Origin of the sequence: Tissierella sp., assembly GCF_031460495.1 — a bacterium.
Lineage (GTDB): Bacteria > Bacillota > Clostridia > Tissierellales > Tissierellaceae > JAVKTS01.
The window spans coordinates 346029-461371 of record NZ_JAVKTS010000003.1; the positions used below are offsets into that span (position 1 = coordinate 346029).

At 32.6% G+C, this 115343-nt stretch carries 92 protein-coding genes, 1 pseudogene and 1 riboswitch (2 of these 94 cut by a window edge); of the genes and pseudogenes, 13 read left to right on the forward strand and 80 right to left on the reverse strand.

Features of this window, described 5'->3' with window-relative positions:
• From RIN63_RS09410 to RIN63_RS09425, 4 genes are all read right to left on the reverse strand, one after another.
• Positions 1–1793: the 5' portion of an ABC transporter ATP-binding protein gene (locus RIN63_RS09410; RefSeq protein ID WP_310444472.1), read on the reverse strand. It extends 91 nt beyond the left edge of the window; the window shows 1793 of its 1884 coding nt (coding positions 1–1793); its start codon is at positions 1791–1793; its stop codon lies beyond the left edge, outside the window.
• 3 nt (positions 1794–1796) lie between these two features.
• Positions 1797–3581 carry an ABC transporter ATP-binding protein gene (locus RIN63_RS09415; protein ID WP_310444473.1) on the reverse strand — a complete coding sequence of 595 codons (1785 nt, stop codon included), beginning with the start codon at positions 3579–3581 and terminating at the stop codon, positions 1797–1799.
• Between the two features lie 79 nt (positions 3582–3660).
• Positions 3661–4773 carry a GHKL domain-containing protein gene (locus tag RIN63_RS09420; protein ID WP_310444474.1) on the reverse strand — a complete coding sequence of 371 codons (1113 nt, stop codon included), beginning with the start codon at positions 4771–4773 and terminating at the stop codon, positions 3661–3663.
• Positions 4770–5474, reverse strand: a complete 705-nt coding sequence (locus RIN63_RS09425; protein WP_310444475.1) for a LytTR family DNA-binding domain-containing protein — start codon at positions 5472–5474, stop codon at positions 4770–4772. Before RIN63_RS09425 ends, RIN63_RS09420 begins: the two co-directional genes overlap by 4 nt.
• A 266-nt stretch (positions 5475–5740) precedes the next feature.
• Here RIN63_RS09425 and RIN63_RS09430 point away from each other — a divergent pair, with 266 nt between their 5' ends.
• Positions 5741–7336 (forward strand): amidohydrolase, encoded by a 1596-nt coding sequence (locus RIN63_RS09430; protein WP_310444476.1) that lies wholly within the window; start codon positions 5741–5743, stop codon positions 7334–7336.
• Between the two features lie 59 nt (positions 7337–7395).
• Here the strand turns inward: RIN63_RS09430 and RIN63_RS09435 are convergent, their stop codons facing one another.
• The 7 genes from RIN63_RS09435 to RIN63_RS09465 form a co-directional block, all read right to left on the reverse strand.
• Complete coding sequence (locus tag RIN63_RS09435) at positions 7396–9171, reverse strand: ABC transporter ATP-binding protein (RefSeq protein WP_310444477.1); 1776 nt, start codon at positions 9169–9171, stop codon at positions 7396–7398.
• Positions 9161–10969 carry an ABC transporter ATP-binding protein gene (locus tag RIN63_RS09440; RefSeq protein ID WP_310444478.1) on the reverse strand — a complete coding sequence of 603 codons (1809 nt, stop codon included), beginning with the start codon at positions 10967–10969 and terminating at the stop codon, positions 9161–9163. The genes RIN63_RS09435 and RIN63_RS09440 overlap by 11 nt, the downstream gene beginning before the upstream one ends.
• Positions 10970–11052: 83 nt before the next feature.
• Positions 11053–12297 carry a helix-turn-helix domain-containing protein gene (locus RIN63_RS09445; RefSeq protein ID WP_310444479.1) on the reverse strand — a complete coding sequence of 415 codons (1245 nt, stop codon included), beginning with the start codon at positions 12295–12297 and terminating at the stop codon, positions 11053–11055.
• 147 nt (positions 12298–12444) lie between these two features.
• Complete coding sequence (locus RIN63_RS09450) at positions 12445–14415, reverse strand: FtsX-like permease family protein (RefSeq protein WP_310444480.1); 1971 nt, start codon at positions 14413–14415, stop codon at positions 12445–12447.
• A complete protein-coding gene (locus tag RIN63_RS09455; RefSeq protein WP_310444481.1) occupies positions 14408–15175 on the reverse strand; it encodes an ABC transporter ATP-binding protein in 768 nt (255 codons plus the stop codon). Before RIN63_RS09455 ends, RIN63_RS09450 begins: the two co-directional genes overlap by 8 nt.
• 106 nt (positions 15176–15281) lie before the next feature.
• Positions 15282–16292 carry a sensor histidine kinase gene (locus tag RIN63_RS09460; RefSeq protein ID WP_310444482.1) on the reverse strand — a complete coding sequence of 337 codons (1011 nt, stop codon included), beginning with the start codon at positions 16290–16292 and terminating at the stop codon, positions 15282–15284.
• A 1-nt stretch (position 16293) separates the two neighbouring features.
• Positions 16294–16965, reverse strand: coding sequence for a response regulator transcription factor (locus tag RIN63_RS09465; RefSeq protein ID WP_310444483.1), 672 nt, complete (start codon positions 16963–16965; stop codon positions 16294–16296).
• 376 nt (positions 16966–17341) lie between these two features.
• On the opposite strand from RIN63_RS09465, the gene RIN63_RS09470 reads away from it, so the two are divergent.
• Both RIN63_RS09470 and RIN63_RS09475 read left to right on the forward strand, forming a co-directional pair.
• Positions 17342–19018: a catalase gene (locus RIN63_RS09470; protein WP_399324736.1), complete on the forward strand. Its 1677-nt coding sequence runs from the start codon at positions 17342–17344 to the stop codon at positions 19016–19018.
• 132 nt (positions 19019–19150) lie between these two features.
• A complete protein-coding gene (locus RIN63_RS09475) occupies positions 19151–19591 on the forward strand; it encodes a KilA-N domain-containing protein (protein WP_310444485.1) in 441 nt (146 codons plus the stop codon).
• A gap of 237 nt (positions 19592–19828) precedes the next feature.
• Here the strand turns inward: RIN63_RS09475 and RIN63_RS09480 are convergent, their stop codons facing one another.
• From RIN63_RS09480 to RIN63_RS09525, 10 genes and pseudogenes are all read right to left on the reverse strand, one after another.
• Entirely contained in the window at positions 19829–21379 is a 1551-nt protein-coding gene (locus RIN63_RS09480; protein ID WP_310444486.1) for an MBL fold metallo-hydrolase, read from the reverse strand.
• A 44-nt stretch (positions 21380–21423) separates the two neighbouring features.
• Entirely contained in the window at positions 21424–23373 is a 1950-nt protein-coding gene (locus RIN63_RS09485; RefSeq protein ID WP_310444487.1) for a UvrD-helicase domain-containing protein, read from the reverse strand.
• A complete protein-coding gene (locus tag RIN63_RS09490; protein WP_310444488.1) occupies positions 23358–25433 on the reverse strand; it encodes an AAA family ATPase in 2076 nt (691 codons plus the stop codon). The genes RIN63_RS09485 and RIN63_RS09490 overlap by 16 nt, the downstream gene beginning before the upstream one ends.
• Before the next feature lie 628 nt (positions 25434–26061).
• Positions 26062–27006, reverse strand: a pseudogene (gene guaA / locus RIN63_RS09495) (glutamine-hydrolyzing GMP synthase); the annotation flags it as partial.
• Between the two features lie 69 nt (positions 27007–27075).
• Positions 27076–28527, reverse strand: a complete 1452-nt coding sequence (guaB, locus tag RIN63_RS09500; protein ID WP_310444489.1) for an IMP dehydrogenase — start codon at positions 28525–28527, stop codon at positions 27076–27078.
• Positions 28528–28698: 171 nt separating this feature from the next.
• Positions 28699–28827: a cyclic lactone autoinducer peptide gene (locus tag RIN63_RS09505; protein WP_310444490.1), complete on the reverse strand. Its 129-nt coding sequence runs from the start codon at positions 28825–28827 to the stop codon at positions 28699–28701.
• 141 nt (positions 28828–28968) lie between these two features.
• Positions 28969–30330, reverse strand: coding sequence for a GHKL domain-containing protein (locus tag RIN63_RS09510; RefSeq protein ID WP_310444491.1), 1362 nt, complete (start codon positions 30328–30330; stop codon positions 28969–28971).
• A gap of 108 nt (positions 30331–30438) precedes the next feature.
• On the reverse strand, positions 30439–31023 hold the full coding sequence (locus tag RIN63_RS09515) for an accessory gene regulator B family protein (protein WP_310444492.1): 585 nt from the start codon (positions 31021–31023) through the stop codon (positions 30439–30441).
• 327 nt (positions 31024–31350) lie between these two features.
• A complete protein-coding gene (locus tag RIN63_RS09520; RefSeq protein ID WP_310444493.1) occupies positions 31351–32283 on the reverse strand; it encodes a CobW family GTP-binding protein in 933 nt (310 codons plus the stop codon).
• Between the two features lie 93 nt (positions 32284–32376).
• The gene (locus RIN63_RS09525) at positions 32377–32610 is read right to left on the reverse strand and encodes a thioredoxin family protein (protein WP_310444494.1); all 234 of its coding nucleotides are present in this window, start codon (positions 32608–32610) and stop codon (positions 32377–32379) included.
• A 240-nt stretch (positions 32611–32850) separates the two neighbouring features.
• Here RIN63_RS09525 and RIN63_RS09530 point away from each other — a divergent pair, with 240 nt between their 5' ends.
• Positions 32851–33579 carry a hypothetical protein gene (locus RIN63_RS09530; RefSeq protein WP_310444495.1) on the forward strand — a complete coding sequence of 243 codons (729 nt, stop codon included), beginning with the start codon at positions 32851–32853 and terminating at the stop codon, positions 33577–33579.
• A 102-nt stretch (positions 33580–33681) separates the two neighbouring features.
• Here the strand turns inward: RIN63_RS09530 and RIN63_RS09535 are convergent, their stop codons facing one another.
• The 14 genes from RIN63_RS09535 to RIN63_RS09600 all read right to left on the reverse strand — a co-directional run bounded on the left by RIN63_RS09535 (position 33682) and on the right by RIN63_RS09600 (position 45908).
• Positions 33682–35541, reverse strand: a complete 1860-nt coding sequence (locus RIN63_RS09535) for an oligopeptide ABC transporter substrate-binding protein (RefSeq protein WP_310444496.1) — start codon at positions 35539–35541, stop codon at positions 33682–33684.
• Positions 35542–35560: 19 nt separating this feature from the next.
• On the reverse strand, positions 35561–36493 hold the full coding sequence (locus RIN63_RS09540; RefSeq protein ID WP_310444497.1) for an ABC transporter permease: 933 nt from the start codon (positions 36491–36493) through the stop codon (positions 35561–35563).
• Between the two features lie 12 nt (positions 36494–36505).
• Positions 36506–37474, reverse strand: coding sequence for an oligopeptide ABC transporter permease (gene opp4B / locus RIN63_RS09545; protein WP_310444498.1), 969 nt, complete (start codon positions 37472–37474; stop codon positions 36506–36508).
• Between the two features lies 1 nt (position 37475).
• Positions 37476–38417 (reverse strand): ATP-binding cassette domain-containing protein, encoded by a 942-nt coding sequence (locus RIN63_RS09550; RefSeq protein ID WP_310444499.1) that lies wholly within the window; start codon positions 38415–38417, stop codon positions 37476–37478.
• Between the two features lies 1 nt (position 38418).
• Positions 38419–39420: an ABC transporter ATP-binding protein gene (locus RIN63_RS09555; protein ID WP_310444500.1), complete on the reverse strand. Its 1002-nt coding sequence runs from the start codon at positions 39418–39420 to the stop codon at positions 38419–38421.
• A gap of 211 nt (positions 39421–39631) precedes the next feature.
• Positions 39632–40534, reverse strand: a complete 903-nt coding sequence (locus RIN63_RS09560; RefSeq protein ID WP_310444501.1) for a hypothetical protein — start codon at positions 40532–40534, stop codon at positions 39632–39634.
• Positions 40524–41345 carry an NINE protein gene (locus RIN63_RS09565; RefSeq protein WP_310444502.1) on the reverse strand — a complete coding sequence of 274 codons (822 nt, stop codon included), beginning with the start codon at positions 41343–41345 and terminating at the stop codon, positions 40524–40526. Before RIN63_RS09565 ends, RIN63_RS09560 begins: the two co-directional genes overlap by 11 nt.
• A gap of 1 nt (position 41346) precedes the next feature.
• Entirely contained in the window at positions 41347–41826 is a 480-nt protein-coding gene (locus RIN63_RS09570; RefSeq protein ID WP_310444503.1) for a hypothetical protein, read from the reverse strand.
• On the reverse strand, positions 41813–42376 hold the full coding sequence (locus RIN63_RS09575; RefSeq protein WP_310444504.1) for a sigma-70 family RNA polymerase sigma factor: 564 nt from the start codon (positions 42374–42376) through the stop codon (positions 41813–41815). Before RIN63_RS09575 ends, RIN63_RS09570 begins: the two co-directional genes overlap by 14 nt.
• Positions 42377–42490: 114 nt before the next feature.
• Complete coding sequence (locus RIN63_RS09580) at positions 42491–43042, reverse strand: hypothetical protein (RefSeq protein ID WP_310444505.1); 552 nt, start codon at positions 43040–43042, stop codon at positions 42491–42493.
• 187 nt (positions 43043–43229) lie between these two features.
• Positions 43230–44675, reverse strand: a complete 1446-nt coding sequence (locus RIN63_RS09585; RefSeq protein WP_310444506.1) for an SPFH domain-containing protein — start codon at positions 44673–44675, stop codon at positions 43230–43232.
• A 112-nt stretch (positions 44676–44787) separates the two neighbouring features.
• Positions 44788–44982, reverse strand: a complete 195-nt coding sequence (locus RIN63_RS09590) for a hypothetical protein (RefSeq protein ID WP_310444507.1) — start codon at positions 44980–44982, stop codon at positions 44788–44790.
• Positions 44983–45110: 128 nt separating this feature from the next.
• Complete coding sequence (locus tag RIN63_RS09595) at positions 45111–45260, reverse strand: hypothetical protein (protein WP_310444508.1); 150 nt, start codon at positions 45258–45260, stop codon at positions 45111–45113.
• Between the two features lie 48 nt (positions 45261–45308).
• Positions 45309–45908, reverse strand: coding sequence for a divergent polysaccharide deacetylase family protein (locus RIN63_RS09600; protein ID WP_310444509.1), 600 nt, complete (start codon positions 45906–45908; stop codon positions 45309–45311).
• A 359-nt stretch (positions 45909–46267) separates the two neighbouring features.
• Here RIN63_RS09600 and RIN63_RS09605 point away from each other — a divergent pair, with 359 nt between their 5' ends.
• Positions 46268–46513, forward strand: a complete 246-nt coding sequence (locus tag RIN63_RS09605) for a hypothetical protein (RefSeq protein ID WP_310444510.1) — start codon at positions 46268–46270, stop codon at positions 46511–46513.
• A 476-nt stretch (positions 46514–46989) separates the two neighbouring features.
• Here the strand turns inward: RIN63_RS09605 and groL are convergent, their stop codons facing one another.
• The 11 genes from groL to RIN63_RS09660 all read right to left on the reverse strand — a co-directional run bounded on the left by groL (position 46990) and on the right by RIN63_RS09660 (position 59581).
• On the reverse strand, positions 46990–48627 hold the full coding sequence (groL, locus tag RIN63_RS09610) for a chaperonin GroEL (RefSeq protein ID WP_310444511.1): 1638 nt from the start codon (positions 48625–48627) through the stop codon (positions 46990–46992).
• Positions 48628–48658: 31 nt separating this feature from the next.
• Positions 48659–48940: a co-chaperone GroES gene (gene groES, locus RIN63_RS09615; RefSeq protein ID WP_310444512.1), complete on the reverse strand. Its 282-nt coding sequence runs from the start codon at positions 48938–48940 to the stop codon at positions 48659–48661.
• A 201-nt stretch (positions 48941–49141) separates the two neighbouring features.
• Positions 49142–49837 carry a DUF554 domain-containing protein gene (locus RIN63_RS09620; RefSeq protein WP_310444513.1) on the reverse strand — a complete coding sequence of 232 codons (696 nt, stop codon included), beginning with the start codon at positions 49835–49837 and terminating at the stop codon, positions 49142–49144.
• 207 nt (positions 49838–50044) lie between these two features.
• Positions 50045–52237 carry a DUF3160 domain-containing protein gene (locus RIN63_RS09625; RefSeq protein ID WP_310444514.1) on the reverse strand — a complete coding sequence of 731 codons (2193 nt, stop codon included), beginning with the start codon at positions 52235–52237 and terminating at the stop codon, positions 50045–50047.
• Between the two features lies 1 nt (position 52238).
• A complete protein-coding gene (locus tag RIN63_RS09630) occupies positions 52239–52991 on the reverse strand; it encodes a hypothetical protein (protein ID WP_310444515.1) in 753 nt (250 codons plus the stop codon).
• A gap of 82 nt (positions 52992–53073) precedes the next feature.
• A complete protein-coding gene (locus tag RIN63_RS09635) occupies positions 53074–53943 on the reverse strand; it encodes a DNA glycosylase (RefSeq protein WP_310444516.1) in 870 nt (289 codons plus the stop codon).
• 105 nt (positions 53944–54048) lie between these two features.
• On the reverse strand, positions 54049–55317 hold the full coding sequence (locus RIN63_RS09640; protein ID WP_310444517.1) for a Glu/Leu/Phe/Val dehydrogenase: 1269 nt from the start codon (positions 55315–55317) through the stop codon (positions 54049–54051).
• A 182-nt stretch (positions 55318–55499) separates the two neighbouring features.
• Positions 55500–56723: an electron transfer flavoprotein subunit alpha gene (locus RIN63_RS09645; RefSeq protein ID WP_310444518.1), complete on the reverse strand. Its 1224-nt coding sequence runs from the start codon at positions 56721–56723 to the stop codon at positions 55500–55502.
• Between the two features lie 30 nt (positions 56724–56753).
• Positions 56754–57545: an electron transfer flavoprotein subunit beta/FixA family protein gene (locus RIN63_RS09650; protein ID WP_310444519.1), complete on the reverse strand. Its 792-nt coding sequence runs from the start codon at positions 57543–57545 to the stop codon at positions 56754–56756.
• A gap of 21 nt (positions 57546–57566) precedes the next feature.
• The gene (locus tag RIN63_RS09655; RefSeq protein ID WP_310444520.1) at positions 57567–58706 is read right to left on the reverse strand and encodes an acyl-CoA dehydrogenase; all 1140 of its coding nucleotides are present in this window, start codon (positions 58704–58706) and stop codon (positions 57567–57569) included.
• A gap of 239 nt (positions 58707–58945) precedes the next feature.
• A complete protein-coding gene (locus RIN63_RS09660; RefSeq protein ID WP_310444521.1) occupies positions 58946–59581 on the reverse strand; it encodes a redox-sensing transcriptional repressor Rex in 636 nt (211 codons plus the stop codon).
• Between the two features lie 136 nt (positions 59582–59717).
• Here RIN63_RS09660 and RIN63_RS09665 point away from each other — a divergent pair, with 136 nt between their 5' ends.
• Both RIN63_RS09665 and RIN63_RS09670 read left to right on the forward strand, forming a co-directional pair.
• Positions 59718–59933 (forward strand): hypothetical protein, encoded by a 216-nt coding sequence (locus RIN63_RS09665; RefSeq protein ID WP_310444522.1) that lies wholly within the window; start codon positions 59718–59720, stop codon positions 59931–59933.
• 70 nt (positions 59934–60003) lie between these two features.
• On the forward strand, positions 60004–61917 hold the full coding sequence (locus tag RIN63_RS09670; protein WP_310444523.1) for an ABC-F family ATP-binding cassette domain-containing protein: 1914 nt from the start codon (positions 60004–60006) through the stop codon (positions 61915–61917).
• Between the two features lie 164 nt (positions 61918–62081).
• Here the strand turns inward: RIN63_RS09670 and tsaD are convergent, their stop codons facing one another.
• Genes tsaD through tsaE form a run of 4 tightly spaced genes read right to left on the reverse strand, consistent with a single transcriptional unit; the run spans position 62082 to position 64700 of the window.
• The gene (gene tsaD / locus RIN63_RS09675) at positions 62082–63086 is read right to left on the reverse strand and encodes a tRNA (adenosine(37)-N6)-threonylcarbamoyltransferase complex transferase subunit TsaD (RefSeq protein ID WP_310444524.1); all 1005 of its coding nucleotides are present in this window, start codon (positions 63084–63086) and stop codon (positions 62082–62084) included.
• A gap of 16 nt (positions 63087–63102) precedes the next feature.
• Entirely contained in the window at positions 63103–63546 is a 444-nt protein-coding gene (gene rimI / locus RIN63_RS09680; RefSeq protein WP_310444525.1) for a ribosomal protein S18-alanine N-acetyltransferase, read from the reverse strand.
• On the reverse strand, positions 63547–64245 hold the full coding sequence (tsaB, locus tag RIN63_RS09685) for a tRNA (adenosine(37)-N6)-threonylcarbamoyltransferase complex dimerization subunit type 1 TsaB (protein WP_310444526.1): 699 nt from the start codon (positions 64243–64245) through the stop codon (positions 63547–63549). It lies immediately after the preceding gene.
• The gene (tsaE, locus tag RIN63_RS09690; RefSeq protein ID WP_310444527.1) at positions 64242–64700 is read right to left on the reverse strand and encodes a tRNA (adenosine(37)-N6)-threonylcarbamoyltransferase complex ATPase subunit type 1 TsaE; all 459 of its coding nucleotides are present in this window, start codon (positions 64698–64700) and stop codon (positions 64242–64244) included. The genes tsaB and tsaE overlap by 4 nt, the downstream gene beginning before the upstream one ends.
• A 157-nt stretch (positions 64701–64857) precedes the next feature.
• Between tsaE and recQ the strand changes: the two genes are divergently transcribed.
• Positions 64858–67017 carry a DNA helicase RecQ gene (gene recQ, locus RIN63_RS09695; protein WP_310444528.1) on the forward strand — a complete coding sequence of 720 codons (2160 nt, stop codon included), beginning with the start codon at positions 64858–64860 and terminating at the stop codon, positions 67015–67017.
• Positions 67018–67105: 88 nt separating this feature from the next.
• Here the strand turns inward: recQ and RIN63_RS09700 are convergent, their stop codons facing one another.
• The 7 genes from RIN63_RS09700 to RIN63_RS09730 form a co-directional block, all read right to left on the reverse strand.
• Positions 67106–67714, reverse strand: coding sequence for an ECF transporter S component (locus RIN63_RS09700; protein ID WP_310444529.1), 609 nt, complete (start codon positions 67712–67714; stop codon positions 67106–67108).
• Positions 67715–67820: 106 nt separating this feature from the next.
• Positions 67821–67938: riboswitch (FMN riboswitch) on the reverse strand.
• Positions 67939–68063: 125 nt separating this feature from the next.
• Positions 68064–71039: a copper amine oxidase N-terminal domain-containing protein gene (locus RIN63_RS09705; protein ID WP_310444530.1), complete on the reverse strand. Its 2976-nt coding sequence runs from the start codon at positions 71037–71039 to the stop codon at positions 68064–68066.
• Positions 71040–71276: 237 nt separating this feature from the next.
• A complete protein-coding gene (gene hcp, locus RIN63_RS09710; protein ID WP_310444531.1) occupies positions 71277–72932 on the reverse strand; it encodes a hydroxylamine reductase in 1656 nt (551 codons plus the stop codon).
• A gap of 185 nt (positions 72933–73117) precedes the next feature.
• Positions 73118–73735, reverse strand: coding sequence for a sporulation-specific diadenylate cyclase CdaS (cdaS, locus tag RIN63_RS09715; RefSeq protein ID WP_310444532.1), 618 nt, complete (start codon positions 73733–73735; stop codon positions 73118–73120).
• A gap of 73 nt (positions 73736–73808) precedes the next feature.
• On the reverse strand, positions 73809–75560 hold the full coding sequence (locus RIN63_RS09720) for an ABC transporter ATP-binding protein (RefSeq protein ID WP_310444533.1): 1752 nt from the start codon (positions 75558–75560) through the stop codon (positions 73809–73811).
• Positions 75550–77289: an ABC transporter ATP-binding protein gene (locus RIN63_RS09725; protein WP_310444534.1), complete on the reverse strand. Its 1740-nt coding sequence runs from the start codon at positions 77287–77289 to the stop codon at positions 75550–75552. The genes RIN63_RS09720 and RIN63_RS09725 overlap by 11 nt, the downstream gene beginning before the upstream one ends.
• Positions 77290–77622: 333 nt before the next feature.
• Positions 77623–79077 (reverse strand): MFS transporter, encoded by a 1455-nt coding sequence (locus RIN63_RS09730; protein WP_310444535.1) that lies wholly within the window; start codon positions 79075–79077, stop codon positions 77623–77625.
• A gap of 338 nt (positions 79078–79415) precedes the next feature.
• On the opposite strand from RIN63_RS09730, the gene RIN63_RS09735 reads away from it, so the two are divergent.
• Complete coding sequence (locus RIN63_RS09735; protein WP_310444536.1) at positions 79416–80213, forward strand: hypothetical protein; 798 nt, start codon at positions 79416–79418, stop codon at positions 80211–80213.
• 110 nt (positions 80214–80323) lie between these two features.
• Here the strand turns inward: RIN63_RS09735 and RIN63_RS09740 are convergent, their stop codons facing one another.
• The 14 genes from RIN63_RS09740 to RIN63_RS09805 all read right to left on the reverse strand — a co-directional run bounded on the left by RIN63_RS09740 (position 80324) and on the right by RIN63_RS09805 (position 98274).
• Complete coding sequence (locus RIN63_RS09740; protein WP_310444537.1) at positions 80324–82156, reverse strand: ABC transporter ATP-binding protein; 1833 nt, start codon at positions 82154–82156, stop codon at positions 80324–80326.
• Positions 82153–83877: an ABC transporter ATP-binding protein gene (locus RIN63_RS09745; protein ID WP_310444539.1), complete on the reverse strand. Its 1725-nt coding sequence runs from the start codon at positions 83875–83877 to the stop codon at positions 82153–82155. The genes RIN63_RS09740 and RIN63_RS09745 overlap by 4 nt, the downstream gene beginning before the upstream one ends.
• A 15-nt stretch (positions 83878–83892) precedes the next feature.
• Positions 83893–84339 (reverse strand): MarR family winged helix-turn-helix transcriptional regulator, encoded by a 447-nt coding sequence (locus RIN63_RS09750; RefSeq protein ID WP_310444540.1) that lies wholly within the window; start codon positions 84337–84339, stop codon positions 83893–83895.
• A 198-nt stretch (positions 84340–84537) separates the two neighbouring features.
• Positions 84538–85554, reverse strand: a complete 1017-nt coding sequence (locus RIN63_RS09755) for a YeiH family protein (RefSeq protein ID WP_310444541.1) — start codon at positions 85552–85554, stop codon at positions 84538–84540.
• 471 nt (positions 85555–86025) lie between these two features.
• Positions 86026–87144: an ATP-NAD kinase family protein gene (locus RIN63_RS09760; protein ID WP_310444542.1), complete on the reverse strand. Its 1119-nt coding sequence runs from the start codon at positions 87142–87144 to the stop codon at positions 86026–86028.
• A 12-nt stretch (positions 87145–87156) separates the two neighbouring features.
• The gene (locus tag RIN63_RS09765; RefSeq protein ID WP_310444544.1) at positions 87157–88314 is read right to left on the reverse strand and encodes an amidohydrolase; all 1158 of its coding nucleotides are present in this window, start codon (positions 88312–88314) and stop codon (positions 87157–87159) included.
• A 73-nt stretch (positions 88315–88387) separates the two neighbouring features.
• A complete protein-coding gene (locus RIN63_RS09770) occupies positions 88388–90487 on the reverse strand; it encodes a Tex family protein (RefSeq protein WP_310444545.1) in 2100 nt (699 codons plus the stop codon).
• A gap of 57 nt (positions 90488–90544) precedes the next feature.
• Positions 90545–91652 (reverse strand): peptide chain release factor 2 gene (prfB, locus tag RIN63_RS09775; protein WP_399324687.1). Its coding sequence is split into 2 segments (ribosomal slippage): positions 90545–91576 and positions 91578–91652, totalling 1107 coding nucleotides; the frame shifts between segments, so codons are not numbered across the junction.
• Positions 91653–91656: 4 nt separating this feature from the next.
• Positions 91657–94392: a preprotein translocase subunit SecA gene (secA, locus tag RIN63_RS09780; RefSeq protein WP_310444546.1), complete on the reverse strand. Its 2736-nt coding sequence runs from the start codon at positions 94390–94392 to the stop codon at positions 91657–91659.
• A 166-nt stretch (positions 94393–94558) separates the two neighbouring features.
• Positions 94559–95092: a ribosome hibernation-promoting factor, HPF/YfiA family gene (gene hpf, locus RIN63_RS09785; protein ID WP_310444547.1), complete on the reverse strand. Its 534-nt coding sequence runs from the start codon at positions 95090–95092 to the stop codon at positions 94559–94561.
• Between the two features lie 261 nt (positions 95093–95353).
• Entirely contained in the window at positions 95354–95824 is a 471-nt protein-coding gene (gene flgN, locus RIN63_RS09790) for a flagellar export chaperone FlgN (protein ID WP_310444548.1), read from the reverse strand.
• A gap of 8 nt (positions 95825–95832) precedes the next feature.
• Positions 95833–96222: a flagellar export chaperone FliS gene (fliS, locus tag RIN63_RS09795; RefSeq protein WP_310444549.1), complete on the reverse strand. Its 390-nt coding sequence runs from the start codon at positions 96220–96222 to the stop codon at positions 95833–95835.
• A 19-nt stretch (positions 96223–96241) separates the two neighbouring features.
• A complete protein-coding gene (gene fliD, locus RIN63_RS09800; RefSeq protein ID WP_310444550.1) occupies positions 96242–97873 on the reverse strand; it encodes a flagellar filament capping protein FliD in 1632 nt (543 codons plus the stop codon).
• A gap of 11 nt (positions 97874–97884) precedes the next feature.
• On the reverse strand, positions 97885–98274 hold the full coding sequence (locus tag RIN63_RS09805; RefSeq protein WP_310444551.1) for a flagellar protein FlaG: 390 nt from the start codon (positions 98272–98274) through the stop codon (positions 97885–97887).
• Between the two features lie 173 nt (positions 98275–98447).
• On the opposite strand from RIN63_RS09805, the gene RIN63_RS09810 reads away from it, so the two are divergent.
• A complete protein-coding gene (locus tag RIN63_RS09810; protein ID WP_310444552.1) occupies positions 98448–99335 on the forward strand; it encodes an aromatic acid exporter family protein in 888 nt (295 codons plus the stop codon).
• 47 nt (positions 99336–99382) lie between these two features.
• Here RIN63_RS09810 and RIN63_RS09815 read toward each other — a convergent pair whose 3' ends face one another.
• The 5 genes from RIN63_RS09815 to RIN63_RS09835 form a co-directional block, all read right to left on the reverse strand.
• Positions 99383–101080 carry a M3 family oligoendopeptidase gene (locus RIN63_RS09815; RefSeq protein WP_310444553.1) on the reverse strand — a complete coding sequence of 566 codons (1698 nt, stop codon included), beginning with the start codon at positions 101078–101080 and terminating at the stop codon, positions 99383–99385.
• Positions 101081–101251: 171 nt separating this feature from the next.
• A complete protein-coding gene (locus RIN63_RS09820) occupies positions 101252–102361 on the reverse strand; it encodes an ABC transporter permease subunit (RefSeq protein WP_310444554.1) in 1110 nt (369 codons plus the stop codon).
• Positions 102358–103401, reverse strand: coding sequence for an ABC transporter permease subunit (locus RIN63_RS09825; RefSeq protein ID WP_310444555.1), 1044 nt, complete (start codon positions 103399–103401; stop codon positions 102358–102360). The genes RIN63_RS09820 and RIN63_RS09825 overlap by 4 nt, the downstream gene beginning before the upstream one ends.
• Positions 103389–105014, reverse strand: a complete 1626-nt coding sequence (locus RIN63_RS09830) for a sugar ABC transporter ATP-binding protein (RefSeq protein ID WP_310444556.1) — start codon at positions 105012–105014, stop codon at positions 103389–103391. The genes RIN63_RS09825 and RIN63_RS09830 overlap by 13 nt, the downstream gene beginning before the upstream one ends.
• Positions 105015–105077: 63 nt before the next feature.
• The gene (locus RIN63_RS09835; RefSeq protein ID WP_310444557.1) at positions 105078–106292 is read right to left on the reverse strand and encodes a DUF3798 domain-containing protein; all 1215 of its coding nucleotides are present in this window, start codon (positions 106290–106292) and stop codon (positions 105078–105080) included.
• 255 nt (positions 106293–106547) lie between these two features.
• Between RIN63_RS09835 and RIN63_RS09840 the strand changes: the two genes are divergently transcribed.
• The 3 genes from RIN63_RS09840 to RIN63_RS09850 all read left to right on the forward strand — a co-directional run bounded on the left by RIN63_RS09840 (position 106548) and on the right by RIN63_RS09850 (position 111275).
• A complete protein-coding gene (locus RIN63_RS09840) occupies positions 106548–108260 on the forward strand; it encodes a site-specific integrase (RefSeq protein ID WP_310444558.1) in 1713 nt (570 codons plus the stop codon).
• Positions 108261–108337: 77 nt separating this feature from the next.
• Positions 108338–109183 carry an HDOD domain-containing protein gene (locus RIN63_RS09845; RefSeq protein ID WP_310444559.1) on the forward strand — a complete coding sequence of 282 codons (846 nt, stop codon included), beginning with the start codon at positions 108338–108340 and terminating at the stop codon, positions 109181–109183.
• 94 nt (positions 109184–109277) lie between these two features.
• A complete protein-coding gene (locus RIN63_RS09850; RefSeq protein ID WP_310444560.1) occupies positions 109278–111275 on the forward strand; it encodes a S9 family peptidase in 1998 nt (665 codons plus the stop codon).
• 26 nt (positions 111276–111301) lie between these two features.
• Here RIN63_RS09850 and RIN63_RS09855 read toward each other — a convergent pair whose 3' ends face one another.
• The 4 genes in view from RIN63_RS09855 to RIN63_RS09870 are tightly spaced (at most 18 nt apart) and all read right to left on the reverse strand, a layout consistent with a single transcriptional unit that may run on beyond the window.
• On the reverse strand, positions 111302–112654 hold the full coding sequence (locus RIN63_RS09855) for a TldD/PmbA family protein (protein ID WP_310444561.1): 1353 nt from the start codon (positions 112652–112654) through the stop codon (positions 111302–111304).
• A 2-nt stretch (positions 112655–112656) separates the two neighbouring features.
• On the reverse strand, positions 112657–114042 hold the full coding sequence (locus RIN63_RS09860; protein WP_310444562.1) for a TldD/PmbA family protein: 1386 nt from the start codon (positions 114040–114042) through the stop codon (positions 112657–112659).
• Positions 114043–114060: 18 nt separating this feature from the next.
• Positions 114061–115017 carry an oligopeptide/dipeptide ABC transporter ATP-binding protein gene (locus tag RIN63_RS09865; RefSeq protein ID WP_310444563.1) on the reverse strand — a complete coding sequence of 319 codons (957 nt, stop codon included), beginning with the start codon at positions 115015–115017 and terminating at the stop codon, positions 114061–114063.
• Positions 115010–115343, reverse strand: partial view of an ABC transporter ATP-binding protein gene (locus RIN63_RS09870; RefSeq protein WP_310444564.1) — the final stretch only. The gene runs 692 nt beyond the window's last position; 334 of the gene's 1026 nt are visible here — the last part of the coding sequence; its start codon lies off the right edge, out of view — the gene reads right to left on this strand; the stop codon is at positions 115010–115012. The genes RIN63_RS09865 and RIN63_RS09870 overlap by 8 nt, the downstream gene beginning before the upstream one ends.

Below are 115343 nucleotides of genomic sequence, written 5' to 3' on the forward strand. Positions count from 1 at the left end.
TGAGTTCCTCTTTCCTTTATCTCACCTTCATCGAATACAATTATATCATTGCAAAATCTACAACTACTCATACGGTGAGAGATATATAAAGTTGTTTTATCCTCTACTAAATTATCAAACCTTTGGTAAATATCAAATTCACTCAATGGATCAAGGGCAGCTGTAGGCTCATCTAGGATTACCACTGGAGCATTTTTGTAAAGGGCACGAGCTATGGAAATCTTTTGTTTCTCCCCTCCACTATGTTTACCTGATGAATCCTCATTAAATAGCCTTTTAACATCTAGCTTATCATCAGAAACACCTTCAAGCAATTTCTCCCCACGAATAAATTCTTCGGATAAGCCTGCTCTTACAAGGGAGTCATTTACTAGTTCTTCATCATACATAGTACTACAAGATACATTCTCCTTAATATTATCACCATATAGACCGAAATCCTGAAATACTACAGAGAACAAGCCTAAATAATCATGATAATCATATTTCCTAATGTCAACCCCATTAAGTTTAATTGTCCCACTGGTAGGTTCATAGAGACGAATTAATAGCTTAATAAATGTAGTTTTCCCCGCACCATTAGGCCCTACTATGGCCATTTTGTCATGGAGATTCAATTTGCAATTAATGTTCTTGAGGACATAATTCTCTTGATTAGGATAGCGAAAGCTCACATCTTCAAACTCAAATTCATACTCATTATCACTTCGCTTTTCAACAGGAATTTTTCCCGTTTCAAATCTATTTGGTAAATCCATATACTGGACTATTTCCTTGAAATAAACCATAAGCTTAGCTAACTCTTGATAAGCAGTTACAAAGCTGATAACAGAAGTATTCATCTTAACAATAGCTTGACTATACTGTACAAGATAGCCTAAGGAAATAGCATTGGCAAAGACCTTAAGACTTGTCAAAAGATATGCTAAAGTCGTCACAGCTCCACTGGCACCTGAATTAGCTGCAGACTGTATTACCCAGTATTTGCCTTCCTTTGTATAGCTTGAAGCAATTTTATCCGCTGCTGCTTTAACCATACTATTGATACTATCTTCCATGGCATAGCTTTGAATCACCTTTGTCTTTTCTTCATCTCCAAGCAATCTCCAAGCATAGCTTGCCATTTTTTCTGCTTGAAGCTTATCTTTGAAAAGCTTGAATACCACCTCATTACAAAATTTGATTATATATGCTAAAACTCCACTGGTCAATGCACTGAATACAAGAATTATCATAATGGAAACTAAAGGATTTGTTGCAATAGCAATCCATCCCTCTGCATCTCCTACAGCCAAGCAAAGACGAATGACTAGTATAGAGGCGAAAGCAAAAGAGATAAAAGCCTGAATACTCTGTTCCAGTTGATTTAAAACAGTATAATAATTGCCTTGATAGCGTAAAGATGTAATTGCATTGACAAAATCTGTCATGGTTTTTCCATCTTCTACTGTTTCATAATCAATTTCCAAAGGTTTCATATGAATCAAAGCATCAACCTTAATTTGTACACTTCTTGCATGTTTTAAATATCCATTCTTAATAAACTCAAAAATTAAATTTGCCAATGCTGTTGAAATAATCATGATAAGAATCCATATCATACTTCTCCTATACTCACCCTTCAGCATGGAATCTAAAATTGGAGCGCTTAAGACAATTGAAATATAAGGAATTAAGGCACCCATGATACTATTTAGAAGGAGTAAGGGGATCAAGGAATGATCTAATGGATAAAATCGTCTAATCAATGAATATACCTCTCTTAGAGTTTGTTTTGTTTTTAATTTATCCATATTCTAAGCCTCCTTTTGATAATAGTGAGCTTGAGCACTAAACATTCTTCTATAAGGGCCCTCTAAAGACATCAATTGCTGATGGCTTCCATCTTGAACTATCTTACCCTTCTCCATAAAAACCACTCGATTACAGAATTGTGTTGAACTCAATCTATGAGAAATAAAAATTGATGTTTTATTCTTAGTTAGATTTCCATATTGCTCATATAAGTGTGCCTCTGCAATTGGATCAAGGGCTGCTGTTGGTTCATCAAGAATCAAAATTGGAGCATCCTTGTAAAGTGCCTTGGCTAACATGAGTTTTTGCTGCTGTCCACCTGAAAGACTAATCCCATTTTCATCAATATAGGTGGTTAAATTAGTTTCATATCCCTTTTCCAATTGTTGGATGGTATCTAGCAAACCAGCATCTGTAATTACTTTGGTCAATCGGTTCTTGTCAATTTTTTCAGGAACAAGGGATGTAATATTTTCTCCGATACTGTTTGCAAAGATTTCTACATCTTGAAAAACTAGACTTGTCGCTGAAAATACTTCTTTTGGATTGACTTGACTAATATCTACTCCATTAATAAGTATCCTCCCTTTTTGAGGACGATATAGACCACTTATCAATTTGATTAATGTTGTTTTCCCTGCTCCGTTAGCCCCTACAATTGCTAGTTTTTGCCCTTCTTCAATTATAAGATTCAAATCTTCAAAGATTTTTTCTTCACCATAAGCAAAGTCTACATCTTGCAATTCAACCCGATATCCATCTTGCTGAGGAATATGACATGGATAATCTTCTTCAGCTGGAACTTCCCTTTCAATATAGTTTCTGTAATTATCCGTAATGATATTATTCTGTAGCAATTCCACCGTCGACTGGAATATCTGATTAATGTAGCTACTGATGGTTGATATAATACCTAAGTATAAAACAAATTCACTGACACTTATTAACTTGTTAGATATCTGGTACAAGAGAAATCCATAGCAAATTACATCCCTTATTACACCCATGATTATTGAAACCACTGATGAATGTCTTTGATTATCATATCTCTTACATCTTATTTCATATATTTGACGATGTAAGCTTTCAAATTTACTCCTAAACCATTTTTGCATATTATATAACCTGACATCTTTGCCAAGCTTTGTATCCAAACATTTCTGCTCCGTATTAAATCTACGATAGAAAAGAGCTTTTTCATCATCTTGAATGGACATATCCCATTTATGATTCCTATAATCTCTGATTAGTCTAATAGAAGATGCTAACACCATTGTCACTGCTAACAAGGGATGAAGTTTAGCAGATATGACTGCAAAGATTATGACTAGAATAGTATTAACTATGACACTAAATAGATTGTTAGAGAATCCTTCTGGTCCAAAATCATTTCCTGATAATATAGCCTCCTTGGCTTTTTCAGTAGCAACTTTACCTTGATGGCTACTAATATACTCATAGGATAATTCCAATGATTTTCTCATGAAATATGGAGTCTCATTAATTCTCATAATGAATAGATCATTGGTCAGTTTACCCCCTAAGTAACCTCCAATAATGTTTAGCAAAATATATACTCCCATTATACTTAATATATATAGAATTGCTGTATATCCCCTTGTTTCCATTTCAAATACATAGACTACTAAACTAGGTATAGCAATGGAAAATAACGGGATCAATATCTTAAATAATAGTGTAATAGATGTAAATATGCCAACTCCCTTTCCAAATTCTCTTTTCCACATTTTCCAAACAAATCTTATATTTTTGCCCAATGTAGACATCTCATCACCTCCTATGTAAATATTAGCATAGAACATTATAGAAAAATAAAAACTAACGCCAATTGTTAGTTTTTATTCGTTAATTGATGGGTATAGTGATTTCACTGGCAAAAATTCCTGGTTCATTTTGTAAATTCAAATAACCATCATATTTATCAACTAATAAAGAAACCCTTTTAATCCCAAAACCGTGTTCTCCTCGTTTGGAAGAAATATAATTCCTTTGATTAAAATTTAATTCCTCTCTAGCACTATTTTGTATGGAGAGATAGAATTGTGACTTAATTATTTCAGAATATATTCTAATAAATCGTTTTCCTTCTGCTATCTCTCTACAAGCTTCAATAGAATTATCCAAAAGATTTCCCACTATAACACAAAGATCAATATCATTAATAGATAATTCTTCAGGTAATATTGCCTTACAATTAACTCTAATCTTATTTTGATTCATCATAGTAACTTTACTATTGAGAACAGCGTCCATCATTAGATTTCCAGATTTTATCATCATATCCACCGAATCAAGATCTGTTTGAAGCTGACTAAAATAGTCATCAAGGCTACTAAGCTCATTCATTGCTAAATATGCCTTCATTGTCTGAATATGATTATGATAATCGTGTCTCCATCCTCTCATCTGAAGGTACACATTCTTAATCTCCTGGTATTGCTCATTGATGAGATTTCTTTGAAATCTATCATAACTAAACTGAAATCTTTTTTCTAAGGAATTTCTACTTTGGTCCAAGATTATCATAATTAACATTGTAAGAAGATTTGATATTAATGAAGCAGGTAGAAGCAGAATTAGTACACTAATTATTCCCAAAAGAAAGGCTGATTTCAAGGTTATAGATAAAATTCCCCAGAGTAAAACCATAAGAAATACACCGTTAGAAAGCCATGATACTGGTAAAAAGGAAAAAGAAAAATACAAAATTCCTAAGGGCACAAACCATTTGATTTCTGTATGAAAGGAATTTTCATCGTAAAAAACCAAATATACAAATAAAATCAGTATTTGTATTAGCCTAGTTATCCATATATAAGGTATAAGGATACATGCTAACATCAACAATAGACCGATTAAATATTGTAGAAATCCTTTATCTAGTACAGTTTTGCTAAGAAAAAAATATAATAATCCACTTAATACAATAATTTCTATCAAGATAATTGTCCCGTTCATATATGCTTCCCTCTCTGATTTCTAAGAAAAGCTTGCATTAGAGGCTCCCATTGTCCTCTAGCAATTGACAATAGCTTTCCATCATCCATCTCACACTCTTTCTTCAATATCTTTCTAATCCGATTTAAATTAACCAAAGAACAACGATGAATTCTTTGGAATAAATCAGAGTCCAAAGTTTCTTCCCATTCATACATCTTTTGATTGGTTAAGTATGTAGCTTCTGTTGTGACAACTTCTGTTTTGTGGTCGCAACTTTCAATATAAAGAATCTTTGATGGACTTATGGCTTCAACGGCTTCTTGTGTTTTAATTAGGATATTCTTTTCTTGGAAGTTGACCTTTCTTTCGATTCGCTTCATCAATTCCTTAAGGTTGTTTAAATCAATAGGCTTTAATATATATCCAATGGCCTCTACTTCATAGCCTTGAAAAACATAATCTTTTTCACCTGTAATAAAGGCAATAGGAATATCTGGATTAGTTTCTCGAATTTTTGCAGCTAGTTGAACTCCATTCATCTTTGGCATTTCAATATCTAATAGCAATGCATCAAAGACTCTATCCTCCAATGAAAACAAAAAAGATTGAGAGTCTCCAAATATTTCATATTCATATTTCTTTTCTTCGTCAATATCCCGCAAACCCTCAGTAATAATTTTTTGATGGAGAATATTATCTTCTACAATTGCTATCTTCATATTTAAACTCCTTCCCAAGTATATTCTAAATACTTGTAGTAGACTTAGTTATTATTTATTATATCAATAACATTAGTATTTTTCATCTAAGAAGTACATTAAAAATGATTTAGATTCCTCCCTCCATAATAGCATAATATGGAATATCCTTCTATGTAATTCCCATTAAGCTAAATAAGACTTGCTATTGATTGTCTTTTTGAGGTATATTTATGACAGAAAATTAATACTAAATTAACTAAATATATAAATTATAGAGGTGAAACATGAGAACTTTATTAAAGAATGGCAAAATTTATATTGAAAAAAATACTTTTGTAGAAGCACTTCTTATTGAAGATGGAATAATAAAGAAATATGGGACTAATGAAGAACTATCTCTACTTGATGCTGATGAAATTGTTGACCTTGAAGGAAAAACTGTATTACCTGGTCTAAATGATAGTCATCTTCATTTGGCTGGCATTGGAAGTGCCATGTCATCCTGTAATTTGACTCCTGCCAGATCAATTGATGATCTAATTAGAATTGGAAGAGAATTCATTGAAGATAATCCAGGTTTAACAGCTATGTTTGGTGGAGGATGGAATCAAGACTACTTCACATCAGGTGAAAAGAGAATGCCAACTAGATTTGATCTAGATAAAATCTCTACTGAAATACCTATAGTTTTTTCTAGGGTATGTGGACATATGGCAACTGGTAACACAAAGGCTTTAGAGTTGTTGAAAATAGATGAGAATACCACTATTGATGGTGGAGAAATTGAGCTAGATACCAATGGCAAACCCACTGGCTTAGTCAATGAAAATGCAGTTGGATTTTTAAAGTCTGTTATTCCAAATAAAACTAAAAAAGACATAGAAGATGAATTTCTTAAAGCAGCTGACTATGCAATTAGCTTAGGTATAACATCTGTACAGTCATGTGATATAAGGAGTAAAGATCCTAGCTTAATGTTTGATTTAATCCGAGATATTTACAAAAATGAAAAAACCAAATTAAGATTTGGTCATCAGTTTAACTTCCAAGATATAAGTGGTTTAAGAGATTATCTTAATACTGAGTTTGTAACTGGTCAATATGATGAAAAATTCTTGTCCAAAGGAGCCCTAAAACTATTTATAGATGGTTCCCTTGGGGCAAGAACAGCATTAATGCTTAATGACTACAAAGATGCTCCCGGTACTAAAGGTGTTGAAGTCTTGACTCTTGAGCAATTAGATAATATCTGTAGCCTAGCCGCAGAAAATGGAATAAAGATTGTCACCCATGCAATTGGAGATGGGGCTATTGAAATGATAATAAATGCTTATGAGAAGCTTATGGTTAATGGTGAAAACCCTTTAAGACATGGAATAGTTCACTGCCAAATAACAAGCATGGAGCTACTGGAAAGAATAGCAAGATTAAATATCCCAGTAATGTATCAACCTATATTCCTAGACTATGATTTAAATATAGTAGAAGATAGAGTTGGAAAAGAACTAGCTTCGACCTCTTATGCTTTCAATACCCTATATAAATTAGGAACAGCAATAAGCTTGAGTACTGATGCACCTGTTGAGGACTGTAACCCATGGCATAATTTATACTGTGCTGTAACTAGAATGGGATTAGATGGTAAACCTGAAGGTGGATTCTATCCAAATGAAAAAATGGATTTACAAGATGCTATTGATTGCTACACCTATGGAAGTGCATATAATGAGTTTAAAGAAGATTTTAAAGGAAGATTAAAACCTGGCTTCGTTGCAGATTTAATAGTACTTGATAGGGATATATTTACTATAAACCCTGAAGAGATAAAAGATATAGTCGTAGAAAGAACTATGATTGATGGTGTTTTTATAGAGAGATAATATGAATGAAGAAATGCGACAGCGAGAACCGTCTCCGCTGTCGCATTTCAATCTATTTCTTAACTTATATATTGTTTTGCTTGTATATTGTACATATTGGCATATAGTCCATCTCGCTCAATTAATTCCTTGTGATTACCTTCCTCTAGAATCTCCCCTTTATCCAATACAATAATTCGATCAGCAATTCTCGTACTGGAAAGTCTATGGGATATAAAAATGGATGTCTTTCCATCTGTAAGTTTGATCAAATTCTCAAATACTTCTTCTTCACTTTTGGGGTCTAGGGCAGCAGTAGGCTCATCTAAAATAACAATACCTCCATCTCTAGCAAGGGCTCTCGAAATAGCAATTTTTTGTTCTTGTCCACCAGATAGAACTAATCCCTTATTATCAAAAGTCTTTGTCAAATAACTTTTAAGTCCTTTTGACTGATTATCTATCCATGATTTTATCCCTGTTTCCTCTAATTTCTCCCAAACCGTTTCAGTTTCTTTTACAGTGATTAATCTTTCTTCTTTTCCTAAAATGTTTTCATCAAGCTTAATTGGTAATAGTTTGAAATCTTGAAATACAATTGATAACTGTTTTTTATATTCTTCAATTGGCAAGTCATGAATATCTATTCCATTAATAAGTATTCTTCCTTTTTGTGGTTTGTATAATCTACATAGTAGCTTTATTATTGTAGTCTTACCAGCACCATTTTTACCAACAATGGCTAGGGTCTCTCCGGGATATATCTGAAAGTTTACATTCTTTAATATATCTTCCTCAGCAGTCGGATATTTAAAGGTAATATCTTCAAATGTTAGAGATACTGGCCTATCTATGGCGTTATTAAACTTTTCTCCTTCTTTACCTGTTTCTTCAATATTTAAAAATTCATAATATGGATCTAAATTAAAGCTTAGAGTAACTAAATTAGTATACGCCTGAATCAAGCTATTGAATGACCTACTTAATTGATTGCTGGCACTATAGAGCATAGTAAATGTACCTACCGTGATTCTAGCAGCAAATAAACTAAGTCCTAATATAATAAATGTAAGAGTTAATTGAATTTGTACAATAGATTGGGCTAATCCATTCCAAAGCCCGTGCTTTGTAAAGTATTCGTGATTAATACTGAGAATCTTATCCATTGTATCTTCTGCTTTTTTAATAAAAAATTTGTCACCTTTATATATCCTTAGATCCTTTGCAAAACGGAAATCGGTTGCTACTGAACAAAGATATCGAAAGGCTCGGTTTTCAGGAATCCCCCTCTTCGCATTATCTATATCTAGTTCTTTAATCTTACTAAAACAAGGAATTGTAATTATATTGCATAATAAAATAAGCAGTATCAGTCTCCAATCATTTTTTATCAATATACCTAATACAGTTATGATTGTAATTAATGATGCACCTAAGATGGAAATATTATCTGTAAAACCAATTATATTATAGGTTCCTTGCTTACCTCTTTCTAATAAATCTAAGTTGGATTTTTTCTCACTATCCTGCAAGTCTATATTTGTTGCTTTCATCCCTAATTTCTTAACTGAATCCAATGCTAAAGTATTATTATAAATATTTAAATGGTTTCTGCAAATAGAAATAACCAATTGAAACAGGAAGTTTCCTATAGCTAATCCTCCTATATATAATAACAAGATATTAATTCGTTTTGACTCCAACAGTTCATCTAAAATATATTTAGGCAATATAATGTTAATTAAAGGAGATAATCCCTGGAAAATTGCAAGTGTAAATATCAATGGTAACATGTATTTATAATCTCTAGACATTTCCTTGAGAAACTGTGGTAAAGATTTCAATTTAGTTTTCATATAGAACCTCCTTACCTTGTTCAGATTCTTTATAGTACTTTGCTTGAATATCAAATAAAGCTTTATACTCCCCTTCTAATTCCAGTAATTCATCATGAGTCCCTAATTCTATGATTTTACCATCCTTTAAGTAAGCTACCCTATCACAGAATTTTGTACTGGCTAATCTATGAGAGATATACAGACTAGTTTTCCCTTTGCTAAGTGAGTCATATTGTTGATACAATGCTGCTTCTGCCAAGGGATCCAATGCTGCAGTCGGCTCATCTAACATTAAAAATCTGCTGTTCTTATAAAGTGCTCTAGCCAAGTATAGCTTTTGCCTTTGACCTCCTGATATATCTAACCCCTCATCATCAAGGATTCTTAATAGAACTGTATCTATTCCCCTAGATAAACTAGCCATTGTTTGTTCAATTTCAGAATCATTGATTGCCTTATTAAGCCTGTCTTCATCAACTATTTCTTCCAAAGCAATATTGTCCTTAATAGAAAATGGAAACACCATAGCATCTTGGAAAACTACTCCAAGCATATCTCTGTAAATATCTTCTGGTATTTGGTTTATATCTATGCCATTTAGATAAATAGTTCCTGAAGTTGGTTTATAGAATTTACATAGTAGTTTGATTAATGTGCTCTTACCTGATCCATTTTCTCCAACAAGAGCCATCTTTTCCCCAGATTTTATCCTTAAACTTAAATTATCCAAGACATTTTTCTCTGCCTTTGGATATCTAAAACTAACATCAACAATATCTATTGTAACTGAATCACTACTTATTGCATTATCTATGTAGTTTATATCTACATTATCTTTTAATACTGATTTTTCTTCTTCCATTAGATTGATAAAATGAGAAAATCTATTGCTCTCTTTACGAATATCTGATACTTGCTTCATGGATTCTTGTAATATTACCACTAGAGAGATGGTTCCTGTGGTATAAAGAAAGAACTGTGAAGTATCAATTTGATTATTTAATAATAATCTAGAAATATAACTAAATAACACTACATCTCTTAAGATATTTAAAATAGCAACAGCTATATCCATTTGAATGTATTTCTTGCTTACTGATTGTGAAATAGTCATAAATTGGTTTATAAGTCTATTACAATAACTCTCAAGTACATCTATTAGGGAATAAATCCTAATATCCTTTCCATAGCTTGGATCAGTCATGATATTTGTAGTCTGATAGTATTGTCTTTGATAATCTCCCATTTGATCCCAAGTTGATTCCTCCAATGAAGCTGCCTTTGAATTGAAATAAAAGGAACCTAATACTAGTAAAAATAGTAATATCATAATCCATAAGGACAATCTAGACATTAATCCTAGGAAACCAATAGAAGCAAATATATTCCCAAATAGACTTAACATAATAAGGATTATTCCACCAGCTCCTTGCATAGGGCTTCTTACCGATATATCTCCTAGTTCAATCTTTGTCAATTGATCAGGATTAAGGGTATTTTCATAGGGCATAGTCAAAGAATATTTCATTAAATCACGAATCAAATTGTAGCGAACATTATTCATCCTCATTCTATAATTGCCCCTTAGATATGAAGTTCCCATAGAACATATAACTGCTAGTATCCCACCTACTATAACCCATCCTATCATCCTAGATGAATCTCCCATAGATATTAAGGATATGACCTTTGCTGGTACTACAACCCATATAAATGGATAGATTGAAGAAAGAAAAGTATAAATAATCATTATGGGTATCATAAAAAAATCATATTCCCTTATCTTTTTAAATAAAAAACTAATAGTTTTGAACATAAACAATCCCCCTTTCACCATTAGTATAACATAGTGGTAAGGGGGATTAGTTTCATATTTTTAGCGAAATTGACCTTCTAATTCTACATGTTAGCCATGTGTCTGGTCTTTATTTTGGAAAATAACTCTTCTAATTCTAATGCATCTTTATAAAATCTGTTTTTAATATATGCTTCTTTTAAAGAATCTTTATGAAAATTCATAAATCCATATCGACCTTCTTTTGAAAACCTATTCATTAAGGATTCCAATAATGGAATATATTCTTTTGACTTCTCTGGGTTTCCACCTACTTGTAATTTGGTTACTTCTAATATTTCAATCATCTCATCATAATAAAATTTACTGAATTTATCCCAAATTTCAGATTCATTGTTTTTTTCTTTATAGTCTTTAGCGTATTCTTCCATCTTATGTACCCATTGATTGGCTTCTTCTATATTACCGACTTTACTCTCTAGTACAGCCCATTTATGATAGGAGTTAAAATTAGCTTTGTAAGATTTATCTAGGTATTCCCTTGCCTTCTTATAATCTCCTAGAGATATATAAGTAGCCCCTATATTATAATACATAGATTCTAGTTCTTTGGTCCAATTAGTGTTTTTAAGAAGGTTCATGGACTTTTGATATTCCCCAATCATAGCTTCTTCCATATTATAGCAAGAATAAATTCCACCTAGTAGTAAATATACTTGAGACAATGCCCATGTATTTCCTTCATCTAAAGCAAAGTTAATAGCCATGGTAGATAAACTGTTGACTATACTATATTCCCCGAAGTTCCAGTATATCCACATAAGTTCCAAAGTGGAAAAACTATTCTGTAATATCCTATGTGCCTTTATTCTCTTTTCTAAAGTTGTTTTCCTGTCTTCATACCTATGGATTAAATAATACCAACCTAATTGCTCTTGGTTCATAAAATCTGTACATTGGTCAAGGATGTTTAATACATCTTTATCCTTATATTCCATAACTCTTATTATCATCCAATCTAAAGCCAAAGGACTATAATTCAATCTATCATTTTCCTGCTCTAATATATTTAGAGATTCATGTTCAAATTTATAAACTGTTTGATAGAAATACTGCTTTATATAATAGCTCATATTTTCAATAAATTCTTCATCATTCTCATAGTCAATGTCTAGTTCATTGTATAGATCTACAAGCATATCAGGGTCTACTTTCTGCTTGCCTCTTTCTATTTTAGATAGGGTACTTACACTGCATATTCTACCAACCACTTCCTTAAGCTCCTTACCTTGTCGCAGTCTTTCTATCCTAAGCATTTGTCCTTCCATGTTGATTTTATTTCTATCCAAAGTTATCACCACCTATATCGATTATACCAGCTAAACTATTACTGTCCATATACCCAATATCTGATGAAACTCAATTACAAATTGATAGGACATTATCTACTTCCCTTTAGTTGCTGATCTTTCTATATTTAATTCCTATTAATATACTTAACTAACTATTTTATAATATGTTCTTGCTGTCAAAGTATAAATAATTATATAGAAGAATGCAAATACAATTATAGTCAATCCAGTATACAAAGCATATAAGCTCACATTTGTAAGATAAAATATTGATAGCATCTCAGTAACCACTTTAAATGCAAATGCTACATGAATAACAGAAGTAACTAGGGGTAAGAAAAATACTGTAAGCACTTGGCTTCTTATTGATTGTTTTATTTCCTTACGACTCATACCTACCTTTTGCATGATCTCAAATCTATCCTTATCATCGAAACCTTCAGCAATTTGTTTATAATATATGATCAAGACAGTTGCCATTATGAATAATATTCCTATGAATATTCCAAGGAAAAATAGTCCTCCATAAAGTGTATAAAAAGTCTCTTTATCTGATTCTGCACTTTTTACACCAGCATCTATATTAGCTTTGTCTATAGAGCTTCTTATTGAAGCAGCTAATTCTATCTCAGAACTACTATCAGTCTCTACATCAAAACCATAATAGTAATTAAGTTCAGGTGCATCACTATCTCCTTCGAGATGACTATAAGTCTTATTTATAGTAGCTAAACTATCTACAACTATATAATGACTGTCAGAAAGATGTGCCATATCATCAGTAGCCATATTAAAGGAATCAAGCTTTTCCTTTATATTTAATTCAAAGCCATTTAGGTCCATTACATCTCCAGATATCTCCCCTTTAGCTGTATAAACCAATACTTCTCCTTCTTCTAAGGATACACCCTTCCCCTCTAATCTATTATAATCATCTTGAGTTAATAGGATTAATAATGATAAGTTTTTCATGGAAAAGGACTCTTTATCCTGTACCATAAAACTAGAACCCTTCTGATTTGTCATAAAACTAATAGAAGAAAATTTAGTTACATTTTCACTAGAAACATTGGCTTTCATTGTACTCTCTGCCACTAAATCATCTAGTTTCTCAACCACTTCCTCTGAATAACTTGCATTTATTTCAATATTCCTTGGATACCTGGTTCTAAGTAAATCATCTACTCCTACATATAAAGATACTGTTGTAGAAAGTGTGATAATAACAGCAGTAGATAAAATACAAATATTTGCAAGGCCTGCTGCATTCTGCTTCATACGATAAATCATACCTGAAACAGAAATAAAATGATTTGTTTGATAGTAATAGTTTTTATTCTTCCTAAGGGATTTTAATAAAGCAATACTCCCAGCCTTAAACAAAAAGTTAGTACCTATTATTACAAATATTACGGCAATAAAAAACTTATTTATTGCAGCTATTGGTGAGTCTGCCGTAAGAGCTAAATAATATCCAATCCCTAGACTTACAATCCCAATAATAGTAGAAAACCATTTGGTCTTTGGTTCCCTTTCTCCTACATTGCCACCCTTTAATAATTCAATAGGTTTAGACAAATGCACTTGCAATACATTGTAGATTAGATTGAATAAAAATATAGCACTAAATAGTATTATAGTAGCTACAAGAGCAATTAATGGGATTTCAAACCCAAATACCACATCGAACTTAATTAATTTAAGAAGCAGTAATGCTAGTAGTTTACTCAAAAGAATTCCACCTAAAATACCACTAATTAAACTAATTATAGAGATATAGAGGGTTTCATATAGCATGATTTTCCCAATATGTCTCTTCTCCATACCCAATATATTAAATAGTCCAAACTCTTTTTTTCTCTGCTTTATCAAAAAACTATTGGTATAATACAGAAAGAAAAAAGAGAATATGCCTACTATTATAGTTCCTAATAACATCATATATCTTAGGGTTCCACTATCACTTAAATATCCTAAGTCTTTTACAACCACTAAATAGCACATATTATAAAACATGATTATGGTGCCAATACAAGTTAGTAAATAAGGTATATAGGCTCTGGAGTTCTTTTTAATGTTATTAAGTGCAAGTTTAGGATAAAAAAATTTATTCATCTCTTGCACCGCCTGTAGCTATTAAAGTGAGGGTATCTGAAATCTTCTGATACATCTCTTCATTGCTTTGTGAAGCTTTGTAAAGTTGGTGAAAGGCCTCCCCATCCCTTATAAACAATACTCTCTTGGCATTAGAAGCAGCCTTGGTACTATGTGTTACCATGAGTATTGTCTGACCTTCATTGTTTATTTCTGAAAATATCTTTAATAGTCCTTCCGATGATCTAGAATCTAGGGCTCCAGTAGGTTCATCTGCCAGTATAATCTCAGGATCTGTAATTAAGGCTCTTGCTATGGCTGTTCTTTGCTTTTGCCCTCCTGATACTTCATATGGGAACTTACTTAAGATGTCCTCTATTTCCAATCTCTTTGCTATAGGTGCAAGCTTCTTACTCATCTCATCATGGCTTTCTCCTTTTAGCACAAGTGGTAAAAAGATATTATCCTCAATAGAAAAAGTATCTAATAAGTTAAAATCCTGAAAAACAAAACCAAGATTGTCTCGTCTAAATGAAGAAATCTCTTTTTCATTAATAGACAATATACTCTTAGAGTTTAAGAGTACATCTCCACTGCTTGGTTTATCTAAGGATGCAAGGATATTAAGCAATGTTGTCTTACCGGACCCAGATTCACCCATTATAGCTATATATTCTCCTTCCTCTACTGAAAATGAAACATTTGTAAGTGCTTGAACAGAAGCTCCGCCAAAATGTGTTGTATATACTTTCTTTAAGTTTTTAACTTCTAAAAGTGGCATATCAATTCCTCCTAAAATTATCTTCCTGTTCATTATACAAGAAGAGAAAATGCCATGCCATTTATTTGGCTTACATTTCCTCTTCTAAGCTTACATTTTAGTAAGCTTAATCCGAAACATCTAATTTTGCTGTGTCCAGTCCAATCATTACCTTAGTTCCTTTATCAATTTTTGATTCTATTTTAATTGTATGCGATAACTTATCCAAGATCCCCTTGCACAAAAATAAGCCAATTCCTGTTGATTTCTTATGAGACCTGCCATTAAATCCAGTAAATCCTCTTTCAAAAATAAGAGGTATATCCTCTTCTTTAATACCTATTCCAGCATCTTCTATCACCAATGTATTAGATAATGCTTCATCCATATAGATAGATATTTCACCTGAATTTGTATATTTAAGAGCATTTGACAAGATCTGTTCTATAACGAAAACAAGCCACTTTTCATCCGTAAGAACAAATCTATTTAAATCATCATAATTCAGCCTTATCTTTTTACGAATAAATATTTTCGAATACTTCCTAACGGCCTGCTTAACTATTCCATCAAGTGAATATTTCATTATTTGCAAGTCTGAACTCATATGCTCCATTCTTAGGTACTGGAGTACCATTTCAACATACTGTTCAATTTTAAAAAGTTCTTCCAGCAAATCAATTGATAGATTGGATTTATTAGACTGTAATAAGAGCCTCATTGCAGCAATTGGTGTCTTTATTTGATGTGCCCAGATTGTATAATAATCCACCATCTCATTTATTGCAATATCTTTTTCGTTTATGTTCCTCAGCCTATCTTCAGCAATAGCCTGGATTAATTCTTCATATTCTCTATCTATTAGATTCTTTGATTTAGGAAATAAAAAATTATTTACTTTAAAACTATTTTTTATTTCCTCTAATTTTATGTATTTCTTATAGAATTTTCTAAAATCATATAAAGCTATTAACAGTAGAAAAGCACTGACTAAAACAAGGGCATAAAGTACAGCTTCTAAGGGTAAGGAGTATAAAAAGAAGACTACTAGAAGGATACATATTGATATGATAAAAACTCCTAATGTCTTAATCTTTAGTTTTAAGTAATTCAATAGGACAAACATAATATCTTTCATATCATTCCACCATATAGCCTAAGCCTTTCTTAGTCTTTATAAATTCATCAAGCCCTAATTCATGTAACTTTTTTCTTAATCTATTGATATTTACTGTAAGAGTATTATCATCAACATAATTATCATCTTCCCATAACCTTTGCATGATTTCATCACGACTTACAACACTTCCTACATCATCCATTAGTAATTGCAATATCCTATATTCATTTTTGGTCAGATCTATTTTTTCATCCTTATAACTTAATGTTGTATCACTAAGATTTAGTAATACACCCTTATGTTCTAATATATTAACTTGTCCTTGAAATGAATAGGTTCGTCTAAGTATTGCCCCTACTTTGGCATTTAGAACATTCAAGTCAAATGGCTTTGAAATAAAATCATCGCCACCCATATTCATAGCCATAACTATACTCATATTATCACTTGCAGAAGAAATGAATATTATAGGCACTTTTGATAGCTTGCGAATTTCTGTACACCAATGGAACCCATTATAATAAGGCAACATAACATCTAGCAATATCAAATGAGGCTCAAAGGATATTACTTGGGTGGTTATATCTTTAAAATCCGTAAGATATATAATCTCATAATTCCACCTACTCAAATAATCATTCATAGACTTTGCTATACTAATGTCATCTTCAATAATCATTATTTTATACATAATTATCCCTTCCTATAATTCATATCAGTGTATTTGGATCATGCCCATAATTTTCCTATATTTATTATATCACAATAGAATATTATGTCCCTAGAGAAATGATGAAATAGTATGGGATTATGGGAACAAAACGAATTGTTTTTGATTCTTTAGTAGTTTCAAATATTTCCACAACTTTTAAATCCATTTTATCTGTATGAATCTTTTCAATTGTCCCTTTAGTTTTATTTCTATCTATGATTTAATAATTCCTTCTAATAAACATATTTTAATGTCTCCTTTAATAAATATATCTAAGTGTAGCAAATAAGTAGATATTGTTATTAAAGGAGGAATTATTGTGGATGAAGAGAAATATCAACATAAACATCCAAAGATGGAAAATCCCATGGATAAAAATGGATTAGGAGATCCTATTCCTAGTAGAAATCAAAATATAGGAGATACTCCTGAATTAAAAACAGCTACAGGCTCCCAAGTAACAGATAATCAAGATACCATGACTGCAGGAAAGCGAGGTCCTGTGGCCTTGCAAGATATATGGTTTTTGGAAAAAATGGCTCATTTTGATCGTGAAGTTATACCTGAGCGCAGAATGCATGCAAAAGGTTCAGGGGCCTTTGGGACATTTACTGTGACCCATGATATCACTAAGTACACTAAAGCTAGTATATTTTCAAAAATTGGTAAGCAAACTAAAATGTTAGCTCGCTTCTCAACAGTTGCTGGTGAAAGAGGGGCAGCTGATGCAGAAAGAGATATTCGTGGATTTGCTTTAAAATTTTATACTGATGAAGGTAACTGGGATATGGTAGGAAATAATACTCCAGTATTTTTCTTTCGAGATCCTTTAAAATTTATCGATTTAAATCATGCAATCAAGAGAGATCCTCGCACTAATATGCGGAGTCCAAATACCAATTGGGATTTTTGGACTTCCTTACCAGAAGCACTTTTACAAGTTACAATTATTATGGGAGATAGAGGTATTCCATCTTCCTATAGGCGTATGCATGGATTTGGTTCTCACGCATATAGCTTTATTAATGAAGAAAATAAACGAGTATGGGTTAAGTTTCATTTTAGGTCTCAACAAGGTATATTAAACCTAACAGATCAAGAGGCAAAAAAAGTAGTGGGAATGGATAGAGAATCTCACCAAAGAGACCTTTACCAAGCTATTGAACAAAGGATGTATCCTAAGTGGAAAATGTATATACAAATTATGACTGAAGAACAAGCTGATGCTATGAAAAATAATCCTTTTGATTTAACCAAAATGTGGCTTAAAAAAGATTTCCCCCTTATACCCGTAGGAGAGTTTGAATTAAATAAAAATCCAGATAACTATTTTGCTGAAATAGAACAAGCAGCTTTTACTCCTGCTAACATAGTTCCTGGAATTAGTTTTTCCCCTGATCGTATGTTACAAGGAAGATTGTTTTCTTATGGAGATGCACATAGATATCGTTTAGGTGTAAATCACCATCAAATACCTGTCAATATGCCTAAAGCAGTTGAAAATCCACATAGTTTTCATCGTGATGGTCGAATGCGTGTAGATGGAAATCTAGGTAGTGAACTAAATTATGAACCAAATAGTTACGGAAATTGGATAGATCAACCAGAAGATAATCTTCCAAGACAAGAAGGTGGAGATGTTTATAGATATGACTTCCGAAGAGATGATTCTGATTACTTCACCCAACCAGGACTTTTATTCCGAGCTATGACAGAAGATCAAAAGCAAGTTCTCTTCTATAATACTGCAAGAAATATGGGAGACTCTACTCTTCAAATAAAGCATAGACACATATATAATTGTTACCAAGCAGACCCTGATTATGGTAAAGGTGTAGCAGAGGCAATGAATATTTCAATTAATGATGTCGATTTAAACTTGCCTATAGGCGATTCCCGCGAAAATCAAAGAAAGGCTAATAACTTACATCCAGAACTAAATATACCTACTACACCAGTAGATCCTGAAAGAGAAATTGATACAAATACAGAACCCTATATAATACCTGAATTTGATCCTTGGCTTTTATAATAGTAGAACTCTCCCGAAACATTAATTTAATCTTCGATTGTAAACAAATGTTCTTTCTTGTTGAATCCATATCCGAACATATGTTATAATTTAGTTAGAGAAAACAAATTAATGTTCAGGGGAGGAATTTATGTGGATAAGAAAAGTTTAACTTTAGAAGCAAAGGGTCAACAAATATCAATCATAGCATCTGAAAACCATAATGATTATATTAGCTTGACAGACATAGCAAAATATAAAAACTCTGACAGAACTGATATTGTTGTTTTAAACTGGTTGAGGAATAGAAATACAATTGAATTCTTGGGTGTATGGGAGCAAATGTATAATATCAACTTTAATCCCATCGAATTCGATTGGATTAAAAGTCAAGCTGGTTTAAATTCATTTGTCCTTACTCCAAAACAATGGATTGAAGGTACAAGTGCAATTGGCATTATCTCTAAAGCTGGTAGATATGGTGGAACTTATGCACATAATTCAGTAAAAGAAGTCTTGGAACCACTCTTTGGTTCCAAGACTTCTTTTACTACGCCAACCCTGACAAATAGGGTCATCACTCCCACTCAATGATTTCAAAAATATTTCGATTTAAAATGTGTATTTTTCAATATTTATGGTTTTAATATTATTTGATTTATTGGTGTTTATTTTGGTTATTGGAATTTTTAGTACTAAAATAGTACTATTTTAGTACTTTTGAATAATATCTTTATATTCTATTGTTAGCTTATTATAATAGTTTATAATAATAAAATGAAAATGATTTATATTCATATTTATAATTAAGATTTACTCTTAATCACATCATTATTTTAAGCAATAGTCACCATGTATAGGAGTTCTATGTTCATTAGTCCATCCCTTCTTGTGATAACTACAATCTTTTGAAGGATGCTCATATGTGTTATCCTTACCGTAGCTATAAATTATCTTTCCTAATCTTGTGCTATCAGGGATATCATCATGCACATTACCTCTACAAGACCATGAATATTCTCCACCATGATGACTTGCTACTAAAATATCAATTCCCTTCAAATATTTATCCGGCATATAATCATATCTTTGATCACCAGAAACTAATATGTTAACTTCTTTATTCTCACTTGAATATAGTTTAAGTCTCATTGCCAAACCATTTTCATGCTTATGAGTAGGGATACGTTTACGATTATGCTTTGAATATTCATTAACAAAAACACATCCGAAACTTAACTGTATGGAAGAACTTATAATGCTAATACTACCACCACTAATTCTTATTTCCGCACATCTTTTTATAAACAACACCTCTCGGTCTTGATTAGGTATATACCAGTCACATTCAAAAGCTTTTGGAAATTCACATATGCCAAACCAATGATCTCTATGAATATGAGAAATTACGATAGATGGCTTCCGATTTACATCAACAGTCATAACCTTTGGTAAATTAAATCTATTCTTACCCTCACTTACACCAAAATCAAAGTATAAAAAGGGTTCATTGTCGATAGTAAGAGCTGTTGATAACCCTTGTCCAACATTATGGACAACAAAATTTATACCCTTTTTGTCCTCTCTATGTATATTATTTATTGATGAAGCAGGAATAATATAATAATTTATTGCATCTATAATAGTATTAAGTTTTTCTTCATTTACTATTTTAATACTTTTTATTCTAAACCCATCAATTAAATTATCATCATACCTCATAACAGTTCCATCTGGTGCTCTTAATCTATATACATCAGGAGCAACAAAAACACTTGTATATCTTTTATCCCTTTGATGATAACCCTTTATTAATACTAGCTTTGCATCTCTAATAGATTTGTACTTCTCTCGAATATTTTTCTCATTAATATATAAATCAAATATATCCATATAGAATGCTATAGAGAGCTTATTTATATCTAATTCATTATCAGAATGCTTCGGATATAAATCAAATTTACTATGATACTTTTTTATATAATTAACTGCTTGATCAGATAGTCGCTCCAATTCATTGAAATCTGTTGCATCAATAACCCCAAGGCTTATATTTTTCTCAGTTTCATCTCTATAAACAAAGGCGTAATACTCACTTTCCTTACGAACAAAAAAAGCTGTATTTTCTTGCCTTATTTCCTCCCAAATAGCATTCAACCCCTCACACCTACGAATTAAATATCTCCCAAACATACGAAGCTCTCTATTTCCCATATTTGAATAAAGTTTATACTCATAATAATCTTTTTCAACCCTGCAATCTTTGAGATTTTCCTCATAAAAACTTTTGATAGCTCCAATAATGTCTTCACTAAAGTCTAGTAAGTTAACCTCATTTCGTTTTTTTGTATTTTTTATATGATATCTATAGATAAATGCCATTAAGTTTTCCCCTCCTCTTATGTAACTTCTATGTTATTTCAAGATTACACTACAGAAAAACCACAACATCTAAATTTATCAATAAAAAACTCTTCATAGTTTTGTATTTTAGATTTATCAACAAAAACTGTAAGGTTTTTTCTAGCTCTAGAACAACCTACGTAGAAAAGTCTGTAAGCACTAAGCGTGCCATATGGGATAGTTTCTTTAAAACACTCCTTTGCATTTGTAACATTTTGCTTTACAAGATAGTTATTGTAAGGCTGACTACAAAGTCGGTTGAAAATTTCATTGCTTTTGAAATGTTCGAGCAGTTTATTACACATACCTACTAAATAAGCTTTATTTTTATCATGAGTATCCTTATTCATTTCACGTAGCTTAAATCCAAGATACTGAGTTACTTCATTGATACATTTTAAATACTCATAGTAAAACCGTTCTAATTCACCTAAAGAAAGATCCATATTACTCCAAAGCTCAAAAAACCTATACATATGAACCACAGGATTGCTTGTACTATCTTCTGCAATGAAGAAAACTGTATCATGACTTTCACCTTTAACACCATGTTGCGTAGATACATTTTGTGTTTTTAAAAAATTAACTACTGCTCTAAATTCGTTAATACCTACCCTTAAGACTGGTACATATTCTTCATTATATTTAAACTCATTAATGTAGTCGTTATTAAAAATTCCAGTCTGAAGCAAAGTATTAATTACCGAATCGATATCATGACGTTCTGTGGATTCAAGATATGCATTGACTATAACATCTAAAAGCCCTTTAATACGTGTCTTATCTTCATGTTTTGAAATTATGCAAATCTCTTTATCAAATAATTTAGCATTAGCTCTGAAAAGTTGAATGATACTGCCCAAGTTATTAGAAGCATAGTTATTAGAAATTTGATTTATAATAAATAAAAGCTTGAATAAAGGATCAGGATTTTCTGTTGTATCATCAGTCAACACATCAGTTGCTCCAGTTTGACTAACAAATGAGTATTTTTCCATATTCTTAACATTTCTATAAAGATTTCCCGCTCCAATTGTATCAAACTTCTTTTGATTTGGTAGAAAAAGAAGTAATGCCTCTGTATAGATTTCTTTCTCAATCTCAAGTCTTTCATTTATATTAGAGCAAATTAGAACTCGCGGTTGGTGGTCGGGCTCAATATCTGCATTCTTTTCCGAAGGTTGTTGCTTATAAGCGGAATCATTATATATGTTGTTAAGAATATCTATAATGATCGGAATTGATCTGTGATTAGTTGATAGAGATATATCATGATTAAGAGATGGTAATTCAGATTCAAAAGAACCATCGTAGTTTTTATAAATCTGCTGCATCTTGTCACCTAAAAAATAGAGCCTTGATGATGTTCCTCGAACCGCCTTATAAAAAGTCCTCAACACACTGGCGGATGAATCTTGGTATTCATCCACAAAAATAACCTGGTATTTTTGAGACAACCTTTTTCTGACAACTTGAAATCTCCTAAATACTTCTTCGGCGAAAGTAATCAGGTCGTCATGGGATAACCCGCCTTTATACAACGAATTGTACTGAGACTCATTATAGTATAATGTCTTTATATTCGCCTTCACAGTCTCATAGTTTAACGCTCCATGCTTTGTTGCATACCTCTCATTACTAGCAGTTATTCTAGAATCTTCATTCTCGTTTAAAATACGTTGACAGATTTTTTCACCATAAAGTTCAAAATACAGATCAAGGATCTGATTACTAGAGAAATATATACCAATAAAACTATGAATGAAGGAGTGGATTGTACTTATATGGATTTTTTCTGTATCTAACCCCTTTTTTAGTTCATCAGCTGCTCTGTTTGTATAAGTAATACAAAGAATATTATCAATTGGATTATGTATTGTATGATTAGTGATCATTTTCTTAATTGTAGTTGTTTTGCCACTACCTGCTGGTGCATTTACTAAGTGAATATTTTCTATTATTCCATCAGCCATATTAGTCCTCCCTTGATATAATCTGGAAGCATATCTTCCACTAGTTTGTTAAGGATAACAGAGTACATGAAATCAGTCTTGCTATTTGATGTATGAGCTACAATATCACGGATGCAGCACTCAGAATAATCTCTTGGAATAGTGTATTTAAGTTTGTCATTTGCTCGCAGTTCAATCCAATCAGATTTGGCCTTTTTGTCAAAAGACTTAATGCCATATTTCTTAGCAAGCATAGCCTCTTCAAGTGTTCTAGCAAAATTATCATTTTTACCCTGAAAAGCTACAAAAGCACAGCCATCAAATAGAATATTTTCTCTTGCTTCTTCCCAGTTGTATAGATTCTCCACTGTTGGATCAATACCTGGGTGAGAAATCTTATAAAAGCTGTTAAGGCTAGCATTAGTAGTCTTCGATGATTTAACGGCATCCTCAACAACTGCAGTCTTTTCATAATCAAGATCTGTTAGAATAAGCGTCTTCACTTTCAGAAACTCAATCAGTTCACGATAATTATGAGCATATGCACCACCAACCTGTACAAATGCAATATAAAGTTGGTTAAGTGCCTGATAGCAATCAAAAGTGCCCAACTTTCTGATTAGTAAGCGTTCTGTATCACCTTCATAGAGAATCACCCGATCAGCGAAAACAATATCTGAAAATCCAATTTCGTAGAACCAATCGTAAAAATCACTTAAAACATCATCCCCTTTAACTCGCTCTTTAAAAGCTGAGAAATCATAAACCTTGCTATCAAATGAACCACTTGGCCGTGCAACACGGAGATTCTTCATATCTGTTGCCCTGACCATCTCGCTTGAATGGGTCGTAATTATACCTTGAATCTTTTTTTGTTGATAGTATTTACGTAAATATTTCGCAAAAATGCTCTGCATCTGTGGATGCATATGTGACTCAGGTTCCTCAATAATAAATATATTTACCAATAATGGATTGATATTTCGCTTGTAAGTCTCAAGTTGCAGGAGAATATAGACCATATTACTATAACCTAAGCCCTGGGATGCCTCACTAAGAAGATACCCATCAAACTGGTACTTTGCATTGGTAATCTGGTTAATCAGTGTACTGATCGCTTCTTCTGAAATATCTAAGTCCAAAACCATTTCACCGCTGTTACCACCATTTGATTTAGATACTTCTTCAATAGCTTCACTCAGTCCCTCAATTGAAGCTTTACGTACAATCTTTGTAATATCTAAATCTTCAATTGGCTGTAATATCTTATCAGGGAGTTCGCCAATTAGAACTTTCCAGTCTTCATCATGGCAAGCTAAGTCAATCATGTTCTTGCTAAGATTTCTTGTTTTTCCAATACTCTGATCATCAAGTGGCCTTCCAGCATATATATTTTTAAAGTTAAACAATTTACGAAAATCCGATGGTTCTAAATTATGCGCATTCTCGTACGTACTATCCGTAAATAAACAGCTCTCAACAATACTTGTCGCATATGTACAAAGTATCTTTTCCTTTAATAACTCTATTTTATCAATTTCAGTATCTGGATTTGTAATTTTAGAATATCTACTTTTTAGTTTGTCGTAGTCTTTTTCTAGTGATACTTCAAGTGATTTAGCAGTAGGTTTAAATGTATATACAAAGTAGAACGATCTCTTTTCTGAATCAAAATCCATTATATAATCTGCAAAATTACGAATATCATCAGTGGTGGAATAATCAATACGAAATCTAACTTGAGTTGGTGGAACAAGCATTTCAGGTATACCAGACTCTTCTCCAGTTTGGAAAATCGCTTCAACTATTTCTGAGATAGTCTTTTCTTTATCAAGTTGCGCATCGAAATACCCACAAATAATCGGATAAATTTTATCACACCATGCCTTAGCTAATATAACTGGAATATCAGAAACTGAATAAGATACTCTATTGCTTCCAATAACACTGCAAAGCAAATCAATAAGTGATGTTTTTCCACTGTTATTTGCACCTGCTAACAATGTAACATCATTATCGAGAGTAAAAGTAGTATCTACATACTTTCTATAATTATGAATTGATATTTCTTTTAATATCATTTAATAATACCTCCTAGCCATATTTTATTTCATTTCATAAGTATAAACTGGAAATTATCTAATATTAGAAAGTTAAGTTTTGTAAATTTTTACCAATACTTGAATTATATCATAATATGCATTTTTTTGACATATTATAGCATTAAAAGCTTTTGCCTCAATCTATAGCTATTTCATCCAAAACATCCACATTCATATCATTGATTGCACGATCATTCTAGATAAGACAACATAAATGATGCTCGACACTCATTTCTATGCTTGATATTAATACACGAAAATCTTTATTTTAATTAAAAGGTTTATTAGTTTCCCAGAAAATTGAACATGTGGGAAATGTTCCATCTATAAAAGATATTATAAAATTTGGAAATTCTGAAATGCTTACACAATTATAGAGATAGTTAATCACTTCCAACAACATTACTAAAAAAATTAACATTTAAAAGTAACAGCACTTAAAAAAAGTCTTGGAACCTTTGCATTCAAAGGTTCCAAGACTTTTTGTTCCTACTCCAGTGCCGTAGGTTGCTGACCTCTAGCTCCTTTCAGTCGCTACAGGTCTAGCCAACCCTGACAGGGGTAACTCCAATAATTTTCTTTTCGCTGCACTCGAGAAAATTAGGAGTTACTCCCACTCAATTGTAGCTGGTGGTTTACTTGTTATATCATATACTACCCTATTTACTTCATTCACTTCATCTGTAATTCTTGTAGATATTTTTTCTAATAAATCTAGTGGTATTGGATACCATTTTGCTACCATTGCATCTTTAGTTGTTATGGCTCTAAGGCCTATTAGATGTTTGTAAGTTCTTTGTCCGTCTGTCATTCCTACTGATTGAATATTTGGTAGTACTGCAAAATATTGCCAGATTTCTTTGTCTAGACCCGCTTTTTTGATTTCATCTCTATAGATGTAGTCTGCTTCTCTAAGGATGTCTAATTTTTCCTTAGTTAGCTCTCCTAGACACCTGACTCCTAAACCAGGTCCTGGGAAAGGTTGTCTGCCTACTAATTCCTCCGAGATTCCTAGTGCTCTACCTACTTCCCTAACTCCATCTTTATAAAGGGTTTTCAATGGCTCTATAAGCTCAAAGTTTACATCCTCTGGCAATCCTCCAACATTATGATGGCTCTTTACAGCTAATTTACCATCCTTGTTTACAGATTCAATTATATCTGGATAAATTGTACCTTGGACTAAAAAATCTATTCCTTCAAGTTTAGATTGTTCCTCTTCAAATACTCTAATAAACTCTTCGCCTATGACTTTTCTCTTCTCTTCTGGATCAGTAACTCCCTTTAATTTCCCCAAAAATCTATCTTCGGCATCAACTACTATTAAATTCATATGGAATTCATCTCTAAAGAGCTTTTCCACTTCTATTCTTTCATTTTTTCTTAAAAGACCATGGTCTACAAATACACAAACTAAATTGTCTCCAATGGCCTTATGAACTAATACTGCTGCTACAGAAGAATCCACTCCACCTGACAAAGCACATAGAGCCTTTTTACTTCCTACTTTATTTTTTATCTCTTCAATCTGTTTGTTTATAAAATCCTGCATTATATCCCTCCTTAAAATTATTTAACGGGCGACCAAAGGTCGCCCTACTTTTCACTTTTCACTAAATTCTTATCTTCTGCTATAATTTGGTGATTCCTTTGTAATATGAATATCATGTGGATGATTTTCTATCAATGATGCTGATGTAATCTTTATAAATTTCCCTTTTTCTTGTAACTCATTAATATCTTTTGCTCCAACATATCCCATTCCTGATTTTAGTCCACCAACAAGTTGATATACAACATCTCCTAATGGCCCTCTAAAATGAATTCTACCTTCTACGCCTTCTGGTACATATTTCTTAGTATCTTCTTGGAAATATCTATCTTTACTACCAGAATCCATTGCTCCCATAGAACCCATTCCTCTATATTCCTTAAATCTTCTTCCTTCATATAGAACTTCTTCTCCAGGACTTTCCTCAGTTCCAGCAAATAGGGAACCTGCCATTATTACATTTGCACCTGCTGCAATGGCCTTAGTAATATCTCCTGAATATTTAATCCCACCATCAGCTATAACAGGAATACCATACTCCAAAGCTGCCTCGGCACAATTTATTATAGCTGTAATTTGTGGCACTCCAATGCCAGTTACAACTCTAGTAGTGCAAATGGATCCAGGTCCTATACCAACCTTGACAGCATCTGCTCCTGCTTCTATTAAAGCTACTGTTCCTTCACCTGTAGCCACATTTCCTGCTATTACTTGCAACTTAGGATACTCTCTTTTTATTTTTGTAACAGCTTCCAATACTCCCTTAGAATGTCCGTGAGCAGTATCAAGTACGATAACATCTACCTTAGATTTTACTAAAGCTGCCACTCTCTCCATCATATCTCCTGTAACTCCAACTGCAGCTCCAGCTAATAGTCTTCCAGTACTATCCTTAGCTGAATTTGGGTATTGTATAGATTTTTCTATATCCTTTATAGTTATCAATCCTGATAGCATAAAGTTTTCATCTACCAATGGAAGTTTTTCAATCTTATATTGTTTCATTACTTCCAAAGCTTCGTCCATAGTTATATCTATTTTTGCAGTAACTAAATTTTCCTTAGTCATTACATCATCTATTTTCTTAGAAGTTTCTTTTTCAAATCTAATATCTCTATTGGTTATTATTCCTACTAATTTCCCCGTTTCATCTGTCACTGGAACTCCTGATATATGATATCTTTCCATCAACTCAAGAGCATCTGAAACAATATGATGACGAGATAAAAAAAACGGATCAGTAATTACTCCATGTTCTGATCTTTTAACTTTGTCTACTTCTAAAGCTTGTTTTTCTATAGACATATTCTTATGGATTATTCCAATGCCACCTTCTCTAGCCATAGCTATTGCCATTTTGTATTCAGTTACTGTATCCATCCCTGCACTCATCAAAGGCACATTTAATTTTATATTTTTTGTTAAATAAGTATTAATATTCGTATCCCTTGGTAATACTTCTGATTTACCAGGAAGTAATAGAACATCATCAAAAGTCAAACCTTCACCTACAAATTCCAATTACAACTCCTCCTTATGTTTTTTATTAGTATAACAATATATTAAATTAATAATACTTTATCTATCTTAATAGTATATTGTAATTTATAATGTTAAAAAAAACAAGCCACTTTGAAAAAGAAAAATCTCAAGGTGTTTTAAACCTTGAGATTTTTCTTTTTCATCCCCTGATTACTTTCTTAATTGTTTTGGCATTCTAGGTTGATAAAAGAATCCCCAACAATTAACTCCTGCTCCCAGATTTGCAGCTGCAAGTGATAGACTTGCAACTACTTCAAGTAGGTATTTTTTGTTTTTCATATATATACCTCCTCCCCTTTTATAAAAAAGCTTTTAAAAAATATTAATATATTTAAGTAAGCCTTTTTTACTTATTAATGGAAAGTTCTCTTGTAGTCAAGTATTAATGTAGATCTTTCCTGTTCTTTATAAAAATACTATCTATAAATTAGTTGCCATGGTGGTAGGCTTTATTGTGTGGCGAGTGTCATTTGCGGGTAATCCAATATTAACTATAAATTCATCACCTAAATCCTCAATATTCATACTTCCATTATATTGCTTCACTATAAATTCCACATTTCCTAAGCCCATACCATGATTTTCATGGTCTTCTTTGGTAGTGAATCTTCCTAGAAGTTTCTCTTTTTCTAGCTTTATCGATTCATCCTTTGGGTTATCTATTTGTATGGTCAGGTAATCATTGTCATAACTAATAAATACATTAATTATTCTTTCAAAATCCATAGCAATTAGTCGGCACGCCTCAATGGCATTATCTAATAAATTGCCTAATATAATTGATAAATCAACAAAATCAAATGGTAACTCCTTGGGTAAATTTATGTCAAATTTCATCTCAATACCATCATCAAAAGCCTTATTCTTTTTCATGCTAATGAGTGCAGTAATGACTGGATGATTTGTTTCAATTATGCTATTCATATTACTTATCCTTCCGTTAATTTTTTTTATGTATCTCTTGGCATCTTCAAAATCACCTAAAGATATTAAACCATACAAAGTACCTAAATAATTATTCAAATCATGTCTTTGAGACCTTATTGTCTGAAGAATATCATTCATACTATTTATATAAAAGTCCTTTTTGTGAAACTCTTCTTCCTTAACCTTCCAAATTATTTCCTGTTGATCTTGATATATCTTTTTTTTAGTTGTTGAATATATAACAAAACTAAATATAATAATTCCAAAACCAGTACATAATAAATATAAATATCCATAAATAGATTCAATTTTCATATTCTTATATAGAGTAAATGTCATAAATATAATCATAATATTAAAAAGTCCAATTAAAAGAATAGGGGTAACTTTATTAACTCTTGTGTATATAGGTATTCTGATCTTTTCTGCTAAATATTTGATTACCAAAAAGAATGATATCTTAGAAGCGAAAATTCCTATTATCCTATAAATGTTCATTTCAAGTATCATTGCGGGGGTTACTTTGAAAATTAAAGTTATAATATTCACTACAGCTATTTCTATAATAAACATTAATCCAGTAGCTAAAATACTATAAATTATTGTCCTGTAGAATTTTTCATCTAACAAGTAGGAGTAAATAATATTTGATATAGTGAATATTGCTGCAAATTCTAAAATGCTTATATTATCAAACATCAAATTAATCAAAGAATTGAGAAATATAAGTCCTATTAAAAAAAGCCAATCACTCTTTCTGTCTATTTTCCCTTTCCTAAGTACTTTAATTAAAAACCAGAATACTAGAAGCGTATCTAAGGTATTTGTAAATAGGTTCATCCATAGTAAATTCATTATATAATAATCCCCCTTTATCACATCTCTTACTTAATAATATATCATATTATTATAATCAGGCAACAAAAATAGGATTATATAAAATTGTAAATTAATAAAAATCAATCAAACTTTATTCCTATTTTTGCTAAAATGTATTAAAGTTAAGGATTCCAGGAGAAAACCTGTTGAAGCTATAGTTCCAAGATAATTAAGTTTACTATTTAAATAGACTAAATGAAATATAATGATACTCCCTGCAATAACAGTCCCAAGACTCCTTCGTCTATATAGAATTTCTTCTTCCTCTGTCAATGGCTTATTTTCACTTTCCATCGGAGCATATACAAACACTAGGGCAATGGAAGAAACCACTGCTACTAATATATATTGCTGTTGATAATCTAATGGGATCATCCTTACCAAAGTAATAGATGTGAAAGTAAAAACTACCATACCTATAAAACACCCAATTATTGTTTTTGCATGATAACCACCTGCTTGTACCCTTAGAGAACTAAAAAACATGGTAAAGATAATAGCTTCCTTTACTAAGCCAGTTATGGCTGCAATAGCCATTAGACCCATAGCCTTGAATAATGTAGCTAGGAGTAATTCTAGTCCATAATGGTATACATCTATATCTTCTTCTCCTATAATATTTTTATCACACAATTTTTTCAATGTTACTTTGCATATAAATTCTGTCACTTCATGAAACACCTACCTTAACAATGATAATTATGTATCTATTTGTCATCTTTTCGATGAATTATATGTTTATTATATCATTGTCAATTACAACTATATATTACTTTTTTCCGCCATTTTCCTTCATTTCTCGTCATTTTATGTCGTTTTTTGTTATATTATTGTACTCTTAGACAAAAGAGACCACTAAAAAAGCGTCCTAGCATTCTGAGGCTTAGGAGAAGAATCTTGTTATTTCAGTAAGTTCAAGATACTTCACTAAGGTTCAGTATGACAAAATTGGACTTTTTCAGTAGTCTCTCTTAAAAATCATCTTTGATTATATTTTTATTTTAATTTCATTTCGATTTCGAATATTTCCTTCCAACTATTAGCTATAGGTCTGATTATTTGAGGGCCAATCTTTGATATAATAACTAGTTGAGAGTTTTCATATTCCTCATCTATCAACTTAAAATCAATTCTCTTTCCTACTACATCTACTTGATTCCAACCATCTTCAAGTTTTAAAAATCCCTTCAATCTATATGCATCAGGCTTTATAGCATCAAGAAACTTAATCAAATTTTCCTTCTGTATTTCACCATCATAGGTAAGCATCAAAGTCTTAGGCTTTGTTTCTGGCCCATTTGTAGTTTCTTCACTCTCAGCCCATTTATATTGCATCAAATCCTCATTCAAATAATCATAATCAAGTTTACCAAATTCCATTGTCTCAATAGGAACTATAGAATTAATTTCCTTAATCTTTTCAATAATCTTTGCAAGGGTTTCATCATCTATTAAATCCACCTTGCTTATTACTGCCAAGTGACAATGTTTTATTTGTCTTTCAACAGTTTCCAAATCATCTAATTGATCTAAGAAATTTTCACCATCTATTATACATATTGCTCCCTTATAGTTATATAAATCTCCCTTTGTAGCTTCAATACCACCTAATATCTCTCCAATATTTGAAGGATCTGCAAGCCCAGAGCTTTCCACAAATAAATATTTCAAGTCCCTTTCAGACATTTCGATCATGGCTTGAGCAAAATTAAGCTTCAAACATGAACAAAAAATCGATCCACGATTTATCTCAACTATTTCCATGCCTTCTTTTTTAATAATTTCTCCATCTATGCTAATACGACCGAATTCATTCATTATAACTCCGACCTTTTCTCCAGATAAATCCTCTAAGATATTTGTTAATAAAGTAGTCTTTCCTGATCCTAGAAATCCTGTTAAAAGGTATAAATTAATTTTATTATCCATCATATCACTCCCGTTATATTGATATATTTAAATCTATCTATATGTACAATAAAATTATAACTCCAATAAAGGGGTTAAGTCAATACATGATTGTTATTTTTCTAGCATCTTCTTGAAATCTTCAACCTGTGGTATTCTCCCCACCATGACCACCTTTTCATCAACTACTATCCCAGGAGTAGTCATTACACCATATTTCATCATGGTAATGAGATCTTCCACCTTTTCAACTGTTGCATCAACACCAAGTTCTCCTATGGCTTTAATCGCATTATCATAGGACTTATCACATTTGTCACAACCTGCGCCTAATATCTTTATTATCATTTCTTTCCCTCCTATTATTTCTATTAATTATCATTAAAAGACTAAGTATCATATTAATTAATACCTATATCTTTCATATCTAATCTAGATTCATTATAAATAGTTTATCATATTTTTAATAAATATTCTTGGTAAATCTCCTCATAATTCACTTTCTTATTCTAAACTTATTTACTATTAAATATTATGTACTGAATGCTTAAATTTCCCTCAAAAATTCGAAAATTAGGAGGAGGATATATGAGTTATGAATTTTGGATAGAAGCAGAAAAGTTTTTATATGATTCTTTTTTTATAAATTTAATTATCCTAGGTTTTGCTTTTACATTAATAATCAATAGCTTGTCATTTATAGGATATGATAATAGTAAAGCTTCTAAGATTATTCTATCTATTGTAACTATTTTATTTATTGCATTTGGAATAAATACCGTCACAAAGTTTAATAAATACAAAATATTATATGATTATGATAGATACGCTAATTACGGTGTTAGAAGTTATAAAAAAACTATTATAACATACCAATATCCAGATCGCACTCAAGAAAAATTGTATGATACTTTATTCCTAATAGATAGTTTTAGAAAAGTTTCCATATATGACGAAGAAAAAATAATTGAAAATGTTGAGTTTCTTGGCAGAGATGGTGATAATTTTTATTTTCAAGACCAAGATAGTATATACTATAGAAAATTAGGAAATTGTTTAGAAATAATTGATGATATTTCACTTCCAATAAGAGAAGGAGTACGATTTCATTTAAAAGATTTAAGATTTAAAAATATTGGATTTAAAGAAAAATCTTCCTATACATACTTGTTAACCTATAAAATACCTAAAAGTTTGGAAAATAAAATCTTTGAAAATCTTGAAGATATAAAAATTATGGAACAAGGAGGATTTACATTAGGTTGGATAAATCCTACATCTGCTAACAAACTTCCAACAGCTAAGATAAACCAATAGTCTTTAATCTATGAGTTAGTTGGATTAAAAGATAATTAAAAAACATAGTCTAATGATTAAAATCATCAGACTATGTTTTTTTCTACATTTAATTAAATTTTACTATTTTGCCTTTTCAGGAGTATCAGATAATAGACCGATTTTTTCCCATCCCCACTCGCTAACTACATTTAGATCCCAATAGTTGACTCTATTGTTAATTGCTGATAAATTAATTCTATAGTGAGTTGGTGCTACTACAACTTGTTCATGTACATGTTTTTGCCAATCATGATAAGCTTTAATTAAATAGTCATTATCGATTCCCGTTGCTCCAAATGCATCTTCAGAAGCAATAGCAGCTAATAGTTTATCATTTTCTTCTGATGCAAATCTTGGATAGTTAAATAATGCATCTCTTCCATATAATCCTGATGGATCTGGATTAGAACCAGTACTCCAAGCTCCCATATATAAATCTATATCTGGATTATCTTCTTCAACCATATCATAGAATGCGTTCATTTCTATTAATCTACCATTTTGTAATCCTACATCCAATCCAACTTCTCTCCAGCATTGAACATAGAATTGAGATAGTGGTTCTGCAATGTCTCCACCTGACATAGAAAGAAAATTAATCTTTAATTTATTTCCACTTGGATCTTCTCTCATTCCATCTCCATCTTTATCAACATATCCTGCTTCATCTAGGATTTGCTTTGCTTTTTCTGGATTGTATTCGTATCTTTCTTGACCTGAATTCCAGAAGGTTCCATGTGCTGGAGTAACTAAAGCATTAGCTGGTATTCTCAAACCATTGTAGAATACTTCTCCTACTTCTTCATTATTCATAGAATAAGCTATTGCCTGCCTTAATTTCACATCTGCCATTTTTTTACTTGGATCCATTACAATTGTTTTAGCTTCCGTATCCCATTTCCCATGTTTAAATCCTACATATCCATAAACTGTACTTATGCTAGATAATAACTCGATATTCTCTAAATCTTTATATTCTGGATAACTATTGACATTGATTCCATCAACAATATCAAATGTTCCAGCTTTCAATGCCTCTACAATAGTATCTGGACTTGTTCTTTTATATACAATCTTATCAACCTTAGGTTTTTCTCCAAACCAATATGGATTTGGAACATATTCTACTGATTCTCCTGCCACTATGTTGGAAACCATAAAAGGACCACAAGATAATGGTTTTACTCTAACTTTATCATGTCCTTCCATATCTGCTAATGGAATATCTTTTAAGTAATGTGCTGGTTCAGCATTATAAGTAAGTCCTGCTCCCCATAGTATACCTGGGTAAAACTCCTTGAAGGAAACTTCAAGTGTTTTATCATCAATCTTTTTAAGACCTGAAATAGTGTCTGCAGTTCCTTCATAATATTCTTCAATACCTACTACATTTTTGTAATCACCATCAAATCTTACACCTGTGTAATCTTTGCCTGCTATGCTTTCATATACAAAGATTAAGTCATCTGCAGTTACAGGTACTCCATCAGACCATGTTAAATCTTTGTGAATCTTGTAGGTTGCTGTCTTAGCTTCCCTATTAAATTCAACATTACAATAACCACCATCAGCAATTTCATAGTTTGGACCAGATTTCATAAATGTTCCATTTGTTGGTCCCATTAATTGTGCATCTACATTATTTGAATACAAAAATGTGTTAAAGATACCTTCAAAAGGTGTAGCTGTTACTAAAGCAACATTAAGTGTTCCTCCAACTGTAGCTCCATCTTTTTTAAGAAGCTTAGGATAAGGTAATTCTATTGTTCCTAAGGTACCTGGCTCTTCTGGTTTTGGTTCTTCTGTATCTGGAGTTGTTTCTTCTACTACAGTAGTAGGTTCCTCTACTTCTGGTACATCTACATCTTTTTTACCACACGATGTTAGCAGCAGTGTTAAGACTAGCATTAATGGAATAATAATCTTCCAACTTCTTTTCATTTCCTAATTCCTCCTTTTTTTAGCCTAATCTTTGTTTCGCATCGGACGCCCTTCTAACTGCCTGCCCGACGTAATTTATACACAACATCATTATCAATATCAATAATGATGCAGGTAGCCATAACCATAATTTATTTGACATCGCCCCAGGAGTCCTAGCATAAGATACTAGAGTCCCTAGAGATGGTGTAGAAGGCGGTAATCCGAACCCTAAAAAGGATAATCCAGTTTCTAGCCCAATGTTACCAGCAAAACCTAAGATTAAATCAACAATGATAATTGAACTAATATTAGGCAAGATACCACCATACATAATTTTCAAATCACTTGTTCCCATTATTCTCGAAGCATTTACATAATCCCTTCGATTTTCTGATAATGCCTTACTTCTTACTAGTCTAGTCATGCCCACCCAATAAAATATAGTCATTATAAATATAAAATGCCATATGGTATAGTTAGGTATAACAACTACAAATGTTATAATAAGTAAGGTAGTAGGCAATATAGAGATAAAATCGCATACTCTCATTATCATATTGTCAATTTTCCCTCCATAAAATCCAACAATTAACCCCACAACCATACCTATTCCTGATGTTAGTATAGTTACAGCAAAGCCTATTAAAATGGAGTTCCTACCACCTATTATCAATTGACCAGCAATTGACCTACCACCAATATCAGTTCCTAAAATAAAATCTTTTCCTGGTGCCTTATATTTGTTTCTTAAACTTATCTTCATAACTTCTTCTTGATCTAGTACAAAAGAGCCAACTATTACAGTGGTAAAAATAATAACTAACAGAACAAGACATATTGTTGCCAGTCTATCAACCCTAAATTCTCTTTTTATTACCTTCCAAAATGATGGAACATCACTAACAGATTTTAATGTCTCTTCATCTATTTCAGAGGCAACATTTCTTGCATGTTTTTTTTCTTTACTCATTTCTGTTACCCCCTATTCTATCCTTATTCTTGGATCAACAATTGTCATTATTATATCTGACAATAGACTTCCAAATAGCGTTAAAACACCAAATAATAATACTAAAGAATTCATTACAGAATAGTCCCTACTAGTGATTGATGTAATAAACAATTCCCCCATCCCTGAATATCCAAAAATTGTTTCAATGAAAACAGAGCCACTTAAAAGTCCAGTAATGGTAAATCCAAAGAATGCAGCTATTGGAAGTAGTGAATTTCTAAATATATGATGAGTATATACTTTATTTATAGGAACTCCTTTACTCTTAGCTGTTTTTACATAATCTTGAGTTTTGGCATCAATTACTTCATTTCTTAGATATTGTATAGTTCCAGTAGTCCGTAACACTGCAGCAGTAATTGCAGGTAATATCATATAATGTAATTTACTCAGAAAATAAGCAAAAGTTCCTTTTTCTATTCCTATTTCAACAGATCCAGTAGTGGGAGCCCATCCCAATTTATATCCGAATATTAATAATAGGAGCAAGGCTAGGACGAAGGAAGGTATGGCGTAACTAATAAAATTATACATTATTACACCTTTATCAAAAGTAGAATTTTGATATCTCCCAGCATATATCCCTAGTGGTATTGCTATTAAATATGTCAATGTTAAAGTGAGTAATGATAGTGATAATGTATTTTTAGCCCTTTCCCCGATTAATGAAGAAACTGGTACTTTATAGGTATAGGACTTCCCGAAATCTCCATCCCTAAGAATTCTAACAATCCAATTCTTATATTGAACAGGTATAGGATCATTCAGTCCAGCTTTCTCTCTTAATTCCTCAATGACTAGAGAATCTATATTTGGATTAGATATTAAACCTGTAAATGGATCTCCAGGCATCATCTTCCCTAATCCAAAGACAATCAGACTCAATACTATAAGCTGAGGTATCATAATGAGTACTCTACGTAATACTGTTTTCCACATTTTATAAATCCTCCTTGCTTTTTATTGCAACATAATGGGTTTGAGATATCTGAACTAAATCGAATACCTTACCATCTTTGTCATAGAATAGGTTTTCGTTCTCACTATATTCCTGCTCAACTTTAATTCTATGGATACGATTTTCTTCTCTATTAGCAGCATCAATTTCTGGAATAGCAGCAATTAATCTTTTAGTATAAATATGCTGAGGATTATTATATATGTCATCCCTTGTCCCTGTTTCCACAAATCTTCCTCTATGCATAATATATATGTAATCACACATATGCTTCACTACTCCTAAGTCGTGAGAGATAAAAAGATAACTTAGATTAAAATCTTTTTGTATCTCCTTCAAAAAATTTAACACCTGTGCTTGAACTGATAAATCAAGAGCAGAAACAGGCTCATCTGCAACAATTAGTTTTGGATTTAAGGATACAGCCCTTGCTACACCCATTCTTTGTCTTTGGCCTCCAGAGAATTCATGAGGATATCTGTATAAGGCATCTGCAGGCATCCCAACTATATTCAACAATTTTAAAACCTTTTCTATTTCTTCCTCTTTGGATAATTTTTCATGGTTTCGAATTGGTTCAGCAATAATATCTCGAATTCTTTTTTTAGGGTCTAAACTAGATAAAACATCTTGAAATATCATTTGGACTTCTTTCATATATCCAAGTTTTTTCCTAAGCCTTTTTGTATGAACTCGTTGTCCATTATATAAAATTACTCCAGCTGTTGGCTTCTCCAATCCAACGATGGTTTTTCCAATTGTGGTTTTCCCTGATCCTGATTCACCAATAAGTCCATAGGTCTTTCCTTCTTCTATTGAAAGATTGATTCCATCAACTGCATAAGTATATTCTTTTATAGTATTAAAAAAGCCACCACGAATAGGAAAATGGACCTTTAAATCCTTAATTTCTAGAAAACTCATTTTAGCAACCTCCTTCGTTCTCGAAGTGGAAATTTTTCCAGCATGTACATCTTACAAAATGATTCTTTAAAACCTCATGGAGCACAGGATTCGCTTCATGTTCTGATTCTGATATCCATGGAATTCTTGATGCAAAGCGACATCCTTCCCTTGGTAAGTTTTTTAAAGATGGAACCATTCCATGAATAACATGGAGCTCTTCTCCTATTAAATCAGCTTGAGGTATTGATTGTAATAGTGACCTTGTATAAGGGTGAAGAGGATTACTAAATAGTTCCTTGGCAGTAGCAATCTCAACAAATTCTCCAGCATACATTACAGCTATTCTATCTGCCATCTGTGCAACTACTCCTAAATCATGAGTAATCAGGATAATTCCTGCATCAATTTCATCTTGAAGCTGTGTTAAAAGATCTAAAATTTGAGCTTGTATTGTAACATCTAATGCCGTAGTAGGCTCATCTGCTATAATAATATTAGGCTTGCAGGAAAGGGCAATAGCAATCAAAACTCTTTGTCTCATACCACCAGATAATTGATGTGGAAATTGATTAGCTGTTCTTTTAGGATTATTAATTCCCACTTGGTCTAAAAGCTGTAACATCCTTTCATATCTTTGTTTTTTGTCTAAGTCAGTATGATAGATTAAGGATTCTTCTATCTGTTTCCCAATCTTATGTAATGGATTTAATGATGCCAATGGATCTTGAAAAATAAAGCCGATTTCCTTACCTCTAATCTGATTTAATTGTTCCTCAGTATAGTTCACCATATTTTCACCATTGTAAATTATTTCTCCACTGACTTTAGTAAAATTTTTATCATGTAATCCTACTATGGAGTTAGCAATTGTACTTTTACCACAACCAGATTCTCCAACTATAGCTAGTATCTCATTTTTATATAAGGAAAAAGAAACTCCATCTACTCCGTCAAAATACTCATCCTGAAATCTAAATGCAGTGTGCAAATCTTTAATCTCTAATATCTTTTCAGTTCCCATCTCTCAATTCCTCTCTAAATATATTTGTTTACCAGTTTCTCATGTAAATGTGAACACAAATATTTAGCCTTTGGATATAATCCAACCCTCCTTCCACAAATATATATTATTGGTAAAACTTTACTTATTAGATTATACTCAGACTAGTACTATATTTATGCCTATATACCTTTTAAAATATATTTAGTCAAAAAAAAGAGCCCTTGGGCTCTTATATTCCATCTACTACTATTTCATAGCAGTTAAGTATATTTATTATATTATTTCCATCACCATATACTAATTCTCCAGTATATCTCGTAGAATCCCCACTATTTATTTCAGTAGTACTCCATTTTACATTTCCTTGTAACCCACTATCATTATTAGTAATGGTTTCTACTTTAATATTTGAATCTTCATTTATTCTTACTTTTAATCTATGAATATTATCCACTATTAAATTATTCTCTAAACTATCAACTATTAAATCCAACTCATTACCACCATTTACCTCTATTTCTATATTATCTGGTATGGTAATACTTAAATCATTAAGATTATAATAATGATAATCTACCTTCTCTTTAAATGTAATATACATAATATTTCCTGATTTATTTACACTTATATAATCTTCCTTTAATAAACTCTCAGCATCTTCTCTACTAGAAGTAGTAATATTTATAAATCCCGAAGTGCTTATTTTATCATTCTTTCTAGTTCTAACTGTTAATCCAGAATATTTTGCACCATCTATCACTATTTTTTCTATAGTATTCTCAACATCATACTCCCTAAAGGGTAATTCATAATTAAAGGTCTGTGATGATATTCTAGATTTTATGGCTGTCATTACATCAGTCTCTATTAATCCATAGATTCCAATGTTTACAAATAATATAGTTGTTACTATAAATATAGAGAAGATATCATATTTTATCTTTACTTCATCGTCCTTAGATTTATAGCTATGCCATAGTATTTCTCCACCTAGCAATATTAGTATTCCTGGCCAGAATTTTATAGACAATTCTACAGCAGATATTTGATTAATTTGGGCTATAAAGATTAATATCCCAAATCCTATTAACACAATAGCCATAGATATGGATCCTATTCTTCTATTTTTCATCTTCTTCTCCGTCCTCCTCTACTTCTATTTCTTCATATATAACTTCTAGCTCTTTTTTATTCTTTAATATCTTGAAACCACCAATTATAAATATTAAGGATACTATTGATGTTTGAATGTAGTTCTTTATTTGATATATTATATTATAATCAAAATATGTTGATAGAACTGATGATATAATTGGATATAGTATCTTTTGAAGTACTATAAATACACCAATCACTATAAGTCCTATGCCTATATGCTCGTGTTTAACGGCTGGTAATATCTTTGAAAAGTCTATGTCTACATCTTCAACATTGTTTCCATTCAAGGTATGGAATGCATCAAAGAAGGAGTAAAACCAAATCAGTGGCAATAAAAATAGTAAAAAACTTAAATTCAGCCAACCCATGAAGAATATGGCAAAGAAAAATATTCCCATATATACTATGCCTTTCTTTTGATAGCCAAGATACATATGTCCTGCACCTGGTATCATAGATAGAGCTAAGGTGATTATTTTCTTATTAGATTTCTTTGTCTCTTCTGAATTCCAACGCTCTTCAATTTCAGATTTATTTCCATATCTTATGGTATTAAGTGTAGAAAAAGCATCTACTAAAGCTACTAACCATATAATAGGGATACCTGCTAATAAAATTAATGGATCATCACGGCCTGTTAAGATTGCCAATCCCACTGAACCTACACATAATCCCCCAAATAAGATTAAATATATAAACCCTCTTTCCATATATCCTAGATAAAAATGTGATAATCCTGGTAAAAATGATAATAAAAATGTCATAAACTTACTTTTTGGTCTCATATTAATCCTCCTTACTTATTCTAAATTGAAAATTTCTTATAAAGTTTGATGTCTTATTTGTAATAGACTCTGAAAAATCATATATTACATTGGATTTCACCCTATTATCTTGAAGAGATATATTTGCTGTTATCTGAGGTACAGTATCTACTACCTTAGTGAAAAATCCACTTGCTGTTAAAATAATGGCCACAGATGCTACTGCAGTATAATATATGAAGAAATCATTAGATGTTTTTGTTTTCTTCTTTACTGTTTTCTTAATAGGTCTTATGTTCTTTATATTATCCATTACATTTTCAGTAAAATTTCTCGGTACTAGATTTTCTGCCCTCTCTATTTCTGATTCATCTATGAGCGAAAGAAAAATATCCATACATTCATCACATAGAAGTAGGTGTTCTTCCATTTCTTCATGGATTTTCTTATCCAGAAGATTATTCTTATACAAAATCCATTCCATACAATCATAATGTTTCATTTTCTTCCCTCCATTTCTCTTTTAACATATTTCTTCCACGATAAAGTCTGGATGCTATGGTTTTTACAGATACTTCCTCTTCTTCAGCTATTTCTTCGTAGGACTTCCCCTGTAAATAGAACTTCACAATGACTTCCTCATATATTTGAGGAACCGATTTGCATAGTTTAGCTATGGATTCCTTCTTTTCCTTCTGTATCAATATTTCTTCAGGACTGTCATCATGTCTTAATTTAGGACTATTAATTAATTCTTCGCCATTCTCAAATACTTCTTCTTTAAATTTACTCTTCTTCTTCCTAAGCCAGTCTATAGATTTATTGGATGCAATTCTACCTATCCAACCTTTAAAATTATCCTCTTGATACTTTGGGAGAGAGAGATAAATCTGTAAAAATACTTCTTGAGCAACATTTTCTACTTCATTATAATCCTTGATAAAATTAAGAATAATAGCAAATACATAATTTTTATATAGATCAACTATTTTGGCAAAAGAATCCTGATCTCCATCTAATGCCTTTTTTATCAGTACTGATTCATTAATCAATATCTCCCCTCCTTCTCTCTAATTATAACGCAAATAAAAAACAAAATACTGCAAGAAATAAAAATAAGTTTAGAAATCGGTGCCAGGCACCGAATTCCAAACTTATTGAGTTTATTAATAGATGTATGATTGCGATAAATTATAATTTTGTAAATTTCCTTCGTACACAAGATTTAATTCTTTACATTCCCTAAAATCCCTAGGTGATGTTAGTGCTGTATGTTTATTTATAAGTTTAATACCACTATTATTGAGTAAGGATGATACAAATTGAGAACAAAAATAATTGTATTTTCTTTCTACTGGGTAGTTTACCATTACTCCTATAAGACCAATTAAATTATAACCATATTTATCCCCGTCTTTTTTGAACTTCTGTAATTCTCTCATTAGCTTTCTATATTGAATATTATTTATTTCCAGTGAATATAATGCACATGTGGTTTGCGGAAACCTAGCATATGTTCCACTTTCAATATCTTCCCGCACAAATCCTGCAAAGATTGGATTTCTAGGTCTTAACCTCCCAAAGCTATATAATTCCTTCAACTCTTCATCAAAGGCAATTGAAACATGAGAATATGGTTCCTTTGTATATTTATTTATGACCTTAGAAAGCACCGATCCACTATAGGTAAGTAATATATAGATTGTATGCTTCTTCATTTTAACGCCTCCCCCCTGAATTAGCACTTTAATATCCCCTTTCATTATATTACATCTTTTTAACAATTATATCAATAAGAATATATTGCACTTTATTAATATAACGAAGGAAATAAACTTATTGCTGCAAAAAAAGAACCGTAAAAACAAAAGAACCAATTTAATGGTTCTTTTGCAATATATTAGTTTAATTATCTGCTAATGCTTCTTCCATATTATCTTCATTATCTGATTCTATAATAATTGGTTTCTTTCCTACAATATTCTCCTTACTTGTAAAGGTAGTTATTATATCTGTTAAATCTATACCTGTCAAATCCTTTACAGTTTGAAAACCATTTGTGGTTATATCAGTTACCACTTTTGTCAACTTTGATGCCCCTTCTCTACCCCCATTATCTATTATTGTTATCTTATCCACTTGTTCCATTGGTTTTGCAACTGCAGCCATTATCTCAGGTAATCTTCCCACTACCAATTCTACTATAGCAGCGTCACCATATTTAGCCATTGCATCAGCTAATCTATCCTTGGATTCTGCTTCTGCTACACCCTTTGCTTTAATTGATTCTGCCTCTGCTAATCCCCTTGCCTTGATGGCCTCAGCTTCTGCTATGGCTGCAATCTTAAGTGCATCTGCTTCTGCTATGGCTTTAATTCTAATGGACTCTGCATGGGCTTCTGCTTGCTTTATATATCTAACCTTCTCCGCCTCAGCATTTACTTCAGTTTCATATTTCTTTGCATCAGCCGGTTTTTTCACCTCAGCTACAAGTCTTTCTTCCACTACCATTGCATTCTTCTTAGCTAATGCAGCCTGTTGTTCTGCTACTAAAGATTCATTCTCAATTTCCTTTAATTTATATGCAACATCGGCATCTGCCTTAGCTCTATCTTGCTCTGCTCTATAGCTTTCAACTTTAATTGATTTATTTCTTTGACCTTCAGCAATTTCAGTTTCAGCTAATAGTTTAGCCTTTTCGCCTTCTCTGATTGCATTTGCATTGCGTATCTCTGTATCCATCTTTCTCTCAGCTGTAGCAATATCAGCATCAGACTTAGCTGCAGCTATTTGAGGTATAGCTCTATTCTCTAGATAGCCTCCTTGAGTTGATATTCTAAGTATAGAGTATGAAATAAGCAATAGTCCCATGAAATGTAATTCTTCTCTGATATCATCTTCTATTCTCTGCTCAAATGCTGCCCTATCTTCATTTATCTGCTCCACAGTAAGAGTTGATATTATTCCTCTTAGTTTACCTTCTAGGATTTGTTCTACCATACTACTAATAACTGATACTGTGTTTTTTGCTCCGCCACTGCAAAACTGTTCTACTGCCTTAAGTATGCTATCAGTATTATTATTTACTTTTACTATGGCTGTACCCACTATATTTACAAATATCCCTTGCTTGGAAGGTGCTTCGTTTACATCTGTTGTCATACTAATATTTTCTAGAGAAATCGTACATGAAGCCTCTAAAAATGGAACCATAAGTCCCCCTTTACCTGATAATACCCTTTTCTTTAACCCAGTGATTACCATTGCCTTATCTGCCGGTACCTTTCTCCAGAACAAAAGCAAAATAAGTAAAATCCCTACTACTCCCCCTACAATAAATATGTACTCCATTAAAAAACCCCCTTTTTGAAATTATATTAGAATATATAGGCTATATACCAATATATTTCTTTGATAAACAATATTCTAACAAATGTAATCTATTTGTAATGAAAGCAAAGTATTAATTAACTATTTCAATGCTTTTTATCTCATTCTCATAAATCTCATATATTTTCTTGTTAACTTGAAGGTCTATGCTAGGTATCTCTGGATCATTATCAATTGCTTTAATATATTCTATACATTTGCCTTGAAATATTTCCCCATCCTTTAGAGTAACCTTTATTTTCTTGCCATTATAATCAGACAATCTCATTTTTTCAGCTCCTTTTTTATTGGTTCCATCAATTAATTTATTTTAACTAACTTACCTTCATTATCTCATATTTCTCTTGCTTTGCAAATATGAAAAAACCTCTGAAGTTCCCTTCAGAAGTTAGTTTGCTACATCATACCTCCCATTCCACCCATACTGGTAATACTTTTACAGTTCCTAAGTTGTACTGTGCTTGCAGATGCAAACGCCTTTTTAGAAAAAACAATTCCTTGAATTGCTACTAAAGCTACTACTGGGAAACACTTCTTGGTGGCCATCCTAGATAATCAATATATCTAGGGGCAGAGTCGCACCAGATTTTGTATTTATTTGCCTTGTATTATATAAAGATTTTTTAGCTGAGATAAATATACGAATTCAATTTCCTGTTCTTTTAACTTCTTAGACATCTTATCTATGGTCTCTACAGTAATTTTACCACCTTGCCCACCAACATGGCCAATTCCTATAGCATATCCTTTATCTAATGCTATTTTACCAAGTTCACTCATAGCCTTCGATATGTAATATCCCGTTCTTTCATTATCCAAAAAAACATTTCTCTGGAAATATACTACTTCTAACTCTTTGCTTAATTCCGCAGCAACCTTAGATTCTTCAGTTTTGCTATTAAAAAAATATAGATTTTTTTCCTTTACAATATTTATAATTTCCCTCATAATTACTTCATCCTTCATAATCTTAGATCCCATATGGTTATTTATTCCCTTGCCCCACGGTAGTTGCTCCAAAGCATCCTGGACAATCTTTCTAACTTCATCATTGCAGAAATTAGCTCTTATGGATCTAGGTCCTAGCCATTTTGGATTACCTCTTTCAGGTTCCATTGGTAAATGTAGTATTATTTCCATCCCAGCATCATAAGCTTTTTTTGCATCAATCTCACTATATTCTAAAAATGGCATTACAGCTGCATATCTAGCTTAGTCAGATCATCTATTCCTTCTCCATTATTTCCTAAATCATCTATTACTATGGCAATATATCCTTTAGAAGTAGTATTAGTTACAATAGATCTTTCTGCAAAAATAAATCTAAAAATAAGAAAAATTGTAATAATAAGTGCTAGAAAAAAATTATTAGTGTCCGTTTATTTATAATAATAAGCATAAAAAACCTCCTCCTTAAATTATTATCATACAATTCATATATTAATATATGAACTGTTTTTTTATTATATTAAAGAATAATGGGTCTCCTCCATATAAAAATATACTGTGCCATTCCATCTAAAAATGAATATACTACTTATGAGGTGATATAAGTGATAAGTTCTTCCAATATAGACCCAGATACATTAGTACTTTTTGGTTCTCTTATTTCTGTTTTAATATCTCAAAATCTAAGTAATGATGAGATTAATGTATTAGGAAATATTTTTGCACAAATTGGTGCTAGCCTACTTACTAAAGCCGCTCAGCAACAAAGTTTACAATCTAAAGAAGAGCTTAAAAAGCAAGTAGCCGATATGGAACAACAACTTGAAAATTTAAAACGCCAATTCTGTTAAATGTCACTAATAGTATTTTTCAGTTTCTTATTTATTTTTAGTCTTCTATTTTAAACTCTTAAATTCTATTAGAAGTACAATTTACTATTCTCCCTCCATACTTTAATTTTATTTTTCTTTGTATCACAAGTATCCACATACTAATATAATGTAATATAAGCTATATATAATCTTAACAAGCATTGATTATGTATACAAGCATACAAGAGGATGTCCATGAGTTTTAAGGTGGTACAATTTTAGCAGAAGAATGTCATAATGGACACAACCTTCATTTGACTGGGGTTACTGGTGAGTCAATCTTCACTTCTGATGGTTGCCATGGACTGATATAGATTAATCTGTGGTTATACTATTTAAAAAGAGGCTTCACATAAGTTTATAAACTTATGTGAAGCCTCTATGTTTGTATCTTGCCTACATAATGACAACAAATCAATATTCTACCTAGTGACCATAATGGATATAGGGTTTTACTACATCATGCCGCCCATTCCACCCATACCGCCCATGCCGCCCATAGCTGCCATTGGGTCTTCCTTCTCTACATCTACTACTGCTCCTTCTGTAGTAAGGACCATAGCTGCTACAGAGGCTGCATTTTGTAATGCTGATCTAGTTACCTTAGTTGGGTCTACTATACCTTCTTCTATCATATTTACATATTTTTCATTTAGAGCATCAAATCCAATTCCTTCTGCTGCTTCTCTTACTTTTTCAACAATAATTGAACCTTCAAGTCCAGCGTTTGCTGCGATTTGTCTAACTGGTTCTTCTAATGCACGAAGGATAATGCTGATACCTGTTTTTTCATCTCCTTGAGCATTTTCTAGTAGTTTAGCTACAGCTGGTATTGAGTCTATTAGCACTGCTCCACCACCTGGTACTATACCTTCTTCTACTGCTGCACGAGTTGCTGCAAGAGCATCTTCTATTCTAAGTTTTCTTTCTTTAAGTTCTGTTTCAGTTGCAGCACCTACTTGGATTACTGCTACTCCACCAGATAATTTTGCTAATCTCTCTTGAAGTTTTTCACCATCAAATTCAGATTCAGTTTCTTCAAGTTGAACTTTTATTTGTCTTATTCTGTTTTTGATTTCTTCTTTGTCTCCTTCTCCATCAACTATTACAGTTGTTTCCTTATCAACCTTAACCTTTGCTGCTCTACCTAGCATATCAATAGTAGCTTCTTTTAAGTCATATCCTAACTCTTCTGATATAACAGTACCACCAGTAAGTATTGCAATGTCTTGCAACATTTCTTTTCTTCTATCTCCAAATCCTGGTGCCTTAACAGCTATACAATTGAATGTTCCTCTTAATTTATTCACTACTAATGTAGCCATTGCTTCCCCTTCAATATCTTCAGCTATAATTAAAAGAGGTTTTGATTGTTGTACAATTTGTTCAAGGACTGGAAGAATTTCTTGAATATTAGATATTTTCTTGTCAGTAATTAAAATATATGGATTCTCTACTTCAGCTACCATCTTGTCAGTATCTGTTACCATATAAGCTGATACATATCCTCTGTCAAATTGCATACCTTCCACTACATCTAGAGTAGTACCCATAGACCTTGATTCTTCTACAGTAATTACTCCATCATTACCAACTTTCTCCATAGCTGCAGCAATTAATTGACCTATTTCTTCATCTCCAGCTGAGATTGAAGCAACTTGAGCTATGGCTTCTTTGGATTCAACTTTTACTGAATATCTTTTTATTTCTTCAACTGCTGTATTTACAGCGGACTTAATTCCTTTTTGAATAATCATTGGGTTTGCCCCTGCTGCCACATTCTTTAATCCTTCTCTGATAATTGCTTGAGCCAATAAAGTAGCTGTTGTAGTTCCATCTCCTGCTACATCATTAGTCTTTGTAGCTACTTCTTTAACTAATTGAGCACCCATGTTTTCATATTTATCTTCTAATTCGATTTCACGAGCTATGGTTACTCCGTCATTTGTAATTAGTGGTGCACCAAATTTTTTATCTAATACTACATTTCTTCCCTTTGGTCCAAGTGTAACTTTTACAGTATCCGCTAATTGATTAATTCCTCTTTCCATTGCACGACGTGCATCTTCGCCAAATTTAATTTCCTTCGCCATTTATATCCACTCCCTTTTAAAATTCACTATTCTACTCTACTACTGCTAAAATATCTGCTAATTTTAATATAGTTAATTCATCACCATCAACTTTAATTTCTGTTCCAGCATATTTTGAGAATATTATTTTATCCCCAACTTTGATTTGATCATTTTTCTTTTCATCATTTGTAATGTCAGCTCCAATAGCTACAACTTCAGCCATTTGTGGCTGCTCTTTAGCTGAACTTGGTAAAACTATACCAGATTTTGTTTTTTCCTCTACTTCTACTTTTTTAATAACAACCCTATCTCCTAATGGTTTTAGATTCATAATGGTACTACCTCCTTATATTTGTACTAATTATTAATCATATTATTAGCACTCTCTATCTTTGAGTGCTAATCCTTACAATATATATGTTACTTAAAATAAAATTCCAAATCAAGTCCCAAATATCCTTGTATTTAACTATTATTTGTCAATATGTGGATTTATATCCATTTATCTCGTTTTCTCTTGAATTTACTCTACTCATTTTATGAAACTCGCTATATTTACTAATATATAGTAAATTATGGGGATAAAGACTGCTGGAAGCATATTTCCTACCTTAATTTTCTTTATACCTAATATATTAATCCCTATGCCCATAATAAGTATACCACCTACAGCTGACATCTCTGTAATTACTTCAGGAGTTAATAAATCTTTAACTGTATTGGCCAATAATGTAATTATTCCTTGATATAAAAATACTGGAATTGCTGAAAATGCCACCCCTATTCCTAAGGTAGAAGCGAATATTATTGCTGATATACCATCAAGAATGGATTTTGCAAATAAAGTCTCATGATTCCCTTGAATTCCTGACTCTAGAGATCCAACTATTGCCATAGCTCCCACACAATAAACTAATGAAGCTGTAACAAATCCTTTTGAAAAATTACTATCCTTAGCTCCAAATTTACTTTGTAAGGAATTACCTAGATCATCAAGTTTCTTCTCTATTTTCATGGCTTCACCTATTATACTTCCCACTACAATACTAGCTATTACTATAATAATATTTTCAGACTTGATTCCACCCATTATTCCAATGACAATTACTGCAAGTCCGATACCATCCATTATTGTGTGCTTGTATTCATCTTTTATACCCTTTTTTATACCTATACCTAATAATGCTCCTGCTATAATTGATAAAGCATTCACTATTGTTCCTAACATGAAATCCACCCCCTAAATCAATTATCAATTAACAGTTAGCTATTAACAATTAGAACATTAAAAAATTATAAATCATCTTATCTATAATTGTTCTTTGTTATCTTTATAAGAATACACTATTTTATCCAAACTTTCCACATAAAAATGGAATCCCTTCCAAGAATTCCATTCTTAAGTCTTATTATTTTATTTGTTATTTGTTAATCGTTAATTGTATTCCGGATAAGGTATGTCTCCCTTACCTTCCCTTATAAAGGAATTTGTCCATTCTGGCATAGACGGATGTTTGTCTTCCTTAATTAATTCTTGCCATTTTTCATCAGTTAATCTCTCATTTGATATAAACTCATGATAGCTAAATACAGCACCTCTTGTAAGATATAACTTTCCTCCTATTGGTACCACTACATACATTTCATAAGCTGGCCCTACTCCTGCCTCCATATATCCAGCTTCACTATATTGGTTGGGTGCTATAGTATGGAAATCTGCTATGACTGCCATATTCTTATCTGTCTCTGATGTTATCTCAAACCAACGAAGATATTCTCCTTCAGCTGCTGCAAAGGAAGCCGTTAAACCTTCTAATATGCCTCCATATATTTGAATTCTTTCATATTCTTCTCTAGTCAACTCTTCATTTTTCAGCTCTTTAACTGAGCAGTTTATCAAGAATTCTAATAAATTTTCGAATTGTTCCATTTTATCATCTATGGTTTCTATGGTTAATCCTCTAGCTGATAGGTTTTTTCTAGAGAATTTAGTTAGCCAAAGTAGCTTTTCATAGACTTCTATATTAGGTTCTACATAGCCTACTAGCTCTTTGAAACCTTCCCCACCCATTTCTGCAGCTGATTGCTTGCCATAGAGGATAGTATCATGCTTTAGCTCTGACCAAGACCCTAAGGCTGTATTTAAATCCTTATCTATCCAAGCTTCATTTGTCATAAAAGATGGGTATCCATCTCCAAAAGGCTCTATAAATCCTAGTAAAGTCCACATCCATCCCTGATACATATTCCCCATCCATTGTTTTTCTGTGAGTTTTCCAAACCTATCCTTTAGTTTATCAAGTTCAATAGGGTAATCTTCCCAATGCTTATTTTCTTCTTTATTTAATTGAATTTCTTTTGCCCTATCAGATCCCAGGACTGCCATTACATCTAGACCTGATGGTACTGGTCTTTTAATTGGTTCCACTAGTTCTTGAATTATTTCAGCATCCATGACATATCTTTGACCCATAAACCTAAATTGTTTCCCTACTGGAGTAGTTACTGATGTATATTTTGCTTGTATTCGTGGTTCTGGTAGTTTATCTGCCTCTTCATAAAATTCATCTAATTTTTTCTCATCATTTAATTTATTTAAATCAGGAGTTTTGCCATATACTTTAACCAACAGTTCTCCATATTGATAAATACTCAAATCATCAGAACATCCTACAAAGAAATTAGTTGGTTCATATATATTCTCCCATTTACCATAGCTTTCCTTATCTGCATATAGACTATAAGTTATTAATAATGCTTGTAATGTCTGTTCTATATTTCTTTCTTCTCCTTGAAAATATAGGGGAAATGGAGCTTGACCATACCACATCATAGTTCTAAAATACCTTCCAAAATCTTCAGACCTAGTATAATGTCCTCTCACAGTAAATTGACTATAATCTAAGTCATAGGGAAAAAGACTAGATTTTTCAAATCCAGAGTGAACTTTTATCTTTTCCAATTCTTCAAGGGCAATTTTTTTCGCCTCTTCTGGAACATTATTAGGAAGTTCTTTTTCCAAAGAAAGCTGTGCTATAGAAAAATATGCAATATTCTTAAGTTGGATTTCTTTCATTTCCTTATTTTCCAACTCATTGTAGATATCGATGGAGTTTATTAACATGCCATCTGTCATTTCTTCTACTAATCCTAATAGCTTATTATTTTCCAAGGTTCTCAAGGTATAATCATAGAATATATGATACACCTGTAGCATTGAATCTGTAGTGATAAAGGAAGGAATGTCCTTGTATTCATTGTCCTCATAAATATAAAATAACTGCTCTTGTTTTGTAGGATTTACCACAAATTTATTTTTAACTAATAGGTCTAATTGTTCCTTAGAAAATTCACCAAATATATCTAAGTTTTCAATATTAGATAAGTCTGCATTTACCTCATAGGGCTCTACCATTGCAGTAAACTCTCTTGCTTCAAAGGGAACCCCTATATTTATAAGCCCTTGGCTAATTTCAATATTGGTTTCTCCTCTATCTTGAGTAATCTTTGGTTCTTTAGTCAGTCCTTCTTTTTCTACTTTATTCACTACTTCCCCTATACATCCAGTCATTAAAATACTTATCCCTAGTATTAAAGACACAACCCTATATAACCATCTCTTTTTCACCTTAATCCACCCTTTCTAATAAAAGATTATTATTATCTAACCTTATACATCCCCAATAATTGCCTTTTTCTTCTCTAACTTGAACATATATTTCATTATTTTCTATTGATAAGCTATCAATATCTCTATAATCCTTGGTCTCCAAATACCCTTCAAAACCAAAGCCCTTCCATTTGTAGGAATTGATTATCTTACGATTATCTTCTAGTATTTCAATAGATATTATTTCATCTACTCCATCTTCATCTATATCATGAAAGGTATAATCAGTAAAAGGTCTAGATAATCTGGAGCCTCTCCATTTTGGTTGTAAAGCACCCTTTATATAAGAATATATAAAAGGTCTCTTTGCCATAACTTTATGTAATGGTGATTCTTTATATACTCCTATGGATACATCCTCCATGCCATCTCCATCAATATCCCCTATGACTATTTTCCATGGCTTTAGTTCAGAATAATCTTTTCTATATATTTCCTTGGCTTCATCCTCCAAAGAATATATTATCACTTCCTTTCCGTATTTTTTCCATCTTGATCCTATAAGGGTTACTAAGTAATTATTACTATCCTCATTGATCTTCCCTATTGCATATGATTTAATATTTTCTCTCCATGGTAAAGCTATGCTAATTTCTTCTCCTGAGTCTAGCTGCAACAATAAACCTTGTTTATTTTGTTCAAAAAAGACAAAAGAGAAACTCACAAGAAATATTGATAATATAACTATTAAAGCTATTTTAAAACACTTCATAGAATCTCTCCTAAAATTTTCCATATTTAATTGTAGTATACCATTATTGATATTGGAAAGAGTTACATATTATTTACAATTTTTACTTTCCTATGCCTAATTCCCTTGCATAATAGAATAGATATTGTTGAGCAAAACCCGCTAGGCTACCAAATAATTTAGCTCCATAGGAGCCTATTAGTTTAACATTGGTTTCTTCTTTTAAGTAGAAATGCTCCATTACCCTTTTAACCCAGACATCTACTGGAAAAGCATCAGCCTTGTTATATGCAAATAATAATATACAGTCACTTACTTTTGGGCCAACTCCTGATAAAGTCATCAAGAGTTCCTTGCCTTCATCCTTTGAAAGTTCAAATGCCTTATTTATATCAAATTCACCTTTTGCAATTCTTCTGCTAGTCATTTTGATTCTAATATCTCTAAATCCAACCTTGCAAAGCTCTCTTAGTTCTTCAGATTCAACCTGTGCTAATCTTTCAGGTGTAGGGAAACTATAATAGCCTTCAGATATCTTTTCACCATAATTTTGTGACATCAATTCTATGGATTTTTTTATCCTTGGGATTTGATTGTTGGCAGATGTTATAAAGGATATAATCATTTCAAAAGGTTCTTGATTGAGTATCCTAATCCCTTCCCCAAACTCAATAGCTTCAGCCAGTATAGGATCTTTAGATAATTCCTCTATTACTAGATCATAATCTCTACCTAGATCAAAATAGTTATACCAGATATTGTTAAAATCCTCAATATTTGTGTTTGAAAGAATAACATCATCTTTATGCTTTTTTACATTCAGTACTTTTCCATATGCAATGGTGGTATATGAATTATCTTCTTCAACATTCCATCTAAAGGCTTGACCACATTCAAATATATGCTTTGGGTCAAAGTGCTTAATATTTCTTAATATTATTTTGTTTTCTTCTTCGACTATATTGTATTTCATACTATTCTCCTTTTATTAAGCAGTTATATTAGCCTGCCATATATTATAGCCATAGTTTACCCTATTTTAACATAAAAAAACTGGCATAAGCCAGTTTTCTTTATATTAATACCATCCTCTTAATTTCATTACTTCAGCAACTTTTTTAACTGAAAGCATATAAGCTGCTTCTCTTATTGTAACATTGTATTCATTTTTAAGTTTCCATATAGCATTGAATGCTTTAACCATTTCAACTTCTTGTTTATCTTCTACTTCTTTCTCTGACCAATAGTATCCATATAGGTTTTGTACCCATTCAAAGTAGGAAACTGTAACTCCACCAGCATTTGTTAATATATCTGGAGTAACTGGAATTCCTCTTTCTTTAAGTATAACATCTGCACCTGGAGTAACAGGTCCATTTGCTGCTTCACAGACTAATTTAGCTTTTACTATTTTAGCTACATCTTCTGTTATAGCATTTTCTAATGCTGCTGGAATTAATAGATCTACTTCAAGCTTCCAGAATTCATCTAATGAGATCATTTTTGCCTTTGGATAATCAACTAAATTTCTATGTTCATTGAAATATGCTTCCATTTCATAGAAATCTAATCCATTTTCATTATATAATGCATAAGTTCCAACAGATGGTGCCCATTCAGCTATTGCTACAATTTTCGCACCTTGTCTTTGAACATTTTTAACTGTAAATCTACCAACATTTCCAAATCCTTGGATAGCAACACTTGATTTAGTCATATCTATGCCTAATTCTCTTGCTGCTTCTCTAGCTATAACTGAAACTCCGAATCCAGTAGCTTCGTTTCTTCCTTCTGATCCACCCCATGCAACAGGTTTTCCAGTAAGTACGCCTAAGGCCATATTATCATTATTTAATTTAATGTATTCATCTACCATCCATGCCATTACTTGTCCATTTGATCCTACATCTGGAGCTGGTACATCTATTTTTTCTCCAAGATATTTGTAAAGTCCTTGGATATATCCTCTTGATAATCTTTCAAGTTCACCTTGTGATAATTTAAGAGGATCTACAATGATTCCACCTTTTCCTCCACCATATGGTACACCCATAACTCCACATTTGAATGTCATCCAAATGGATAAAGCTTTAACTTCATCTGCATTAACTCCTGGATGTAATCTAATTCCACCCTTAGCAGGTCCTATAGCTGTGTTATGTGATGCTCTAAAACCTTTAAATGTTTGTACAGAACCATCATCCATTTTAACTGGAATTGATATTTCAATGATTCTTTGTGGTTCTTTAAGTAATTCATAAACTGCTGGCTCTAGTCCTAGTTTGTCACAAGCTTGTTTAACTTGCAACTGAGCACTTACTAATGGGTTTAAACTTTCATTTGACATTAACAAAACCTCCCTATAATTTGAATAGCGAAACTTTATGCTTAGTCGTATATCATTTCACAGAGATTATAACATAAGCATTTTTTTTTGTAAAGAATTCAGATAATTTAAGCAATTCGTTTACAATGCACAGTTCACAAACTGTGAACTGTGCATTGTTGCAAGCTTAGAATTACCTTTCTTTAAGCCAAATTTTTAAAAGCATCTATTATGTCATCTACATTATCTAACGCTTCAATAAGTGCTGGTAATACTTCATAAACATCCCCAACTATACCGTAATCAGCAATTTTAAATATTGGAGCATCTGCATCTTTGTTTATAGCAACGATTACTTTTGATTCTTGCATACCAGCTAAATGCTGAATTGCTCCTGAAATACCACAAGCAATATAAAGTGATGGTCGAACAGTTTTTCCAGTTTGTCCTACTTGATGACCATGGTCTATCCAACCTGCATCTACTGTTGCACGAGAAGCACCTACTACACCACCAAGTTTATTAGCTAAAGCTTCAATTAATTTAAATCCTTCTGTATTTCCTAGTCCTCTACCACCGGAAACTATAATTTTTGATTCTTCAAGTTGAACTTCTGCTTTTCCACCTTTTACTACATCTACTACTTTAGCTCTTATGTCACCAGATGATAATTCTGGAGTGAACTTTACTATATTTCCATTTCGTTTTTCATCATATTTAGCCTTTTCCATAACTCCTGGTCTAACTGTTGACATTTGTGGCCTATGGTCTGGACATACAATAGTAGCCATTAAGTTTCCACCAAATGCTGGACGAGTTTGCATCAATCTTCTATTTTCTAAATCTACATCTAGTTTAGTACAGTCAGCTGTAAGGCCTGTGTGTACCCTTGCAGAGATTCTAGGTCCTAGATCCCTACCTATATTTGTAGCACCTATTAACATAATTTCTGGTTTTTTATCCTTTACTAAATCATATATTACTTTGGTATATCCTTCTGTAGTATATACATTAAGTAATTCATGATCTGCATAAAGAACATTATCTGCTCCATATTTAACTAATTTTTCTGCTAAATTATCCACATCTTTTCCTAGTAATACAGCAGTTAATTCTGTATCCAAAGCATTGGCAATTTTTCTACCTTCTCCTATTAGTTCTATAGCTACATTTAATAGATTGCCATCTCTTTGCTCTGCAAATACCCAAACGCCTCTATATAAATCTACATCTACTCCACCAGCTCTATATTTCTTTTCTTCTTTTTCAATAGCATCTACTGGGCATGCTTCTATACATTGACCACAAGCAGTACATTTTTCATTTATTACAGCCTTTTTGTCCATCATATTTATCGCATCAAAAGGACAAACTCTAACACATTTTCCGCAACCTATACATTTCATTTCTATTACTTTAACAGCCATGTAATTTTCCTCCTTTATCCAATAATTATATTAAATAACTTGTTTTTCTTTTAACTTTACTATCAATTCTTTAACTGATTCTTTAGCATTACCTTTTAAGATTTCACCTACGCCAGATCTTCCTGGAGGTGTAAATGATTTATTTACTTGAGTAGGAGAACCATTTAATCCGATATTATCAAAATCAGCTTCTATATCCTTTGCAGACCAAACTTTTACCTTGTTATCTTTATGAGCATCGTATATACCTTTGATAGATGGATATCTTGGTTCGTTTAATTCCTTTATAGCTGTTAAAAGTACAGGCATTTCACATTCTATAACAAAATGTCCATCCTCTAGTGCTCTCTTAGCAATAACCTTCTTGCCTTCAACCTTTAATTCTTCAACATAAGTTATTTGTGGTAAATTTAAGTGTTCAGCAATTTGTGGTCCAACTTGAGCAGTATCCCCATCTATTGCTTGTCTACCACATAAAATAATACTATAATCTGCTATCTTTTTTATTCCTGCAGCTAAAACTGTAGAAGTAGCCCAAGTATCTGACCCTCCAACTGCTCTATCACTTATAAGTATTGCTTCATCTGCACCCATTGCAATTGCTTCTCTAAGAGCAACATCTGCTTGAGGTGGTCCCATGCTTAGTACTATTACTCTTGCATCTTTGTTTTCATCTTTTAATCTTAAAGCTTCTTCTAAAGCATTTCTATCATCTGGATTTATAATACTTGGTACTCCTTCACGAATTAGAGTCCCACGAACTGGATCTATTTTAACTTCATTAGTATCTGGTACTTGTTTTAAACATACTATAATATTCATTTTCTTCCTCCTCGTAACCAATTATTTTAAAACAGCTGCTGCTATAACCATTTGTTGAACTTGAGATGTACCTTCATATATTTCAGTAATCTTAGCATCTCTCATCATTCTTTCCATTGGATAATCCTTTGTATATCCATATCCACCAAATAATTGAACGCATTTTGTAGTTACATTCATTGCACATTGGGATGCAAACAATTTTGCCATGGCAGCTTCTTTACCATATGGAAGATTGTTAGCTTTGTTATATGCTGCTCTATAAACAAGTAGTCTAGCTGCATCAATCTCTGTTGCCATATCTGCTACCATCCATTGTAAACCTTGGAATTTGGATAATGGTTTACCAAACTGTTGTCTTTCCTTTAAGTATTTAACTGTTTCATCTAATGCACCTGCTGCAATACCTAAGGCTTGAGCTGCTATACCAATCCTACCACCATCAAGGGTAGCCATGGCAATTTTAAATCCATCTCCCTCTTTACCTAATAAATTTTCCTTTGGTACTCTACAATTTTGGAAAATTAATTCTGTAGTAGCTGAAGCTCTAATTCCCATTTTTTCTTCTATTTTTCCAATGCTAAAACCAGGGTAATCTTTATCTACGATGAATGCAGATATTCCTCTAGTTCCTTTGCTTTTGTCAGTCATAGCAAATATTACATATGTATCTGCTTGCCCTCCATTAGTAATAAATATCTTTGAACCATTTAGTATATAGTCATCCCCATCAAGTATTGCAGTAGTTTGTTGTCCAGCTGCATCTGTTCCAGCATTAGGCTCTGTTAAACCAAAAGCACCTAAATGTTCTCCCTTTGCTAATGGTACTAAGTATTTTTGTTTTTGTTCTTCATTTCCATACTTGAATATTGGCCAAGCTCCCAAGGATGTATGCGCTGATAAAATAACTCCATGTGTAGCACAAGCCTTTGATAATTCTTCAACTGCTATGGCATATGCTAACTCATCTCCACCAGCTCCACCATATTCAGCTGGAAATGGTATTCCTAACATGTTGCATTTAGCCATTTTTTCGACATTTTCCCTTGGGAATCTTTCTGTTACATCGATATCAGCAGCTATGGGCTTAACCTCATTCTCAGTAAATTCTTTCATTACACTTCTAACCAATTCTTGCTCTTTAGTTAACTTGAAATTCATGTATTTTTCCCTCCCTATTATATTAGCTAATCTATAATACTTATTATAACTTATATATGTTAAAAAATCTACAATATTGTTAAGAATTTATCCATTATTTTTAAAAAAATAGAGTTTTTCTATGAAATAATAAAAGCTTGAAGAATCAAACCCTGATTCTTCAAGCCTTCCATTATATTTATTAAGTTTTTTTATCATTTATCTACAATATTAATTTAACAAAATCAACTAACAAACTCTTAGTCAAATTTATTTTTTAAGAAGTATGAAAGAGCAAACAAAGACTCATTTAAACGAACATTTTCTACTACAATATCCTCAGGTACATTTAAGTCAGTTGGTGCAAAATTCCAGATACCTTTTACCCCTGCCTTAACGAAAATATCAGCAATCTCTTGCGCATTATCTTTTGGAGTAGTAATTATACCTATATCTACATTGTTTTCTCTGATGAATTCAGTTACAGTATCTATATCTCTTATTTCAATATCGCGAATCTTTAACCCAATAATTTTAGGATTCTTGTCAAATAAGGATAGAACTTTAAATCCAGCATCTTCAAATCCCTTGTAATTTGCAATGGCCTGACCTAGGTTTCCAGCACCTGCTATTACTGCTTTATATATAGTTTCTAGCCCTAGTATTTTTCCCAACTGGTCATGTAACTCCTCTACATTATATCCATAGCCTTGCTGACCAAAACCACCAAAGTTGTTTAAGTCTTGCCTTATTTGAGAAGCAGTAAATCCAGTCATTGTACTTAATTCTTGAGATGATACTCGATTTATTCCCCTTGTTAGTAAATCTCCTAAATATCTATAATATTTAGGTAATCTTCTAATTACCGTAATAGAAACCCTATTGTCTTTCTCCATTATCACTCACCACCTAATTAAATATTTTAAATTATTATATCATTATGACACTATTATGTCAATTTCCACGATTCTTAACCTTTCTGAATAATTAAATTACTTTTTGTAACACTAATAAACGGAAGGAGTAGATAATATGGCTAGTCAAGAACAATTAAGAAAAGTTGCCCTATACTGTAATGAATATGACCCATGGAAGGATATTGGACTTACATCATCTGCCCGATCATACGAAGATAAATATGAAAACTGTGTAAATTGTAATCACTACACCAAGGAAGGTAGATGTAATTTAAATCTAATCGATCCAATCTTATCATCCATGGCAATGGAACTCAATTTAAAATCATAAAATACTCCTTATTTCAAAGGAGTGTTTTTTTTGATACAATAGAAAGGAATATATACAAGGGGGAAATTTAATGTTAGTCCTTTCATGTAGCAATATAACTAAATCATATATAATAGAAACTATTTTAGATAGTCTTAGCTTTACTGTAGAAGATGGAGATAAAATAGGAGTAATTGGCCTAAATGGCTCAGGTAAAACTACTCTTTTTAATATATTAGCTGGAGAAATCACCCAGGATAGTGGCGAAATATATATCCAAAAAGGAATGAAAATTGGATATTTAAAACAACATACTAAAATAGAATCTGAAAAGAATATCTTCGATGAATGCTTAGAAGTCTTTGAATCTCTTATTAAAATGGAGGAAAGATTGAGAAGCTTTGAGCACGAAATATCTATTGAAGGAGAAAAAGGTGAATCCGAAATACTAACTACCTTGATGGATGAATATGCCTCTCTATCAGAAAAATTTGTATCTTTAAATGGCTATGGATATAAATCAGAGATTAGAGGAATTTTAAAGGGCCTAGGCTTTAAGGATGAGGACTTTGATAAAGAAGTAAATATCCTTAGTGGAGGACAAAAATCTCGTTTATCTTTGGCTAAGCTGCTTTTAGAAAAACCAAATATTCTTCTATTGGATGAGCCTACAAACCACTTAGATATAGATGCCATAAGCTGGTTAGAGAAGTTTTTAAAGGATTATAAAGGTGCAAGCTTAATAATCTCCCATGATAGATATTTCTTAGACAATGTAGCAAATCGAATATTCCATATAGAAAACTTAAAGCTAAATATTTATAACACTAATTATACTAATTTTATGATTAGAAGAAAAAAAGATATGGAAATATATAAGAAGCATTTTGAAGATCAACAAAGGGAAATAAAACGACAAGAGGAAATAATCCAAAGATTTAAGGCTTATGGTGGAGAAAGATATCACGGTCTTGCCCAAAGCAGACAAAAAATGCTGGATAAAATGAAGCTATTGGCCAAGCCAACTGGTGATCAAAAAAGAAGCAGAATTAAATTTGAACCAAAGATTAAATCAGGTAGAGATGTTCTAAAAGTTGAAAACCTAGAAAAGACCTTTGGGGAATTAAGATTATTAGATAACATCAATTTTAATATTTATAGAGGCGAAAAGGTTGGACTTATTGGTGCTAATGGTATTGGTAAAACTACTCTGTTTAAAATTGTCCTAGGGCAAATTGAAAAAGATGCTGGCAAAATAGAAATCGGTCATCATGTGGTATCAGGTTATTTTGATCAGGAAATGTCTAAGCTTAACCTAAATAAAACCATCATAGATGAAATATGGGATGAAAATCCCACATTTGATTATTATCAAATTAGAACCATACTTAGTCAATTTATGTTCATTGGCGATGATATATTTAAGGAAATATCAGACCTTAGCGGTGGTGAAAAAGGAAGACTTTCACTAATGAAGCTAATGCTTTCAAATGCTAATCTCTTGCTTATGGATGAGCCTACTAACCATTTAGATATAGATTCTAAGGAAGTACTAGAAGAAGCTATACTAGACTATGAAGGTACTCTCTTTGTTATATCCCATGATAGATATTTTTTAAATAGAGTAAGTACTAAAATACTTGAGTTAACTAAGGAAGGAATAAAAGAATATCTTGGCAATTATGATTATTATATAGAGAAAAAGAATGAAGTTCTATATGAAGAAGACGAAGATGATGGTAAAACAAAAACTCAAATTAAAATGGAAAAGAAAAAAGAAAAGGAAATATTAAAGGAAGAAAAATCTAAACGAAAAGAAATAATTAACTTAGAAGAAAAAATCTCCGAAAAAGAAATAGAGTTAGAAGATATAGATAAAGAATTATGTGATCCTTCGATATATGAAACACCTGAGAAAATTGTCGAATTGACGAAGAAAAGAGAGGATATTCAAAATAATCTAGATAAGCTATATAATGAATGGATTTCCTTAACTGAAGCATAGTTCCACACATAATTCACAAGTTATGCACAATGTCCACAGAGTTATCCCCAATACAAGGCCTAGAATTTATAGTTTTCCATATATTTTCCACATTGTCCACAATTTTTCTTAATAACTTAGATATGATTTTGTGGACAATTTGTGGAATAATTTGTTAAAATTTATCATTTCAAGTCTAAATTTGGCACTACATTTAAATCCAAGTCAGATGACTTTCCTTCAATGTAATTGAAGTAGGCTGCTGATCCAATCATAGCTGCATTGTCTGTACATAAAGTTCTAGAAGGATAGAATATTTCTATCTTTTCTTTTTTTCCTCTATCTTCCATCATAGTCCTGAGACCTTGATTTGCAGCTACTCCACCTGCTATTACAATCTTATTCATATTTCTTTCACGAGCCAATCTAAAGGACTTATCCACAAGTACATCTAATACAGCCTGTTGAAAAGATGCCGCAACATCAGCGACTACTATTTCTTCACCTTTTTGATCCTTTTGATTTAGATAATTTAGGACTGCTGTTTTAAGTCCACTAAAGCTAAAGTCATAGGACTTTGGCTCTAACATTACCCTTGGAAACTCAATAGCATCTTTATTTCCAGTCATAGATAGTTTATCTATTAAAGGTCCTCCAGGATAAGGTAGACCCAAAGCTCTGGCTACTTTGTCAAAGGCTTCCCCAGCAGCATCATCTCTTGTTCGACCTATTAGTTCATAATCTGTATATCCATTTACTTGGACTAAATAAGTATGTCCACCTGATACGATTAAACAGGCAAATGGAGGCTCCAGTTCCTTAAATTCAATGTAATTTGCACAGACATGACCTTCTATATGGTTAACACCAATTAATGGCTTATTTAGTCCATAAGCGATGGCCTTTGCTGTGGATATTCCTATTAATAAAGCTCCCACAAGACCTGGCCCTTGAGTTACACCTACAAGATCTATATCTTTAAAAGCTACATTTGCTTCATCCAAGGCCTCTTGGATAATTGGATTGATACTTTCTATATGCTTTCTAGAGGCTATCTCTGGCACTACTCCTCCAAATTTTCTATGAATCTCTATTTGAGAGGATATAATATTTGATAAAACTTCCCTACCATCTTTAATTACAGCACAGGAAGTCTCATCACAAGAAGTCTCTATGGCTAATGTCAACATAAAATCACCTTCACATCTATAAATTTTTCCACATAATTATTGCATCTTCATTATCATCTGCATAATATTTCGGTCTAACTCCTGCTTCAACAAAACCATACTTTTTATATAAATTTTGGGCAGCAATGTTTGATTCCCTAACCTCTAAAGTCATTGAATCAATGCCTCTTTCTATACATATATTAATCAAGCCCTCTACTAATTTGTCCCCTACTCCTATTCTTCTATAATGAACATCTGCAGCGATATTGGTTATATGACCTTCATCTATAATAAGCCAAATACCACCATAGCCTACTACAAGATTATCCATTTCAGCTACAATATATTTTGCCAACTGATTTTTTGTAATTTCTAATGTGAAGGATTCTCTGGACCAAGGAGTGGTAAATGCCCCTGCCTCTATTTCCATTACTCTATCTAAATCCTTCTCTTCCATGCCTCGTACAGTAATACTCATTTACTTTTGCTCCCTTTCGTTTAATTCTCTCTCTGCCTGTGTTTTCCGTAAATAATCCGGTATTAGAGTATAATAATTATCTCTATGCCCTTCATTGTATTTTATGAGGGCCAACTCTCCTATACTTGTAGCTCTACAAGAATTTTGGCTAATAGTAGAAAAGCTTACTTTATCCTTTAGGGAGGATTTAATTATTTCCTTATACACTAAGCTTCCTTCACCATTTACTATTATCTTCTCATATTTATCTAAGATTATCATCAAATCATTAATCGCAATTACATCATCTTCCATTATGGTCTTAATACTACCATCTTCCCAAGTATAGATTCCTGTATATACCCTATCTCTTCTGGCATCTATCATAGGAACAATAATCTCATTATATGCTAGGTTAAATGCTAGTCCCTCCAGTGTAGATATGCCTATTAGGGGCTTATTAAATAAATGAGCAAATCCTTTTACTGTTGCAGCTCCAATTCTAAGGCCTGTGAAAGAACCCGGCCCTATTGCAACACCATATAAATCTATATCAGCAATATTTAGACCTAAGCCATCTAGGATTGTCTTTATCATGGGAACTAATTTCTCTGAATGGCTCATATCCTGATTTAGAGAATACTCTCCCAATACCTTATCTCCATCTATTACTGCACATGTTGCCATTAAAGTTGATGTATCTAAAGCTAATATCTTCAATCTTTCTCCAACTCCTTAAGTATCTCTATATATCTATTACCATATCCTGTAATATTTATTACCCTTGCATCTATATCTTTACCCTTTTCTATATCAAGAACAATTCTTTCTTTAGGTAAAAATCTCTCAATTTTCTCTGCCCATTCTATGATTGATACACCCTTAGAATAAAAATATTCATCAAAACCTAAATCATAAAGATCTTCTACATTCTCTAATCTATATACATCAAAATGATAAATTGGATTTCTTCCAGTATATTCATTGATTAAGGCAAATGTAGGACTAGTTATATAATCAGTTACTCCAAGACCTAGGCCTATGGACTTGGTCAAAGTAGTCTTCCCTGCACCTAAGTCTCCATTAAGGCAAAGAATATCCCCACCTTCTAATAAGCTGCCTAATTTAATACCAAATTCCTTAGTTTCTTCTAAACCATTTAATATTATCTCCAAAAATATCAACCTTTCATCTATATCACTAATATTATATTATATCATAAGATAATGAAAATCAACAATATGCAACAAAAATGACCCAGAGGGGCTGGTGTTTTTTCTTCTCCTTGATTATAATCTCAAAAACAGATAAAATTATGTCGGAGGTGTTTCTGTGGATATTAATATGGCACTTAAAAGCTATTTTGGATATACGGAATTTAAAGAAGGACAGGAAAAAATAGTCAAAGCCATTTTAGATGGTAAGGATGTCCTGGGCATAATGCCTACTGGTGGAGGAAAGTCCCTTTGTTATCAACTTCCGGCTATTTTATTAGATGGAATAACTATCGTTGTTTCACCCCTTATAGCCCTTATGAAGGATCAGGTAGATTCCCTGAACGAAATAGGTATATCCGGTGCATTTATAAATAGTACTTTAAGTGATAATGAACTTAATCAACGATTACAAGAAATAAGAGAAGGTAAATATAAAATAATATATGTAGCTCCTGAAAGATTAAATGCATATTCCTTTGTAAATTTAATAAAAGATATAAAGGTTTCTATGATTGCCATAGACGAAGCTCATTGTATCAGCCAATGGGGTCATGATTTTAGACCATCCTATGTAGAAATTCCGAGATTTATTAGTTCTATACCTACTCGCCCTATAGTAGCTGCATATACTGCAACAGCCACGAAATTAATCATAGAGGAGATTAAGGAATTAATTGGTCTTAGAACACCTGTTGAATCAATTATTGGATTTGATAGGCCAAATCTATTTTATCAAGTAGTAAAAGTAAGTGATAAATTTACCTATTTAAGTGAATACATTAAGAATAACTTTCCCAATGATTCAGGAATAATTTATTGTTCTACAAGAAAATCTGTTGAATCTGTTGCAGAAAAACTAAATAAGCATGGATTCTCAGCCGTAGGATATCATGGTGGAATGGATTCAAATACTCGCCAAAAAAATCAGGATGATTTTATACTTAATAAGCTACAAATAATTGTTGCAACTAATGCCTTTGGTATGGGAATAGACAAGCCTGATGTTCGATTTGTTATACATTATAATATGCCACAAAATATGGAAGCATACTATCAAGAGGCAGGTAGAGCTGGTCGTGATGGGGAGCCTAGTCATTGCATTCTTTTATACTCACCATCAGATATTGTAAAGCAAAAACTACTGATACAAAGTAACCCTATCTCCATGGAAAGGGAAAGCATATTGTATCAAAATCTTCAATATCTAGTGGACTACTGCCATACTAATGATTGCTTGAGAAATAGTATATTAAATTATTTTGGTGAAGATATAGAGATGGATAATTGCCATAATTGTGGAAACTGTCTTGATAAATCAGAAATGGTGGATATAACTATTGAATCTCAAAAAATACTATCATGTATATATAGAGTAGAAGAAAAATATGGTCTTACTATGATTATTCAAGTATTAAGAGGATCAAGGAATAAAAGGTTACTAGAATTTGGCCTGGATAATGTCTCCACCTATGGGATTATGAAAGAGTATGGCGAGAATTCCCTAAGGGAAATCATAATGACTCTAGTATCTAAGGGCTATGTCTATATAACAGCAGATAAATTTCCAGTATTAAAATTAACCCAAACTGCTGGAGATATTTTAAGAGGAAATACCAAGGTCTATCATAAAAAACATTTGATTGAAATAAAGACTCTCTCTAAGAAACAAGGTCTATCTACAGAAGATTTGCTAGATAGCTTTGATGAAGATCTTTTCCTACAATTAAAAGAATTAAGATATAATCTATCTCAAGAAAGAGGATTTGCTCCATTTATGATATTTCATGATTCCACCTTAAAGGAAATGGCCTCCTATTTTCCTCAATCCAAAGAAGCAATGCTTACGATTAAAGGGGTAGGCTTAAAGAAGTATGAAAGCTATGGGGAAAATTTTCTCAGCTTAATCAAAGACTATTCTAATGATAAGGGAATAGATTCCATAGATATTGAAAAAGAAGAAATAATTAGAGAGGATTTAGCTGATAGATACCAACTGACCTACAATGCCTATCTAGAAGGTTTATCCTTAAAAGAAATGTCTGAAAAAAGAAATTTTACCATAAGCACTATAATCGAACATTTATCCAAATCTGTAGACAAAGGTCAAGTCGTTGATTGGTCTAGATTCATAGATGATCCCCATAAGGAAAAGGAGATATTAGCTGCTATAAATAAAGTAGGCTTAGAAAAATTAAAGCCTATAAAGGAAGCTTTACCTGAGGAATATACTTATGAGGATATAAGATTAGTTATAGCGAAGAATGAATTGAAATAAATAAAAATGAGTCGGTTATCTTGGTAGATTTCCTGACTCATTTTTTATAAAATCCTTTAACTATTCATTACTCATTTTTCACTGGTTCTTATTTATGCAATATTGGTGATACTCTTTTATATATTAACATTGTTATAACTGTTAGCACAGCCCCTTTTAGTAAATTAAAAGGTACTACTGCGATTAACATCATTGATTTTAAATCTACAATATTTTTGTTTATTATTGCACCCATATCTACAAGTGCTTGTATTTCCATTCCAAATAGCTTAGCATAGAAAGGAAACATAATAAAGTAATTTGCAAGTGTGATGACGATTGTCATCAATACAGTTCCTAATATAAGTCCTATTAATGCTCTCTTAATAGTCTTATTCTTGTAATAAACAAATCCTGCTGTATAAGCAAATACTGCTCCTACTACAAAGTTAGCCAATTCTCCTACTCCACCAGTTGTAGATCCTTCAATTAAAAGATTTAGTACATTCTTTAAAAGTTGGATAATTACTCCTGCCATAGGCCCTATAGCAAAAGATCCTATTAAAGCTGGTAAATCAGAGATGTCAATTTTCATAAAAGTTGGTGCTAGCCAAGGCATTGGTATTTCAAAGAACATAAGAATAAATGATATTACTCCTAGAACTGAAATTTTTACCATGGTTTTTGTGCTCCACGATTCTTTACTTAATGTGTACATAAAAATCCCTCCAAGTTTTATATTTTCTTGGGGTTTTTTAAGTCATAAAAACCCCGAAGAAAATCTCCGGGGTTCACAAATAGACTAGCTAAATAATTCAAGTCTACTACATCTTCTTCCATCCAGACTATACTGTCGGCCTTGGAATCTAACCAAGTCAACCGATTTCTCGGCTCGCGGGCTTTACCGCCGGTGAGGATTTGCACCTCCCCCTGAAGATATATCTTATGATTTAATTATATGCATATACATACATGTTGTCAAGTGATTATTATAGTTGTGCAATACCGTCTTCTAATGTATATGGTTTATTAGACTATGTTATGTGGTGGCAGTTAGCCTTTAAACTTTAATAAGTTATAACCGCCGATTTTGTACTGTTAATCCATTCTACTTCCGCATTAAGATTTTCAGCTGCAAAGCGTATTGGTACATATGTGCGTCCATTTTGAACAATTAGGGGCACATCCATTTGGCGCCTTACTCCATTTACTGTTATCTCCGTCTTTCCAACCCACATATTAACAGTGTTTCCATTTGCTATCAATGTGATTTGCTGATTGATGTTATCCCAGCTGACCGTACCACCCATAGCTTCTACAATCCCCCGTATAGGAACCATGGTTCGGGATGAAATGACAACAGGAGTAGTATCTCGCCCCTCATCTATCTCTTTTGATATGCCATTAATACTCATATCTTTATTATCAATTTGAATAACAATGAAATTATCTTTATTGTCTGATTTTAAAATATCATTTCCCGTTTTTACGATATATGTTTCTATTACATTACCTAAAGTTTCCTCCATACCCTTCATAGGATTTGCTTCTGAAAGCACTGGCATAACTGTATAGTAATAGGTGGTATTTGCTTCTATATTAATATCCGCATATGAGTTGCTTGTAATATAAAAATCTGTAACCGAAATACCTAAATCATTTTCTCTTGTAGATCTGAAGAGGCGATAACCGAGGCCTTTACCACTTGGCCAAGACATAATTACACCTTTATCAAAAACCTCCATGTGTCTATCATCTGTTTTTTCTGTAGGGGGCTTTACTGAAGGAGCTTCCTCTTTAATAACATTAAAAGTACTGCTTTCTGCAAGAAGTACATTATTATTGTCATAAGCCCGTAATTTATATCTACCTGAATTTTCAGGAGCATAAAGTTCATATTCTGCTTCTAGAAAACTAATTTCTTCCTTTTTGCCTACAAATTTGCCTGGATCATCTTCATTTTCACTATATACTCCATAATAACCTTTTTTATAATCCCCATTGAATAAGATAAAACTAAAGTATTCACCTGCTTTTAATGGCGATGAAGGAGTATGTGTAAATTTTATTTCTCTGTCTTTGTTTATAACCTCAATTGTATCACTGGCTGCAATTAGTATATTATCTCTGTTATACATCCTAAAATGGAACTTGCCTTTACACTCCTCAACAAATGTTTTGAAAGTACCTGAGGTATTGTTTTTATCAATAGTTATATATTCCATAACATCATCAATTTTCAAACTATCAATAGAATATAAGCCTATTCTTCCTCCTACTGGCGCATCATAGTACTTAACTGAAATGTCCGGATATATTCCCTTATCCGCTATAATTTCAACTGGCCCTTTTGTCATATCAGAGAAACTTTTTTTCCTTATATTGGACTCCAAATCAAAAATTACATTTACCACTTTTTCTTTATCCTCTAATGATTCAGATAAATAAAATCCTTCTAATGGTTCTTCTTCTCCCCATTTATATCCATAGTCCATATTTTTAATGAATTGAGTTAGTGTAAACCACTCCCACTCATCATTAACAGGCCCTTTACAACCAGCAGCCTTTCTTAATTCTTGAATACCTTCGTCACCGATTAACATAAGCTTCATAAATGTAAGCGTATTTTTAAAAGCTGCAAACTCCTGCTCTGTTGTATTGGTGTTTGTATTAAAGTTGCCCATTTCAGCATTTAATCTTTCAAAGGACCCTGCCGGAAAGAGATTTCCTGTCTGCAATACACTTAATGGAGGGTCTAATAATGTCATCCATTCCTTTAAATCAACATTGAATGATTTTCTTATCATAAAATTAAGAATATCTTCTTTTGCTTCCTTATATGCTGCTTCTATTGAATCAGGTACTATTTCCATTACAAAATCCGTAGCTACTCCCAAACCATTTATAACAGAGACAGCAACATCAGGAAAACCAAGCATGCTCAGCAAATGTTTATCAGCCCACTTTTTTAATTCTTCCTTATACTGCTCCATTCCATTTCCATCAAGTAGCATTTTTTGGGCAGCTCGTTCATTTGCCGCTATCCAGTCCCCAAGACCTCTGTCTATATCCTCTATCCATGCTTCACAGTAAGATTTTTGAGCATATTGAGCAGAAACTAGCCATACTGCCATATCCCATAAATCTCCATTCCTGTTTCTGTTGATTTTATCTATTCTTCTCTTACAGGCATCGCGAATATCAAAGAACAAGTCTAAATGAGGAGTCTCTACATAATCTAAAACAAACTCTGGTCTTCTGTCATCGTCTAAGACATTTTCTAAATTATAATTACCCCCCACAAGTGTATTATCAAATAAAAATCTTTGAGGTGAATTTATTTTATTATAGTCCTTAGATTTATACTTAGATGGAATTCTACTATCTATATAGTTTTCAATAACTGAGTGTCGTTTGATAATATCCTTTTCAGCCGATGAAAGACCATCTGCCATATTAGGCCAGCTTCCTCCAGCCCAGTTATTAATATAGCTATGTCCAAAATAATCACCCGCTGCATGAGCCATAAGACCCAGTACATAGGCCCTAGCCTGACCCCTGTTATGAGCCTCTAAATACTTACTTGCAGGATCATTCTTATCATTAGGATTAACGATGGGCTCATGAACAATGGATTGCATGGAATTATAAAGTATCTTTTCATTTTCCGTAAGCTCACGATCCTTAATATTGTTGGCTGACCACCAGAGATCTTCAATAAACTCCCCCGAAGTACTTAGACCAACTCCAGGATGGAATATAGTCTGCCCAATTATTATGTCAGGCTGGAGATCCGGACCCAATGAACCTGCTCTGTAAAAATCAGGGTAAAGCCTAAGCAAAGGCTCCAAATCAGGATCAACTCTAAACTTCCCATAAGGTTTTATTTCTACATAACCATTGTTTTTCCTTATTTCGTCTAAAATAAGGTTTGCTGAGTATACATGAGTCTTTACTTTCCAAGCATGTGCAGGAGTTGTGGTTAATGAAATTAAAATAAATGCAATAGAGATTATTTTCAATATGTTATGTCGCTTTATCATTATAATACCCCCTCTACCAGTTTTTGTGAAAATATTATACATTATAAAATGTAAGCATTCTATTTAAAATGCATCATTTTTTTTATATAATACTAACCTTTTTTTATATAAGTGGCTATGTATCACAAGACTATACAGAGAATCTATATTTGTTTTTTACACATAAATCTACTAATTTTGAGGCCACTGAAAAATTCATTTTTCAGTGGCCTCCTGATTTGCCTCATTTATAGATTTCTAGCTTATTGCTTGTTTTAAAGAATTCTTTAAGTCATCTTCTGCTGTACTTATTGGTTTTAAATTAAATGTATCTACTAAGTATTGTAATACATTAGGAGATATAAAGGCTGGCAGACTTGGCCCTAAATACATTCCTTTTACTCCAAGTGATAATAGAGCTAGCAAGTCAGCTACGGCCTTTTGTTCATACCAAGAAAGTACAATGGTCAGTGGAAGAAAATTTACATCAGTTTCAAATGCATCTGCAAGTGATGTGGCTATTTTTACTGCTGAGTATACATCATTACATTGCCCTACATCTAATAATCTAGGTAGTCCAGCTACTGTTCCAAATTCTAATTTATTGAATCTATATTTGCCACAAGCTAAAGTAAGAATTATGCAATCTTCTGGGACCATTTGAGCAAATTCAGTATAATAGTTTCTTCCAGGTTTTGCTCCATCACAACCTCCAATTACAAAGAAATGTCTCAAATCTCCGCCTTTAACAGCGTTAACTATGGTTTCAGCATTGGATAATGTGGCTTGATGTCCGAATCCTACTAAAATCTCCTTAGCTTCTTCATCTTCTTTAAATCCACCTAATGCTAATGCTGTATTTATTATTTCGCTAAAATCTTTAGTTCCATCTTGTGAAACCTTAACATGATTTACGCCTTCCCAACCTACAACATTTGTAGTAAAAATCCTATCCTTATATGATTCTCTTGGTCTCATCAAACAGTTAGTAGTCATTAATATACATCCCGGGATATCGTCAAACTCTTTTTGTTGATTTTGCCATGCTGAACCATAATTACCTACAAGATGCTTATATTTCTTTAAACCAGGATATCCATGTGAAGGTAACATTTCTCCATGAGTATAAACATTTATTCCTTTGCCTTCTGTTTGTTGAAGAAGCATTTCTAAGTCTCTCAAATCATGGCCAGACACTATAATGAATGGTCCTTTTTTGATGTTTACATTTACCTTATGTGGTGAAGGATTTCTAAACTTTGTAGTATTAGCTTCATCTAAGGTTTTCATTACCTGAATACTCATATCTCCAACTCTTAGAGTCATACGAATCATATCTTCAAGAGCTAAATCATCATTTGTAGTAGACTCAAGGGCCAAAAAATAGAATTGATCTACTTGATCATTATTAAATTCAATAAATCTTGCTTGATGCCCATAGGCACTCATACCCTTTAATCCAAACAATACTGTTGATCTTAGAGATCTGATGTCATTATCTAGGTTCTGGTCAAACATAATACCTGCCTTTACAGAATCTTTTAGCATAGCTTCTTTAGTTTCGCTTAGATTATATGTAGCTGCATCTACATATTTTCCTTCCGGTGCTTGATCCCTTAATGCTTCTTTTATTCTTTGTGATTCTTGTAATAATCTTACATGTACATCCACATCAAAATTTACATTTGTTAATGTTGTAAATAAACCATTTTCTACAAATTTCACTATCTCTTTATCAATGATTTCTCCCTTCTCAATCAGGGGCTTAGCATAACAAGAAATTCCCTTTAACTGATATATTAACAAATCTTGTAGATTTGCAATTTCTGGGGTTTTTCCACAAACTCCACTTTTTGTACATCCCTTGCCACCCATTGTTTGTTCACATTGATAACAAAACATTGAATTCTCCATCCATACATCTCTCCTTACATAAAATCATACATCATCAATAGTATATCCTGATTTTAATAACTTAGCCCCTTGTACTTTATTAAAATAAAGGGTTTGGTTAAAAAAAATAAAACCTATGTTTAAACATAGGTTTTAACAATACTTTTATTCTAAAGTCTTATATTCTTGGCAACTGTTCGTTACTATTAGGATTCACCAGTATGAATGGGATAGAGATTTCCTTTAAATCCGAATGAAACCCTACCTGTCTCTTCGGATACTACAAGTACTAGGGCATCACTCCGCTCGGATAAACCTAGTGCAGAGCGGTGTCGAGTACCAAGTTTTTTATCACCGACAATCCTATTCGTAAGTGGAAGAATATTTGTTGCGGAAACGATTTGATTACCATTTACCATGACAGCACCATCATGAAGTGGATTTCCCGGAAAAAATATGGATTCTAATAGAGTATGAGTCAACTCAGCTCCGATTGAAATACCTGGCTGGATTAAATCGTCAAGGGAATCTTCTCGTCGAATGACAATTAACCCACCATGCCTACGATGAGACATATTTTGAACGCAAATGGATAATTCCGAATATTTATCTGTAAAAGGAGATAAATAACAATTCAAATAAAAACTAGAAGCTTTCATATCAATGTCTATAAAATGCTCCTTTATTTTTTCGAAGTTACTAAGCAGACAGTAATTTTCGTTATCCATTGATTCTAAATTTTTTTGTAGCTCAAGTATTACTTGGCTGATCTCTTTTTTTACATTCTGTTTCATTGGGGAAAAGTCACAATTTTCATAGTTCACGAGTGTACACCTCCTACCATAGTATGCCACTGCATGAAATTATTATGTGTGTTTTAGACTATTTAGCCCATTTCTATATCTCTTGTTTTCTCATCTGTTCATCGTACATGTTTTTATATAAGCCGTCTTTAGCCATAAGTGATTCATGATTACCTCTCTCAACAATCCTCCCCTTATTTAGAACAATAATTTTATCTACATCTTTTATTGTAGAAAGTCTATGAGCAATTATAATAGTGGTACGATCTTCTTTTAGCTTTTTTATACCTTTTTGTATTATTTTTTCTGTTTCGGTATCAATATTTGATGTTGCTTCATCAAGTATTAGGATCTTTGGATTTCTAATATATGCCCTAGCAAATGAAATTAATTGCTTCTCACCTTGACTAAGATTGTTACCCTTCTCAAATATTTTCTGATTAATTCCCCTTTTTACTAAGTCATCAGCTCCTACATCTATAAGAGCTCTTTCTATATCTTTATCACTAAATCTAGTATCATCAAGCCTTATATTGTCCTTAACATCCGTTTCAAAAAGAAATGCATCTTGAAGAACAACAGCCATCTGCTCTCTAAGAGAACTTCTGTTAATATTTTTGTTGTCTTTTCCATCAATGTATATATTTCCGAGCCTTGGTTCATAAAATTTTAAAATTAAGTTTATTATTGTGCTTTTACCACTCCCAGTAGAACCAACAAATGCAATACTTTCTCCACTTTTCACCTCAAAATCTATACCCTTTAGAACATCATTCTCATCATATGCAAAGTAAACATCTTCAAATTTCACATCACCTTTTACCTCTGTAAGTTCTTCTGGCAATTCCTCCATTGTATCTAATCTAAGCAAATCGAATACATGTGTCGCAGAAGCATAAGATTGTTCCAATTCCCCAAATCTAGTAACAACAGTACTTATGTTGTTAAAAATCTTTGAGACATAGTCTATTACTATATACAAACTTCCTACAGAAACCGCATAATCACCAGTTATTTTGCCCACACCAAAGTACAAAAGAACCAGTATTGTTCCCACATAACTTAGAGCATCAATTGCTCTGTACCCTCCGTAGCTTCTAACTTTTGTGACTTTTAAATTAGCTTTAAATATATTATCATTTATATCATTAAATTCACTTTTTATATAATCTTCTTTGTTAAATGCCTGGATAATTTCTATATTTTGTATATTTTCATTGATACTAGCATTTATATCCCCAACAAACTGACGGTTAAGTGTTGTATACTTTGCTGTTTTATACCTTAAGTCTTTAAATATAATGTAGATTATTGGTACTAGTATTAAAAGCAACATAGCAACAGGAAAATTCGTTATTAGAATCATTCCATAGATACTAACAATCATGATAGTTGAAGTTGTCATGTCTGCTAAAATTAATTGAAACATCATCTTCAGTCTATTTGTATCATTTGTGATTCGGGAAACTATATCCCCAGCAGGTAAATTATCAAAATATGATATTGGAAGTTTAGTAACATGTTTGTAAACATCCTTTTGGGCATTAAATGAAATTTTATTTGCAGCTTGTTCAAAAGCAATAAGAGCCAAATTTCCAAACAATCCGCAAAGAACATATACTATCAAATAAATACCTAGAAGCTTTGCTATTGAAACAAAATCAGACATCGTCATACCTAATTTTATATAGTTATTAAGTATATAACCTATTATAATAGGACCTATTATTTCCAAAGCTGTACGAATAAAGGAAATCAACAATCCAGTTGATAAAGATTTCGCTTCCTTCTTAGCATATTGTTTTAATTTTTTTGTCACAAATTCATTACGCAATTTATTCTTCATCAAAACGGCTCCTTGCTATCTGATTCATATATTGATCAAAATACCATCTTCCTTCCTTAAGAAGTTCATCATGGGTTCCACTCTCGACGATTTTTCCCTTATCAAGAACTATTATTTCATCAAGGTCTTTAACTTGACTTATCCTGTGACTTGCAATAATTGTAGTCTTACCTTTCCTGTTGGTCTCAATATTATTGATGATATTCTTTTCTGTTCTTCCGTCTACAGCACTCATTGCATCATCTAATATCAAAATATGGGGATCCTTTAAAAAGGCTCTTGCAATACTGATTCTCTGTTTCTGCCCACCTGATAGGGAAATTCCTTTCTCGCCAGCAAGTGTATCTAATCCTTTAGGAAATGTGTTAAGATCTTTTTCCAAATCAGCAAGTCTTATTGCTTCCATTACTTCTTCATCAGTAGCATCTTGTTTAGAGAGTTTAATATTATCCCTTATTGTTTTAGAAAATATCATATGGTTTTGTGGTACATACCCCGTTAGTTCTCTTATACTTGAAATGGTGTATCTATCAATCTTTTCTCCATCAAGGTATATACTATCTGTCTCCATTGGATAAAGAGTTAATAATTGCTTTAAAAAAGTGGATTTTCCAGAACCAGTCTTGCCTAGTATTCCCAAGGATTTACCATTTTCTAATCTAATATTTAAATTTTTTAAGATATCTTCTTTTGATGATGGGTATCTGAAATTGTGATTTCTAAATTCCATATCTGAATTTGTCTTTACATCCACAGCCTGGTAACTCTCAACAATATCTTCTTCATAATCCAATACCTCTTGAATTCTATCCATAGATGCACTGGCCTGTTGTTTGATATTGATAAAGTTACCAAAAGCATACATGGGCCATACTAGCATATTCAAATAATAGGTAAAGGAAACTAGTTGTCCTATAGAAATCTCGCCTCTAGAGATTAAAAAGGATCCATAGCCTATTGCTATGATAAATGTAAGTGCTGGTATAATAGTTTGAATAGGAGTTATTAGGGCTTGATATTTTACAACATCCAGGTTTCTATCAACTAAGTCCTGTCCCCTTTTCTCAAATTTATCATATCGTGATTTTTGAAGATTAAAGACTCGAATTATCCTTATTCCTTCAATGTCTTCTAGAACATTTGTATTTAGTTTGTCAAATGCTCTTTGCACCTTATCCCATCTTACATAAATCTGATTTCCAATTAAGATAACTAAGTATGCAAGTATTGGAAGTGGCACTATGGAAGCTAAAGTCAATTTTACATCTACAACGACCATCATCATAATTATGATAAGCAAAGGAAACATTGTGGAATCAAACAAACTAAGGGTGCCAAAACCAGCTAATTCACTAATTCTATCTACATCATTAGTTGCTTTTGCCATAAGGGAACCAGTTGAATTCTCTTCGAAAAATTTTAGGGATTGTTTTAACAACTTATTCATAAGATTGTCCCTAGCTTTATAATCTATCTCATTAGCTGCTCTGAATGTAAAATAGCTCCAGCCCATAGCAAAGAAATACTTTATGATTATGATGAGCAGATTAACACTTAAGATAATAAGAAATGGCTTTAGAGCAATAGTTCCCTCAAATATCATATCAGTCAATCTACCAGTTATATAAGGCGGTATCAATCCGACTAAATTACTCAAAAACAAAAAAAGAATAGCTAAAATATATTTAATTTTGTAATAGGAAATAAACCACCAGAATTTTTTAAACATACATCCTCCTTATTTAAGCATAAAATTATAATTGTCTTGTTAAATATTCATTACATAAGAGAATATACCCTTTCCATCTCTCTTTTAAGCTAAGATTATAATCTCTAAAATCAAATATCAGTTTACTAGTAGTAAAAACCACCAATCATGTTCATAGATGGATATTCTTACCCAATAGCTATAACTTCAACATAAAAAATGAGACCAAGATTTCTCTTGGTCTTCTATACACTATACTTGAACCTCCAGCAAACCTTCAGTACCCCTTTGTATCTATTAATGTTTTTCAAAATACTCCTCGATTATTTTAGTTTCAAATATTTAGGAGCCCCATCAATCTCGCATTGCTGATTTACCAGCTGGAATTGTAATCAAAATAGAAATAATCGCTATTATTACCATGACCAAATTGAATAGCAATGCTATTGCCGCAGCATAACGTATTGAAATATTGTCAACACGCCCCCAGAAAAAACCTTCAATAAACTTTACTCTGCCATTACTAAATCCTGTAAATATTGCAGCTGAGATTGCCACGCCAAAGGCAGCACCTAAAGAGGATGCCATTTTATAAATTCCTGAAGCTGAACCAGCTTTTTCTGCTGGAACTGTGGATAAGGCAGCATCCGTAGATGGTGTAGCATAGAAACCTAAACCTACTCCAAAAAAAGTAAAGCCGATTGTAGCTATTACCATATATTGACTAGTTAAAACAAAGGTAAAGGATGTCATAAAAATGCCAATTCCAGTAATGATACAGCCTAAAATCATCGGTTTACGAGCCCCCCACTTTTGCAGCATCTTTTCACCAACCCTGATTGTCACAATAATGGCAATCAAATACCCAATAGTCAGTAGACCAGACTGAAAAGAAGTTAGCCCTGCTCCTAACTGTACCAATGACAAAACCACTATTAATGTACCAGCAGCTCCATTTAGTAAAAAATTTGAAATTGCTGCTCCAGTATAAGTTTTATTTTTAAATAAATTAAAGTCAATAAAGCTGTTTTTTTTGCTTCTTTCAATCATGAAAAAATCGAAAAGCATTATAATAGACAATGCAACAAGGCCCAATATAACAAGACTTGACCAGCCGATTCTAGCCCCCTGCCCTATGACTATATTTAATGCTACCATTCCAATCATAAAAGTAAAAACTCCTGCAAAGTCAAAACTCTGATATTTGTCCTTAGAAGGTGTTACGCTTTCTGGCGTTCCATTGATTAGAAAAAAACTTCCTATTGCAACAATAATAGATATCCAAAATATCCAGCGCCACCCAATAGTTGAAGTGACGAATCCACCAAAAAGTGAACAAAGACCAGATCCTCCCCAGGAACCAATAGACCAGAAACTAATAGCTCTCTGACGTTCAGTCCCTTGATAGTAATCCTTAATTAATGCCAAGGTGTTAGGCATTATACAAGCAGCTGAAAGACCCTGGACAATACGTCCTGTAATTAAAAAAACTGCAGTTCCTTTAGGTGATGCAGCAATAAACAGAGAACCTATTATACTCATAAAAAGCCCTATTTTTGTAATTTTGATACGACCAAACCTGTCACCTAAACCTCCAATTACAACTATAAAAATGCCTGAGAATAAAGCTGTTATACTGACAGCAATATTACTGGTATTTACATCAATCCCTAAATCAGTACGAATTGTTGGTGCAATATTCAAAGTTGTTTGAGCGAAAAGCCAGAAAGTAATGACACTCATTACAATGCCAAATAGTAATCTGTCATTACCTTGATAATGTTGTGCTATTTCTTTGTCCTTTTTCATGTAATAATACCACCTTTTAGACTATTCTGACCTTTAGCTCTATAAATTATACTTATACAGCAATTTATTATGGTGCTTTATTACATCCTTACAGGAGCCTAAGAACTTGTTGTGAATTATGCATTTTTTCAGGTTGATGGTAATCCTCCCATAAAATATCATTAGCATAAGTATACTTTCTTTGATATCTACTCCAATTGGTATGGGAGATATCAGTTTTCAATAAAAATATAAGCAGTTTTTCTCAAGGGAAATTATTTTAATATTGTATAATTAAGTGAACATAAGCATAAAGAGGAAAATATTAGTTTTTAATTTAAAATAATGGAGGTGCTATTATGCAAATGAACAAAGTAAAAAAAGGGCTATTGAAAATATTGAAAATGATTATTGTCCTATCTATTTTATTGTTAACAGGTTGTGATACCAATAGTCCTGCACCTGAAATAATAAACAATCAAGAAGATACACCCAACAAAGATGTTTTGTTGGTGGAAGAACCTTTATTAGAAGAGGAAGATTTTGATTGGGTAATTGAAGTAGATGATACAAGTGAAATAATTCCATATGTAGAAGGCAACAGAATGATAGGTCGACTGAGAATGAGATTAGTAAATAGAAGTGGCTATGCATCAGGTGATTATGTAGGAGAATCTATGTTAAGGATTCTAATGTATAAGGAAGATGCCTGTGAGTTTCAAGGGCAACACTTACCATTTTTAGTAGCTATAGACTATACTTCTGAAACAGCTACATGCAATATAGAACCAACATCAGATGATTTTGAGCCTGTACCATTAATCCCATCATCTGATGAGGTTTCCCTAGCCCCTTTAGCCCCTCTTATTATAGAAGGATATAGTGGTGTAGGAGAAAACAATTATGTAGCTTCAGAATTTGCTTCCATGATAACTGATCCTACTGATATAGAAGATGAGGAGACAGAACTTTTTCGTTTTGTTCTTACAACAAAAGAAGGGGTAGCTAACATTATCGTTCAACATCCAATACTTGGTCCATTTACTTTTACTGGAAAGATGATTGGCTATGGAAAAGAGTCAAAAGTAGCAGATATACTCCTTGAACCATTCCCTATATCCGATGATGATGAAACATGGGCTAGATTCAGTAAGTAAGAGTATCTTAAACTTATATCTTGACATAAAAGAAAGCGAAGACCATCGATCATAATTTGACCGAAGACTTCGCCTCTTTTAGTTTGTATATTAAGTTTTGATTCTGCCTCTTAATCTAATTCAATTGTTCCAGCATTTAATGCATAATAACGTCCCTTTTGTGCCATTAGACCCTCATGGTCTCCACGCTCAATTATTTCTCCTTGTTCAAGTACCATAATGGCATTGGAATCACGAACTGTAGAAAGTCTATGAGCAATTACAAAGGTTGTTCTACCTTCCATAAGCTTATCCATTCCTTCAGATATAAGTTTTTCAGTTCTTGTATCTACTGAGGATGTAGCCTCATCCAGGATAAGAATCTCAGGATCTGCAATAGCTGCTCTTGCAATGGAAAGAAGCTGTCTTTCACCCTGTGAAAGGTTCTGCCCATCTGTTATAAGCATAGTGTCATAGCCTTGAGGTAGATGCTTAATAAAGTAGTGTGCATTAGCAAGCTTTGCTGCTTCTTTTACCTCTTCATCTGTAGCATCTAGTCTACCATATCTTATATTATCTGCTACTGTTCCTTCAAATAAGTGAACATCTTGCAGAACTATACTCATGGTACTTCTTAAGTCGAACTTATTTATTCTTCTAATATCTACTCCATCATAAAGAATCGAACCATTATTTATTTCATAGAAGCGGTTTATAAGGTTTGTAATAGTAGTTTTTCCTGCTCCTGTAGAACCAACAAAGGCAATTTTTTGTCCTGGTTTTGCATATAGATTAATGTTGTTTAAGACCTGCTTTTCAGGTACATATCCAAAGTCTACATCCTTAAATGTAATGTACCCATTAACCGGAACATTCTCATAACTACCATCTTCTTTTGGAACCTTCCAACAGCAGTTACCCACTCCATTACAATCCCTTACAAGTCTTACATCACCTTCATCCATTTCTACTTCCTCATCCAGGATGTTGAAGATTCTTTCAGCACCCGCTAGAGCTGCAAACAAGGTATTAAGTTGATTAGATACCATAGTTATAGGTCTTGATATAGTTCTTGTATATTGTAAGAAGGCAGCAATATTACCTACACTAAGAGAACCTTTAATTACTAAAAAGGAACCTAGCATAGCTGTTACGGAATAGAGTACAAAGGTTAGGTTTCCCATTATTGGCATTAGCATAACACCAAATGTAGAAGCTCGAGATGATGATTTTCTTAATTCATCATTTCTGTTCCTAAAATCTTCAATTGCTCTATCCTCATAATTAAATACCTTTACTACCTTTTGCCCTGACATCATTTCCTCGATATAGCCATTCATATCTGCAAGCCTAATCTGCTGATTTCTAAAGTAACCAGCAGATTTTGAACCAATAAACTTAATAACAACAAACATTAATATTAGCATAATAGCTACTACAAGGGTAAGGACTGGACTAATGACTAACATCATAATAAAAGTACCTATAACTGTTACTATTGATATGATAATTTGGGAAACAGCCTGTTCTAGTGACTGATTCAACATATCCACATCATTTGTAAAGGTGGACATCAGCTCTCCATGAGAATGGGTATCAAAGTAGGAAATTGGTAGCTTTTCCATATGTGCAAACATTTCTTCACGGATTCTATGGATTATCTTCTGAGCTAACCCTGCCATGGTGCGATTGCCTATATACTGTCCAAGGGCAACTACCAATACAAATCCTGCCATTATAAGCATATATTTTATTGCATTGTTAGTAGATCCCCCACTGACAAATATATCTATTATAGGGCTTAACATCCCAGTTGCAGCTACTTCTGCCAAGGATGAAAGGATTATTGATAGTATTCCAAATACAAATAGAAATTTGTAAAATTTAAAGTAACCAAATAGCCTAATAAGGGTTTTCTTGGAGTCCTTTGGTTTAAATGCAGCTTTACTTTTCTTATTCATCATTCTCCAATCACTCCTTTCTGCTGTGACTCATATATTTCTTTATAGATTGGAGATTCTTGCATCAGTTCATCATGAGAACCCATGGATTCTATATTTCCTTCATGCATAACAATTATCCTATCTGCCTGCTGTATTGATGAAATTCGTTGAGCTATTATAATAGTAGTAACATCAGGTAGATCCTGTTTAAATACTTTTTGAATCTTGGCATCTGTAGTCATATCTACAGCACTTGTAGAGTCATCCAATATAATTGCTTTTGGTGACTTCATTAGAGCTCGGGCAATAGAAAGTCTTTGCTTTTGTCCACCAGAGTAGTTATCACCGTTCTGTTCTACAATATGATCCAATCCATCCTCGTAGGTAGATACAAATTCCCAGGCCTGTGCATGTTTTAATGCCTCTATTATCTCTTCGTCAGTTGCATTCTCGTTACCCCACTTCATGTTGCTTCTTAAAGTACCTGAGAATAAGGTATTCTTTTGTAATACAAAGGCTACCTTATCACGAAGTAGTTCTATATCGTAATCTCTTACATCTACTCCTCCTACCTTTACAGAGCCTCCAGTTACATCATAAAGTCTAGCTATTAGCTGAACCAATGTGGATTTTGAAGAACCCGTTGAACCTATAATGCCTAAAGTCTCCCCAGAATTAATACTAAAGTTTACATTCTTAAGAGTATGTTCAGAACTACCTGGATATATAAAACTAACATTTTCAAAGGATATTTTTCCATCCTTCATTTCATTAATTGGGTTTGATATTTCCTTTATCTCAGATTCAGTATTTACAACTTCTAAAATTCTTGATATAGAAGCAGAACCACGTAAAAGATTCATAAAGTACATTGATATCATCATCAATGACATAAGAACCTGAGTAATATATGTTACAAAGGATATAAGAGCTCCTCCACTCATACTTCCCACTGTAATTTGCTTACCTCCAAACCACAATACTGCAATTATTGTAGCATAAACAATCAAATTAAATACAGGCATCAAGAATATTATATATGAAATAGCTTTTAGAGCTGTATTCATTAAATCATCATTTTTTTCTTTAAATTTAGCTTCTTCAAAATCTTGTCTGTTAAAAGACTTAACAACCCTCATATTTGTTAAGTTTTCCTGAATTACTCCATTTACTTTGTCTACATGAGTTTGAAGTTTTATGAAAAGCGGTCTTGCCTTGCTTAATGCAATGGTTATTGCTATAGCTAAAACAGGCAATGATATTAGAAATACCCTAGCCAAGGATGCATTTATACTAAATGCCATAATAAGTGCAAAAATCATCATAGATGGGGCCCTAATAGCCATTCTAAGGCTCATCATAGTTACCTGTCCTACGGTATTACAGTCATTTGTAAGCCGTGTAATTAATGATGATACTGTAAAAGTATCTAGATTTGCAAAAGAAAAACTCTGAATCTTTCCAAATACCTTTTGTCTTATTTCAGCAGCAAATCCATACCCAGCACTTGCACCGAAAAAAGAGCTAGAAACTCCGAAAAACATAGCAAAAAGTGCTACTAATATCATCACAATTCCAGTTTTTATAATATAGTCTATGTCTTGATTTGCAATACCTACATCTACGATTCTAGACATAAGATATGGAATAATTACATCTCCTAATACTTCCAAGATCATAAATATTGGACTCAATACTGCAAATACAATATATTTCTTCATTAATGGTAATAATTTTCTCAATATACCCCTCCTATTCTAAATATTTTCTATTTCTTCATTACTTATCTTTTCTAGATTCGAATTGATTCTCTTTAAGTATTTATCGAGTTCATTTAGTTCATCATCTTTAAATCCTATAAAGATATCCTTATATACTTTAAGTATATAGCTTTCATAATCCTTGATAAAATTTTCTCCTTTTTTGGTTACTACTAATCTGTTATATCTCATATCCGTTTGCAATGGTATTTGCTCAAGAATATTCTCTTGAATAAGTCTCTTTACCGAATGGCTCATAGCACCTTCTGTAAATCTCATCTCCTTAGCTAGATCCTTTTGACTCTTATCCGGATATTTTTTAACCAGCATTGCTAGATGAAGTAAACCAATTCTTAAATTATATTTATTTATTTTTTGTTGCATTAACTGTGCAAGCCTAGTATGAGTCTCCTTTAGCTGCATTGCCACATCTGTTTCAAACATATTTTACCTCCAATCACTTTAGCGCTAAACTGTTTTCTGTACAATACTTTAATACTAAACTATTTCTTAGCATTTGTCAATATAAATTTACTATAGTTACCTCTTTTCAAAGACTAAAAAATCTTGATATTTTATCTATCAAGATTTTTTAAGATTATTTTTCAATTGTTGGTAGTCTATTTATTATCCCATCTTTGCCTAAAATCTTCCTGTTGCTATCTGAACACCTATGGATACAAAAACTACTAGAGTATCTACAATAAATCCCAGAATCATTGGCTTAAACCCAATATCTTTGATATCTCCGAAACTTGTTTTAAGGCCAATAGCTGATAAAGCCATTACCATGGAGAATTTTGAGGTTTTTGAAAGAGCAGGTATTAGAGTATTAGGTATAATACCTGTACTTCGAAGTGCTACAACAACAAGAAACAAAATAATAAAGTAAGGGAAAATTTTCTTGAAGTTAACAGATGTACGCCCATGCACACCATTTGATTTTGCTTCTAATCTTTCTGTTATAATAGAGAATATTAATACATATGGAATTATAAACAATGTTCTTGTGAGTTTTACTATAACTGCTGTATTTCCTGCAAGTTCAGAAAAAGCATAGCCTGCTGCTACAACTGATGATGTATCATTAACAGCAGTGCCTGTCCACAAACCATATCCCATACTAGACATACCAAGGGCAATACCAATCCATGGAAATACGACAACTGTAAGAACATCAAATATAAATGTTGATGAAATTGCATATGCTACATCTTCATCTTTTGCTTTAATAACGGGTCCTACTGCTGCCACAGCAGAACCACCACATATTGCTGTACTGACTGCCAATAGATTTGTAAGTTTCCAGTTCATCCCGAACATTTTACCTATTAAGTTTCCCGCACCAAATGCAGTTGCCATAGTAAAGATCATTACAAAAAGTGAGTATTTCCCTACACTTAAAACTTCAGAAAAATTCATATTAACACCCATAAGTATAATACCAATACGAAGAACAATCTTTCCTGTATAACTTACTCCTGCATTGAATTGCTTATATTTATTTAATATGGGATTCAATGCCATACCAACTAGAAGAGCCATAACAGTTGCCCCTATAATATCACCTGGAATTAGGCTACTCAAAAACATTGCAACAATTGCAACACAAGCACTAAGTAGCAATCCAGGTGCTATGTTGTATAATTTTTTAAACATAATACACCTCCAAAGTTAATAAAATACTAACTTGAATATACCACTTAACTTCGATAAAATGAAATTATAATATTTTATATTTGTATAAATTAAACTTATATAAAGGTTTCTAATGTTAGATAATAGATTACAGACATTACTTACACTTTGTGGAACTTGTATACCAAAGACTGCTCAAAAATTAAACATGACACAATCCGCTGTTTCGTAGCATATCCAGTTTTTAGACAATTATTATCAGGTGGTATTGATTTCAGGGGAGGGAAAAATAGACTTCGCCTTGTTGGGGGGCCACTTTAATCAAAATCATTTTGAATTTAAACTAATATCCAATGAAATATTTATTGGTGTCTGTTCTCCTGATAGCAAGATTGGATCCAAAACCACTGATTTGGTGGAACGCCTTAGTTATTTAAAATAAAAAATGAGCTGATACACCATTACATGTACCACCCATTTTTTTATCTACTATTATAGTCCTTCTACCTTCTCTATTGACTCTGCATAGTAAGTTGTCAATACCTTCATATAGCCATTGAACATACTATTCACTTCATCATCACCGGTATCAACTAACAGTGGTCTTCCTTCCAGAGAGAGAAGTTTATTCTTTGGAGCAATAATCCTTACATTATCTTTGCCTACTTTTTTAATGACCTCAGCACTTATTTGCTGATTGCCCCTTCCAAAGATGTAGCCTTGACCACCAATTACAGTTACTACTATCTTTGCCTTCTGATCACCTATAATATCTAGGATTTTCTTTTCATTTACATCAGATGCTATTAGCTCTTTATTCTTTACAATATCTATTCCTAGCAAAGTATTAGGTAAGCCTAGCTTTTCCATAATAGGTCTAGTTGATGTACCTGAGCCTATTATATAGAATGTATCTGCTTCTTCTTCCATTTCTTCTATAATTCTATCAGAAATTCCATCTAAAGCTTCTTCTTCTGATCCTATCCCACTAGATTTAGTGGTTTGGATAAGCTCTGGTTCTAAAGGTATTCTCATATATCCAAACAATCTAGCTGTAACAGTACCTTCCCTAAAGGCTTCTTCATCTATATCCATTACCTCTGCTTCTTTTGTTTCTATATGTTCATCTTGTAAATATTTAAATGCTATTTGCCCTGCTGCCTTAGGATGACTTGCATATACTGCTGAGTGGATTTTAACTCCTGCAGGTATTCCTATGACTGGCACTTGAGTACCGATTGCATTGTAAATATTTCTAGCTGTACCATCACCACCAGCAAAAAGTATTAGATCTACGCCCATCTCAACCATTATTCTTGCAGCTTCCTCTGTATCTTCAGGTCCAAAGCTAGTCTTTCCTTCCTCAAAAACTATAGGATTAAAGCCTAGGCCAATAGCCTCTTCCTCTCCCATTTTTCCTGGATAAGTGTATATTTGTAATTCATCTTTCAGAGGCAACAATATTTCCAAGGCCTTCAGTGCTTTTCCAGGGGACTCTGGAACTGCCCCTAGGCTTCTGGCTTTTTCTAAAACTTCAGCACCATCTGTACCCTTTAACCCTACTCTTCCACCCATACCTGCAATAGGATTAACAATTAAGCCTAATTTCATGAAAACACCTCACTATCTTTTATAGGCAACCTTTCCATCAATTATTGTTACATAAGTTTTAGCATCCACATCTTTTAGTGGATTGCCATCAAATATTACGATATCTGCATCTTTCCCTACTTCTATACTACCTATTCTATCTTGTAATCCAACTATTTCAGCTGCATTTATTGTAATAGCCTTCAATGCGTCCATTTCAGGAAGCCCAGCACTGTGAGCTAATCCTGCACATAGAGATAGATGTTGTAGCGGAATTACTGGAGAGTCTGTAATTATTGCTATTTTAACTCCAGCTTCATTCAATACTCTTGGAGTATCAAAGGATTTATTCTGTAATTCAAATTTAGATCTATTTCCAAATGTTGGTCCTACTAAGGCAGCTTTACCTTCTTGAACCAATTGGTCAGCAATTAAATGTCCTTCTGTACAATGGTCTAAGGTTATATCAAGGTCAAATTCCTTAGCGATTCTTAAAGCTGTAAATATATCATCTGCCCTATGAGCATGAGCTTTCAATGGAATTTCCTTTTTAAGTACAGGTATCATTGCTTCCATTTTCATATCATAATCAGGCATTTTTGAAGCATCTTCTGCTCTTTCCTTCTTTTCTAAATAAGTCTTTGCCTTAAATAATGTATCTCTAAGGATTGAAGCAGTAGCCATTCTTGTCATAGGTGATTTCTTTTGAGCATCATATACTCTCTTTGGATTTTCTCCAAAGGCAATTTTCATAGCAACAGGATCTTTTATAATCATATCGTCTACTCTATTTCCATAGGTCTTTATAGCTACAAAAGTTCCGCCTATTACATTTGCACTACCAGGTCCTGTTACAGCTGTAGTTACTCCACCCTGATATGCTTCTTCAAAGGAAATATCCATTGGGTTTATAGCGTCAATAGCTCTTAATTGAGGAGTAACAGGATCTGTCATTTCATTTCCATCACTACCTTCAAATCCTATGCCTTCTTCCCACATACCTAGATGACAATGAGCATCAATAAATCCAGGAGTCACCATTCTACCTTCTGCATCTATTACCTTTGCATCAAGTGGCGCTATAATATCTTTTCCTACTTCTACTATTTTACCCTCTTTTATTAAGATTGAACCATTCTCAATTACTTCTCCTGCCATAGTGTATATTCTTCCGTTTTTAATGAATATCATTTAATAGCCTCCTTTTATTTCGTTACTCTAAACAATATTATATAATTTATTTTACAATTCATCAACTAGTTATTTAAATACCCTTCATAGTTAAGGAAATTCTGCCTTTTTCAAGATTTACTTCTAGTATCTTTACTTTAACAATATCTCCAACCTTAACTACATCTTTTGGATGTTTTACAAATTTTTCTGAAAGGTGAGATATATGAACTAAGCCATCTTCTTTAACTCCTATATCTACAAAGGCACCAAAGTCTACTACATTCCTTATGGTACCATTTAATACCATCTCTGGCTGTAAATCTTCTATCTTAAGTACATCTTGTCTTAAAATAGGCTTTGGCATCTCGTCTCTAGGGTCTCTCCCAGGTTTCTCCAGCTCTTTGATGATATCTTGCAATGTTGGGACTCCTACATCTAATTCATCAGATATTTTTTCCATATCTACTGTAGTATAATCCATTTTCAATAATTTTTCTGCAACCTCATAGGACTCGGGATGAACTCCAGTATTATCTAAAGGATTATTCCCACCTGGAATACGCAAAAATCCTGCACATTGGATATAAGTCTTTTCTCCAAGACCCTTTACCTTAAGTAATTCTTTCCTATTTGCAAACTTACCCTTTTCTTCCCTAGCACTGATTATACTATTTGCAACCTTTGTAGATATTCCCGACACATATTTCAACAATGATGGAGATGCAGTATTTAAATCTACTCCCACAGTATTTACACAATCCTCTACTACTCCTGTAAGGGCTTCATCTAGCTTTCCTTGGTTTAAATCATGTTGGTATTGACCTACACCAATATGTCTTGGTTCTATCTTTACAAGCTCCGCCAGAGGGTCCTGAAGCCTTCTTCCAATGGATACTGCTCCTCTTATGGTAACATCTAAATCTGGAAATTCTTTTATACCTACTTCTGACGCAGAATAAATAGATGCTCCTGATTCACTTACGATTATATAGGATATTTCCTTATCTATTTCCTTTAGCATTTCAGCTACTACCATTTCAGTTTCTCTAGAAGCTGTACCATTTCCAATGGAGATTATATTCACATCATATTTATTGATAAATTCCTTTAATTTGACTTTTGTTGCTTCCACCTTATTTTGAGGTTCTGTAGGATATACTGTTGTATAATCTAGTACCTTTCCTGTTTCATCCACAACAGCTACTTTACATCCTGTTCTAAAACCTGGATCTATTGCCATTACATTTTTACCTTTAATAGGTGGTTGCATAAGCAATGGATTTAAATTAATAGCAAAAACCTTAATAGCCTCTTCTTCAGCTCTTTCTGTTAAATTATTTCTTACTTCCCTCTCTATGGAAGGAAATAAAAGTCTCTTATAGCTGTCCTCAACTGATTTTTCAAGATAGAATGCAGTAAAATGATTTTTATCTTTTATTAGCCTATATCCTAATCTATTGACGATTTCTTCATCTTGTACATCAAAGGATACCTTTAATTTCTTATCCTTCTCTCCACGATTTATTGCCAAGACTCTATGATTTGCTATGGTCTTTATTGGCTCCTTGTAATCATAGTACATCTCATATACTGTTTTTTCTTCTTTATCTACTGCCACTACAAGGATAATTCCTTTATCAAAAACAATCTTTCTGGCCATATCCCTATTATCTGGGTCATCAGATACAATTTCAGCGATTATATCCATAGCACCCGCTAATGCTTCTTCTTCATTATTTACGCCTTTTTCCTCGTCTATAAAACTAAGTAGAAATTTATTGAATTCTTCTTTATCTAAGGATTGATTCAAGATTACTTCAGCTAGAGGCTCTAAGCCCTTTTCCTTTGCAATAGTTGCTCTAGTCCTTCTCTTTGGTCTAAATGGTCTATATAGGTCATCAATTCTTTGAAGGGTTTGTGACTCTAGGATTTCCTTTCTTAATTCCTCCGTCAACTTGCCTTGTTCATCTATTAGCCTAATAACTTCTTCTTTTCTAGCTTCTAGATTTCTTAGGTAAGTTAGCCTATTGGATAGATCCCTAATAACAATATCCTGCAGCTCTCCAGTTTGCTCCTTCCTATACCTAGCTATAAATGGAATAGTATTCCCTTCATCTAATAGCTCTACAGTGTTCTTAACTTGAGAAGGTTTTAGTTTAAATTCCTCCGTAAGTACTTTTAAAATATCCATTTTCATCTTCCCTTCTGATTAATTTCCTTTATTCCATATCTCAAAAAAGCCCTTTTTTTATGAAAGGGCTTTTTGCTTTAGGTATTCGTTTATAAATATGTCTATATCCCCATCCATTACTCCATATACATCCCCTACTTCAGCATTGGTTCTATGATCTTTTACCATGCTATATGGATGAAAAACATAGGATCTAATTTGAGATCCCCACCCTATTTGACTATAGCTGCCTTGTAAGTCCTCAATCTTTTCTTTTTGCTCTTCTTCTTTTATTTGAACTAATTTGGCTTTTAACATATTCATAGCTGTTTGTCTATTACTCAGCTGGGATCTTTCATTTTGACATTGCACTACTACTCCAGTAGGCAAATGTGTAATCCTCACTGCGGAGTCCGTAGTGTTGACATGCTGACCTCCAGCTCCACCTGATCTATAGGTGTCTATTTTTAAATCTGATGGATTTATTTCTATATTATCATTATCATCTAGCTCTGGATATACATCTATACTAGCAAAGGAAGTATGCCTTTTCCCTGCAGAATCAAAGGGTGAAATACGAACGAGTCTGTGCACACCTTTTTCCGATTTTAAATATCCATAGGCATTATACCCTTTAATTAATAATGTTACAGCTTTTATTCCACCTTCAGTATCAGCTATAAGGTCTAGAGTCTCTACTTGAAAAGCTCTTTGGTCTGACCATCTTCTATAAAGTCTAAGAAGCATTTCAGCCCAATCTTGAGCCTCCAATCCTCCTGCACCAGAATGTATGGAAAGAATAGCGTTGTTTTTATCAAACTCTCCTGATAACAAAGTACTTAGTTTAAAATCATCTGCAGTAATAGTAATCTTTTTAAGTCCTTCTTCTATCTCTTTATACATATCATAGGCTTCTTCTTCTAATACTAAATCCATTAAAGCTTCTAAATCTTCTATTCCACTAATTAAATCATCGTATTCTTTGATTTGATTTTTTAGAGCTTTAATTTCTTGCATTACTTTTTGGGCTTTATCTACATCTTTCCAAAAATCTTCTTCATAGGATTGTCTTTCAAAATGAACTACATCTTCCCTAAGACCTTCTATGTCAAAGTGAAACACCCAATTCTTCCACCATAACTCTTATTTCATGAAGTTTTTCCTTATCTAAATAAATATCTTCCACTTAATCACTCCTGCCCGCAGCATTTCTTATATTTCTTACCACTACCACATGGACAAGGGTCATTTCTGCCTACTTTTTTCTCCTTATTCACTATGGTTTTAGTTATTTCATCTGCATTTGTAGCTAATGGTTCTGCTACTCTTTTCCTTTGAATCTTATCTGGGTTTTCCACTTGATATAAGTATTTTACAGTATCTTCCCAAATACTATGAGTCATTTCATCAAACATATCAAAACCCTCTCTTTGATATGCACGAACTGGATCCTCTTGACCATAAGCCCTTAGTCCAATACCCTGTCTAAACTGATCCATAGCATCTATATGGTCCATCCACTTACTATCTACTACTTGAAGTAGAACTACCCTTTCCACTTCTCTAAATCTTTCTTCACCAAATTCTTCTTCCTTAGCTTTATATTTTGCCTCAGCAGCTTCAATAATCCTGTCAGTAAGGATTTCTTTAGTCAGACTTTCAATATCATCAAATTTTAAGAAGCCTTTCTTTATATTTAAAAGATTAACCATGGCATTTTCTAATCCTTCAATATCCCACTCTTCTGGGAACTTACTTTGTCTAGTAAATATCTCAACATTCTCTCCTATTAGAGATTTTGTCATATCTTGAATATAGGATCTTAGATTTTCACCTTCTAATACTTTTCTTCTCTCACCATAGATTACTTCCCTTTGCTTATTCATTACATCATCATATTTCAATACATGTTTTCTAATTCCAAAGTTATTCCCTTCTACCTTCTTTTGGGCATTTTCTATGGTCTTTGTTAAAATTGAATGCTCTAATGGTTCATCTTCTGGCATTTTTAAGGTATCAATTAGGTTTTGCATCCTTTCACCACCAAATAGCCTCATTAAATCATCGTCTAGCCCAATGTAGAACCTTGTAGAACCAGGGTCTCCTTGTCTACCGGAACGACCTCTAAGCTGATTATCTATACGCCTAGATTCATGTCTTTCTGTACCAATTATGTGAAGTCCACCTGCTGCTAGGACCTTTTTATTATTTTCATCAGTTTCTAATTTATATTTATCATGTAATTCCTTATATACTTTCCTTGCTTCCATGACTTCTTCACTATCTGTATCAAAAAAACTATCCACAAGGGCTAATACTTCATCTGGATAACCTTTCTTCTGCATCTCCAGTTTAGCAATAAACTCTGGATTTCCTCCTAATACAATATCTGTACCTCTACCTGCCATATTTGTGGCAATAGTCACGGCATTATATCTACCAGCTTGAGCTACAATTTCTGCCTCTCTACTATGCTGTTTTGCATTTAATACTTCGTGAGGAATTCCTTCCTTCTTAAGTAGTTTTGAAAGAGCCTCAGACTTTTCAATTGATATAGTACCCACTAATACTGGCTGACCTGTACTATGTCTTTCTTTTATTTCATTGACTACTGCCTTAAATTTAGCATTTTCATTACGATATACACTATCGGCTAAGTCATCTCTAATTATTGGCTTGTTAGTAGGTATTTCTACTACATCCATATTATATATCTCTCTAAATTCTGATTCCTCAGTCTTAGCAGTTCCTGTCATACCAGAAAGCTTCATATACATTCTAAAATAGTTTTGGAATGTAATAGTAGCTAAAGTCTTAGACTCAGATTTTACATTCATCTTTTCCTTAGCTTCTATGGCTTGGTGAAGTCCATCACTATATCTTCTTCCATACATTAGTCTTCCTGTAAATTCATCTACAATAATTACTTCTCCATCATTGACTACATAATCAATATCTCTTTTCATTATGGATCTAGCCTTTAGGGCTTGATTCACATGATGAGCTATTTCCATATTTTCCATATCCGATAAATTCTCTATACCAAAGAAGGATTCTGCCTTAGCAGTACCATTTTCAGTAAGAGAACAAGATTTTGCTTTTTCATCTATTAAGAAATCTACTGTTTCTTCTTTTATTTCCCTATTAAAGGGATCTGTTTTATCTTCCTTTGGATCTATTATTCTACTACTAAGAGACCTTACAAAATTATCAGCCACTTCATAAAGTTTAGTAGATTTGTCACCCGTACCAGAAATAATCAATGGAGTCCTAGCCTCATCTACTAATATACTATCCACTTCGTCAACTATGGAAAAATAAAGAGGTCTTTGAACCATCTCTTCCTTGTATATGACCATATTATCCCTAAGGTAGTCAAATCCATATTCATTATTTGTACCATAAGTAATATCACAATTATAAGCTGCTTTTCTTTCAGCATTAGTAATACCATGTACAATACAACCAACTGTAAGCCCTAGAAATTCGTAGATTTTACCCATCCACTCCTTATCCCTTTTAGCTAAGTAATCATTTACTGTAACAATATGAACACCTTTACCTGTTAAAGCATTTAAATATGCTGCTAAGGTAGCCATTAAAGTCTTACCCTCACCAGTCTTCATCTCTGCGATTCTACCTTGATGAAGTATTATCCCACCAAATAATTGAACTCTATAATGTTTCTTGCCAAGGACTCTATCTGACGCTTCTCTAACTACTGCAAAAGCTTCTGGTAAAATGTCATCAAGATTTTCTCCTTGATTTAATCTATTCTTAAATTGTAAAGTCATTTCCTTGAGCTGCTGATCAGTTAAGCTTTTCATCTGTTCATCTAGAGATTCTATTTTGTCTACTAGAGGTGTAATCTTCTTTAACTCTCTATCACTATAGGAGCCAAATATCTTATCAAATAAACCTGCCATGAATTAACCACCTTTCAAACTTCTATCTATTCCTATTTTATCATTTTATCATTTAATTAAACTCCTTTCAACTAAATAAAACTCTTACCTACAAATATAGGGCTATATCAAAAAATCTAATAAATTTAAAAACGGATTCCTAGGAATCCGCTTTATGATTTTAATATTAAATCTCTGGTTCAATCAATCCATAATTTCCATCTTTTCTTTTATATACTATGCTTACATCTTCATTATTAGCATCCATAAATACAAAGAAATTGTGTCTAAGTAATTCCATTTGTAGTATTGCTTCCTCTGATGACATTGGTTTTATGCTGAATCTTTTCTTTTTTACTAATTTAGGTCTATCTGCTTCTTCCTCTGGTGTCAGTGGTGCAACATTTTCAAACCTAATAGTTTCACTGTTTTTATATCTGTTTTGTAATCTTGTTTTATATTTCCTGATTTGCCTTTCCAATACATCAACTGCCTTGTCAATTGAAACATACATATCATCTGTTGATTCTTCAGCTCTAATAATAGTTCCAGGTAGGTTTATGGTTACCTCAATTATTTTTCTATTCTTCTCTGAACTGAAAGTGACATTACCTTCAATATCTTTCTGGAAATATTTATCTAGTTTTCCTATCTTTTTCTGTGTTACATCCCTTAGTGCATCTGTAATCTCCATATTTTTTCCAGTAAAATTCAATTTCATAAACCCAGCTCCTTTCATATAAGCTTAATTGCTTATACTATTTGTATATATATTACCCTTAAATCTATTATAATAACATATATTAATTTATCTTATTTGGAATAATTAGGGCTTAAAATTGTGGATTGTTAATTAAATTCCTGTGGATAATGTGTATAAACCTGTGGAGAACTGTAAATAATACAATTTTCATTGTGGGCAATATGATCTTTATTGTGGATATGTTACTCAGAAAAAGAAAAAGTAGAAAGAAAACTCTTTCTACTTTTTTTCATCTATAAGCATACTTACTGAAGATTCATAGTTATATCCCTTATATGCTTTTTTTCCTTCTTTTACTTGTTTTATATCTAATTTTATCTTGTCTATATTGGATTTCATTTTCCTAGTATTTTCATTATCTAAGGCTGATATCTCATTAAGAATATTGTTTACATCTTCTACAATATCTTTTAATGTTTTAACATTATCAAATTTTCTTACATCGATTTTGTCAAAACTATCTATACCTTCCTCTGATTTAATAGTATTATATAATCCCAAGAAATCTTTATCTATGATATCAACCTTGTTCATTATATTTTCTTTGTCTTCTAATACTATTCCCAAATCATCCAAATTATCATTGTCTATCAAATCTTTTTGTTTTTTTGTCAGCTTTAAAAGATCAGTTAGTAGTTTCTTCTTATCCTTTGATAATAATATAACTTTATTAATATTAGTAACTGTCATTTAAACACCTACTTAGCCTGATAAACTTTTTGTTTAATTTGCTTTATGACTTCTTTCCATGTGTCTCTCATATCATTTACTATTACAAGTGCTTCATCTATAGCATTTATATCTTTTTTAATATTAGCATCTACTAACTTAGACAATACAAAATCATACAAGCCTCTAAGCTCTTTGGATATTTCATAATTCATGTCTAGGGAATAACTTAATTCTGTAATAATATCTTGAGCCCTCATTAATGAAGAGTGGGTCTTTTCGTAATTCTTGTTTTCTATACTATATTTCCCAATATTCATAAACTTAATTGCACCTTCATACAACATAAGTGTTAGTTCTTCAGGCGTCGCTGTAAGAACAGTATTTTGCTTGTATTGATTTAGAGCCTGATAATTCATCTTTTTCTCTCCTTATTTTTTAGCCGAATTGTTGTGATAACCAACCACTTTGACTACTCATCTGCTGCATATATTTTTCCATCTGTGTAAATTTAGCATAATATGATTCTTCTTTCTTTGCAAATAAAATATTCAAATTATCTATTTTTTGATTCATCTCTGCTATGGATTTATCTATATCGGAGATACTTGATTTTTTAGTTACAAAATCTAAAAGCATATTAGACTTTACAGATCTAAGCAAATCTGAGTCACTTCCTGGACCTGATTTATCTATAATGGATTTCATTCCAGTTATTAAATCGTCATATACCCTTGTGAAGATACCCTTAGAACTATTTTTAGCATCTCCTAGTATTTCCTTTCCATCTGCATCGTAGCTACCATCCTTAAATAATAGCTCCATTACTCCCTCAGGATCTTCTTCGATGGCTTTTCTAAGCTTTTCAGTATCTATTTGGAGTTTTCCACCAGCAGATCCTCTAGCATAGGATTCAGTGGATATTCCTATTTTCGTAATATGATTATATTTTTCATCTACACCTTCCAAAGTCTTATATAAATCATTTCTCATGGATTGCAGTGTTCTATTAATAGTCTCATCATTATTTAACAAGCCTGACTTAGCTTTTTCTGTCCATAGCTTAACATCATCGTCTTTCATAGCACTCTTTTCTTCTGCAGATAGAGGATGATAACTACTATATTTTTTTTCATTCAAAAGCAAGGATGATGCATCTATTAAAGCATTATAATCACTTACAAGCTTTTCAATTTTCTCCATTATGCCATCTACATTTGTGGAGACATTGATATTTGTAGTGCCTATTGATTTAGCTTCGATGTTTAACCCATTTAAAGTAAAGTTATTAGATGAATAAGTTAAATCTACACCATTAAACGAAATTTTTGAATCCTTGCCCAAACTATAAATAGCTCCTGTATGCCCTTCACCTGCTGAATTCTGTTCTTTTATATTGTTTTTAAGTTTATTGATGAATTGCACACTAGCAGCATTTCCAGTTACAGCTGTTAATCCAATATATGCATCTTTTCCAGTTTCTGTAGTTTGCATAAATAATCTGCCATTAGTCTTATCATAAAAAGCAGTTACTCCTGTTTCTTCTGTCTTTGCATTTATAGACTTAACTACATCATCCATGGTTATATCAGTTGTTCCAACTGTGCTTCCCACTTCAATTTTAATATTATCTGAAGTTAAATTAAATTCCATATGTTTAATACCTACTAAAGCATTTTCATCCAATTTAGCGCTGGTAAAACTAGCACCCTTTGCCAATTCCTTAACCTCAATACTAAAACTTCCATTAACAGCTTTAGATGTAGATGATATAGTAGCTGCTGCTTCATTTGATGATGTTGCTTTTCTTACATAACTAAGATTAGTATAAGATGTATCAAACAGTGATCCTGTACTGCTACTTGTCTTCAACCCTATATCCTTTTTAGTGTTCAATATAAAGTTTGCATATAGTTTGTTGACACTATTGTATCCCTCTTGTCTCCATAATGCTACTTGCTTAGATTGTTCGAATCTGTCAACCTTCATTCTTTCAACCTTCATCAAGCTTTGAACCATAGCATCAGTATCCATACCTGAATACATTCCTGAAACTCTCATATTACTCATAAAATCACCACCTATATCTTTTTATCTACTATGATTCCAACAACTTCCCAAATTGCTGCAACCATATCAAGTACTTTTTCTGGAGGTAGTTCTCTAATTACCTCACCGTTAGTTGTATCAATTACCTTTACCATTATTTCCTTAGTTTTTTCATGTATGGAAAACTCGAATCTTCTGTCGTAAACAACAAAATCTTTGTTTGCTTTTTCAATTATATCAATAACTTCTCCTTCTGAAAAACGCTTTTCCTCTACATATCTTTGTTCCCCATCATTTCTTTCTCGGTTTGGTATTGTTCTTGTCTCAAACCTTGGTTTACTTTCAGTTGAACTTAGATGACTAATATTACTGCTATTTGAAGAATTTATCATTGTACTACTTCCTATTCCATCAAGTTGCATAGTGCTATCCCCCTTCAATCTAGTTCTACATAATTTATCGACTATTATCTATTATTCTTTAATGATGTGATTGTAATTTTTTGGATATTACATTTTTTTAAAAATATGTTTTGTTGTCTTAGTTATATTTTGTGGGTATAATAACTATATCGATATTAGAAAGGGGATGCCTCTTGAAAAAAAGTATAAAATTAAAGATGGGCATGAGAACTATAAAAACTGGCTTGGCAGTTGCAATAAGCCTTATACTTTGTATTATATTTAAATCTAAAAGCCCCATATTTGCAGCTATAGGGGCAATTGCATCTATGCAATCATCAGTTTCTGAGTCCTTAATTGCAGGAAAAAATCGTATGTTGGGTACTTTTATAGGTGCTATTGTTGGTTTGATATTTTCCTTGGCATTTCCAGAAAATCCTATATTCATAGGCCTGGGTGTTAGTATTGTAATTCACATTTGCCATTTATTAGACTGGAATAAAGCTTTGCAATTATCAGCCATTGTATTTGTAGGTATTGCTTTAAATCCTGAAATGGATGTAAAACTATCCTATTCTCTTTTTAGAATAATTGATACATTCATAGGCATTATAGTGGGAATGATTATAAACTACTTTGTTTCTGCTCCTAATATGGAAGAAAGAATAATGGATTCTATAGAAATACTCTATATTGAAAGTAAAGATATAATCAATAATTTAATATGGAAAATAGAGGATGTAAGTCTGAAAGAATTTAGAACAGACACTGTATTATTAACTGAGAGCTATGAAGCTCTTAGCAAAGATATACATCTTAACCTGACGAAAAAGCAGGATTCTACTTCTTACAATAGAATCTTATCTAAAATAGAATCCATAGAAAATAATATATCTTTACTGTCAGAAATAAACAAATCTCCCTTCCTGACTAAAAGAAACCAAGAATTATTGGAAGAATTATTCAATAAGCCTATACCAATTAATGAGGAACTAGTTAAAGAGGATATAGATATTGTATATAATTATCATTTGACACAAGCTTTAGACAATCTACTAGAAATAAAAGAATTTATTGGTTAAAGGCAAAAAAACTTGTGTATATATACACAAGTTTTTTTAAAATTCAATTAAAATTTTCTATCGTCTACATTATCTAGCCAATCTTTAATAGGCTCTACTACTTTCTTTATTGTTCCATCTACAAATGGATTATCTAATTTAGCTAGTTTAACTAGTTCAAGGAAAGGAAACTTTCCTCCAACCTTACAAATGCGTATATAGTCTTCCCAAGCACTTTCCCTATCTTCTCTGGATTTAATCCAAAATTGAAATGCACATACTTGAGCAAGAGTGTAATCTATATAATAGAATGGACTAGAAAATATGTGTCCCTGTCTAAACCAATATCCACCTTTTTCAAGGAAGTCATTGCCTTCATAGTCTCTAAAAGGAAGATATTTCTTTTCTATTTCTCTCCATTTTAACTTTCTTTCCTCAGGAGTAGCGGTTGGGTTCTCATATATATAATGTTGGAATTCATCTACTGTAACACCATAAGGTATAAAGTTTACCGCTCCTGATAAATGACTAAACTTGTATTTATCCACCTCATCTTGGAAGAAAAGTTCCATCCATGGCCATGTAATAAACTCCATACTCATAGAATGAATTTCACAAGCTTCATAGGTTGGGAAAAAGTATTCTGGTAGTTTCAAATCTCTACTTAAATATACTTGAAAAGCATGACCTGCTTCATGGGTTAGTACATCCACATCTCCAGAAGTCCCATTGAAGTTTGAGAATATAAACGGTGATTTATATTCTGGCATTATAGTGCAGTATCCACCTGCCATTTTCCCCTTTTTACTTACTAAATCTAATAATTCTCTTTCTACCATAAAGGTAAAGAACTCATTAGTTTCCTTAGAAAGTTCTCTATACATCTTCTTTCCATTCTCCAGGATCCAATCTGGGTCTCCCTTAGGAGTAGCATTGCCAGTTAAATACTCTAGAGGCTCATCATAATATTTTAATTCTTTTAGGCCTAGTCTCTTCCTTTGCCTATCCATGGATTCTGCAACTAATGGAACTAAGTCTGTATATACTTGTTTTCTATAATTAGCCACCATGTTTGAATCATAATCAGATCTGCCAAGTTTCTTATATGCCATCTCTACATAGTTGACAAATCCTAAAGTCTTAGCCATTTTGTCCCTTACTTTTACTAATTCATCATAGATTCTGTCAAACTCAGCTTCATTTGATTTGAAAAATCCACTAGTAGCTTCTGCTGCTGCCTTTCTTATATCTCTATCTTTTGATTCTGCAAATGGTCTCATTTGGCTTAAGTTCCTTATTTCACCTTCAAAAGGAATCTTAGCTGAAGCCACTAATTTATCATATTCTGTTATTAGCTTATTTTCCTTAATTAGATCTTCAATTATTTCTTCAGAAAATGTTTGGAGTTGTAATTCTGCAAGGGTAAATACCTGTTTGCCCCAAGCTTCCTCCAATTCATCCCTAAACTTGGAGTTGATAAGTTCTTTATAGAATTTAGAAACCAAATTTTCAAATTTAGGTCTATTTTCATCTATAAAATCATTTTCAGCTACATAAAATTCATCTCCTGTATTTATTGAATGTCTAATACTGACTAAAGTTCCCATGGTATCTATATAATTCCTTATCTTGTTGATTTCCTCCATTACATTATTCTGATCCTCAAATCTCTTAGATTCACTAAATTTTTGTAGAAGTTCATTAAACTGATCCGTAATCTTACTTAAATCTGGTCTCTCATACCTATAATCTTGAAATTTTAACATATCTTCCCTCCTATTCTAATATTACCTAATTTAATAATATCAAATTTTTCCCATGATTAATAGATAAATTATTTAAACATGAAGTAATAAAATAAGGAATATCAGGTTTATAATTGAAAAAAATAAACAGAATTGAAAAGATGAGGATACTTAATCCTCATCTTTTTTATCTTATTTAGGTTTTGATTGCTGAGCATCTATCCGAAGGCTCATCCTATCCAATTCCTTATCTTTTTGTCGTTTCCATGAATGAAGAATTAAAGCTAATGTTACAACACCATATGAGAAAAACATACGGAAGTATTCACCAATCATGGCTTGACCTGTGACATATTTACCTGCTGCTGGCATTACTAAAAACATTAAATGGAACAATACTGTACCGATAAGTGCATTGGGAATAGTAGCCTTAGCAACTGATGCACCACCTACCAATAGAGATGCGGCAGCGAAAAGAGCTGCTTGATCCGCTCCATTATATGTGTTTAAAGTTCCAATATTTTGCAAATAAATTATTTGTCCATAACTAGCAAGAACCGTTGATATTATAATCGATTGAATACGAGTTTTTTCAACAGCAATACCTGCAGAGTTGGAAACATGCATATCTTGACCTACGGCCCGCATATCCTGACCTAATTTAGTCTTTTTGAACCATATTGTAAAAATGCAGATTGCTCCAATAATCAAAAATGTTCCCACAGGAATTTTTACATTACCTATCTTTAACAAAAGCAAATTGTCGAATCCTTTTGCAACACCTAAATCCAATGCATTACGAATACCATAACCTCTAGATAATAGTATCTTTTCATTTTTAAATGGAATTATATTACCAAATAGATACAAAAGGAAAAACTGATATATCCCTGAGATAAAAAGCCCTAACATCATGGAAGTGATCATCTCTCTACCCTTAGCCCTATTTAATACTCTACCTCCAAAATATCCAAGAACTATGGCAATAGGTGTTGCAATAACAGCAGCAATAGTCAATCCTAATGCTCCTTCAATTCCCCAATCAGTAATGAAGATCAAGCCAATCTGACCTGCCATAGCACCTAAAACCATACCAAAGTTAATACCCATACCTGCCATTACAGGAAGTAACAATGCTAAAACTAGAAATGAGTTTCTAACCAATCTTGTTATTACCTGATCTATTAAGTAAATGCTGGAAAACCTAGAAAGAGGAATAGCTATAATACTAATTACTAAAAACATTAATGGTACAACACTACTTGTAAGTATCTTTCCCATTTTATTTTTATCTTTCATCATTCTTTACCTCCCTTTCCTCTAGTCAGTGCATATACTATTAATCCATTAGTGACAATTATTCTAATAACTTCAGAAACATCAATATTAATTGCACTATTAATAACTGAAGGAGTCATAGTTAAAATCCCTTGGAATAAAAATGTACCAATTATAACATTCATTATAGTAGCTTTGTTAACGGAGGCACCTCCAAGAAGTACAGCTGCAACTGATGGGAATGCAAATGCCAATGGAGAATTATACATTTGAATAAATCCAAAACTCTGCTCATAAACAATCATTCCAACTGCTGCAATCATAGTCGAGAGCATAACAGATATTATACGCATTCTATCAATATTAATCCCTGATGCCCTTGCATAGTCAGGGTTAGACCCTACTGCTGTAATTGCAGTTCCAGTTTTGGTTTTGAAAAATCCCCAAACGAACAATGCTACAATAGCAAAAAGCAAAATCATCCCTGTAGGAATTGTAAAGTACTCTGTAACCTTTATCTTCCATAGCCCACTCAGTTGATGAATCCAATATTGATCAAGACTAATAGTAGTACGCAGTCCTTCACCTTTAAATCCTTGTACAGATGCAGGGTTTTTGAAAGGTAATATGGTCCACATTATATTCATAAAAAATACAAATGAAAACCCTACATATGTTGCAATAATCATTTCATCCCCCTTAACACGATTTAGTAATAAACCGTAGAGAAATCCAAATATTGCAGCAAAAAATATACCTACTAAAAATGCTATTGCTATGCCAGGAAAACCCACGAAACCAAATTCTAAACTCACAACAGCACCAAACATTCCAGCTATTAAACCTACTGGTATCCCGAAGTTTAATCCACATCCAGATTGAATCATTGGAACCATGGAAAGAACCATAATAGCATTCATTCCGAAACGGACTATAACATCGTTTAAGGATGTGTCAACCCTAACTCCAAAAATGGGTGCAGCAATAAACAAAGCCAGTAAGAATAATGCTATTATAATGCGGGGCCAACCAAAATTTCTGATAAACCTATTTATCGCAACCATATTTTCTCACCCTCTTCATTGACCTTATATTCTCCAGACATCAATAGTCCAAACTCAGTTATCTCAGTATCTGGTGGCAAAATCCCATATATTTCACCTTCACAAACAATAGCAATCCTATCACTTATGGATCGTAACTCTTCTAATTCAGATGAAATAATAACTATGGTTGTATTATATTCCTCATTATACTTTCTAAGTGCATTTAAAACCAATTCCTTAGCACCTACATCTATACCACGGGTGGGCTCAGATACAAATAATAACTTAGGCTTTGTTGCAAAGGCCTTTGCAAGACAAACCTTTTGCTGGTTACCTCCTGATAGATTACGGGCTAATTGTTTTTCACTGGTACATTTTATTTTCAACTGCTCTATATATTCTTGAGCACATTCCCTCATGGATTTATCATCCCTAAAAGTGAAAAGGCCTCCTAAATAACTCTTTAAAAACCTATCTTGAGTTTGCATTGCATTAAATGCAATATTCCAGTCAATTGGTTCATCCAGTAAAAGCCCTACTCCCCTTCTATCTTCTGATACAAAGGATATTCCTCTTTTTAATACCTCCAAGGTATTATTAAGTGGAAGAGGTTCATTTTCAAAGAATACTTCACCACCAGACGCAAAAAGTCCCATAATACCATTGGGAAATCCTAATTTCCCTTGCCCAGCAAGTCCGCCTATGCCTAAGATTTCACCTTTACGAATCTTTATAGATGCATTCCTGATTACCTCTCCGGGCATATCAACCCAAAGGTTTTTGCTTTCAAGTATAATATCCTTTTCATCTATCTTAGATACTCTCACTTCTTGCTCTTTTTTCTCTTCGATATCCCTACCAACCATCCATTTAGCTATTTGCCTAATATCAACACCCTCAGTAGGTCTTTCAACTACAACATTTCCATCTCTAAGAACAACCATGGTATCGCAAACTGATGTTATCTCACGAAGTCTATGGGATATAAATATAATTGAAACACCCATATCAGATAGTTTTTTCATGGATTCAAGAAGTATATCTGCCTCAGATTCTGTAAGTACAGCAGTAGGTTCATCTAATATTATCATTTTAACCTGATCACGCTTAATCTCACGAGCAATCTCAATAAATTGTTTATATCCTACAGGTATTTCTGATACTAAGGTTTCTGTGTCTAAAGAAACACCTAGTACATCTATGACATCCTGGGCGTTTTTACTAATCTCCACCCTATCTATTGTTTCAAGTCGTTTTCCAAATATCTTTGAAATAAAGCTACTTTTAGTCTTCTCCATATTTAATAAAATATTTTCAGCTACGGTAAATCCAGGTATAAGAGAAAACTCTTGATGTACCATGCCAATTCCTGCATTTAGTGCATTTACTGGGTTTTTGAAATCAATCTTTTTTCCATCAAAATAAATTTCACCTTCATAACCACCAGTTTCCACTATTACATTCATCCCAAACAGGATATTCATTAGTGTAGATTTTCCTGCACCATTCTCTCCAACTAAGCCCAATATCTTACCCTTTTCTAAAGTAAAACTTATATCTTTCAAAACCACATTCTCATTATAACTTTTCCCTACATTTGCTACTTTTAGTAATACATTTGTTGTAGACATAATTCACCTCTTAGTCAATAACACATATGGAACGGTCTAAATAGACCGTTCCATTGTATTAAATTATTTTATATCTTTATATTTTTCTGGTACTTCTTCATCTGCATTTCCTATATAACCCTGTCCAAATACATAGGTATCTTGATATACCATTATATGGTTTTTTATATCTTCTTTACTAGCTTTATCATAGTACAATGATCCATTCCATTTAGCACCTGGAGTATACATAGTGAAAGCTTCTAAAACATCTTCTAAATTATCTTTTTCCATAGTTCCCTCTGCTACTTGCTTACCATATTCAACTAAACCTTGAGTAGCAGTATATCCGTAGGAGAACGCCCATGTACCCATTCTTCCACTACCACCTGCTTCAACTACAGCAGCTTCAACCTTTTTAAGGATCGCTGGCCAATCACCTGCTTCTTCCTTTAAGTCAATACCAAAAGCTCCTGGATATCCCATTATTGGTGAAGGTAAGTCTGGCTCAACAAATATTGCTCCTAGTTCTGCAACTCTCTTTAATAGTGGCTCTGTTTGAGCATCATTAGTAGCGAAGAAGGCTGTATTCTTTCCATATTTATCAACCCATGCAGGCATCTGTTCTAATATGAATTGTTGTGCTCCTGGTACACCAACATCGCTCATTGGATCTGGGGCTGTCTCAGAAGCAAATTTAATTCCTAAATCTTTACTTGCCTCTTCCATTATATTTCTTCTTGCAGATAATAGCTCAATACTCATATGTCTTGGGAAGGATATGTGTACAAATGTTTCTGCACCCATCTTCTTAGCAGCCAATATCATCAAATATCCACGGTTAATATTATCTGGGTCTACAACTAAATCAGCTGCAGCTTCAACCATTGCCACATCTTCTTGTGAAGAGTTGGCTAAAAGTAATATATCTGGTCTTCTTTCACGAATCTCTTTAAATGCAGCTACAGTTCCCGGAACTGCTTGATTTACAACAATCGCTTTCATATTAGGATCATCTGATAGCCCAACAATTTGTGCAATTGTAGTTTCTGCCTCTTGCATGAAGTTATCTGGATAGGTGACATGTTTTATCATACCGCCGTTATCAGCATCCCCATACTTTTCAATCATAGCTTCAGCACCTCGAAGCTCATCTTCTCCTTGTGATACTGTACCTGTTACAATACCAATATGAATCTTCGACTCGTCAACATCACCAGGTGTAGGTGATGCAGTACATGCAACTAGGCTAAATACCATTATTAAGCTTAAACTAATTAATAATACCCTTCTTGTCATTTTGTAGCCCTTCTTTCTTATGTGAGTATAATATATATTGGGATTAAAATTGCTAAATCCATATATAATGTATTAAATTTTACAATATTAAATATATTCTGTCAATGGGAATCAAGCATTTCCAATATTTGACAGCATTTTTGTCATTATAATTATAATTATGATTTTTGTTTTTTCTATTGTACATTGAGTTGTAAAATGGTATATAATATAATTTGCTAAACGAGTTATTGTTATAAAATTTTGGGGGGAGTTATGCAAACATTGAATTATAATAAAATACAAAAAATTGAAATGTCTGCAACTGAAAAGTTGCTAAAATATATATCTAGTGTAATACAAGATGAAACATTATTAGATAAACTTGATTTTGTTTATCCTGATTTCGGTGAACACACTTATAGATTAGCATTTAATGTATGGATAAGCATTGACTTTGTAGGAAAAGATGGTAAAACATTCATAGAAAAGTTTCTTGAAGAAAAGTCTCCTGAACTAACTACTGAAGAAGCAGAAATACTAATTGAAAAAAACAAATCAAATATATCTCTCTTTGAAATTTTAGATATCAACGGAGAGTCTATTATTGTCTTAGATTTGCTTCAAAATGAAAACTATACTATTTGGGATCCAGAGCTATTATCTTCAGTATCTGAGGGAGATATTATATTTGCAAGAATAGGGAATTTATTGGGACATGTAACTTTTATAGGAGATATTAGTTATTTACCTTCTTCATTAAAATCCATGTTTATTGAAGAGGCTTTTGTTGACTTCAATCATATAAGGTTTGAGTTTCCAATGCTTACTTTAAAAGATTATCTAAAGAAATATAGCGCAAACTTGTATAAAATCTATACAAATTGTGTTTATGAAGCAATGGAAACAGAAGAAGATGTTACTTCAACTCTTTATGATGAATTAGATGAGTTTGAAGCTTACCTTCAATTAAAAACGCCAAGGGCCTCAGTTAGAAAGTATGTTTCAAATTTAATGGATTTCTTTGAATACTATTTGATAGATGAAAACTTGACATTATACGATATCGATCAAGTGGATTTTGACTCCTTCTTTAGGGAAGGGATTAAAGAAGGGTTTATTATATCTCAAGAGGATTTAAATGCCTATATTTCTACTTTGAAAAAATATTTAGGATTCTTAAGCAACAAGAATCATAAGTACAAAGATGTATATAATAAGCTACTGGATATTAGCAAGAACAGATTTGAGTTAATGAATCAAATAAAATTAGTTAAATCTCCCTTTACAATTAATCGTGATTTATCTAATATAGTCTCAAACTACTTTAATGAAGATGCCGTATCTCTTATAATGGATTATGATAAATTTATACTATATCTATTGGACAGGCCCTTAGATTTAACTGAGAAAAATAAATATATTAAAAGAAAAAACCTAATAGAATTAAATGATATATTGGAGTTTGGTAGTTTTGTAGATAAGAAATCACCAAATCAAGTAGATTTCCCTATTATCCATATGTTTTATAAATTTTCACTGCGATTAGGCCTACTTTCAATTCAGAATAATACATTATCTGTTGCTAAAAAGGGGTCCAATTATTTAAGATTAAGAGATGAAGATAAATATACTTTGTTTTTTGAATTTATTTGGAGTAATGATTTTATAGCTGAAATCTCAAGTATCAAACATATGCCTATGCTTGATACTATGAAAAATGATTTAGCAAAACTATTATCTTCTTTAAATGAAAATATTAGTTATGAAATAAGTACAATCTTGCCAGCATTCTCAAGTCAACCAAGATTATTCTTTGCATACTATATATATTTACAGTATCTAGGAATTATCAAATGTAATCTGTATCCAAACTATGAAATAATAAAAACTTCCCTTGGGAATATGGTTCTGAATTTCTTAGAATCAAAAAATAAGAATGATAATGAGTGTAGAGTTGTAGAGCTAAAATCCTTTAAAAGAAAGTAGGTAATTATGTCTATATGATAAGTTTGAAAATTTGGGTATAATTATATAAAAGCTACTTCTAGATAGGAGCGATTACTATGACAAAACTTAATATAGAGTATATTGTATCTAAAGTTGATGATATGAAAGTTTTACCGCAGATTATAAATGAAATAATAGCTTTAACCGACGATCCAAACTCTACAATTCAAGATATGGAAAAAGCAATACTACAAGATCAAGTTTTAACTACTAAAATTTTGCGTCTGGCTAACTCAGCTTACTATGGATATGCGAGAAATATTTCAACTATATCTCGAGCTGCAGTTCTTCTTGGCTTTCAGGCTATAAAAAGTCTTGCATTGGCTTCCACTGTGAGAACATATCTATCAGATGAATTAAAGGGATATTCTCTAGAGAAAAACGAACTCTGGACTCAATCTCAGACATGTGCCATTGTTTCTAGACTTATTGCAAAGAAGGTAAAATATACTAATCCAGAAGAAGCTTATGTTGCTGGACTCCTTCGTGATATCGGAAAAACAATATTAAATCAACATATGGAAAAAGAGTATTCTCAAGTATTGACAAGAGTTGAAGAAGATAATGTATCTTTTTTAGATGCGGAGAGAGAAGTTTTTGGCTTTAACCATGCAGAGATTGGTGAAAAAGTAGCTGAAAAATGGAATCTCCCTGAGTCATTAGTAGATGCCATTGGACATCACCATACTCCTGAATTGGCAACTATTAACCCCCTCTTAGTCTCAATAGTTCATATTGCAGATGCTATAACTATGATGATGGGTGTAGGCCTTGGACTAGATGGACTAGCCTATAACCTTTCTCCTATGGCAATCGACACAATAAATCTAGATGAAGCACAGCTTCACGATATTATATCCCATGTGACTGATTTAGTCACTGACCAAGATAGCTTTGAATAAAAATGTAACCAAACTGGTTACATTTTTTTACTTTTATTTATAAATAGTATATAATAAAATTAGATACACTAAAGAATTTATTGGAGGGATGCTTGTGGAGAATTTAAGGTTAGATGATTTTACGAAATTCAAATTTCTGTCTGGAGTTAAACTATCCCCTACAGGAAAGAATACAGCTTTTGTACTACACCAAATAGATTTAGATGAGAATAAATATTTATCGAATATCTATATCTATGATGAAGAAAAGAAATCAGAATTTAAATTAACATCCTTAGATGAAGAAAGATCCTTTATGTGGAAAGATGATAATACAATTCTTTTTCCTGCCGTAAGGACTAAAAAGGACAAAGAAAGAAAAGAAAATCAAGAAGAATTCACCACTTACTATGAAATTAATATAAATGGTGGCGAAGCTAATAAATCCTTTGAAATTCCATTTAATGTTAGCTCCCTAGAAATACTTGATGATAATAATCTTTTAATTACAGCATCCTTTGACCTTAATCGTCCAAATTTGGAAGGATTATCTGATGAGGAAAAAGCAAAAGTAATGAAGGAAATGAAAGAAAACAAGGATTACGAGGTCATTGATGAGATTCCATTTTGGATAAATGGTGGAGGATTCACAAACAAAAAAAGGAATAGATTATATATATATAATTTAGAAGACAAAAAAGCTACTCCTATTACAGATGTATTTACTTATGTAGATGGATTTAAGCTAAATAAGGATAAATCCTTAGTAATCATTACTGCTACTTCTTTTATGGATAAAATGCAACTTAACTCCGATTTGCATCTCTATAATATTAAAGAAAATAAATTAGAAAAATTAACCCATGAAGATATTTTTAGCTACTCCTCTGCAGATTTCTTTGGGGACAAAATACTTTTTTCTGGGAATGATATGAAATCTTATGGTATAAATGAAAACTCACATCTATACTTAATGGATTTAGATGGTACAAATCCTCTTAAAATAACTAGAGATGATTTTGATTATAGCATGTATAGCTCCATAGGATCTGACTGTAGATATGGTGCTAGTAGATCTAGAATAATTGATGGAGAATACTTGTATTTTGTAACTACAGAGGGATATAGCTCTTATATCAACAGAATAGATAAATCTGGAAATATGGAGAAGCTAATTGAAAGCAAAGGATCCATTGATGGTTTTGATGTCCTTGATGGAAAAATCAAATTTATTGGACTTAGAGGACTTAAACTGCAAGAACTATATAGCCTAGAAGGAAAGGAAGAAATCCAACTTACCCACTTCAATGAATGGATTATGAATGAGAGAAAACTTTCTAAGCCTGAATACCTAAGCTTTGAAGTAGACGGCCTTACAATAGATGGTTGGGTAATGAAACCTGTAGATTTTAAGGAAGGTAATAAATATCCTGCAATACTAGATATCCACGGAGGTCCAAAAACTGCTTATGGTGAAGTATTCTATCACGAAATGCAATATTGGGCTAATGAAGGTTATGCTGTATTCTTCTGCAATCCAAGGGGTAGCGATGGTAAAGGTAATGAATTTGCTGATATAAGAGGAAAATATGGCACCATAGATTATGATGATATAATGAAATTTACAGATTTAGTACTTGAAAGATATCCTTTTATAGATAGTGAAAGAGTTGGCGTAACTGGTGGCTCCTATGGAGGATTCATGACCAATTGGATAATAGGTCATACAAATAGATTTAAAGCTGCTGCTTCTCAAAGATCTATATCCAACTGGATCTCAAAGTTTGGAACTACAGATATTGGATACTATTTTGTAGAGGATCAACAGGCTGCTACGCCTTGGTCTGATGTGGAAAAACTATGGTTCCACTCCCCTATGAAATATGCAGATAAGGTAGTGACCCCTACTTTGTTCATCCATTCAGAAGAAGACTATAGATGTTGGCTACCAGAGGGTATACAAATGTTTACTTCTTTAAAATATCATGGTGTTGACTCAAGACTATGTATGTTTAGAGGAGAAAATCACGAGCTAAGTAGATCTGGAAAACCAAAACATAGAATTAGAAGATTAGAAGAAATAACCAATTGGTTCAATAAATATTTGAAATAAAAAAACTGGTCCTTTGACCAGTTTTTTTATTTTCCTGTTATGGCTAAGCTACCTACATAAATGGAGGGGGACCCAAAGTAGCTTGAACTTGGATGAGAAAATTTTGTATCATTTCCTATATATTTTATACTTTTTAACATTGTAAACAAATTACCTGCTACGGTAATTTGAGCTAATGGTCTAACTACCTTCCCATTTTCCACTAGCAATCCATTAGATGATAGGGCAAAGTCTCCTGATGTAGGATTGATTCCTGCATGTAGTCCGTGAATATCAGTAATTATTATACCCTTTTTCATAATATCTGCCATCTCATCTAAGGACTTATTACCTTCTTCAATATACATATTTGTAGCCATTACTCCTATGGAAGCTTTGTGAGAAGACCTAAATCCATTACCTGTAGACTTTACATTTTCTTTTTCAGCAGTTTTTCTGCTATGAAGAAAAGTCTTAAGTATTCCATTTTCAATTAAATACTTTGCATAAGTAGGGCTTCCTTCATCATCAAAACTTCTAAAGTATTTTCCACCATCCATTAGAGGATCTTCTTTAATATTTAAAATATCTGCTCCTACTTGGGAATTTAATTTCCCTTTCAACGATGATAGACCTTTTTGCACAGTACTCCCTAGGAATATGGGAGAAAAGGAGCTAAACATATCTGCTGATACATTGTTTCTAAGGATTACTTCATAGTTTCCAGATTCTATAGATTCTGCACCTAACATGGATACTGCATCTCCTACTCCGTCCTTTATTAGGATATCCTTATATGCCTCAGAAAGGCTATTGAATACTTGGTGAGAATATCCAGTTTGCATGTTTGAACCTTCTTCAGTTACAGCAGATAATCCTAAAACACCTATAGTATGACTGTCTTCTAGCTCTAATCCCTTAGTATTTTTAATATATACATTCTCTGTGCTTTCTCTATAACTGCAACCATCTATGGTCTTTACTCTTTTGTCTAGAGCATAGGCTTTTTTCTCTAAATCTAATAAATACTCTATTTTTTCTTCCTCAGAATATTTATCTAATAAATTAAGTTTTTGTACATATTTTTCACCTGTTTTATATGGCGAAGATATGGTCTCTATTTCTTCATTCTCATTGTTTTCTGCATATTGAATTAAATTGTTGATAAGCTCATCTATACTCTCAAGCATTAACTTTTCAGTGTAGGAATAGCCCATTCTATTATTATAAATACCTCTTAGTGACAAAGCTTCTTCTTCTGAAACTATATATTCTTCTAATTCTCCTTCATATATATTCATATTAATTGAAGAAGCTTTTTTAATATAAGCTTCAATATCTACAATATTATGTGCTTTTCCCATTTCAAATAATAATTCTATTAATTTATCCCTATCCACAGCTATTCCTCCCTTCCACCAACAGTCATAGTTTTAACCCTAATAGTAGGTTGACCTGCACCAATGAATAATGCTCCACTTCCTGCATAGCAATATCCTTGTCCAATTTCTAGATTGTTTCCTACCATATCTACATCTTGAAGTATTTTATTGCCATTTCCTATTAAAGTTGCACCTTTCACTGGCTTAGTTATTTTACCATTCTCAATCAAATAAGCTTCTGAAAGAGAGAAGTTAAAATCTCCTGTAGCTGGGTTTACAGATCCTGCAGAAAGATATTTCGCAAATAACCCTTTTTCAGTATTTCCTATTATTTCTTCCTTCGTACTAGTACCCTTGTCAATATAGGTATTTGTCATACGAGATGTTGGAGCAAATCTATAGGATTGTCTTCTTCCCGACCCTGTAGGATCCATATTCATCCTTCTAGCGTTTAATTTATCTATCATATATCCTTTTAATGTACCATTTTCTATTAATACATTCTTTTGAGTTGGCATTCCCTCATCATCTACTCCGAGAGATCCCCATGAGTTTGTTATAGAACCATCATCCACTAAAGTAACCACATCTGAAGCAATCTTCTCTCCTATTCTACCTGAGAAAACAGAAAGACCTTTAGCTACAGAAGATGATTCTAAGCTGTGGCCACAAGCCTCATGGAACATTAACCCACCAAATCCATTGTCCACTACGACTGGCATATTTCCAGCAGGACAATAATCAGCCATGGCCATGGTTTTAGCATTTCTAGCAGCTTCTCTTGCATAATCCTCTATGTTGATCTTTTCATAGAACTCAGTACCCATTAAAGCACCAGGCCCAATGTAACCAGTCTCCATTTTTCCATTATGCTCAGCTGCTACTATAATTAACATTCTAGTCCTTACTCTTTTATCCTCTACATAAACACCATCAGTATTAGCTATTAAGATATTTTGGTCCTGATCTAGGTAATTCACCGTAACTTGAGATATTGAATCGTCATAGGATTTAGCAGCAGAAAATGCTCTCTTTGTAAATCCTATCTTATCTCTAAAATTTACCTGTGAAGGCAAAATATTATAAGGATGTTTTGTTGGTATTACTGATTTGTCAAAGTTAAGTACGATATCTTTTTTATTTCCTTTGATAGTTTTAGTTATCTTTCTAGTAATATTCAAAAGATTTTCCCTTGATAGGTCATTGGTATAGCCATAAACTGAACTCAATCCCGAAAATACCCTAATACCTATACCAAAATCTCTACCACTCATACCTCTTTCTATATTTCCACCAACCGTAGCTATCTCAGTGGAAAAATTATCCTCTACAAACACCTCCGCAAAGTCCCCACCTGAAGCAAGGGCTTCAAAAAATATATCTTCAATAATTGATTTATTTATCATGAAATTCCCCCCAATTCTCTAGTATAGGTGACAAGCAACAAAATGGTCCTTTTCTACCTCTTTTAATTCTGGGGTCACCTTGTGGCATATGTCTTTTGCATAAGCACATCTCTTAACAAATTTGCACCCAACTGGTGGATTAATAGGAGATGGAACTTCACCTTCTAGCTTTATTCTCTTTCTAGTTTCCTCTGAATTAGGATCAGCAACAGGTATAGCAGATATTAAAGCCTTAGTATAAGGATGTAAAGGATTGCTATATAACGCCTCATTGCTAGTTAGTTCTGCCATAGAACCTAGATACATTACCCCTACTCTATCGGATATATGCTTAACCATAGAAAGGTCATGGGAGATAAATAAATAGGTTAATCCCATTTCCCTCTGAAGTTTTATAAGAAGATTTACTATCTGTGCTTGTATAGATACATCAAGGGCTGATATAGGCTCATCACACATAATAAACTGTGGTTCTACCGCAAGGGCTCTTGCAATACCTATTCTTTGTCTCTGTCCACCAGATAATTCATGTGGGAATCTTGACCCATGCTCAGGGTTTAATCCTACCTTATTTAGCAAATCACTAATTCTATCTTGTTTTTCCTTATTAGTTAAATTAAAGTGAACATCTATACCTTCTCCTATGATGTCCCCTATGGTCATTCTAGGATCTAATGAAGCATAGGGATCTTGGAAAATTACTTGAGCATTTTTCTTAAATTTAAGCTTTTCAGCTCTATTCATTTGATGAACATCTTGTCCATTAAAATAAACATGTCCATCTGTAGCTGGATAAATGCCAAGTATTGTCCTGCCGCAAGTAGTCTTTCCACATCCAGACTCACCTACAAGTCCTAATGTCTCACCTTTTTTAATACTAAAGCTTACATCGTCTACGGCCTTTAGAGTTGCATCCTTTCCTACATAAAAATATTTTTTTAAATTAACTATTTCTAATAAGTTATCCTTATTCATTTCTTTCACCTCCGCTAGGGACAGGTCTCTCTACTTTAGGAGCATCTGGATGCTGTAGCCAGCAACTTACCTTATGATTATCTGATAGAATAGTCTCATCAGGTCTTCTTTCCTTACATATTTCCATAGCATGCTCGCATCTTGAAGCGAATGGGCAGCCTTCCAATGGAAGTATTAAATCTGGAGGTGTTCCTCCTAAGGAATAAAGCTCCTCTTTGCTCTTTTTATCTATACTTGGTACAGAATTTAGTAACGCCCATGTATATGGATGTTGACTGTTATAGAATATTTCTTCCTTTGTACCGGTCTCTATAATGCTTCCTGCA

Excerpts from the sequence above, each read along its gene's own strand:
- RIN63_RS09600 (WP_310444509.1), bottom strand. The coding sequence starts at position 45,908 with ATGCCATTTTTAGAATATAGTGAGATTGATGCAAAAAAAGCTTATGAT.
- groES (WP_310444512.1), bottom strand. The coding sequence starts at position 48,940 with ATGAATCTAAAACCATTAGGAGATAGGGTTGTTATTAAAAAAGTAGAA.
- hpf (WP_310444547.1), bottom strand. The coding sequence starts at position 95,092 with ATGAAATTGAATTTTACTGGAAAAAATATGGAGATTACAGATGCACTA.
- RIN63_RS09660 (WP_310444521.1), bottom strand. The coding sequence starts at position 59,581 with ATGGAGAAAGACAATAGGGTTTCTATTACGGTAATTAGAAGATTACCT.
- opp4B (WP_310444498.1), bottom strand. The coding sequence starts at position 37,474 with ATGTGGAAAACAGTATTACGTAGAGTACTCATTATGATACCTCAGCTT.
- RIN63_RS09580 (WP_310444505.1), bottom strand. The coding sequence starts at position 43,042 with ATGAAGAAGCATACAATCTATATATTACTTACCTATAGTGGATCGGTG.
- RIN63_RS09670 (WP_310444523.1), top strand. The coding sequence starts at position 60,004 with ATGTTAGTCCTTTCATGTAGCAATATAACTAAATCATATATAATAGAA.
- groL (WP_310444511.1), bottom strand. The coding sequence starts at position 48,627 with ATGGCGAAGGAAATTAAATTTGGCGAAGATGCACGTCGTGCAATGGAA.
- RIN63_RS09770 (WP_310444545.1), bottom strand. The coding sequence starts at position 90,487 with ATGGATATTTTAAAAGTACTTACGGAGGAATTTAAACTAAAACCTTCT.
- RIN63_RS09415 (WP_310444473.1), bottom strand. The coding sequence starts at position 3,581 with ATGTCTACATTGGGCAAAAATATAAGATTTGTTTGGAAAATGTGGAAA.
- RIN63_RS09480 (WP_310444486.1), bottom strand. The coding sequence starts at position 21,379 with ATGGCATTTATCTATAGATATCATATAAAAAATACAAAAAAACGAAAT.
- RIN63_RS09750 (WP_310444540.1), bottom strand. The coding sequence starts at position 84,339 with ATGTTTGAAACAGATGTGGCAATGCAGCTAAAGGAGACTCATACTAGG.
- RIN63_RS09530 (WP_310444495.1), top strand. The coding sequence starts at position 32,851 with ATGAGTTATGAATTTTGGATAGAAGCAGAAAAGTTTTTATATGATTCT.
- RIN63_RS09590 (WP_310444507.1), bottom strand. The coding sequence starts at position 44,982 with ATGAGATTGTCTGATTATAATGGCAAGAAAATAAAGGTTACTCTAAAG.
- RIN63_RS09730 (WP_310444535.1), bottom strand. The coding sequence starts at position 79,077 with ATGAAAAAGGACAAAGAAATAGCACAACATTATCAAGGTAATGACAGA.
- RIN63_RS09805 (WP_310444551.1), bottom strand. The coding sequence starts at position 98,274 with ATGCAACTTGATGGAATAGGAAGTAGTACAATGATAAATTCTTCAAAT.
- RIN63_RS09640 (WP_310444517.1), bottom strand. The coding sequence starts at position 55,317 with ATGTCAAATGAAAGTTTAAACCCATTAGTAAGTGCTCAGTTGCAAGTT.
- fliD (WP_310444550.1), bottom strand. The coding sequence starts at position 97,873 with ATGAGTAATATGAGAGTTTCAGGAATGTATTCAGGTATGGATACTGAT.
- RIN63_RS09560 (WP_310444501.1), bottom strand. The coding sequence starts at position 40,534 with ATGAAAAATAGAAGAATAGGATCCATATCTATGGCTATTGTGTTAATA.
- RIN63_RS09830 (WP_310444556.1), bottom strand. The coding sequence starts at position 105,014 with ATGTCTACAACAAATGTATTACTAAAAGTAGCAAATGTAGGGAAAAGT.
- RIN63_RS09540 (WP_310444497.1), bottom strand. The coding sequence starts at position 36,493 with ATGAGTAAAGAAAAAAAACATGCAAGAAATGTTGCCTCTGAAATAGAT.
- RIN63_RS09735 (WP_310444536.1), top strand. The coding sequence starts at position 79,416 with ATGCAAATGAACAAAGTAAAAAAAGGGCTATTGAAAATATTGAAAATG.
- RIN63_RS09485 (WP_310444487.1), bottom strand. The coding sequence starts at position 23,373 with ATGGCTGATGGAATAATAGAAAATATTCACTTAGTAAATGCACCAGCA.
- RIN63_RS09550 (WP_310444499.1), bottom strand. The coding sequence starts at position 38,417 with ATGAGTTTTCTAGAAATTAAGGATTTAAAGGTCCATTTTCCTATTCGT.
- RIN63_RS09815 (WP_310444553.1), bottom strand. The coding sequence starts at position 101,080 with ATGTTAAAATTTCAAGATTATAGGTATGAGAGACCAGATTTAAGTAAG.
- RIN63_RS09585 (WP_310444506.1), bottom strand. The coding sequence starts at position 44,675 with ATGGAGTACATATTTATTGTAGGGGGAGTAGTAGGGATTTTACTTATT.
- rimI (WP_310444525.1), bottom strand. The coding sequence starts at position 63,546 with ATGAGTATTACTGTACGAGGCATGGAAGAGAAGGATTTAGATAGAGTA.
- RIN63_RS09520 (WP_310444493.1), bottom strand. The coding sequence starts at position 32,283 with ATGGATAATAAAATTAATTTATACCTTTTAACAGGATTTCTAGGATCA.
- RIN63_RS09740 (WP_310444537.1), bottom strand. The coding sequence starts at position 82,156 with ATGATGAATAAGAAAAGTAAAGCTGCATTTAAACCAAAGGACTCCAAG.
- RIN63_RS09430 (WP_310444476.1), top strand. The coding sequence starts at position 5,741 with ATGAGAACTTTATTAAAGAATGGCAAAATTTATATTGAAAAAAATACT.
- RIN63_RS09620 (WP_310444513.1), bottom strand. The coding sequence starts at position 49,837 with ATGTTAGGAACAATAGTGAATGCTTTATCAATTATAGCAGGAGCATTA.
- RIN63_RS09645 (WP_310444518.1), bottom strand. The coding sequence starts at position 56,723 with ATGGCTGTTAAAGTAATAGAAATGAAATGTATAGGTTGCGGAAAATGT.
- RIN63_RS09845 (WP_310444559.1), top strand. The coding sequence starts at position 108,338 with ATGACAAAACTTAATATAGAGTATATTGTATCTAAAGTTGATGATATG.
- RIN63_RS09435 (WP_310444477.1), bottom strand. The coding sequence starts at position 9,171 with ATGAAAACTAAATTGAAATCTTTACCACAGTTTCTCAAGGAAATGTCT.
- RIN63_RS09490 (WP_310444488.1), bottom strand. The coding sequence starts at position 25,433 with ATGATATTAAAAGAAATATCAATTCATAATTATAGAAAGTATGTAGAT.
- RIN63_RS09820 (WP_310444554.1), bottom strand. The coding sequence starts at position 102,361 with ATGATGAAAGATAAAAATAAAATGGGAAAGATACTTACAAGTAGTGTT.
- RIN63_RS09460 (WP_310444482.1), bottom strand. The coding sequence starts at position 16,292 with ATGAAAGATATTATGTTTGTCCTATTGAATTACTTAAAACTAAAGATT.
- RIN63_RS09835 (WP_310444557.1), bottom strand. The coding sequence starts at position 106,292 with ATGACAAGAAGGGTATTATTAATTAGTTTAAGCTTAATAATGGTATTT.
- RIN63_RS09595 (WP_310444508.1), bottom strand. The coding sequence starts at position 45,260 with ATGGCCACCAAGAAGTGTTTCCCAGTAGTAGCTTTAGTAGCAATTCAA.
- RIN63_RS09765 (WP_310444544.1), bottom strand. The coding sequence starts at position 88,314 with ATGATATTCATTAAAAACGGAAGAATATACACTATGGCAGGAGAAGTA.
- RIN63_RS09440 (WP_310444478.1), bottom strand. The coding sequence starts at position 10,969 with ATGTTCAAAACTATTAGTTTTTTATTTAAAAAGATAAGGGAATATGAT.
- RIN63_RS09450 (WP_310444480.1), bottom strand. The coding sequence starts at position 14,415 with ATGAATAAATTTTTTTATCCTAAACTTGCACTTAATAACATTAAAAAG.
- RIN63_RS09425 (WP_310444475.1), bottom strand. The coding sequence starts at position 5,474 with ATGAAGATAGCAATTGTAGAAGATAATATTCTCCATCAAAAAATTATT.
- RIN63_RS09725 (WP_310444534.1), bottom strand. The coding sequence starts at position 77,289 with ATGTTTAAAAAATTCTGGTGGTTTATTTCCTATTACAAAATTAAATAT.
- RIN63_RS09555 (WP_310444500.1), bottom strand. The coding sequence starts at position 39,420 with ATGGGAACTGAAAAGATATTAGAGATTAAAGATTTGCACACTGCATTT.
- RIN63_RS09455 (WP_310444481.1), bottom strand. The coding sequence starts at position 15,175 with ATGCCACTTTTAGAAGTTAAAAACTTAAAGAAAGTATATACAACACAT.
- RIN63_RS09840 (WP_310444558.1), top strand. The coding sequence starts at position 106,548 with ATGCAAACATTGAATTATAATAAAATACAAAAAATTGAAATGTCTGCA.
- flgN (WP_310444548.1), bottom strand. The coding sequence starts at position 95,824 with ATGACAGTTACTAATATTAATAAAGTTATATTATTATCAAAGGATAAG.
- RIN63_RS09630 (WP_310444515.1), bottom strand. The coding sequence starts at position 52,991 with ATGAAGTGTTTTAAAATAGCTTTAATAGTTATATTATCAATATTTCTT.
- tsaD (WP_310444524.1), bottom strand. The coding sequence starts at position 63,086 with ATGTTGACATTAGCCATAGAGACTTCTTGTGATGAGACTTCCTGTGCT.
- RIN63_RS09505 (WP_310444490.1), bottom strand. The coding sequence starts at position 28,827 with ATGAAAAACAAAAAATACCTACTTGAAGTAGTTGCAAGTCTATCACTT.
- secA (WP_310444546.1), bottom strand. The coding sequence starts at position 94,392 with ATGGCAGGTTTATTTGATAAGATATTTGGCTCCTATAGTGATAGAGAG.
- RIN63_RS09650 (WP_310444519.1), bottom strand. The coding sequence starts at position 57,545 with ATGAATATTATAGTATGTTTAAAACAAGTACCAGATACTAATGAAGTT.
- RIN63_RS09655 (WP_310444520.1), bottom strand. The coding sequence starts at position 58,706 with ATGAATTTCAAGTTAACTAAAGAGCAAGAATTGGTTAGAAGTGTAATG.
- RIN63_RS09525 (WP_310444494.1), bottom strand. The coding sequence starts at position 32,610 with ATGATAATAAAGATATTAGGCGCAGGTTGTGACAAATGTGATAAGTCC.
- RIN63_RS09420 (WP_310444474.1), bottom strand. The coding sequence starts at position 4,773 with ATGAACGGGACAATTATCTTGATAGAAATTATTGTATTAAGTGGATTA.
- RIN63_RS09465 (WP_310444483.1), bottom strand. The coding sequence starts at position 16,965 with ATGTATAAAATAATGATTATTGAAGATGACATTAGTATAGCAAAGTCT.
- hcp (WP_310444531.1), bottom strand. The coding sequence starts at position 72,932 with ATGGAGAATTCAATGTTTTGTTATCAATGTGAACAAACAATGGGTGGC.
- RIN63_RS09565 (WP_310444502.1), bottom strand. The coding sequence starts at position 41,345 with ATGAGACCAAAAAGTAAGTTTATGACATTTTTATTATCATTTTTACCA.
- RIN63_RS09825 (WP_310444555.1), bottom strand. The coding sequence starts at position 103,401 with ATGGTTGCGATAAATAGGTTTATCAGAAATTTTGGTTGGCCCCGCATT.
- RIN63_RS09570 (WP_310444503.1), bottom strand. The coding sequence starts at position 41,826 with ATGAAACATTATGATTGTATGGAATGGATTTTGTATAAGAATAATCTT.
- RIN63_RS09865 (WP_310444563.1), bottom strand. The coding sequence starts at position 115,017 with ATGAATAAGGATAACTTATTAGAAATAGTTAATTTAAAAAAATATTTT.
- RIN63_RS09860 (WP_310444562.1), bottom strand. The coding sequence starts at position 114,042 with ATGATAAATAAATCAATTATTGAAGATATATTTTTTGAAGCCCTTGCT.
- RIN63_RS09635 (WP_310444516.1), bottom strand. The coding sequence starts at position 53,943 with ATGAAATACAATATAGTCGAAGAAGAAAACAAAATAATATTAAGAAAT.
- RIN63_RS09470 (WP_399324736.1), top strand. The coding sequence starts at position 17,342 with ATGGAAAATCCCATGGATAAAAATGGATTAGGAGATCCTATTCCTAGT.
- RIN63_RS09720 (WP_310444533.1), bottom strand. The coding sequence starts at position 75,560 with ATGAAGAATAAATTGCGTAATGAATTTGTGACAAAAAAATTAAAACAA.
- RIN63_RS09755 (WP_310444541.1), bottom strand. The coding sequence starts at position 85,554 with ATGTTTAAAAAATTATACAACATAGCACCTGGATTGCTACTTAGTGCT.
- RIN63_RS09665 (WP_310444522.1), top strand. The coding sequence starts at position 59,718 with ATGGCTAGTCAAGAACAATTAAGAAAAGTTGCCCTATACTGTAATGAA.
- RIN63_RS09535 (WP_310444496.1), bottom strand. The coding sequence starts at position 35,541 with ATGAAAAGAAGTTGGAAGATTATTATTCCATTAATGCTAGTCTTAACA.
- RIN63_RS09700 (WP_310444529.1), bottom strand. The coding sequence starts at position 67,714 with ATGTACACATTAAGTAAAGAATCGTGGAGCACAAAAACCATGGTAAAA.
- RIN63_RS09760 (WP_310444542.1), bottom strand. The coding sequence starts at position 87,144 with ATGAAATTAGGCTTAATTGTTAATCCTATTGCAGGTATGGGTGGAAGA.
- RIN63_RS09510 (WP_310444491.1), bottom strand. The coding sequence starts at position 30,330 with ATGAATTTACTATGGATGAACCTATTTACAAATACCTTAGATACGCTT.
- RIN63_RS09705 (WP_310444530.1), bottom strand. The coding sequence starts at position 71,039 with ATGATAAAGCGACATAACATATTGAAAATAATCTCTATTGCATTTATT.
- fliS (WP_310444549.1), bottom strand. The coding sequence starts at position 96,222 with ATGAATTATCAGGCTCTAAATCAATACAAGCAAAATACTGTTCTTACA.